The 113,698-nt window shown below is 71.1% G+C and carries 104 protein-coding genes, 1 pseudogene and 1 riboswitch (1 of these 106 cut by a window edge); of the genes and pseudogenes, 43 read left to right on the forward strand and 62 right to left on the reverse strand.

The features are described 5' to 3' along the window. The first annotated feature begins 395 nt into the window (after positions 1-395). Both K2F47_RS25440 and K2F47_RS25445 read left to right on the forward strand, forming a co-directional pair. Positions 396-1,325, forward strand: a complete 930-nt coding sequence (locus tag K2F47_RS25440; RefSeq protein WP_242907750.1) for a DMT family transporter — start codon at positions 396-398, stop codon at positions 1,323-1,325. Next, positions 1,318-2,256: a LysR family transcriptional regulator gene (locus K2F47_RS25445; RefSeq protein WP_242907751.1), complete on the forward strand. Its 939-nt coding sequence runs from the start codon at positions 1,318-1,320 to the stop codon at positions 2,254-2,256. Before K2F47_RS25440 ends, K2F47_RS25445 begins: the two co-directional genes overlap by 8 nt. Before the next feature lie 7 nt (positions 2,257-2,263). Here the strand turns inward: K2F47_RS25445 and K2F47_RS25450 are convergent, their stop codons facing one another. The 3 genes from K2F47_RS25450 to K2F47_RS25460 all read right to left on the reverse strand — a co-directional run bounded on the left by K2F47_RS25450 (position 2,264) and on the right by K2F47_RS25460 (position 4,514). Next, positions 2,264-2,497: a hypothetical protein gene (locus K2F47_RS25450; protein ID WP_242907752.1), complete on the reverse strand. Its 234-nt coding sequence runs from the start codon at positions 2,495-2,497 to the stop codon at positions 2,264-2,266. After that, positions 2,490-2,942: a hypothetical protein gene (locus tag K2F47_RS25455; RefSeq protein ID WP_242907753.1), complete on the reverse strand. Its 453-nt coding sequence runs from the start codon at positions 2,940-2,942 to the stop codon at positions 2,490-2,492. Before K2F47_RS25455 ends, K2F47_RS25450 begins: the two co-directional genes overlap by 8 nt. A 387-nt stretch (positions 2,943-3,329) precedes the next feature. After that, positions 3,330-4,514 carry a DUF418 domain-containing protein gene (locus tag K2F47_RS25460; RefSeq protein ID WP_242907754.1) on the reverse strand — a complete coding sequence of 395 codons (1,185 nt, stop codon included), beginning with the start codon at positions 4,512-4,514 and terminating at the stop codon, positions 3,330-3,332. A 149-nt stretch (positions 4,515-4,663) separates the two neighbouring features. Between K2F47_RS25460 and K2F47_RS25465 the strand changes: the two genes are divergently transcribed. Both K2F47_RS25465 and K2F47_RS25470 read left to right on the forward strand, forming a co-directional pair. Beyond that, positions 4,664-5,326, forward strand: coding sequence for a response regulator (locus K2F47_RS25465; protein ID WP_242907755.1), 663 nt, complete (start codon positions 4,664-4,666; stop codon positions 5,324-5,326). Next, entirely contained in the window at positions 5,323-6,450 is a 1,128-nt protein-coding gene (locus tag K2F47_RS25470) for a sensor histidine kinase (RefSeq protein ID WP_242907756.1), read from the forward strand. Before K2F47_RS25465 ends, K2F47_RS25470 begins: the two co-directional genes overlap by 4 nt. A gap of 3 nt (positions 6,451-6,453) precedes the next feature. Here K2F47_RS25470 and K2F47_RS25475 read toward each other — a convergent pair whose 3' ends face one another. From K2F47_RS25475 to K2F47_RS25485, 3 genes are read right to left on the reverse strand one after another with little or no spacing between them, the layout of a single operon-like run. Next, positions 6,454-7,404 carry a beta-propeller domain-containing protein gene (locus tag K2F47_RS25475; protein ID WP_242907757.1) on the reverse strand — a complete coding sequence of 317 codons (951 nt, stop codon included), beginning with the start codon at positions 7,402-7,404 and terminating at the stop codon, positions 6,454-6,456. Further along, positions 7,401-8,627 (reverse strand): MFS transporter, encoded by a 1,227-nt coding sequence (locus tag K2F47_RS25480; protein WP_242907758.1) that lies wholly within the window; start codon positions 8,625-8,627, stop codon positions 7,401-7,403. The genes K2F47_RS25475 and K2F47_RS25480 overlap by 4 nt, the downstream gene beginning before the upstream one ends. A gap of 53 nt (positions 8,628-8,680) precedes the next feature. Further along, a complete protein-coding gene (locus K2F47_RS25485) occupies positions 8,681-9,583 on the reverse strand; it encodes a metallophosphoesterase family protein (RefSeq protein WP_242907759.1) in 903 nt (300 codons plus the stop codon). Positions 9,584-10,430: 847 nt separating this feature from the next. On the opposite strand from K2F47_RS25485, the gene K2F47_RS25490 reads away from it, so the two are divergent. From K2F47_RS25490 to K2F47_RS25500, 3 genes are read left to right on the forward strand one after another with little or no spacing between them, the layout of a single operon-like run. Then, complete coding sequence (locus K2F47_RS25490) at positions 10,431-10,742, forward strand: RedY/HapK family protein (protein ID WP_242907760.1); 312 nt, start codon at positions 10,431-10,433, stop codon at positions 10,740-10,742. 21 nt (positions 10,743-10,763) lie between these two features. Continuing rightward, the gene (locus K2F47_RS25495) at positions 10,764-11,741 is read left to right on the forward strand and encodes an LLM class flavin-dependent oxidoreductase (RefSeq protein ID WP_242907761.1); all 978 of its coding nucleotides are present in this window, start codon (positions 10,764-10,766) and stop codon (positions 11,739-11,741) included. Between the two features lie 13 nt (positions 11,742-11,754). Further along, the gene (locus K2F47_RS25500) at positions 11,755-13,029 is read left to right on the forward strand and encodes a hydroxymethylglutaryl-CoA lyase-like TIM-barrel protein (RefSeq protein ID WP_242907762.1); all 1,275 of its coding nucleotides are present in this window, start codon (positions 11,755-11,757) and stop codon (positions 13,027-13,029) included. Between the two features lie 41 nt (positions 13,030-13,070). On the opposite strand, the gene K2F47_RS25505 is transcribed toward K2F47_RS25500, so the two are convergent. Both K2F47_RS25505 and K2F47_RS25510 read right to left on the reverse strand, forming a co-directional pair. Further along, positions 13,071-14,675: an amidohydrolase gene (locus K2F47_RS25505; protein ID WP_242907763.1), complete on the reverse strand. Its 1,605-nt coding sequence runs from the start codon at positions 14,673-14,675 to the stop codon at positions 13,071-13,073. Beyond that, the gene (locus K2F47_RS25510; RefSeq protein ID WP_242907764.1) at positions 14,672-16,183 is read right to left on the reverse strand and encodes an APC family permease; all 1,512 of its coding nucleotides are present in this window, start codon (positions 16,181-16,183) and stop codon (positions 14,672-14,674) included. The genes K2F47_RS25505 and K2F47_RS25510 overlap by 4 nt, the downstream gene beginning before the upstream one ends. A gap of 147 nt (positions 16,184-16,330) precedes the next feature. Here K2F47_RS25510 and K2F47_RS25515 point away from each other — a divergent pair, with 147 nt between their 5' ends. From K2F47_RS25515 to K2F47_RS25530, 4 genes are all read left to right on the forward strand, one after another. Then, the gene (locus K2F47_RS25515; protein ID WP_242907765.1) at positions 16,331-17,860 is read left to right on the forward strand and encodes a PucR family transcriptional regulator; all 1,530 of its coding nucleotides are present in this window, start codon (positions 16,331-16,333) and stop codon (positions 17,858-17,860) included. Between the two features lie 149 nt (positions 17,861-18,009). Beyond that, a complete protein-coding gene (locus K2F47_RS25520; RefSeq protein WP_242907766.1) occupies positions 18,010-19,341 on the forward strand; it encodes a flavin monoamine oxidase family protein in 1,332 nt (443 codons plus the stop codon). After that, the gene (speB, locus tag K2F47_RS25525) at positions 19,338-20,312 is read left to right on the forward strand and encodes an agmatinase (protein WP_242907767.1); all 975 of its coding nucleotides are present in this window, start codon (positions 19,338-19,340) and stop codon (positions 20,310-20,312) included. The genes K2F47_RS25520 and speB overlap by 4 nt, the downstream gene beginning before the upstream one ends. After that, entirely contained in the window at positions 20,309-21,754 is a 1,446-nt protein-coding gene (locus tag K2F47_RS25530; RefSeq protein WP_242907769.1) for an aminobutyraldehyde dehydrogenase, read from the forward strand. The genes speB and K2F47_RS25530 overlap by 4 nt, the downstream gene beginning before the upstream one ends. 31 nt (positions 21,755-21,785) lie before the next feature. Here the strand turns inward: K2F47_RS25530 and K2F47_RS25535 are convergent, their stop codons facing one another. Both K2F47_RS25535 and K2F47_RS25540 read right to left on the reverse strand, forming a co-directional pair. Beyond that, on the reverse strand, positions 21,786-22,382 hold the full coding sequence (locus K2F47_RS25535) for an ASCH domain-containing protein (RefSeq protein WP_242907771.1): 597 nt from the start codon (positions 22,380-22,382) through the stop codon (positions 21,786-21,788). 27 nt (positions 22,383-22,409) lie between these two features. After that, complete coding sequence (locus K2F47_RS25540; RefSeq protein ID WP_242907773.1) at positions 22,410-22,904, reverse strand: winged helix-turn-helix transcriptional regulator; 495 nt, start codon at positions 22,902-22,904, stop codon at positions 22,410-22,412. Positions 22,905-23,012: 108 nt separating this feature from the next. Here K2F47_RS25540 and K2F47_RS25545 point away from each other — a divergent pair, with 108 nt between their 5' ends. Beyond that, on the forward strand, positions 23,013-24,452 hold the full coding sequence (locus K2F47_RS25545) for an MFS transporter (RefSeq protein WP_242907775.1): 1,440 nt from the start codon (positions 23,013-23,015) through the stop codon (positions 24,450-24,452). A gap of 16 nt (positions 24,453-24,468) precedes the next feature. Beyond that, a complete protein-coding gene (locus tag K2F47_RS25550; protein WP_242907777.1) occupies positions 24,469-24,966 on the forward strand; it encodes a pyridoxamine 5'-phosphate oxidase family protein in 498 nt (165 codons plus the stop codon). Positions 24,967-25,009: 43 nt separating this feature from the next. On the opposite strand, the gene K2F47_RS25555 is transcribed toward K2F47_RS25550, so the two are convergent. Then, positions 25,010-25,963, reverse strand: coding sequence for a LysR family transcriptional regulator (locus K2F47_RS25555; protein ID WP_242907779.1), 954 nt, complete (start codon positions 25,961-25,963; stop codon positions 25,010-25,012). A 95-nt stretch (positions 25,964-26,058) separates the two neighbouring features. On the opposite strand from K2F47_RS25555, the gene K2F47_RS25560 reads away from it, so the two are divergent. The 4 genes from K2F47_RS25560 (at position 26,059) to K2F47_RS25575 (ending at position 31,164) form a co-directional block, all read left to right on the forward strand. After that, the gene (locus K2F47_RS25560) at positions 26,059-27,291 is read left to right on the forward strand and encodes an MFS transporter (RefSeq protein WP_242907781.1); all 1,233 of its coding nucleotides are present in this window, start codon (positions 26,059-26,061) and stop codon (positions 27,289-27,291) included. A 300-nt stretch (positions 27,292-27,591) separates the two neighbouring features. Next, on the forward strand, positions 27,592-27,849 hold the full coding sequence (locus K2F47_RS25565; protein ID WP_242907783.1) for a hypothetical protein: 258 nt from the start codon (positions 27,592-27,594) through the stop codon (positions 27,847-27,849). A 337-nt stretch (positions 27,850-28,186) separates the two neighbouring features. Continuing rightward, the gene (locus tag K2F47_RS25570) at positions 28,187-30,502 is read left to right on the forward strand and encodes a hypothetical protein (RefSeq protein ID WP_242907785.1); all 2,316 of its coding nucleotides are present in this window, start codon (positions 28,187-28,189) and stop codon (positions 30,500-30,502) included. Next, positions 30,502-31,164, forward strand: a complete 663-nt coding sequence (locus K2F47_RS25575; RefSeq protein ID WP_242907787.1) for a hypothetical protein — start codon at positions 30,502-30,504, stop codon at positions 31,162-31,164. The genes K2F47_RS25570 and K2F47_RS25575 overlap by 1 nt, the downstream gene beginning before the upstream one ends. Positions 31,165-31,210: 46 nt before the next feature. Here K2F47_RS25575 and K2F47_RS25580 read toward each other — a convergent pair whose 3' ends face one another. Together K2F47_RS25580 and K2F47_RS25585 are read right to left on the reverse strand one after the other, a co-directional pair. Next, positions 31,211-31,789 (reverse strand): DUF6939 family protein, encoded by a 579-nt coding sequence (locus K2F47_RS25580; RefSeq protein ID WP_372490910.1) that lies wholly within the window; start codon positions 31,787-31,789, stop codon positions 31,211-31,213. Between the two features lie 124 nt (positions 31,790-31,913). Beyond that, a complete protein-coding gene (locus K2F47_RS25585; RefSeq protein ID WP_242907791.1) occupies positions 31,914-32,246 on the reverse strand; it encodes a DUF397 domain-containing protein in 333 nt (110 codons plus the stop codon). 224 nt (positions 32,247-32,470) lie between these two features. Between K2F47_RS25585 and K2F47_RS25590 the strand changes: the two genes are divergently transcribed. From K2F47_RS25590 to K2F47_RS25610, 5 genes and pseudogenes are all read left to right on the forward strand, one after another. Next, positions 32,471-33,031 (forward strand): DUF6879 family protein, encoded by a 561-nt coding sequence (locus tag K2F47_RS25590; RefSeq protein ID WP_242907793.1) that lies wholly within the window; start codon positions 32,471-32,473, stop codon positions 33,029-33,031. 21 nt (positions 33,032-33,052) lie between these two features. Beyond that, positions 33,053-33,916 (forward strand): helix-turn-helix domain-containing protein, encoded by an 864-nt coding sequence (locus tag K2F47_RS25595; protein WP_242907795.1) that lies wholly within the window; start codon positions 33,053-33,055, stop codon positions 33,914-33,916. 103 nt (positions 33,917-34,019) lie between these two features. Continuing rightward, positions 34,020-34,295: a hypothetical protein gene (locus K2F47_RS25600; RefSeq protein ID WP_242907797.1), complete on the forward strand. Its 276-nt coding sequence runs from the start codon at positions 34,020-34,022 to the stop codon at positions 34,293-34,295. Positions 34,296-34,324: 29 nt separating this feature from the next. Continuing rightward, positions 34,325-34,705, forward strand: a pseudogene (locus K2F47_RS25605) (ATP-binding protein); the annotation flags it as partial. Positions 34,706-34,824: 119 nt separating this feature from the next. Beyond that, the gene (locus K2F47_RS25610) at positions 34,825-35,028 is read left to right on the forward strand and encodes a BldC family transcriptional regulator (RefSeq protein ID WP_242908774.1); all 204 of its coding nucleotides are present in this window, start codon (positions 34,825-34,827) and stop codon (positions 35,026-35,028) included. A 438-nt stretch (positions 35,029-35,466) separates the two neighbouring features. On the opposite strand, the gene K2F47_RS25615 is transcribed toward K2F47_RS25610, so the two are convergent. Further along, positions 35,467-36,207, reverse strand: coding sequence for a TetR/AcrR family transcriptional regulator (locus K2F47_RS25615; protein ID WP_242907799.1), 741 nt, complete (start codon positions 36,205-36,207; stop codon positions 35,467-35,469). Positions 36,208-36,341: 134 nt separating this feature from the next. On the opposite strand from K2F47_RS25615, the gene K2F47_RS25620 reads away from it, so the two are divergent. The 3 genes from K2F47_RS25620 (at position 36,342) to K2F47_RS25630 (ending at position 40,292) form a co-directional block, all read left to right on the forward strand. Then, positions 36,342-37,700, forward strand: a complete 1,359-nt coding sequence (locus K2F47_RS25620; RefSeq protein ID WP_242907801.1) for an MFS transporter — start codon at positions 36,342-36,344, stop codon at positions 37,698-37,700. Between the two features lie 167 nt (positions 37,701-37,867). Continuing rightward, positions 37,868-39,487, forward strand: a complete 1,620-nt coding sequence (locus tag K2F47_RS25625; RefSeq protein WP_242907804.1) for an alpha/beta fold hydrolase — start codon at positions 37,868-37,870, stop codon at positions 39,485-39,487. Between the two features lie 118 nt (positions 39,488-39,605). Further along, on the forward strand, positions 39,606-40,292 hold the full coding sequence (locus tag K2F47_RS25630; protein ID WP_242908775.1) for a GlcG/HbpS family heme-binding protein: 687 nt from the start codon (positions 39,606-39,608) through the stop codon (positions 40,290-40,292). A gap of 50 nt (positions 40,293-40,342) precedes the next feature. Here K2F47_RS25630 and K2F47_RS25635 read toward each other — a convergent pair whose 3' ends face one another. Continuing rightward, positions 40,343-41,692 carry an FAD-binding oxidoreductase gene (locus K2F47_RS25635; RefSeq protein ID WP_242907806.1) on the reverse strand — a complete coding sequence of 450 codons (1,350 nt, stop codon included), beginning with the start codon at positions 41,690-41,692 and terminating at the stop codon, positions 40,343-40,345. A gap of 166 nt (positions 41,693-41,858) precedes the next feature. On the opposite strand from K2F47_RS25635, the gene K2F47_RS25640 reads away from it, so the two are divergent. From K2F47_RS25640 to K2F47_RS25660, 5 genes are all read left to right on the forward strand, one after another. Continuing rightward, on the forward strand, positions 41,859-42,629 hold the full coding sequence (locus K2F47_RS25640) for a sensor histidine kinase (RefSeq protein ID WP_242907808.1): 771 nt from the start codon (positions 41,859-41,861) through the stop codon (positions 42,627-42,629). Beyond that, positions 42,626-43,312 (forward strand): response regulator, encoded by a 687-nt coding sequence (locus tag K2F47_RS25645; RefSeq protein ID WP_242907810.1) that lies wholly within the window; start codon positions 42,626-42,628, stop codon positions 43,310-43,312. Before K2F47_RS25640 ends, K2F47_RS25645 begins: the two co-directional genes overlap by 4 nt. Before the next feature lie 220 nt (positions 43,313-43,532). Then, positions 43,533-44,057, forward strand: coding sequence for a hypothetical protein (locus K2F47_RS25650; RefSeq protein WP_242907812.1), 525 nt, complete (start codon positions 43,533-43,535; stop codon positions 44,055-44,057). 84 nt (positions 44,058-44,141) lie between these two features. Next, the gene (locus tag K2F47_RS25655; protein ID WP_242907813.1) at positions 44,142-44,627 is read left to right on the forward strand and encodes a hypothetical protein; all 486 of its coding nucleotides are present in this window, start codon (positions 44,142-44,144) and stop codon (positions 44,625-44,627) included. Positions 44,628-44,804: 177 nt separating this feature from the next. Then, a complete protein-coding gene (locus tag K2F47_RS25660; protein ID WP_242907815.1) occupies positions 44,805-45,866 on the forward strand; it encodes a hypothetical protein in 1,062 nt (353 codons plus the stop codon). Between the two features lie 12 nt (positions 45,867-45,878). Here the strand turns inward: K2F47_RS25660 and K2F47_RS25665 are convergent, their stop codons facing one another. The 14 genes from K2F47_RS25665 to K2F47_RS25730 form a co-directional block, all read right to left on the reverse strand. Next, on the reverse strand, positions 45,879-46,769 hold the full coding sequence (locus tag K2F47_RS25665) for a lysophospholipid acyltransferase family protein (protein WP_242907817.1): 891 nt from the start codon (positions 46,767-46,769) through the stop codon (positions 45,879-45,881). Next, positions 46,766-47,788 (reverse strand): NAD-dependent epimerase/dehydratase family protein, encoded by a 1,023-nt coding sequence (locus K2F47_RS25670; RefSeq protein ID WP_308198458.1) that lies wholly within the window; start codon positions 47,786-47,788, stop codon positions 46,766-46,768. The genes K2F47_RS25665 and K2F47_RS25670 overlap by 4 nt, the downstream gene beginning before the upstream one ends. A gap of 38 nt (positions 47,789-47,826) precedes the next feature. Continuing rightward, positions 47,827-47,925: a 30S ribosomal protein bS22 gene (locus K2F47_RS25675; protein WP_018654693.1), complete on the reverse strand. Its 99-nt coding sequence runs from the start codon at positions 47,923-47,925 to the stop codon at positions 47,827-47,829. Between the two features lie 417 nt (positions 47,926-48,342). Further along, on the reverse strand, positions 48,343-48,546 hold the full coding sequence (locus K2F47_RS25680; protein ID WP_067466901.1) for a helix-turn-helix domain-containing protein: 204 nt from the start codon (positions 48,544-48,546) through the stop codon (positions 48,343-48,345). A 340-nt stretch (positions 48,547-48,886) separates the two neighbouring features. Next, positions 48,887-49,747, reverse strand: a complete 861-nt coding sequence (locus tag K2F47_RS25685; protein ID WP_242907819.1) for a phosphatase — start codon at positions 49,745-49,747, stop codon at positions 48,887-48,889. A 73-nt stretch (positions 49,748-49,820) separates the two neighbouring features. Further along, positions 49,821-51,044, reverse strand: coding sequence for an acetoin utilization protein AcuC (locus K2F47_RS25690; RefSeq protein WP_242907821.1), 1,224 nt, complete (start codon positions 51,042-51,044; stop codon positions 49,821-49,823). 52 nt (positions 51,045-51,096) lie between these two features. Next, positions 51,097-51,528 carry a hypothetical protein gene (locus tag K2F47_RS25695; RefSeq protein WP_242907823.1) on the reverse strand — a complete coding sequence of 144 codons (432 nt, stop codon included), beginning with the start codon at positions 51,526-51,528 and terminating at the stop codon, positions 51,097-51,099. Between the two features lie 116 nt (positions 51,529-51,644). Further along, positions 51,645-52,439: a pyrroline-5-carboxylate reductase gene (gene proC, locus K2F47_RS25700; RefSeq protein WP_242907825.1), complete on the reverse strand. Its 795-nt coding sequence runs from the start codon at positions 52,437-52,439 to the stop codon at positions 51,645-51,647. 52 nt (positions 52,440-52,491) lie between these two features. Beyond that, positions 52,492-53,427: a proline dehydrogenase family protein gene (locus K2F47_RS25705; protein ID WP_242907827.1), complete on the reverse strand. Its 936-nt coding sequence runs from the start codon at positions 53,425-53,427 to the stop codon at positions 52,492-52,494. Positions 53,428-53,470: 43 nt separating this feature from the next. After that, entirely contained in the window at positions 53,471-54,661 is a 1,191-nt protein-coding gene (locus K2F47_RS25710; RefSeq protein WP_242907829.1) for an LCP family protein, read from the reverse strand. Between the two features lie 91 nt (positions 54,662-54,752). Beyond that, complete coding sequence (locus K2F47_RS25715; protein WP_242907831.1) at positions 54,753-55,487, reverse strand: ABC transporter permease; 735 nt, start codon at positions 55,485-55,487, stop codon at positions 54,753-54,755. Continuing rightward, positions 55,484-56,215 carry an ABC transporter ATP-binding protein gene (locus K2F47_RS25720; protein ID WP_242907833.1) on the reverse strand — a complete coding sequence of 244 codons (732 nt, stop codon included), beginning with the start codon at positions 56,213-56,215 and terminating at the stop codon, positions 55,484-55,486. The genes K2F47_RS25715 and K2F47_RS25720 overlap by 4 nt, the downstream gene beginning before the upstream one ends. A 150-nt stretch (positions 56,216-56,365) precedes the next feature. Then, entirely contained in the window at positions 56,366-56,956 is a 591-nt protein-coding gene (locus tag K2F47_RS25725; protein ID WP_242907835.1) for a TetR/AcrR family transcriptional regulator, read from the reverse strand. Further along, the gene (locus K2F47_RS25730; RefSeq protein ID WP_242907837.1) at positions 56,953-57,846 is read right to left on the reverse strand and encodes a sugar phosphate isomerase/epimerase family protein; all 894 of its coding nucleotides are present in this window, start codon (positions 57,844-57,846) and stop codon (positions 56,953-56,955) included. The genes K2F47_RS25725 and K2F47_RS25730 overlap by 4 nt, the downstream gene beginning before the upstream one ends. A gap of 150 nt (positions 57,847-57,996) precedes the next feature. Between K2F47_RS25730 and K2F47_RS25735 the strand changes: the two genes are divergently transcribed. From K2F47_RS25735 to disA, 4 genes are all read left to right on the forward strand, one after another. Beyond that, on the forward strand, positions 57,997-58,695 hold the full coding sequence (locus tag K2F47_RS25735; protein ID WP_242907839.1) for a class I SAM-dependent methyltransferase: 699 nt from the start codon (positions 57,997-57,999) through the stop codon (positions 58,693-58,695). A gap of 387 nt (positions 58,696-59,082) precedes the next feature. After that, on the forward strand, positions 59,083-60,147 hold the full coding sequence (locus K2F47_RS25740; RefSeq protein ID WP_242907841.1) for an alpha/beta fold hydrolase: 1,065 nt from the start codon (positions 59,083-59,085) through the stop codon (positions 60,145-60,147). 10 nt (positions 60,148-60,157) lie between these two features. Further along, a complete protein-coding gene (gene radA, locus K2F47_RS25745; RefSeq protein ID WP_242907843.1) occupies positions 60,158-61,582 on the forward strand; it encodes a DNA repair protein RadA in 1,425 nt (474 codons plus the stop codon). A 113-nt stretch (positions 61,583-61,695) separates the two neighbouring features. Next, on the forward strand, positions 61,696-62,778 hold the full coding sequence (gene disA / locus K2F47_RS25750) for a DNA integrity scanning diadenylate cyclase DisA (protein WP_242907844.1): 1,083 nt from the start codon (positions 61,696-61,698) through the stop codon (positions 62,776-62,778). An 899-nt stretch (positions 62,779-63,677) separates the two neighbouring features. Here disA and K2F47_RS25755 read toward each other — a convergent pair. Further along, the gene (locus K2F47_RS25755; RefSeq protein ID WP_242907845.1) at positions 63,678-64,265 is read right to left on the reverse strand and encodes a hypothetical protein; all 588 of its coding nucleotides are present in this window, start codon (positions 64,263-64,265) and stop codon (positions 63,678-63,680) included. Between the two features lie 69 nt (positions 64,266-64,334). On the opposite strand from K2F47_RS25755, the gene K2F47_RS25760 reads away from it, so the two are divergent. After that, positions 64,335-65,210, forward strand: a complete 876-nt coding sequence (locus tag K2F47_RS25760) for an HhH-GPD family protein (protein ID WP_242907846.1) — start codon at positions 64,335-64,337, stop codon at positions 65,208-65,210. A gap of 396 nt (positions 65,211-65,606) precedes the next feature. Here K2F47_RS25760 and K2F47_RS25765 read toward each other — a convergent pair whose 3' ends face one another. From K2F47_RS25765 to K2F47_RS25775, 3 genes are all read right to left on the reverse strand, one after another. Further along, on the reverse strand, positions 65,607-67,004 hold the full coding sequence (locus K2F47_RS25765) for a serine hydrolase (protein WP_242907848.1): 1,398 nt from the start codon (positions 67,002-67,004) through the stop codon (positions 65,607-65,609). A 78-nt stretch (positions 67,005-67,082) separates the two neighbouring features. Continuing rightward, positions 67,083-68,195 carry an NADAR family protein gene (locus K2F47_RS25770; RefSeq protein ID WP_242907850.1) on the reverse strand — a complete coding sequence of 371 codons (1,113 nt, stop codon included), beginning with the start codon at positions 68,193-68,195 and terminating at the stop codon, positions 67,083-67,085. Positions 68,196-68,349: 154 nt separating this feature from the next. Beyond that, positions 68,350-69,009 (reverse strand): hypothetical protein, encoded by a 660-nt coding sequence (locus K2F47_RS25775; protein ID WP_242907852.1) that lies wholly within the window; start codon positions 69,007-69,009, stop codon positions 68,350-68,352. A 330-nt stretch (positions 69,010-69,339) separates the two neighbouring features. On the opposite strand from K2F47_RS25775, the gene K2F47_RS25780 reads away from it, so the two are divergent. Beyond that, positions 69,340-70,134, forward strand: coding sequence for an SCO6745 family protein (locus K2F47_RS25780; RefSeq protein ID WP_242907854.1), 795 nt, complete (start codon positions 69,340-69,342; stop codon positions 70,132-70,134). Positions 70,135-70,246: 112 nt separating this feature from the next. Here the strand turns inward: K2F47_RS25780 and K2F47_RS40875 are convergent, their stop codons facing one another. The 5 genes from K2F47_RS40875 to K2F47_RS25815 all read right to left on the reverse strand — a co-directional run bounded on the left by K2F47_RS40875 (position 70,247) and on the right by K2F47_RS25815 (position 77,608). After that, complete coding sequence (locus K2F47_RS40875; RefSeq protein WP_272497501.1) at positions 70,247-72,760, reverse strand: ATP-dependent Clp protease ATP-binding subunit; 2,514 nt, start codon at positions 72,758-72,760, stop codon at positions 70,247-70,249. 1,022 nt (positions 72,761-73,782) lie between these two features. Then, positions 73,783-74,106: a histone-like nucleoid-structuring protein Lsr2 gene (locus tag K2F47_RS25800; RefSeq protein ID WP_156214510.1), complete on the reverse strand. Its 324-nt coding sequence runs from the start codon at positions 74,104-74,106 to the stop codon at positions 73,783-73,785. A 1,459-nt stretch (positions 74,107-75,565) separates the two neighbouring features. Continuing rightward, a complete protein-coding gene (locus K2F47_RS25805) occupies positions 75,566-76,243 on the reverse strand; it encodes an RDD family protein (protein ID WP_242907856.1) in 678 nt (225 codons plus the stop codon). Between the two features lie 7 nt (positions 76,244-76,250). Then, positions 76,251-77,093, reverse strand: coding sequence for an RDD family protein (locus K2F47_RS25810; RefSeq protein ID WP_242907858.1), 843 nt, complete (start codon positions 77,091-77,093; stop codon positions 76,251-76,253). 5 nt (positions 77,094-77,098) lie between these two features. Then, the gene (locus tag K2F47_RS25815) at positions 77,099-77,608 is read right to left on the reverse strand and encodes an amino-acid N-acetyltransferase (RefSeq protein ID WP_372490913.1); all 510 of its coding nucleotides are present in this window, start codon (positions 77,606-77,608) and stop codon (positions 77,099-77,101) included. A 266-nt stretch (positions 77,609-77,874) separates the two neighbouring features. Continuing rightward, a riboswitch (cyclic di-AMP (ydaO/yuaA leader) is annotated at positions 77,875-78,080 on the forward strand. Between the two features lie 192 nt (positions 78,081-78,272). Here K2F47_RS25815 and K2F47_RS25820 point away from each other — a divergent pair. Beyond that, the gene (locus tag K2F47_RS25820) at positions 78,273-79,172 is read left to right on the forward strand and encodes an NlpC/P60 family protein (protein ID WP_242907860.1); all 900 of its coding nucleotides are present in this window, start codon (positions 78,273-78,275) and stop codon (positions 79,170-79,172) included. A gap of 330 nt (positions 79,173-79,502) precedes the next feature. On the opposite strand, the gene K2F47_RS25825 is transcribed toward K2F47_RS25820, so the two are convergent. Further along, positions 79,503-79,733: a LuxR C-terminal-related transcriptional regulator gene (locus K2F47_RS25825; RefSeq protein WP_214616090.1), complete on the reverse strand. Its 231-nt coding sequence runs from the start codon at positions 79,731-79,733 to the stop codon at positions 79,503-79,505. Positions 79,734-80,293: 560 nt separating this feature from the next. Here K2F47_RS25825 and K2F47_RS25830 point away from each other — a divergent pair. Together K2F47_RS25830 and K2F47_RS25835 are read left to right on the forward strand one after the other, a co-directional pair. Then, the gene (locus K2F47_RS25830; protein WP_242907862.1) at positions 80,294-81,316 is read left to right on the forward strand and encodes a LacI family DNA-binding transcriptional regulator; all 1,023 of its coding nucleotides are present in this window, start codon (positions 80,294-80,296) and stop codon (positions 81,314-81,316) included. A gap of 138 nt (positions 81,317-81,454) precedes the next feature. Next, a complete protein-coding gene (locus K2F47_RS25835) occupies positions 81,455-83,053 on the forward strand; it encodes a cytochrome P450 (protein ID WP_242907864.1) in 1,599 nt (532 codons plus the stop codon). A 59-nt stretch (positions 83,054-83,112) separates the two neighbouring features. Here K2F47_RS25835 and lysX read toward each other — a convergent pair whose 3' ends face one another. Next, positions 83,113-84,633: a bifunctional lysylphosphatidylglycerol synthetase/lysine--tRNA ligase LysX gene (lysX, locus tag K2F47_RS25840; protein WP_308198459.1), complete on the reverse strand. Its 1,521-nt coding sequence runs from the start codon at positions 84,631-84,633 to the stop codon at positions 83,113-83,115. A 9-nt stretch (positions 84,634-84,642) separates the two neighbouring features. Next, positions 84,643-85,587: a LysR family transcriptional regulator gene (locus K2F47_RS25845; RefSeq protein ID WP_242907866.1), complete on the reverse strand. Its 945-nt coding sequence runs from the start codon at positions 85,585-85,587 to the stop codon at positions 84,643-84,645. A gap of 102 nt (positions 85,588-85,689) precedes the next feature. Here K2F47_RS25845 and K2F47_RS25850 point away from each other — a divergent pair, with 102 nt between their 5' ends. Continuing rightward, positions 85,690-86,919, forward strand: coding sequence for an MFS transporter (locus K2F47_RS25850; protein WP_242907868.1), 1,230 nt, complete (start codon positions 85,690-85,692; stop codon positions 86,917-86,919). Here K2F47_RS25850 and K2F47_RS25855 read toward each other — a convergent pair. The 10 genes from K2F47_RS25855 to K2F47_RS25900 all read right to left on the reverse strand — a co-directional run bounded on the left by K2F47_RS25855 (position 86,894) and on the right by K2F47_RS25900 (position 98,770). After that, the gene (locus K2F47_RS25855; RefSeq protein WP_242907870.1) at positions 86,894-87,676 is read right to left on the reverse strand and encodes a type III pantothenate kinase; all 783 of its coding nucleotides are present in this window, start codon (positions 87,674-87,676) and stop codon (positions 86,894-86,896) included. The two genes, K2F47_RS25850 and K2F47_RS25855, sit on opposite strands and share 26 nt — an antisense overlap. A gap of 14 nt (positions 87,677-87,690) precedes the next feature. Further along, positions 87,691-88,548 (reverse strand): carboxylating nicotinate-nucleotide diphosphorylase, encoded by an 858-nt coding sequence (gene nadC, locus K2F47_RS25860; protein WP_242907872.1) that lies wholly within the window; start codon positions 88,546-88,548, stop codon positions 87,691-87,693. Further along, positions 88,545-90,185, reverse strand: a complete 1,641-nt coding sequence (locus tag K2F47_RS25865) for an L-aspartate oxidase (protein WP_242907874.1) — start codon at positions 90,183-90,185, stop codon at positions 88,545-88,547. The genes nadC and K2F47_RS25865 overlap by 4 nt, the downstream gene beginning before the upstream one ends. Before the next feature lie 148 nt (positions 90,186-90,333). Beyond that, positions 90,334-91,218 (reverse strand): pantoate--beta-alanine ligase, encoded by an 885-nt coding sequence (gene panC, locus K2F47_RS25870; protein WP_242907876.1) that lies wholly within the window; start codon positions 91,216-91,218, stop codon positions 90,334-90,336. Between the two features lie 68 nt (positions 91,219-91,286). After that, the gene (locus K2F47_RS25875; RefSeq protein WP_242907878.1) at positions 91,287-92,222 is read right to left on the reverse strand and encodes a Rossmann-like and DUF2520 domain-containing protein; all 936 of its coding nucleotides are present in this window, start codon (positions 92,220-92,222) and stop codon (positions 91,287-91,289) included. A gap of 475 nt (positions 92,223-92,697) precedes the next feature. Next, complete coding sequence (locus K2F47_RS25880; protein ID WP_242908781.1) at positions 92,698-95,262, reverse strand: ABC transporter permease; 2,565 nt, start codon at positions 95,260-95,262, stop codon at positions 92,698-92,700. After that, positions 95,262-96,035 carry an ABC transporter ATP-binding protein gene (locus K2F47_RS25885; RefSeq protein WP_372490914.1) on the reverse strand — a complete coding sequence of 258 codons (774 nt, stop codon included), beginning with the start codon at positions 96,033-96,035 and terminating at the stop codon, positions 95,262-95,264. The genes K2F47_RS25880 and K2F47_RS25885 overlap by 1 nt, the downstream gene beginning before the upstream one ends. A gap of 359 nt (positions 96,036-96,394) precedes the next feature. Then, on the reverse strand, positions 96,395-96,691 hold the full coding sequence (locus tag K2F47_RS25890; RefSeq protein ID WP_242907880.1) for a chaplin family protein: 297 nt from the start codon (positions 96,689-96,691) through the stop codon (positions 96,395-96,397). Between the two features lie 160 nt (positions 96,692-96,851). Beyond that, positions 96,852-97,547, reverse strand: a complete 696-nt coding sequence (locus K2F47_RS25895) for a response regulator (protein ID WP_308198460.1) — start codon at positions 97,545-97,547, stop codon at positions 96,852-96,854. 59 nt (positions 97,548-97,606) lie between these two features. Further along, positions 97,607-98,770 (reverse strand): sensor histidine kinase, encoded by a 1,164-nt coding sequence (locus tag K2F47_RS25900; RefSeq protein ID WP_242907882.1) that lies wholly within the window; start codon positions 98,768-98,770, stop codon positions 97,607-97,609. A 115-nt stretch (positions 98,771-98,885) separates the two neighbouring features. Between K2F47_RS25900 and K2F47_RS25905 the strand changes: the two genes are divergently transcribed. Then, complete coding sequence (locus tag K2F47_RS25905; RefSeq protein ID WP_242907884.1) at positions 98,886-99,899, forward strand: SAM-dependent methyltransferase; 1,014 nt, start codon at positions 98,886-98,888, stop codon at positions 99,897-99,899. Positions 99,900-100,745: 846 nt separating this feature from the next. Here K2F47_RS25905 and K2F47_RS25910 read toward each other — a convergent pair. Then, the gene (locus K2F47_RS25910; RefSeq protein WP_242907886.1) at positions 100,746-101,954 is read right to left on the reverse strand and encodes a cytochrome P450; all 1,209 of its coding nucleotides are present in this window, start codon (positions 101,952-101,954) and stop codon (positions 100,746-100,748) included. A gap of 27 nt (positions 101,955-101,981) precedes the next feature. After that, positions 101,982-102,428 (reverse strand): MarR family winged helix-turn-helix transcriptional regulator, encoded by a 447-nt coding sequence (locus K2F47_RS25915; protein WP_242907888.1) that lies wholly within the window; start codon positions 102,426-102,428, stop codon positions 101,982-101,984. Between the two features lie 1,037 nt (positions 102,429-103,465). On the opposite strand from K2F47_RS25915, the gene K2F47_RS25920 reads away from it, so the two are divergent. Further along, on the forward strand, positions 103,466-104,305 hold the full coding sequence (locus tag K2F47_RS25920; RefSeq protein ID WP_242907890.1) for an alpha/beta fold hydrolase: 840 nt from the start codon (positions 103,466-103,468) through the stop codon (positions 104,303-104,305). Between the two features lie 114 nt (positions 104,306-104,419). On the opposite strand, the gene K2F47_RS25925 is transcribed toward K2F47_RS25920, so the two are convergent. Next, the gene (locus tag K2F47_RS25925; protein WP_242907892.1) at positions 104,420-105,688 is read right to left on the reverse strand and encodes a PH domain-containing protein; all 1,269 of its coding nucleotides are present in this window, start codon (positions 105,686-105,688) and stop codon (positions 104,420-104,422) included. Positions 105,689-106,452: 764 nt separating this feature from the next. Further along, the gene (locus K2F47_RS25930; RefSeq protein WP_242907894.1) at positions 106,453-106,845 is read right to left on the reverse strand and encodes a PH domain-containing protein; all 393 of its coding nucleotides are present in this window, start codon (positions 106,843-106,845) and stop codon (positions 106,453-106,455) included. Positions 106,846-107,247: 402 nt separating this feature from the next. Here K2F47_RS25930 and K2F47_RS25935 point away from each other — a divergent pair, with 402 nt between their 5' ends. Continuing rightward, entirely contained in the window at positions 107,248-108,396 is a 1,149-nt protein-coding gene (locus K2F47_RS25935; RefSeq protein WP_242907895.1) for an NADH-quinone oxidoreductase subunit D, read from the forward strand. 70 nt (positions 108,397-108,466) lie between these two features. On the opposite strand, the gene K2F47_RS25940 is transcribed toward K2F47_RS25935, so the two are convergent. The 7 genes from K2F47_RS25940 to ftsH all read right to left on the reverse strand — a co-directional run. Further along, a complete protein-coding gene (locus tag K2F47_RS25940; protein WP_242907897.1) occupies positions 108,467-108,940 on the reverse strand; it encodes a DUF3180 domain-containing protein in 474 nt (157 codons plus the stop codon). Beyond that, positions 108,937-109,524: a 2-amino-4-hydroxy-6-hydroxymethyldihydropteridine diphosphokinase gene (gene folK / locus K2F47_RS25945; protein WP_242907899.1), complete on the reverse strand. Its 588-nt coding sequence runs from the start codon at positions 109,522-109,524 to the stop codon at positions 108,937-108,939. The genes K2F47_RS25940 and folK overlap by 4 nt, the downstream gene beginning before the upstream one ends. Continuing rightward, a complete protein-coding gene (folB, locus tag K2F47_RS25950; protein ID WP_242907901.1) occupies positions 109,521-109,886 on the reverse strand; it encodes a dihydroneopterin aldolase in 366 nt (121 codons plus the stop codon). Before folB ends, folK begins: the two co-directional genes overlap by 4 nt. Further along, positions 109,883-110,320, reverse strand: coding sequence for a nuclear transport factor 2 family protein (locus K2F47_RS25955; RefSeq protein ID WP_156214534.1), 438 nt, complete (start codon positions 110,318-110,320; stop codon positions 109,883-109,885). The genes folB and K2F47_RS25955 overlap by 4 nt, the downstream gene beginning before the upstream one ends. Next, positions 110,317-111,252 (reverse strand): dihydropteroate synthase, encoded by a 936-nt coding sequence (folP, locus tag K2F47_RS25960; RefSeq protein WP_372490915.1) that lies wholly within the window; start codon positions 111,250-111,252, stop codon positions 110,317-110,319. Before folP ends, K2F47_RS25955 begins: the two co-directional genes overlap by 4 nt. Before the next feature lie 416 nt (positions 111,253-111,668). After that, a complete protein-coding gene (gene folE / locus K2F47_RS25965) occupies positions 111,669-112,280 on the reverse strand; it encodes a GTP cyclohydrolase I FolE (protein WP_242907903.1) in 612 nt (203 codons plus the stop codon). Positions 112,281-112,285: 5 nt separating this feature from the next. After that, positions 112,286-113,698, reverse strand: the 3' portion of a protein-coding gene (ftsH, locus tag K2F47_RS25970) for an ATP-dependent zinc metalloprotease FtsH (protein ID WP_242907905.1). It continues 606 nt past the right edge of the window; 1,413 of the gene's 2,019 nt are visible here — the last part of the coding sequence; the start codon falls outside the window, past its right edge; the stop codon is at positions 112,286-112,288.

Consider the following 113,698-nt stretch of genomic DNA (forward strand, 5'->3'; position numbering starts at 1 on the left):
AATGGGGACGTAGGCGGTCAAGCAAGCTGCGGCAGCTGCACAGGGGGGGGTGCGGCTCGCCCGGCTCGGCCGTGTGACGGGGGCGGCATCATCCGCCGGTGGCCGCCTTGCGGCGGGCGCGGTAGGTGGTGACGGTCGTCCGGCTGGCGCATGTGTCGGAGCGGAAGCGGCGGCGCGACTGCGGCCGGGCCGGGCGATGGGGTCCTTGCCGTCGTGGGCGAAGTGCAGGTGCTGGCCGTCCCCGTCGTGCTCGGCCACATGGATCGCGGGCGGGCAGCGTTCCAGCAGCAGGTAGGCCACGTGACCCACGCGTCCCCCGGCAGGTAAGTAGGGCTGAAGATTTTGGACATAAAGACTAAATGGAGCTTTTCGTTCCGGACGGCCAACCTAGTCGTATGTTCGCGCGAATCGCCTCCCCCCACGTCCTCGCCCTGGCCGGAACCGTCGTGCTGTGGGCCTCGGCCTTCCCCGCGATCCGGGTCGGGATCGACGGGCTGGGCGTGGAGGCGCTGTCGTTCCTGCGGATCGTGATCGCGGCCGGGGCGCTGCTGGTGGTGGCGCCGCTGGCGAAGGTCCGGCTGCCCCGGCGTCGCGATCTTCCCATGGTCGTCCTGTGCGGGGCCGCCGGCGTCACCGCCTATCAGGTGCTGCTCAACTGGGGCGAGGTCGAGGTGGCGGCCGGGACGGCGAGCCTGCTGATCGCGACCGCGCCCGTCTTCAGCGTCCTGCTCGGAAGCCTCTTCCTCAAGGAGCGGCTGAGCCGCGACATCGTCCTCGGCAGCGTCATCGCGATCGCCGGTGCGGCGATCGTCAGCCTGGGCGCGGGGGAGGGCGGTTTCACGGCCTCCGCGCTCATCGTCCTGGCCGCCGCCGTGGTCCAGGGGGTGTACCACTTCGCCACCAAGCCCTTGCTGCGCCGCTATACAGGTCTGGAGGTCGCGACGCACGCGATGGTCGCGGGCACCGTTCTCGCCCTGCCGCTGGTCCCCGCCACGTGGGACGCGACCCCGCACGCACCGGCCGACGCGCTGGCCTCCGCCGTCTACCTGGGCCTGTTCCCCTCCGCGCTCGGCTTCGTCATCTGGGCCTACGCCGTCGCCCGGCTGCCGCTCGCGGCGTCCACGGCCGCCCTGTACCTGGTGCCGCCGGTCGCGCTGGTCATCTCCCTCGTCTGGCTGGACGAGGTGCCGCACCCGATCGAGTTGGCGGGTGGAGCGGTCAGCGTCGCGGGAGTGATCCTGATCAACCGGCGCAGGCAGGCGCGGTGCCCTTCCGCACCCGGGCGCGGGGACGCGCGAACCGAGCAAGGAGCCGTCCGTGCTTGACGTACGCCGCCTGCGCATCCTCCAGCACCTCGCCGCATACGGGACGGTCGCGGCGACCGCGGAGGCTCTGCACCTGACTCCACCGGCCGTCTCCCAACACCTCGCCGCCTTGCAGAAGGAGGCGGGAATGCCGGTGGTGGAAAAGCAGGGACGCACACTTCGCCTGACCCCGGCCGGGGAATTGCTGGTCGCCCACGCCGAAATCATTCTGGCCGAACTCGCGGCGGCCGAGTCCGGACTGGCCGCTCTGCAAACCGGCCGGCACGGCATCGTGCGGATCACGGCCTTCCCCTCCGCGGCCCGCACCCTCATCGCGCCTCTATGGCAGCGCCTCGCCGACACCGACACCGATGCCGATCCGGCGCTGTCGCTACGGCTGTCCGTCCAGGAACCCGACCAGGCACTCGACGACCTGCGCAAGCGCTCGACCGACCTCGCCGTGGTCCACAGCTACACCGTATTGCCGCGCAATTTCCCCGCCGCCTGCGAGCAGAGCGTCCTCATGGAGGAACCGGTGCTGCTCGCCCTGCACCCCCGCCAGGCCGGCGCGCTCGGACTGGCGGCCGGGCAGCCGGCGGACCTGTCCCGGACGGCGCGGCTGCCGTGGCTGACCCCCGGCCCGGAGACGTCCTGCTACGAGATGATCCAGCGTGCGTGCGGCGCGGCCGGTTTCGTCCCGGACATCAGGACCCGCAGCAGCGACTTCTCCGTGCTCACGGCCCTGGTGGCGGCGGGAGCGGGCGCGGCCCTCATCCCCCGGATGGCCCTGCCGGACGCCACCGCGTCCCTCAGCCTCCACCCGCTGGTGCACCCGGTCTCGCGGACCATCCTCACCGTGAGCCGCGCGGGAACCGGCAGACACCCCGACCTGCGACGCGTCCTGGACCTTCTCCACGACCGGGCCACGGTCCCCGCGCCCGACCGGCGGTGACCGCCGGCTAGGAATCCGTGATCTCTTCGTGGTTTTTTCTACGCCGAATATAGCTGGCGATCACGCCCGTAATTGCGGCGGACGATAACACCACGCCGGCCACGGCGATGATCCCCTCCGGGCCGATCGAGAGGAGGACGGCGGTGGTCGCCGCTCCGATGGAAACGACTGAACCGACCACCGCAGGCACCGTCTGCGAGTGGGGGGCCTGGGGACTTCCGTCGAGTCGCTCGTTAGCCATACACCTTCACTCCTACGACTACGGCACTTAAAAGGATCATGCCGGCCACCCCGTTGGCGATGAAGATCCAACCCATCTTGAGCCAGCCCCACTCCTTTATCTTAGCTCCACTTTCGTAGGCGACCAGGCGGAGCAGGAAGGGGAAGGCACTACAACCGAGCACGATGGCGACGAGGCAGAACGCCACCTGGGTCACCGGTAGCGGCAGTTTCTTGGACGAGGCCACGACGAGGGTGGTGGCAAGGGCCAACCCGGCCGCAATTGTCCAATCTGTCCAGAACAGCCCATCTTCCCTGGTCAGGCCGTGCTTCTTGCCGGGAAGCTCGGTCCGGCTGATCCCCTTCAGAATGATCTGAAGCACCGCCGTCGCCAGCGTTATTGCCACAGTGATGAGAAGTTCTCGCAAAGTACCGCCGCCCCTTGCCTTGAAGCCGGATGTGGCCACTGATCCTTCTCAGGAGCTATCCGAGAGTAAACACCTAAACACGCATTCTTGATCATTTTAAGGGCGTCTCGGAAGTTCGGCCGACTGAGGTCATGGCCTGGCAAAAGTCACCGTGTGTGCACAGATACGTGGACCTGTCGCGCATGGACGGCGCCGGACTTCACAGGCCCCGCTACCGATCAATGGCCGCGGCGGCGCGGATTAGCGACGGCGCCGCCGCGACCATGGAAATTGGCGATCTCCAGCCGACTTCCAGGCGACTCCGTACCCAAAGGACGCGACAAGATGCTCCATCAACCGCAATTCACAATAAAGCGGGCGGCGTCATGGTCGAGGAGCATGATCCTTCGCGGGCCGCCCCAGGGGCCGGGGCGGCCGCCCGCGACGTCATCGGACGTACCGGCTCGCCTTCGTCGCGGTGTTGACGAGGTACTCCAGCGGCCCGCGCCGGAAGCACCGGGACCACAGGAACGCCGGGACCGTCACCGCGAGCATGAAGCCGAGCATGATGTGCGGCGGCCATACCGGCAGGTCATCGGTGCCCAGGGGCAGCAGGACGACGATGTGGGCGACATAGGCGGTCAGCGACATCGAGCCGACCGCGAGCAGCGGGACGGCCAGGCGGCGCAGCCGGTCGACGGCGGCCAGGGAGGCGGCCACCACCAGCAGGGACGTGCCGGTACCGGCGAAGATCGAGAGCGTGGCCTCGCCGTGCGGCGCGGCGGTCAGCAGCCAGGCGGCCTCGTCGGACGGGTCGCCGTCGACGTCCGACCACCAGGCGGACGGCGCCTCAAGCGCGTCCATGCGGCCCGGGAAGAGGTGGAAGGCCAGCCACGATCCGCCGTACGCGAGCGCCGCGAGGGCTCCGCCGAGCGCCGCGACGCGGGCGTGGACGGCCTTCGAGGCGAGATCGAGGCGGCCGAGGGCCATCCCCGCGAGCAGGAACGGCATGTAGGTCAGCGCCGGGTAGTTGCCGGTGAACAGGAGATCGACGAGCTTTCCGCCGCCCATGTGGACGAGCGGTCCGCCGCCGCTGGTGAAGTCGTCCAGGATGTCCCGCAGCAGGTACGAGAGTTGCGGGCCGACCAGCGCCCACACGATCGCGATCAGGGCCAGCGTCCGGGCGCGGAGGCGGATCAGAGGCAGCGCGAGCAGGAAGAACACGCCGTAATAGGCGAGGACGACGTCCACCGGGGTTCCGGTCCTGGTGAGCGCGGTGCCGAGCACCAGCAGGATCACGGCGCGGATGACGACCTTCGCCGCGGCCTGCCTGCCGGACCGGCCGGTCTTCGGCGTCGTGCGACCGCCGATGATGACCAGCGTCACCCCGCCGAGCAGGGCGAACAGGGCCATGGATCTGCCGTGCGTCAACTCGGCGAGCACACCGGACGGCCCTCCTTCGGCCGGATCGGGGCCGACGTGCGCCACGTACATCCCGAAGACCGCCAGGCATCGGGCCAGGTCGAGCCCCAGGAAACGGCCCGTCGCGGGGACGTCCCGCCGGACCGCCGGGGCGTCCTGGCCTGCCGCCGGGGCGGCGCCGTGCTTGGTCGAGGGAGCCTGCTGTGTCATGTACTCGAATGTCGCGGTCCAGCGCGCCCGGCCGCATCCGCCGCCTGTCCGAAAATACCCGGCCGGTCGACCGTACCGACCCCCCGTCCGGCGGGGGTTCGCGGCCATCGGCCGGACCGCCGACGCCGGGGCGTGGTAGTAATCGAAACGTGATCCGCGTGCTTGTGGTTGACGACGAGGCACTGATCCGCAGCGGCTTCACGCACATCCTCAACGCCGCCGACGGCATCGAGACGGTCGGGGCGGTCGCGGGCGGCGAGGCGCTGCGCGCCGTCCGGGAACTGCGTCCCGACATCGTGCTCCTCGATATCCGGATGCCGGACGTCGACGGGCTGACCGTGCTCGCCGACATCCGCCGGCTGTCCGATCCGCCCGTGGTGGCCATGCTCACCACCTTCGACACCGACGAGTTCGTGGCGGGCGCGCTGCGGTCCGGGGCGGCCGGGTTCGTGCTGAAGGACACCGACCCCGAGCACCTCGCCTACCTGGTGCGCACGCTCGCCGCGGGCGGGGTCGCGCTGTCCTCGAAGGTCACCCGCACGGTCGTGGACGGCTATCTGGACGCCGGGTCGCAGGCGCCGGCCGTCAGCGCCGTGGCGCGGCTGACCGACCGGGAGCGGGACGTGCTCGTGCTGGTCGCCCAGGGGTTGTCGAACGCCGAGATCGGCGCCCGCGTGCACCTGAGCACCTCGACCGTGAAGGACCACGTCAGCGCGATCCTCGCCAAGCTGGAGGTCGGCGGCCGCGTCCAGGCCGCACTGCTGGCCGACCGGGCCGGCCTGCTCGCCCCGCGCGACGGGGCCGACACGTGAGAAGACCGCGGATCCCGCGGCCCGAGCACCGCGAGATCCACCGTCACCTGACGACGGCGGGGCTCGTCGCGATATCGCTGCTGGACGCGTGGTTCCAGGGCGGCTTCGGCACGCGGTTCGACATCACGTGCGTCGCGCTCACCTCGGGCGGCCTGCTGCTGCGCCGCCGCGCGCCGCTGCCGGTGTTCGTCCTGACCGTGCCGAGCGTGCTGACCTCGTCGGCCGTGGCCGGGTCGCTGATCGCCATGTACTCGCTCGCGGCGCGGACGCGCAGCCGGCCGCTGCTGGCGGTGTGCGCGGCGGTGTTCACCGGCTGCTACATCCTGCCGTGGCCGACGCCCAAGATCGGCCCCATCGTGTCCGTCTCGGACGTGCCGGACCTGGCGTACGGGCTGGGGCTGGCCGCCGCCCCCATCCTGTTCGGCCAGCTCGTCCAGGCGCGCCGCGACCTCGCCGCCCGGCTGGCCGAGATCACCGAGGTACGCGAGCACGAGCAGTTCCTCGCCGCGCAGAGCGTCCTCGCCAAGGAGCGCGCCCAGCTCGCCCGCGAGATGCACGACGTCGTCTCCCACCAGGTCAGCCTGATCGCGGTACGGGCCGGAGCGCTCCAGGTCAGCACGGGCGACCCGGACGCCAAGGAGGCCGCGACCACGATCCGGCGGCTGAGCGTGCAGACGCTGGACGAGCTGCGGCACATGGTGAGCGTGCTGCGCGCGCCGGGCAGCCCGCCCACGGAGCTGACGCCCCAGCCGACCCTCGCCCAGCTCCAGACGCTCGTCGCGGGCTGCGGCATCCAGGCCGACCTGCACGTCGACCTGGACGGCGAGCTCCCGGCCCCGGTCCAGCGGGCCATCTACCGGACGGTGCAGGAGGCGCTGACCAACGCCCGCAAGCACGCCCCCGGCTCCAGCACCCGGGTCGAGGTCCGCCACCGGGACGGGACGGTGCGCACCACCGTCACCAACACCGCGCCCACCAGGCCCGCCCTCCCCCTTCCCAGCGCGCACCAAGGGCTGATCGGCCTGCGGCAGCGCGCCGAGATTTTAGGCGGCGCCTTGGAGGCGGGCCCCACCCCCGACCACGGCTACCACCTCAGCCTCGACATCCCCATCGCTCCCGGCTGATCGTCACGGGGTCGGCGAGACCGAGCTCGCGTTGTCGAGCAGGAGCCGCGGCCCGCCCGCGCCGGACGCCGGGACGGCCCACGTCTGGTTCGTGCCGTCGCTGAGCTGGAGCGTGTAGCCGACGGTGTGGTCGTCCAGCCAGACGGGCTGGTCGTCGACGCTGCGGGGCTCGGCGAGCGGCGTCCGCTTCGCTGTGGCGAGGTCGAGTGTCGACAGCCGCCAGCCCCGTTTCGGGTTGCCGCCGATGGCGGACTTGAAGGCCAGGCGGGTGCCGTCCGGCGACAGGGACGGGCACTCGACGTTGGGCGCGAGCGTCCGGACCGTCCGGGCCGCGAAGTCGCCCTGGACGAGGTGGCGCACGCCGCCCGTGGACAGCGTCGCGTAGAACCGGTTGTCGTCGGCGGCGAACGTGATGCCCCAGAAGTTGACGTCCCGGTTCCGGTAGGGGGCACCGTCCTTGATGATCGCGAACTCCTCCAGGGATTGGACGAGGCGCCCGGTGCGCATGTCGAGGATGCCCGCCCGCGTGGAGAACCCCGTGGTCGCGTAGCTGTGACCGTCGATGAAGAGCGTCCAGGCGACCATCCGCCCGGACGCCGACACCCGCAGCCGGTTGGGGAACCCGGTGAGCGGGACGCGGCGCCGCTGCCGCAGCCCGGCGTCCATCACGACCAGCGCGCCCGCGCTCAGCGCCCCGACCGGGCGCAGGCAGGCGACCGTCCCGGCGGCGGCGTAGGCGCGGTCGCACCCCACCGAGGTCACCCGCCGCGATCCCGGCGTGGACGTATAGGACAGCCGGCCGTTGGTGAGGAACTGCAATCGCCGTCCGTCGGCGGAGGTCCGGCTCTCGGCGGGCGCGGGCTTCGCGCCGTGCGACACCGTGTACGCGACGGCCACGGCGGCGAGCAGCACGGTCGAGAGCGTCAGAACGACGATGCGGGAGCGCGCGTTCAAGAGACGGCCCTTTCTGACGGACGGAGAACGGCGAAGGTCCCGGCGAGGGCGATGACGCTGACGGCCGCGGCGGCCAGCAGCGCCGGACGCGTGCCCCACACCTGCCACGCCGCCCCGAACAGCACCGACGAGAACAGGTAGGCCAGCGCCTGCCCGCTCTGCACCAGCGCGATCCCGGTCGTCCGGAGGCCGGCCGGGAGCAGCGGCCCGACGAGCGCCATCAGGCCGCCGTCGGTCGCGGCGTAGAACGTCCCGTGCAGGACGACGGTCGCGCCGACGAGCCAGAGCCCGCCGCCGGACGCGAAGCCGAGCAGCAGGTAGGTCGCGGTGAGCGCCAGGTAGCCGCCGAGCACGACCGGCAGCCGTCCGGCGCGGTCGGCGAGCATCCCGGCGGGCGCGGCGAGCAGCAGGTAGACGCCGCTGGTGGCGACCGCGAGCAGCGGGAACCAGCCGAGCGCGAGGTCCGCGCGCTCGGCGACCAGGAGGTAGGTGAAGCCGTCCCCGATCGTGGCCAGCCCGAGCAGGAACGAGGCGGGCACCAGCCGCCGGGCGGCGGGCCCGCGCAGCAGCTCCCGCCAGCGCAGCGCCTCGCGCGGCGGTTTCGGCCCGGGCGTGTCGCGGACGAACAGCACGAGCACCATGACGCCGAGCAGCGCGACGCAGAAGCTCGTCATGATGACCGAGTCATAGGACCCGGGGGCGGCGGCGAGGACGGCGAGCGCGACGAGCGGACCGGCGAACGCCCCGGCGGCGTCCATCGCCCGGTGGACGCCGAACGCGCGGCCGAGCCGGTCGGGCGGGGTGCAGAGCGTGATGAGGGCGTCCCGGGGCGCGGTGCGCAGGCCCTTGCCCGCGCGGTCCGCGGTGAGGGCGAGGCCGATCCCCACGCCGGAGCCCGCGGCGGCGAGCAGCCCGAGCTTCGCGGCGGCGGACGCGCCGTACCCGAGCAGCGCCACCGGCTTGCGCCGGTCGACGAGGTCGGCCGCGTACCCGCCCACCAGGCGGAGCAGGACGGTCGCCCCGGTGTAGAGCCCGTCGATCGCGCCGTAGGCCGCCGGGCTGAACTGGAGACCGATCACCAGGTAGAGGGGCAGGATCGCGGTGACCATCTCGGCGGAGACGTCCGTGATCAGGCTGACCGCGCCGAGGGCGACCACGTTCGCGGCGACCGGGCCCGCGCCATGGCGTCCCTCGGCCGGACGGGTGAGGGTGGAAAGGTACACGCCGGCTCCTTGGGCGGGCCCGGCGCGCCCCCGCCGCGCCGGAACCCTGGATGTCAGTGACAGTTGGTGGTGCCGCTGTCGGAGTAGGTCTTTCCGGACTGCGGGACGAACTGCCAGTCGTAGCTTCCGGCGTGCAGCGTCAGTTTGAGGACGCCGTAGGTGTCGCTGTTGCGGGCCTGGCTGTTCGGCTGGATGGTGCCGAACGAGTAGTGGCTCGCCCCGCCCATTCCGGCGACGAACTCGCGGATGCCGCGCGCGGAGTCGGCGGCGCCGCTCGGGTTCATCGGCGCGAACCGCTCGTACTGGTGGTTGTGGCCGGTGACGATGACGTCGGCGTTGTTGTCGTAGAGCGCCTGCACCAGCGGGGCGACCGCGGTGTCGGGGGCGTGGTTGGCGCCGGACGTCCAGCGCGGGTGGTGCCAGTAGGCGATCGTGCACGGCTTGGGGTTGGCGGCGAGGTCGGCCCGCAGCCACCGCTCCTGCGCGCCGCCCGCCGCGCAGCCGCCGCTGATCGACCCGCAGTTGGAGTTGAGCGCGACGACGTGCCAGTTGGTGCCGAGGTCGTAGGAGTAGTAGCCCTTGGACGGGTCGCCCGCGGCGGCGCCGAAGTACCCGTAGTAGCCGGTGGCGCCGGGCGTGTTGTAGTCGTGGTTGCCGGGCGAGGGCTTGGTGCGCGCCTTGTGCCGTCCCCACGTGGGGTTGTAGTAGGTGTTGAACTCGCTGGTCGTGCCGCTGTCGTAGACGTTGTCGCCGGCGGTGAAGACCGTCCCGCTGATGGTGTCGAGCAGCGCCGCCGTCGCGGTGTCGCCGCTGCCGGAGTTGCTGATGTCGCCGGCGCCGACGAGGACCGGGTCGGCCGCCGCCGAGGCCGCGCCGCCGGGCAGCGTGAACGCCGCGATGGCGGTGGCGCCGAGGACGCCCGTGAGGACCGCGACCGCGCTTCTGCTGGGTCTCATGTCTACTCCTTTGCGGGGAATTGGGCACTCCGGACCGTAATTTCGCCATTACACGTCTGGGGGGTGCTTTGGCGAGCGGACGCCATCCATCGGATGAATGACGGCGGATTATAAAGATCCGTAAAAAGTGGGAGTCAGCGATTGGGCCGCCCTCGCCGTTACATAAGACCCGAACCGGAAATTCTAAAAGCATCATTCCCGGGAGGCTTTTCCGGTTGCGGAATGAACCATTTCCGCGGCTTCCCGCCGCGCGGGCGAGCGCGACCCGCCTCAGCTGTTGTCAGTGTCAACACTTGGATTCGCGAAAGTGTCTCACCGGGGAGACAGTGATCGGATCGGCCGCCCCAGCGGACGCCGAGGATGTGCGACGATCCCCTCAGGTCACCGAGAACCGATCGGCAGGTCGGCGAACCGGGCGGCGGCGCCCAGGGAGGAGGTCACGACAACATGGCGAATTCGCAGGTCAACGCCATGATTGACGGCTCTTCCCAGGACGCCGTCATCGGACGCGGCGCGCGGCGTCCGCGCCGTCCCGCCAAGCCGGTCCGGCACACGGACGACCGCGCGCAGGGCCGCGATACGCCGATCCCAGCCCGGCACGCAGTCGCCCCCCGGCATCGACGGACGGCCCCGCAAGCCCGGCGCCACGGCCGGACGGCACCGATCCCGATCACCGTCTCCACCACGGAAAACAGGGCCGCGGACTCCGCCCCGGCCGCGGCCGCGCCGCCCTGGGAGTACTCAACTGTTGACAACCACAACACAGGGTCCACATACTCAAAACGCTCCTAATAGGCACATCACGCCCACATGGGCGACCCGGCCGCCGAGTGAATGGAGAGCACGAGTGCAGAAGGTCTACTGCCTGTACAAGCTGAAGCCCGGAGTGACGGCCGAGGAGTACGTCGAGTGGTCCAGGACCGTCGACCAGGCGATCACCCGGCAGCAGCCCTGCGTGCACCGGTTCCGCGTGCTCCAGCTCGGCGGCTCGCGCGGCGGCGCGTCCCCGTGGGACATCGTCGAGGACATCGAGGTCGAGTCGTGGGAGGCCTGGGAGCAGTGCCTGACCACGCCGGAGATGGCCGAGGTCGTGGCCGGTTTCCGCAGGATGGCCGACCGGGAGTCGGCCGTCACCGTGTTCGGCAGCGAGATCGAATAGCGAGGGTGGGACATGGTAGCCGTGACTGACGACGCGGGGTCCGCCGCCGACCGGGCCGCGCCGCGCGCGCCCCGGCTGGCGGTCGGGGCGCCGAGCACCCCGGACATGCTGGTGCCGTTCGCCCAGAGCGCGGAGCGCCTCGGGTTCACCGGGATCTGGACGCAGGACTCGCTGAGCGCCGACAACTTCTCGCTCGACGGCCTGCACGTGCTGTCGTACCTGGCGGCGGCCACCGAGCGGCTGCGGCTCGGCATCGGCGTGCTGTACTCCGGGCGGCGGAACCCGGCCGTCCAGGCCCGCGAGCTGGCCACCATCGACCAGCTCTCCCGCGGCCGGCTCACGGTCGGGCTCGGCGTCGGCCTCGACTACCACCGGCCGACCCTCGCCGCGCTGGGCATCCAGACCGATCGGCCGGTCCGCCGGCTGATCGAGGGCATCGACGTGATGCGGGCCCTGTGGAGCCAGGACGAGGCCGCCTACGACGGCGAGCTGTACTCGTTCTCGGGCATCCGGTCGCAACCGGACCCGGTCCAGCAGCCCGGCCCGCCCATCTGGATCGGCGCCCGGGCCGAGCCGGCGCTGCGGCGCGCCGTCCGCATCGCCGACGGGTGGACCGGCGCCGGGCCCGCCGCGACCGACGACTTCCTGAAGCAGCTGGCGATCGTCCAGCAGGCGCTGGACGAGGAGGGGCGCGACCCGGCGACCTTCACGATCTCCAAGAGCGTGTACATCGCGGTCGAGGACTCCGAGGACGTCGCCCGGCAGCGCCTGATCCCCGAGTTCGAGAAGGCGTACGGCGGGAACCCGGTCTACAACGCGGCCGACATGACCGAGCGGGTCGCCGTCTTCGGCACGGTCGACCACTGCGCGCAGCGGTTGGGCGAGCTGTTCGACGCCGGGGCGGACGAGCTGATCCTCTACCCGATGTACGACCGGCTGGCCCAGCTGGAGGCGATCGGCGAGCTGGTCCCCGCCCTGACCGGGGCACCCCGCCCATGACGGCCGAGGCGGCATGGACGATCTGACCGAGGCGCAGATCGAACGGTTCCGCGGGGACATCGACCGGTCGAGGACGGCGGGCGCCTACGCGCCGGGCCGCTGGTCGGTGGCTCCGGGGAACCGCGACCCGGCGGTGACCGGCACGCTGCCCGAAAGCGTCCGGTTGCGCGACATGTCGATCCGCGCGATCGAGTCGATGCCCGGCGTGGTGGTGACCCGCGAGGCGAAGACCGCGTTCCTGCGCCTGCTGGCCCGCTCGGGCGTGCCGGAGATCGTGACCTCGGGGCCGGGCTCCGACCCCGATGCGCTCCGGGCCGACCTGGCGGTGATCAGGCAGGAGCAGCCGGAGTGCACGGTGACCTGCCCGTTCGTGTCCACCCTGGACGGCGTCGACCTCGCGCGGGACATCGGGTTCGACGCCGTGCAGGTGTCCGTGCCCGGTTTCGGCCCGGCGACCGGGATCTACGACCCGCTTCGTCCCGCGTCCAGGGAGGACGTCGTCGGACGGGCGATCGCGGTGGTGGAGCACGCGCGCGCCCAGGGGCTACGGGTCACCGCGGCGTTCACGATGGTGTCCTACCTGAGCGAGGAGGCGCTCGCCGAGACCGCGTCGGCCATGGCCCGCGCGGGCGCCGACGAGATCGCCCTGTTCGACGGGCCGGGCGCGGTCGGGCCCGAGGCGTTCGGACGGCTCGTCCACGCGACCGGGTCCGCCGCGCCGGACCTGGAGGTCGGCGTCCACCCGCACAACACCTTCGGACTCGGGGTCGCGTGCGCGGTGGCCGCGGCGCGGGCCGGCGCGTCCGTGGTGGAGTCGTCGGTGAACGGGTACTGCGGCGGACCGGGCAACGCCGACCTCGCCGCGACCGCGGCCGCCTTCGAGGCGCTGTACGGGGTGCGCACGGGCCTCCGGCTCGACCTGCTGACCGAACTGGCGCGGGCGGGCGCGGAGCTGACCGGCCACCTGCCGGCGCCGAACCAGCCGATCACCGGCCGGGACGCGTTCTGCTGGGGCGGCGGCGACTGGGTCACCGTGGAGCACGAGGTCGATCCGCTGCTGCACAACTGCGTCGAGCCCGCCCTGTTCGGCAACCGGCGGCGGGTGCCGCTGACCCCGCAGAGCGGCCCGCGGACGACCGCGGCGACCCTGCGCCGTCTCGGCATCGACGCGGACCCGGCGCTGGTGCCCGCCGTCCTGGAGCGGTGCCGCGCGGAACTCGACGCGCTGGGACGGCTGCTCACCGACCAGGAGATCCGCGCCATCGCCCGCTCGGTCCTCCCGACCTGACCCAGCGCCGAGCTGGCCGCCAGGGCGGGAGCGGCGGCCGCTCACGAGTGCGCGATGCGGCCGCCGACGATCGTCATCGCGACCGGGAGGTCGGGGAGGTCGTCGGGGGAGGTGGTCAGCGGGTCGCCCGCGAACAGCGTGAGGTCGGCGCGGAAGTTCTCGCGGACGCGGCCCGCGCGATGCTCCTCGCCCGCTCCGTAGGCGGCCCAGGCGGTATATCCGGCGAGGGCCTGGAAAGGGGTGAGCGCCTGGTCCGCGCCCACCGGGGCCCGGTCGCGCCGGCCGGCCGGTCTGCGCAGGATCGCGCCCGCCATGACCGTGCGCGGGTCGTAGGTGGCCAGGGGCCAGTCGGAGCCGAGGGCGACCCGGCCACCGGCGCGGACGATGTCGGCGCAGCGCCAGCCCTGTTCGCAGCGTTCCGGTCCGAGCCGGTGCGACCAGTTGTCGGTGTGGTCGGGCAGGGTCCAGTCCAGGTGCGTGGGCTGCATGGACGCGGCGACGTCGAGCCCGGCGAAACGGGCGATGTCGGCGTCGGCGACGATCTCGGCGTGCTCGATCCGGTGGCGTCCCCGGTGGGGTGTGCCCGCGCTCCGGTAGGCGTCGAGGGCGTGGGTGACGGCGCGGTCGCCGATGGCGTGGGTGAAGCAGGGCAGGCCAAGCTCGACCACGCGGCGGACGGCGTCGTCGTACCGCCGCGGATCGTTCCACACCGGATGGGCGCTCTCGCCGTGGCAGTCCGGCCGGTGCAGCCAGGCCGAGCCGCCGTCGATGGTGCCGTCCAGGAAGAACTTGACGGCACCGGTGCGCCAGCGGCGGCCCGGGTCGCGGTGGCTCAGCTCGCGGACGGTGTCCAGGGTGTCGTCGAGGCCGGCGGGCAGGGCCCAGGGCGCGAGCAGCACGCGGAGCGGCAGCCGCCCCTGGTCGTCGAGGGTGTCGAGGATCCGCGGGGTGCCGGGCCACAGGTCGAGCATGTGGACGCCGGTGATCCCGGCCGCGGCCTGGGCCTGGAAGAGCCGGGCCGCGCCGGCGGCGAGTTCGCCGGTGTCCGGTGGCGGGACCGCGTTGTAGCCGAGCAGCGCGGCGGACAGCTCGTGGAGCGCGCCCGTGGGCACGCCGTCGCCGTCGACCACGATCTCGGACCGGTCGCCGAAGTCGACGGGGCCGGTGATGCCGGCCCGCCGCAGCCCCTCGCCGCTCATCAGCGCGTTGTGGGCGTCGGCGAACCAGAGGAAGGCGGGCCGTCCGGCCACGGCGTCGTCGATCAGGCGCCGGTGCGTGGCCTGCGGCGGGAGGGCACTGTACTCGACCCCGTTGACGACGACCCACGCGTCCGGGGGGAGCTTCTCGGCGGCCTCGCGGAGCAGGTCGCGCAGCCCGGTCAGGGTGGTCACTCCTGCGGCGTCCACGCCCCGGTCGCCGGCCACGCCCATCAGCGGGTGCTGGTGGGAGTCGACGAGTCCGGGCGTGACGGTCAGCCCCCGGCCGTCGATGACCTCCGTGCGCGGCCCGATGTGGGGGCGCACGTCGCGGGCGTCGCCGACCGCGACGATCAGACCGTCCCGGACGGCCAGGGCGGTGGCCCTCGGCCGCTCGGCGTCGAGGGTGTGGACGGTGGCGTCGCGGATGACGAGTCCGGCCGCGGTCACGGCTGGGCCTCCTCGGTGCGGACGGCGAAGGAGCCGGCGGCGCGGACCTTGTCCTGGGGACGGGCGAGGACGAGGTAGACCGCGCCGACGACCAGCACTCCGGCCGAGAGCACCGACGCGGCCCAGATCTGGTACCACGGCGCCCCCGGCGGCGCCAGGACGGCGCGCGGCCAGGCGATGTTGACGAACTGGAAGGCCAGCCAGACGACGGCGAGCGCGTTGACGACGGTGCCGGCCGTCCCGAGCCGGATGTGCCCGGCGGGCGTCCAGGTGCCGCGGACGCGGGCGAACAGCGCGGCCAGCGCGACCAGCAGGAAGACGAGGTAGAGCCCGGCGGTGCCGAACGTGATCAGGCTGCCGATGGCGGAGCTGTCGAGGGCGAGCAGCAGCCCCGCCCATCCGGCGACGGTCACGGCCGCCGTCCCGCCGATCGGCGCGTGCCTGCGGTTGACCGATCGCAGGAGGCGCGAGGCCGGAAGCACCCCGTCGCGGGCGACGGAGTACACGGAGCGGGCGCTGGTGCCCTGCGCGGCGAGCCCGCAGGCGACGAAGGCCACGATGACGACGCAGATGAACGGCTTGGACGACCAGCCGCCAAAGGCGGTCAGGACCGCCGTGGTCACCGGGTCGGCGTCCTCGCCCGCCACCACCTTCGCGGGGTCGGGGTGGGCGAGGGTCGTCGCGAACGCGTTGAGGATCACCAGTCCGCCGACGCTGAGCAGCGCCCACCAGAGAGCGCGCGGGATGTGGCGGGCCGCGTCGCGGGTCTCCTCCGAGGACGTCGTCGTGGCGTCGAAGCCGATGAACGCCCATCCGCCGACGGCCAGGGCCGCGAGGACCGCCGCGAAGATCGACCCGCCCGAACCCGCCTCGGCGCCCATGGTGTCGGTGAGCAGCGACCAGGGCTGGGCCCGGAAGGCCAGCAGCAGCGCCACGCCGACCCCGGCCGAGGCGATCGCCTCGGCGGCGATGCCGACGTTCAGGACGCGGCGCAGCACGTCGATGCCCAGCACGTTCACCAGCGAGCACGCGAGGATGAACGCGGCGGCGACCGCCACCTGGAGGCGCGGCGTCGGGGTGATCTCGAAGAGGCCGAGGAGCCACGGTGTGGACAGGTAGGCGATGGTGGTGTTCGCGGCCAGGTAGCCGCACAGCGACACCCACCCGGTCAGCCAGGCGTAGGACGGCCCGACGAGCCTGCGGGTCCACTGGTAGGGGCCGCCCGCGATCGGGAACTCCGACGCCAGTTCGGAGTAGACGGTCGACACCAGGCACTGGCCCGCCAGGCAGAGGGGCAGCGTCCACACCCACGCGGGGCCCGCCACCACGGTCCCGACCGCGACCACCGCGTACAGGCCCACCACCGGCGAGATCGTCGCGAAGCCCATGGCGAGGGAGCCGAATATCCCGAGCCGCCTGCTGAGCCGCGGCTCGTAGCCGAGTTCCCGCAGGCGCTCGTCGTCGTCCGCGCCGTCCGCGCCCGGGACGGTGGCTTGGTTCTCGATCATGGCACGTCCTCCATACCGTTCTCGCGTGCCGCGGGCCGGACGGCGCGTCGCACCGGCGGACCAGTGCGGCGACAGTAGGTGACGCGCTCCGACCTGGTCGATCGACCCGGTGTCGAACATGCCACTGTGATGCTGGACACTTTGTCCATGCCGCTCACCGTGGAAGATCTGCTCGCCGTCCCCGAACTCCATCTGGCCCTCGTCGCCGGGGCGGACGGGCGGCAGCGGGTGATCGAGGCGGCGCACGTGTCCGAGCTCGGGCGGCCGGGCGAGTGGCTCCAGGGCGGCGAGCTGCTCATGACGACGGGCCTGGTACTGCCGGTCGACCGGGACTCCTGCCGCGCGTTCGTCGCGGACGTGGTCGGGGGCGGCGCCGCCGCGCTGGCGCTGGGCCTCGGCCACGGGCAGCCCCACCGGGAGGCGCCCGCGACCCTCGTCGAGGCGGCGCGGGAGGCCGGCCTGCCGCTGCTCACCGTACCTGACCAGGTACCTTTCATCGCCGTCACCAAGGCGGTGTTCGCGGCGCGGGCCGCCGAGGAGCGGCTCGCCCTGGAGCACACCGTGGACGTGCAGCGCGGGCTCACCGTCGCCGCCGCCTCGGGCGCCGGCCTCGACGCCATCCTCAAGGTGTGGCTGGACACCACCGGGCGGACGGCGGTGGTGACCGACGCCCTCGGCCGCCGGCTGGCCGCCGTCGGCGCCGACCCCGACGGCCCCGGGCGCCTCCTCGACGCCACCCGCGCGGTCCTCGCGGAGGTCTCCGCGCAGGGGTTGCGCGGCAGCGCGGTCGTCGACGACGCGGACCTCACGGTCGGGGTGCGGCCGATCGGCGCCCGCCGGCTGCGCGGTCATCTCCTGCTGGCCGGACCCACCGGAGGTGGCCGGTCCGGGGACCGGCTGATCGACGCCGCCCTGCTCTCCGTGCTGACCATCGAACTGGAGCGCCGGCACCTGGCGCGCGAGCCGCACCGGCGGGCGCGGACCGCGGCCATGGGCAGGCTGACGTCGGGCGGGATGTCCGACGAGGCCGCCGAGCGGCTGCTCGCCGCGCTGGAGGTCTCGACGGGACGGCTGCGCGGCCTGGCCGTCCAGACCCCGCCCGGCGAGGCGGAGGAGCTCGCGGCCGACCTGTCCCTCGCGCTGCCCGGCGGCCTCGTCCGGTTCGCCGGCGACGTTGTCGAGGCACTGCTGGTCGACGGCGTCGACGTCGCCGCGGTGCTGGCGCGGTTCGCGTCCGGACGGCCCGCCGGGATCGGGTCGGCCCTGCGCCCCGGCACCGCCGCGATCACGCTGCGCCAGGCGCGTTCGCTGATCGCCGCGAGCGCGCGGCTCGGCCGTCCCGCCGAGGCCACCGAGGACGGCGTGGGACGACTGCTGCTCACGCTCGGCCCGCCGGACCTGCTGGCCGCGTTCGCCGACGCGGCGCTCGCCCCGATCGACGCCGCCGATCCGCGCGGCGAGATCCTCGCGACGCTGCGGGTGTGGCTGGACGCCAACGGGGTCTGGGACGCCGCCGCCGAGCGGCTCGGCGTGCACCGGCACACGGTGCGCAACCGCATCGACCGGGTGGAGAGGCTCACCGGGAAGGCGCTCGCCTCGGCGGCCGCCCGGCACGAACTCTGGCTCGCGCTCGAAGCCAGGGAAGCGCTCGCGCACACGACGCCCCCACGCCGCTGACCGGCGCCACCCCTGGACACGGCGTCCAAGCGGTGTTCCGAAGGTTGGACATCTCCGCTATCGACCGGCCGGACGCGGCCACCTAGCGTGAGCGGACGCGCCGCCGTCCAGCGGTGCGATCATGCGTCCCACCTGGAGATCTCTCAATCATGAAGCAACCGCAGGTCGATGTCGTGATCGTCGGCGCCGGTTTCGCGGGCCTGACGGCCGCCCGGGACCTCGGGGCGGCGGGCAGGCGGGTGTGCGTCGTGGAGGCGCGCGACCGGATCGGGGGCCGCACCTGGTACCGCACCGACCTGTTCGACGGACCGCTCGACGGACTGCCCGACGGACTGCCCGACGGACACGGCCTCGAAATGGGCGGGACGTGGATCGTGCCGCAGCAGACGTTCGTGTCCGCCGAGGTGCGGCGCTACGGGATCGCGATCAGCGACAGCGCACTGCCGAGCCGGATGACCTGGTCCGACCGCGGCACGGTGCTGGACTCGCTGCTGCCGGTCCCGCCCGCCGAACTCGACCGGTTGGAGCACGCCGTCCGCGCCCTGCTCGCCGCGGGCGCCCGGCTCGATGTGGACCGCCCGCTGTCCGCGCAGGGGCTGGCCGATCTCGACGTGCCGATCCGCCGCTGGGCGGACGAGGCCGGGCTTGAGGGCAACGCCCGCGAGCTGCTGATCTCCTGGTTCTGCGGCTGCGGGAACGCCTCGGCCGACACCGGGTCCGCCCTCGACGTGCTGCGCTGGCTGGCCGCGATGGACAACTCCCTCTGGGGCATGGTCAAGGCGAGCGTGCTCGGCCAGACCTTCGACGACGGCACCGCGTCCCTGGCCCGCGCCCTGGCCGACGACGGCGGCGCGGACATCAGACTGTCCTCCCCGGTACGGTCCGTACGCCAGAGCGCCGACCACGTCGTCGTGACGTATGACGGCGGCTCGGTCAGCGCGCGGCGCGTCCTGGTCACCGTGCCGCTCGGCGTCCTCCAGGACATCGCCTTCGAGCCCGCGCTGGCCCCCGCGAAACTGGCGATCTCCAAGGAGAACCACGCCGGGCAGGGGCAGAAGGTGTGGGCCCTGGCCCGCGGCGTGCCCGAGGACCTGAGCGGTTACGGCTGGGGCACGGTCTTCGACTACGTCGGGGCGATGCGCACGCACCCCCGAGGGGTCGTGCTGGTCTGCTTCGCCCCCGAACACGACGCGGTCGACGGCGAGGACGTGCGGGCGGTGCAACGGGCCGTCCGGGAGTACGCGCCGGACGCCGAGGTCATCGCCACCGCCACGCACGACTGGGTCGGCGACCCGTGGTCCCGGGGCACCTGGACCACGTTCCGAGCGGGACAGATCACCAAGTACGAGCGCCACCTGGCGACACCGGAGGGTCTGGTGCACTTCGCCGGGGCGCACACCGCGCACCGCTGGCCCGGCTTCATCGACGGTGCCGTCGACAGCGGACGGCGCGCCGCCGCGGAACTCCTGGAGCTGCTGTGACCTCGTCCCCAAAGGCCCCGGCCCCGAAGACCCCGCCCGTCGGTCCGGTGGACGCGACGCGCGTCCCCCGCTACGCGGGCGACTCCACGTTCGCGCGGCTGCCCAGGCTCACCGACGTCCCCGACGCCGAGGTGCTGGTCTGGGGCGTCCCGTTCGACTCGGGGGTCAGCTACCGTCCGGGGGCCCGGTTCGGCCCCGGCCACGTCCGGCAGAGCTCCCGGCTGCTGCGCCCCTACCACCCCGCCCTGGACGTCGAACCGTTCGCGGTGAGCCAGGTCGCCGACGCCGGGGACGTCGGGGTCGACCCGTTCGACCTGACCGCCGCGATCACCGCGATCGAGGACGCCGCGCGCTCGCTGGCGGGCACCCGGCGCCGCCTGATCACGATCGGCGGCGACCACACCATCGCCCTGCCGCTGCTGCGCGTCCAGCACGAGCGCCACGGCCCGATCGCCGTGCTGCACTTCGACGCGCACCTGGACACCTGGGACACCTATTTCGGCGCCCCGTACACGCACGGCACGCCGTTCCGCCGCGCCAGCGAGGAGGGGCTGATCGACCTGTCCCACTCGACGCACGTGGGCATCCGCGGCCCGCTGTACTCGCGGCTGGACCTGGAGGAGAGCGAGCGGCTCGGGTTCACCGCCGTCCACGCCCGCGACTTCGCGCGGCAGCCGCTGGACACCGTCATCGAACGCGTCCGCGCCCGGCTGGGGAACCGGCCCGTGTACGTCTCGATCGACATCGACGTGCTCGACCCCGCGCACGCGCCCGGCACCGGGACACCGGAGGCGGGCGGCCTCTCCAGCCGCGAACTGCTCGAAGTCCTGCGCGGCCTCGCCGGCCTCAACCTGGTGGGAGCCGACGTCGTGGAGGTCGCCCCCGCCTACGACCACGCCGAGATCACCGGGATCGCGGCGGCCCACGTCGTCTACGACCTGCTGGCCCTCTTCCAGGGAGCGGACCGATGACCGCCTTCGAGGCCGTGCGCTTCGACACCGTGCGCAACGTCATCGGCGGCACGCCCCGCCTGGCCGCCGACGGACGCGTCTCCGACCTGGTCGACCCCTGCACCGGCGAGGTGTTCGGAAGCGCCCCGCTCTCCGGCGGACAGGACGTCGACGCCGCCTACACCGCGGCCGTGAACGCGTTCGACGCCTGGAGTCACGCGTCCCCCGGGCAGCGCCAGCGCGCCCTGCTGCACTGCGCCGAACTGCTGGAGCGGCGAGCCGACGCGTTCGTCGCCGCCGAATGCCGCAACACCGGCAAACCGATCGCCGCCACCCGCACCGACGAGGTGTTCGCCGCCGCGGACTGCCTGCGCTTCTTCGCCGGAGCCGCGCGGCTGCTGCCGGGTCTCGCCGCGGCCGAGTACACCCCCGGCCACACGTCCTATGTGCGGCGCGAGCCGGTCGGCGTCATCGGCCAGGTCGCCCCCTGGAACTACCCCCTGCTGATGGCCGTCTGGAAGCTCGCGCCCGCCCTGGCGGCGGGCAATACCGTGGTGCTCAAGCCCGGGGACACCACGCCCGTCACCACCGCCATGTTCGGCGAACTCGCCGCGGAGTGCCTCCCGGCCGGCGTCCTCAACGTCGTCTGCGGCGACCGCGGCACCGGCCGGCTGGTCGTCGCGCATCCGGCCGCCGCGATGGTGTCCATCACCGGTTCGACGAGGGCCGGCGTCGAGGTCGCCCGCACCGCCGCCGAACGCGTGGCCCGCACCCACCTCGAACTCGGCGGCAACGCCCCCGCCCTCGTGTTCGCCGACGCCGACCTCGACGACGCCGTCGACGGCGTCGTCGGCGCCGGATACTTCAACGCCGGGCAGGACTGCACGGCCGTCGCACGCGTCCTCGTCCAGCGCGACGTCCACGACGAGTTCACCGCCCGCCTGCTGGAACGCGTCGCCGCCGTCCGCACCGGTCCGCCCGCCGACCGCGACGCCGACTACGGCCCGCTCAACAACGCCGACCAGTTCGCCCGCGTGTTGAGAACGCTGGACGAACTCCCCGCACACGCCACCGTCGCCGCCGGCGGGCGGAGGGTCGGCGACCGCGGCTACTTCCTCGCCCCCACCGTCGTCACCGGAGTGACCCAGCAGGACGCCGTCGTGCGCGAGGAGAACTTCGCGCCGCTGCTGACCGTCCAGCCGTTCACCGACGAGGCCGAGGCCCTCCGGCTGGCGTGCGGCGTCGACCACGCCCTCGCCTCCAGCGTCTGGACGGCCGACCACGGACGGTCCATGCGCGCGGCCGCCCGCCTGGACTTCGGCTGCGTGTGGATCAACACCCACATGGTGCTCGTCCCGGAGATGCCCCACGGCGGCTTCAAGCACTCCGGCTACGGCAAGGACCTCTCGCACTACAGCCTGGAGGACTACACCCGCGTCAAGCACGTCATGCACAAGCACTGACCTCCGGCGCGGCCACCTGGCGCCGCCCCGGTCACTCGGCCAGGGCCCGCAGGTAGGCCATGAGGGCCTTGCCGCGCGGGGAGATGCGGTAACCGGTCTCCAGGCTGTCGGTGAGGCCGAGGGATTTGAGGCGGCGGACGTCGGCCTTGAAGGGGAGTTTGTCGCGGCCCGCTCGTTCGGCCAGCTCCTGGGCGCGCAGACCGGGGTGCTCCTCGATGAGGCGGAGGACCTCGCGGGTCCAGGGGGCGCGGCGGCTGCGGGCGTCGACGGCGTCCAGGGCGGCCTTGAGGTCGGCCAGCTCCCGCTCGGTCAGGTCGGCGTCCTCGGCCAGCTCGGACCGGGGGTCGGGACCGCCCAGGTGGAGCATGACGCGGTGGTATCCGCCCTCCTTGGTGCTCTTGGACAGGGCGGTGAGCAGCGCCGCGCGGTCTTGGAAGCCTGACCGGTGCGCGTCCTCCTCGGTGATCTCCTCGGGGGTGACGGGCGTGACCGAGTCGATGACGACGATCCCCGCCCAGGTGCGCTGGGTGCTGCCCGCGCGGACCCGGGGCACGGCCCACACCCGGAACACCCGGTCGATCCGTCCGCCCGCGATCCCCTCCAGGACCTCCCGCCTGAACAGCAACATTCCTCCTGGGTGATGACGTCCGTGCGACTAGGGCCTGGGGGAAAGGACGGCGCGGGCGATCGCGTCGCGCTCGGCGGCGTCGCGTTCGGCGGCCTCCTGCTCCGCGGCGGTGCGGCGGTCGTAGGCGGCGCGGGCGGCGGCGATGGAGTTCTGGTGCTCCTCCGTCCAGACGACCAGGCTGCGGACGGTCGCGTGCAGGGTCGCGCCCATCGGCGTCAGCGCGTAGTCCACGCGCGGCGGGACGGTCGGGTGCACCGTCCGGCTGACCAGGCCGTCGCGTTCCAGATGGCGCAGGGTGCGGGTCAGCATCCGCTGGCTGACGCCGTCGATCGCGCGGCGCAGTTCGGTGAAGCGCAGGCTGCCCTTGTCCAGCAGCGCGATCACCAGCAGCGACCACTTGTCGGCGATGCGGTCGAGGATCTGCCGCACCTCGCAGTCCGCGCGCTGGTCCCACTGGTGGACGTCGCCGTCCAGAGCGGTATCCGCGCAGTAACCGAGGGACTTGAGAGTGCCGTCTTCCATGCTCACCGATGGTGCCCGACGATGCTGTCACTTACAAGAGGGAACCGGCGGTCACCTGGGGAACCGTCCCGAGGCTCCGGTTCCCGCGACGCGAGGGAGACGGCACCGATGTCCGATGGAACCGCCGGCGGGACGTCCCGCCCGGCGAAGCGTTCGTGGGGTCTGCTGCTGGTGCTGTGCGGCGCGATCTTCCTGGAGGGGATCGACGTGGCGATGCTCAACGTGGCGCTGCCGTCGATCCGCGCCGACCTGGGCCTGTCCACCGGAATGCTCAGCGGCGTCGTCAGCGCCTACGTGCTGGGCTACGGCGGGTTCATGCTGCTCGGCGGACGCGCCGCCGACCTGCTCGGCCACCGCCGGATGTTCGTCCTGTGGCTGGCGGTCTTCCTGGTCTTCTCCGGGCTCGGCGGGTTCGCCACCGAGGGCTGGATGCTGCTGGTCGCCCGGTTCGTCACCGGTGTCGCGGCCGCGTTCATGGCGCCCGCCGGGCTGGCGCTGGTCACCTCCAGCTTCCCGGAGGGCCCGGCGCGCACCAGGGCGCTCGGGGTGTACGCGGGGACGGCGGCGGGCGGGTACTCGCTCGGCGTGGTCGCGGGCGGCGCGCTCGCCTCGCTCGGCTGGCGCTGGGTGTTCTTCGCGCCGGTCATCCTGTCGGCGCTGATCCTGGCGGCGGCCCTGGCGTTCGTCCGCGAGACCCGCGTCGAACGCCCCGCCGGAGGCTTCGACCTGGCGGGGACCTTCGCCGGGACCGGCGCGATGCTGCTGCTGGTGTACGGGGTGGTCCGGCTGGAGCACGCGGGCGACGGCCCCGCCCTGACCGCCGGCGTGTTCGCGGCGGGCCTGGCGCTGCTGTGGCTGTTCACCGCGGTCGAGCGGCGGTCCTCGTCCCCGCTGTTGCGGCTCGGAATCCTGCGGACGGCGTCGCTGGTACGCGTGAACGTGGCCGCGCTCCTGTTCCTGGCCGCGTTCGCGGGCTTCCAGTTCCTCGCCACGCTGTACTTCCAGGAGTTGCGCGGCTGGAGCACGATGCAGACCGGCCTGGCCCTGCTGGTGATGGGCATCGACACCGTCCTCGCGCCCGTCCTGACGCCGCGCCTGGTGGGCCGCTTCGGCAACACCCGCGTGCTGTTCGGCGGCATCGTGCTCGCCGTGATCGCGTACGCGCTGTTCCTGCCCGTCGGCCTGGACTGGACCTACGCCGCCATGCTCCCGACGCTGATCCTGCTCGGGCTGGCCTTCGCCCTGACGTACGGGCCGCTGACCATGGCCGCCACCGAGGGCGTCGCCGAAGACGAACACGGACTGGCGGGCGGCCTGCTCTACACCTCCATCCAGTTCGGCATGGCGCTCGGGCTCTCGACGGTCACCGCCGTCAGCGTCGCCGCCGGTTCGGGCCTGGACGCCCTGCGCACCGCACTGATCGTGCCCGTGGCGGCGGTCGCGATCGGCGCGATCGTCATCGCGTTCGGCCTCCGCACCCCCGCCACACCGGGCGGCACGCCGCCGGACGCGTCCACCCCGGTCGAACCCAGCGCGGCCGCGGCCTGAGAAGGGAGAAGACGGCATGACCGATCAAGTGGCGTCGTTCGCCGAGATCAGACAGCAGTTCGACACCTACATAGGCGACATCGTGTACGCGACCATGACCACCGTCGACCCCAAGGGGCGGCCTCGCGCACGGGTGCTGATCCCGGTCTGGGAGACGGTCGACGGCGCTCCCCTGGGCTGGCTGGCCACCTACAGGACGCCGGTCAAGGCCGCCCACCTGGCGGGCAACCCGCACACCACGTTCTCCTACTGGACGCCGAAGCAGAACGCGGTCAGCGTCGACGCCGTCGCCACCTGGGTCGATGACCCGGCCACCAAGCAGCACGTGTGGGACCTGTACGAACGGACGAGCCCGAAGGGAGCCGGATACGACCTGGGCAACTTCTGGCGCGGTGGGCCCGCTGACCCGGAACTGCACGTTCTGCGGTTGGAGCCCTGGCGCGTCCAGGTGATCAGAGGGACCGACCTGCACAGCAGAATCTGGCGCGCCCCTGACCCGCCGGGGGGCCGTTGAACGGTCACGGCCGCAATGTCAATCGCACAGCGCAATGGCGACGTCATGTGCTGAGCGCCGCATGCTGGGCGGGATTCCCCTCGGACCGGCTGGCCTCTTCGAGAAGCTCGGCCAGGGCGGTCAGCGCCGGGGTGGTGTGGTCGGTGCGCCAGACCAAGCCGAGTTGGCTGCTGGCCTCCAGGCCGCGGACCGGCAGGTAGCGCAGGTCGGTGCGGGTGTGGTGCTCGGCCAGCGGGCGGCAGGCGAGCATGGCGTGGCGGCCGGAGGCGGCGAGGGCCAGACCCTGCTGGACGGTGGTGATACCGGCGGTGGACAGGATCGGCGTCCCGGACGGTGTGACCGGCGGGGTCCGGGCCGCCATCCAGTAGCCGGGGGCGTCGCCGGTGCGGTGCAGCAGATCGAGTTCGGCCAGCTCCTCCAGGTCGACGGCGTCCCGGTCGGCCAGCGCGTGCTCCGTGCTGAGGACGACGAACTGGTCCTGGGCCGGGAACCGGAATCCGACGGTCAGCTCGGGCTCGTGCACCGGCAGCTCCGCGATGACCGCGTCCACTTCCCCATCGAGGAGGGGGGTGAACGGTGAGCCCAGCGGAAGATCGTGGGTGTGCACGGCCACCCCGTGCCGGTCGTGCAGCGCGCGGAAAATGGAGGTGATCTCTTCGTAGACCATGCCGGTGAACCCGATCCGCAGCTCTTCCACGGCGCCGCGCATCGCCCGTTCCCGCGCGCGGTCGAAGGTCCGCAGCAGGTTCCGGTAGGCGGGGCGGACCTCCTTGACGAACTGCGCCCCGACCCGCGTCAGCGACACCCGGCGGCTGGTGCGGGCGACCAGCCGCGCCCCGACCCGCGCCTCCAGGGTGGCGATGAGCTGGCTGACCCTCGACTGCGAGTAGCCGAGCCGTTCGGCGGTACGCCCGAAATGCAGTTCCTCGGCCAGGACGATCAGGCACTCGATCTGTTGCAGGTGCGCCTGGTGCATCGAGGGGAGCCCGGTGGTCATGTCACCGAGTGTAAGCGATGATCGATGAGCCCTGCTGATCGATCGATGAGGAGATCGCTGTTGTTCCAGCACGTCGGAGGCGATGGGCTGGGGGCATGAGTTCTTCCGATTCGGTCCGTGGCGAGCGGACGTCCCTGCCTCAGTGGGTCGCCGTGGGCGTGCTGACGCTGAGCACGTTCCTGGTGGTGACCTCCGAGATGCTCCCGGTCGGGGTGCTCACCCCCATGGCGGACGGGCTGGGCGTCTCCTCGGGAACGATGGGCACCAGCTTGACGATCACCGGTCTGGTCTCGGCGGTGACCGCCCCGCTGGTGCCGCGCCTGCTGGGGGACCTGGACCGCCGGGTGGTGCTGGCGGCGGCGATGGCGGTGCTCGCCGCAGGCAACGCGCTGACCGCGGTCGCCGGCGGGTTCGGGATGCTGGTGGTCTCCCGGATCGTCCTCGGCATCGGCATGGGGACCGTGTGGGGCATGGCCTCGGCGGTGGCGACCCGGCTGGTCGCTCCGCGCGACATCGCCCTGGCGGTCTCCTTCGCCGTCAGCGGGGTGGCTTCGGCCTCCGTCCTCGGCGTCCCGCTGGGCACCTTCGTGGGCAACGCCTTCGGGTGGCGGACGGCCTTCGGCACGCTCGCGGCCCTGTCGATGGTCCTCGTCCCGGCCCTCGGGCTTGTGCTGCCGAAGCTGCGCCGCCCGGCGGCGACCGGCGAGGCCGACGGCGGAGGGCGGCGCTCGCTGGCGCGGCCGGCGGTGATCTCCGGGCTGACCGTGGTGGCGCTGCTGGTCACCGCGCACTTCGCCGCGTACACCTACGTCCGTCCCGCGCTCGAAGAGCTTCCGCACATGTCGGCGAACACGATCGCCCTGTCGCTGCTGCTCTACGGGGTGTTCGGGCTGGTCGGCAACTTCGCCGCCGGAGCTGCCGCCGGACGCAGGCCCCGCCCGACGGTGCTGGTCCTGGCCTCCGGCGTCACGGTGGCGATCACGACCCTGGCCCTGTTCGGCACCACGGCACTCGTCGCCGGCCTGGCGATCGCCCTGTGGGGCGTGGCCTACGGCGGGCTCTCGGTCGGCGCGCAACTGTGGATGACCACCGCCGCCCCGGACCGCGTCGAGCACGTCACCGGCCTGTACGTCGGGGTGTTCACCGCGTCCATCGCCCTGGGCGCCTTCGCCGGCGGCCTGATCGTCGAGAGCGCGGGCATCGTGCCGCTGCTGTGGAGCACCGCCGCCCTCGCCCTGACCGCACTCCTAGTAGCCCCCATAGGCCCCGGCCCGACCCCCGAGCCCCAGCCCACAACGACCCCCACCCCCGCCCATCACACCAGCTGAGCGACCGCATCGGCCCGCCTTTCCGATAGGCGTTGCAACCCGATCCGGCGCCGCCTGCGCCCCAGCGGACATGTGCGGGAGAGCAGGCCTGTATTGCTCAAGCGCGCCCTCTACACTCGCACCAATGAATGGAAGGCTCTTACGCGGTCTCAAAGGCTGCGCGGCGGCCATGGCGGCCGCGCTGCTCGTGGGTGTCCTACTCCCCGGCGCCGTATCGCCACCCCCGGCACAATGACGGTCGATCGCCTTACCCGGCTCGCTCCAGCGGCCCTGCTGTCATTGACGGCGTCCGCATGCTGCGTGCCCGCCGAAGGACCCAGCGTCATCATCGCCATCAACGACAGCCCCGTCTCCGTGTGGGTTTGGCGCGAGTACGGGACCGGGACGGCCGACCGGCGGTCCACCCGCATCTGGCCCGGGGAGATCGTTCGACTTCCCGCGCCGTCCTCCTGTGCCCCCGACACCTACCTCGCGCAGGCAGGCGACGGGCGTACCGTCGGCAACGGTCCTCCCATCTGCCCGAACGCGACCTGGCGGATCACCCTCCCCACCGCCTAGGCACCGGACGCAGCGATGGGCCATCACCGGACCGGCTGAGCCCGGGGCTCGGGAGAAAGGCCATCAATAGCATCGTCCTTTCACCGGAGAGTGGCCGGTTCCGGCAAGCGGCGCGACGTTTGTTCCGCCCGCGGAATGCTCGACGGCAGGCACCCTGAAGCGTTCCGTCACGGAAGGCGGACTCTGCGCGACATTTGCCATTCGACGTCTCGCCGTAGAGCGAAATGACCGGGTGCCGGAAAATACGACGGCGTTGCGGTAAACCGAGGCCCATTTCCGCACGTCGTATTCACGGATGTTGATCAACTGGACTTCTACCCTCAGTTGAGGTGATGGCGTGAAGAGTCATGTCGGCATCACCGCCTCGGTCGTGTTGACCCTGGCGGCGAGTACGGTGACGGCCGTTTCCGGGGCGAGTGCGGCCGTCGCGGGAACGGCCGCCACCGAACGTGCTCCACGACCCTACGAACTGACCTCCAAACGTCCGAAGGCGCCGTTCGCGGTCGCCCCGCGCCGCCTGGACGTCCCGCTGGCCTGGTCGAAGACCCCCGCCAAGCCGTCCATTCGGGCTATCACCTACCGCAACAACACACGCAAGGCCATGAAGGTACGGCTGAAAGTGAACCTGCGCGACCGTTCCGGGCGCGCGGTCCCCGCCCCCCTGGCGCGCTTGTCGGCGAGTTCCCTGACCGTCCCGGCCGGGCGAGAGGCCGGGGTGAACCTGGAACTGCTGCGCCACGGCATCAGGCCCGGCGCGTACCGCGGCACCGTCCAGGCGACCTCCGCCGCCGGCGAGCCGCTCGGCTCCACGGCGGTGTCGGTCGATCTCCGCGCGCCCGTCCCCGCCCCCGCTCCGGCGGTCGGGTCCGTCACGGCGTCCGCCACCTCCATCGTCGCCGACCTGGCCTCCCCCGGCATCCCGGACCTGACGCGGCGCTACCCGCTCACCTACCGCAACACCGGGTCCAGGCCCGTCACGCTGCGGCTGTCCGCCGACATGAACGGCCCCGGCGGCGAGCCGACCCCGGCTCCCGCGGGGCTCCTTCAGGCGCCCGGCCAGGTGACCGTCCCCGCCCGGGGCAGCGCGAAGATCACGCTGACCTTCCGGGGCGCCGGTGTCCCCCACGGCCGCTACCTCGGCGCCCTGGTCGCCACCGGCACCGACGGAACCACGAAGGTGACGACCACGCTCGTGGCCGACGTCGGACGGGAGAAGTACAACGTCGCGGTCAACCTGCTCGACCGCAACGGCGCCGTCCCGTCCCAGCCGACCTGGGTATACGCCTGGAGCATCACGGACGGCGGACGCTGGGAGCGCAAGGTCGTCAACGGCAGGGACGTCTTCGAGCTGCCGCCCGGCACCTACGACATCACCACCGCCATCACCACCGGCGCCGGCGAGACTCTGATCAACCACCGGGTCACGGTCGACGACTGGGACCTCGAACTGCGGATGAACGCCCTGGAGGGCAGGCCGGTCGAGCTGAGCCCCCGGGGCATCGGCGTCTCCGGCGAGATCGAGGCCTGGTACGACACCCCCTGGTACCGGTTCACCGCCACCGGCCCCGAGGGCTCGGTCTTCGCCGTTTGGCACGGTCCGGACGAGGTCAAGGAGAACGTCGGCTTCCAGGTCACGGGCTGGGGCAAGCGTGAGGCGACCGCCGGTCCGGGCGCGGCCTACATCCTGAGCCGCCATTTCGACGGCCGGATCCCGTCCGCCACCGTGTGGCACCCGAGCCCGGACGAGCTGAGCGTCACCCGTAACCACTTCCGTTCGGCCGGCCTCACCCGCGTCGGCCACCTCAAGGTCACGGGTGGTTACGTCGACGAGCTGCGTCTGGACGTGGCCCTCCCGCAGACCGTCACCACCTACATCGAGCCCGGACTGGTCTACAGCCGCGAGCTGAACTACGGAATCGAGGCCGGGAACTCGGCGGAGATCGCGGACTACCGGGCCACGGCGGAAAAGGGGGCTCGCGACGACATCTGGAACGGCGCCGTCCTCACCACGGGCGCCTTCACCGAATGGTCGAGGCCGTCCCGCAGCTCAAGCGGCCAACTGACGTTGGTGGCCCCCAACGGATACACCGACTCGTCCGGACGGACCGGTTCGATGGACCGCACGACCAACGAGCTCACCCTCACCGCCGACGGCGAGACGATCGGCACCGCCGAAGGAACGCTCTACGCCAACCTCCCACCCGAGTCCAAGCGCTACACGCTCACCTGGAACCGCACCGCCAACCCCGATATCGCCAAATTCTCCACCGCGACCAAGACCGAGTGGACCTTCGAGTCGCACCACATCGAATGGCAGGATCAGACCCTTCCCCTGCACCTGCTGCGGCTCGCGGTCCCCGGCCTGAGCGACACCAACACAGCCGCGCCGGGCACCCAACTGCACATCCCCGTGAAGGTGGAGCCGGTGCCGGGCCTACCGGCACCCACCATCACCTCACTTTCGGTCGAGACCTCCACCGACGACGGCGAGACCTGGCAGGCGGCCCCGTCCACCGAAGAAGGCGGCAACTGGACCGCGACCGTGACCAACCCGGGCACCCCCGGGTTCGTCTCCCTCCGGATCAAGGCGACCGACGCCGACGGCAACACCGTCAACCAGACGTTCGTCCGCGCCTACGAGGTGAGCAACTGATGCGACGCTCCGCGATCTTCACCACGGTCGCCACGGCCCTCGTGACGCTGCTCGCCCCGGTCGGCGCGGCTGAAGCCGGGGCGGCGCGGGCCTGCGACCCCCACCTGACCGGCCTTTCCCTCCCCTCTCCCGACCTCTTCACCGCGGACGCGGTCACCGGCACCGTCCAGGCGAGCTGCGCACCGTCCGAGGACATCGCCGTGGGCCTCGCCACCGGCGACCGGCGCGTGACGGTCCCGCCCATCGCGACCGTCCCGGCCGGGAAGACCACCGCCACCTTCCCGCTCAACGTCCGGGAAGCGCGGTTCGACCAGTTCAAGACCAAGGTGGCCGCGCGCTACGGCGCCGATCTCCTCGCCCAGCCCGTGACGGTCAGCCCCGGCCTCAAGTACTTCTCGCTCGATTCCGAGACGAACGACACCTACGTGTTCGGGGAGGTCCTTCTCTGGGGGACTTCCCCCGCGGGCGGAACCGTCGTGCACTTCACGACCAGCAGCCCCCTACTCAAAGTGCCCGCCACCATGACCCTCAGCCCAGGCGGGCTAGGAGAGACGTTCCACCTCCGGGCCGAGGCGGTGACCTCACCACAAAAGATCCGTGTCACCGCCACGGTCGGAACCCGCACGCTGACCGCTGACGTCACCCTTCTCCCGTCCACCTGACCGCGCGAAAAACGCCCCGGAGCCACCCCGGCCCCGGGGCGTTTCGTCACCCCTCTCGAACACGTCGCACCACAAGCGCGGCATGAGAAAGCGGCGACGAGAGGTCGCCCACATCCCCGTTCACCGTGTAGTCGAGCAGAACCACAGTGCCCCGCTCGCCGAGTTCCCGAAGCTCAGCGACGAGCTCGGGAACGCGGTGATCGAGCATCCACCGATAGGTCGGCAGATAGACCAGTCGCCGAGCCTCCTCGTAACCGAGCAGCCGCCCGTCAAGCCGATGCCCCAGCGGCGCCCCGAGCCGCCGCACCGTCCGTTTGATGCCCTTCATCGTCACGACGTCCAGCTTCGTGTAATCCTCCTCCTCCGCAGCGAACACCTTCAACGCCTGCCAAACCCCCTCGACAGACTGCGAGGTCCGCTCCGGATGCCCAGGCACCGGAATCCCGCCATGCGGATAGAACGGACTGAGCCGAACCCACGGCTCCTCTCCCCGAGAGGTCACATCAAGGATCAACGCATCAGGAAAGTCCCTGCGCAACGTGGTACGCCGACGGCTCGCAACATGAAGCGGCATGCCCCAACCAGACCACCCACGTCCGACAGTTCGCCTCAACATCGGCCGCATCCGCGAACGCCCTGCGCAGCCCTCTCGCGCGGCTAGTCACATCAGACGGCAAGAAGCCCCTCGACCGAGGTCGAGGGGCTTGCTTGTGGCGGCTAGTTGTACTGACCTGAGAGGTCCAGTTCAGCTAGAGGTCTAGCTCGCCAGCCTTGATCTGGCGGACCAGAGCTACTAGCTCAGTCTGGCTGAGAGTTAGACGAGGACCCATTGGGTCTTTGGAATCCCTGATCTCCACGGAGGTCGTGAGATCGGCGAGCTCTACGCAGTCGAATTCTCCAGTATGAGATGATTTGCGCCAATTGGGAAGTAGATTCATGACAGGCTCCGTAAGTACTTCCTGTCCGAGGTTGCCTCCACCCACCGTTACATAAACCTCTCTTGACTGCGGCTCCTGAGGCAGGTGAAGCTTCACACCGACTGCTGCATTCTCCTGCATCAGCCCTACCTTGGAGGCGATCATGAGCCTAGAATTCATCGGGAAAGATCCGCACAGCAGCCACGGGGAGTCGCCCACGGTCTGGGTCGCGCGGAGCGCCCATGAACTTGTGCTACAGGGATGGACGCTGGACGCCGAGATGCGCTCCATGTGCCTGGAGTCCGGCAGCATCCCAAGCCACGAAGAAGTGATCCGCGTTCCGGCGAGGATGGCCCCGTTGCTGCGAAGGGCTTTGGAGGTACTGGAAGGTGGGCAGCGCGCCGCAGATGGATGAAATCCCGCAGAGGCTCTCATTCGACGAATGGGTGTCGCTGTTCGGCTCCGGGACGCGGAGCCTTGCCCACTTGGAGATGCGCGACAGCTACCTGGTGGACTACGAGGACGAGCGCTACAAACGCTGGGTCGCTGGAGGCCGCACTGGGCCCCTCCCCCGAGAGGATCACCCCTGGTGGCGGCTGACGACTGAAACCACGGCCCGTGGTGTCTCGATGCGCCGAGCCCGGGTCGTCTCCGAACCCGTCAGCGAGTACATCGCCTTCGAGTACGCGGGTACGTGGCAGAACTTGGAGTCCGGCGAGCAGGTCCGCTGGCTCCCCCGGTCGCGCGCGTCGGCCATCGCCTTTCCCGGCAACGACTTCTGGCTCGTCGACGGGGAGCGCGTCCTCTTCCTGCTGTTCGACGGCACCGGCCGTCCCATCGGACGGCAGCTCTGCACCGATGACGCCGTGGTCACGCTCTGCTCAACCGCGTTCGAGCAGGTCTGGGGACTTGGAACCGATCACGCCGATTATCAGCTACCAGTCCGCTAGCGGCCAGCACGAATCCGAGCCGTGCGCAAGTCTCCGTCCTCCTCAGTCCAGGCCGCCAAGCAAGTGCTGGCGAATCGCCTTCGTGAGATCAGAGAGGAAGCAGGTCACACCGCCAAGTCGCTTGGCGAAGCGGTGAGGTGGCATCCCACCAAGGTCTCCAAGTTGGAGCACACCGTCACCTCGCCCTCGGCGGACGACATCCGTGTCTGGTGCGAAGCTTGTGGTGCGTCCGACCAGGTCGAAGACCTGATCGCCTCAGCGCGGAACGTCGAGTCGGCGTACGTGGAATGGCGGCGGATGGAACGCACCGGTCTGCGGCGCGTTCAGGAGGCCGCAGTGCCGCTCTATGAGCGGACCGAGTTGTTCCGGATCTACGAGCCCGCCTTGATGCCAGGTCTGCTCCAGACGCCCGAGTACGCGCGTGCCTTGATGCGCACCATTATCGACTTCAGCCGCATACCGGACGACCTTGACGGGGCGGTGGCGGCTCGCATCGCCCGCCAGCGCGTCCTTCGCGAGGGAAACCATCGGTTCGCCGTCGTCCTTGAGGAATCGGTCCTGCGGACCGCCTTCGGTGACAGCGAGATCATGGCCGGGCAGCTCGGGCATCTCCTGAGCGTGATGTCCATGACGAATATGTCACTTGGAATCATTCCAGCATGCAGCTTCCGCGAAGCCATGTGGCCGGTCAATGGATTCTGGCTGTTCGACTCCGAAAGGTTGACGACCGAACTACCGTCCGCACAGGTGACCGTCACACAACCTCGCGAACTGGAGGTCTATATCCGGACCTTCGACATGCTCCGCAGCATGGCGGTCTTCGGCGAACCCGCCCGAGCACTGGTGCTCAACGCCCTACAGATCTTTACCTGCCGGGGCGAGTAGCCGCGCTGCTGCATTCTGCTGCATTCTCCTGGACCCCAGGTCAAGCACTCGGTCATTGTCTGGTGACACAGAGTCGCCGACATGAGATCGGGAGGCAGTGGCCGTGTCCCTCAACAACCGCCGCATCAGCGACATTCCGCGCATTGAAGCGACTGATCCGCTTCCGGGTGCAGGGGAGCGGGTGGGGCGCTGGGCGGAGCCCTATCAGCAGGCCGAGACAGAACTGTGGACGGTGCACCTTCGGCTCCCCGAATTGCTGGGCAAAGATGCCCGCCTGGTGGACACGCTCACGGCTACTAACAGGGAAACTCTCGCTGCGCTTATGGAGCAGCAGGACGCCCTGGCCGCCAACGCCGGGTCGCGGGTGAGTCAGGCATGACCTCGCGGGTCGATGAGCGGGCCTCGGTCATGGTGGCGGTGCGGCACAAGTTGGCCGCCACGCCGAGTGTGCTGCCTGACGTGCGGTGTCTGGTTCGGGCGGCGGCCTGCGCCTACAACATCGGGACCGAGACCACCGAGGACGCCGTGCTGGTGGCCGTGGAGTTGGTCAGCAACGCCATCCGGGCGACCAGGCGACCGATCACCTTGCGGATGTTCGTCTCCAAGGACGGCTTCCACATCGAGGTCCACGACTTCGCCCATAACAAGCCCCGCAAGGGCGAACCCGATCTCACGATGCCCACCGAACCGGTCCCGGACGATGCGCCTGACCCGCATGGGTGGGGCATGACCATCGTGCAGGCCCTTTCCCGGCGCCACGGCGTCCGCAAGGAGCGCAGCGGCAAAACGGTATGGGCCGTGCTGCGCATCACCTCCGTCCGGCGCCCCAACCTCCCTGAACTCCTCCGGGCACGCGACGAGGCCGCCAGCGTGCCCGGAGGTCCACCCCCCACAACAGGAGACCCCCAATGCCGAAGAGAACAGCAGAGTTCGAAGCGCTCCTCACACCGGGCGAAGTCGCCAACATGTTCCGTGTCGACGCCAAGACCGTCACACGATGGGCACAACAAGGGAAGATCCCCTTCGTCTGGACGCTCGGCGGACACCGCCGCTACCCCGAGAAGAAGGTCCATGCACTTCTCGCTCGGGGCACCAGTCAGCGGAAGGTGTAACCAGGCCGAGGCGCGCGTGGGGCGGCGGGGGCGGTTCCGGACGCCATTCCTGGACGGCGACCACACCGGCTTCGAGCACGTCCAAGTCAGTGTTCGCGGCCGAGGAGCATGTGCGGGTGGCCCGGTCGAGCCGGTCGCCGAGGTTCACGTCGAGCTCGTTGATGAACTCCTGGAGGCGCGTGATGGCCTCCTCGCCGCTCCCGGTCTCGCCCCTTGAATTCGAACTCGACGAAGTGCCCTGGGTGCGCTGGCCGACAGCGCGGGTGCGGCTGGCGCAGCGTCAGTGGACGCGTTTATGCGACCGGGTACGGCAGGTGGGCAGTGGGTGCGAGCGGGAGGGCATGGCGCGGGGTCCCGCTGCGAGGTCTCCGGTGCGGCGGGTGGGTCAGTGGGTGCGCGCGGGCGGATGTGTTGGCCGCTTCGGGGGTGCCTTGCACGTCAGGGGGTGGTTTGTGGGGGGAGGTTGTTGATGATTTGGGTGAGGGTGAAGTCGAAGCGGTCGTGGCCGGTGCCGGAGGTCAGTTCGGACGCGTAGCGCCGGGTGTAGGGGAAGCGGTCGTCGGGCAGGGCGGTGAACCGGCCGACGAGTTCTTCGCGGCTGAGAACCCAGGTGTCTTCGTCGCGGCGTTGCCGTAGCTGGACGAGTGAGCGTTCCAGGGCGTAGCCGCTGACGTAGAGGGTGAGCGCGTCCCGAGTCCAGGCGGCGGTCTGGGGGTCGATGCCTCCGGCGAGCAGGATCGCCAGGATTCCCTCGCCGACCCGGAGCGTTTCGAGGTGGGTCGGGACCATTGCCAGCGCGGCGCGCGAAACGCCGGGGTACTTCAGGTACTGGTCGCGGATCTGGCCGTAGACATCGAGGATCTGCTCCCGCCACCTGGCCGGGTTCGGTTCGGGGAGTTCGATTTCGGTGCAGAGCCGGGCGATGAGCAGGTCGTCGAGGTCGTCCTTGTTGAGGATGTGCGCGTACAGCGAGGACGGCCCCGTGCCGAGCACGGCCGCGACCCGGCGGATCGTCAAAGCGTCGTAGCCCTCGGCCGCGATGACCTGGAGCGCGGCGTCGGTGATCCGGTCGGGTGTGATGGGCCTCTTGCGCCGGGTCGGCGGCGCGGAGTCGGGCTGCGGCGGCGCGTGGCGGGCGGCGCGTTCGGCCGCGCGGCGCCGGTGGGGATCGGCGGGCATGCGTCCCACTATAGCTTGACACGAACTTAGTTCGTCGCGTAGGAACTTAGTTCGTGAGTAACGAACTTAGTTCGCCAGCGGTGGCCCGGGTGGCCCCGCTTCCGCTCGGCCGCGCCTGGTCGGTGCTGGTGGTCGTGGTCCTCGCCGAGGTCATGGACCTGATCGACACCAGCGTCGCCAACCTCGCCGGTCCTTCAATCCGCGCCGACCTTGGCGGTGGGCCGATGACCCTGCAATGGGTGTTGTCCGCCTACACCGCGGCCTTCGCGCTCGGCCTGGTCACCTCCGGCAGGCTCGGTGACCTGGTCGGCCGCCGCCGGCTGTTCCTGATCGGCATGGGCGGCTTCACGATCGCGTCGCTGGCCTGCGGGCTCGCGCCCGGCGCCGGCCTGCTGATCGTCGCCCGGCTGTGCCAGGGGCTGTTCGGGGCGGTGATGATCCCGCAGGGCATGGCGCTGGTGAAGATCGCTTTCCCGCCGGAGCACCTGCGCAGGGCGCTGACGCCGTTCGGCCCGATCATGGGGCTGGCCATGGTCGCCGGGCCGATGCTCGCGGGCTGGCTGCTGCACCTGGGCCTGTTCGGGTGGCGCTCGATCTTTCTGATCAACGTTCCGTTCGGCGTCCTCGCCGCCGCGCTCGGCTGGTACGTCCTGCCACGGCACAGTGGTGAGGACCGTGCTGCGCGCCTCGACCTCACCGGCGTGAGCCTGCTCACGGCCGGTTCGGCGCTGCTGATCATGCCGCTCATCCAGGGCCGCGACCTGGGCTGGCCCCCGTGGAGCCTCGCGATGATCGCCGCGTCGCTGGTGGCGTTCGGGTTGTTCGTCGGGTCCGAACGCCGCAGCGACCATCCGGTCATCGCCCCGTCGCTGTTCGGCAGGCGCGGGTTCGTCGTCGGGCTGTTGATCGTCGCCGGGTTCTACGCCTCACTGAGCGCGTTCGTGCTGGTGATCAACCTGCTGATGCAGTCGGGCCTGGGATGGACGCCGCTGCGCACCGGCCTCGCGCTCGTCCCCTGGGCGGTGGGCACCGCGGGCGCGACGCTCTTGTCGGGCGCGGTGCTCGCCGAGCGGCTCGGACGCGCCAACCTGCGTCTGGGGCTCTCCATCGCCGTCGTCGGCCTGCTGGGTCTGTTGTGGTCCACCGCGCATTGGGGCGAGGCCATCACCATGGGGAGGCTGGCACCGGCCCTATTCGTGACCGGTATCGGCTCCGGGCTGTTGTTCATTCCCCTGTTCGACTACATCCTCGGGGACGCCCGCGCAGAGGAGGTCGGCACCGGTGCCGGAATGCTCAACGCCGCCCAGCAATTCGCGAGTGCGATCGGGGTCGCCGCGCTCGGCAGTGTCTTCTTCGCGAGGGTGGGACGGCCGTCTGCCTTGTCCTATATCGCGGCCGCCGAGCTGGTGTTCGGTGTCTGCGCCGGACTCTTTGCTCTGGTGCTCTTGCTGGTCGGGCTCCTGCCTAAGCATTCTCAGCAGGCCACCCATTAGCGTTCACGAAACGACAGCCATGGGGCGGTTGCCGGGTTCGGCTCGGAGAGCGCGCGCTGGTGGGGTTAGCCCTACCTCGGGACGTCCTGCCAGCCCCATGGGCGGGTGGCGATGGGGCACCATAGCGTTTTGCCTGCCCATGGCTGGGCTAGCCGAACGGGGGATTCGTGAAAAGAGTTGTCGTCGCGGCCGCGGCGGTCGGTCTGAGTATCACCGGACTCGCTACTACAAGTTTTTCCGCGGACGCGAGCGCGTCCGAAGCGTTCCGTCCGGCGAGTCTGAAGTGGCACACGTGCAGCGCCGACATCGTGGATGCCGTCAAACCTTATGACCGCATTGGCCCGGTCGCGGTCTCCAAAATCATCCAGTGCGCCGAGTTGGACGTCCCGCTCGACCACACCCGCCCGGACGGCCAGAAGATCACTCTCCAGCTGACCCGGACGCCGCATCAGGGCACCGGCAAGGCCAAGGGCGACATCGTGGTCAACCCGGGCGGCCCGGGCGGCAAGGGGTCGCTGTTCGGTCCCGCCTTCTACGCCCAGAATTCGGCGCCGATGCAAGCGGCCTACAACGTCATCGGGTTCGATCCGCGCGGCATCGGCTTCAGCAAACCCGCGCTCAGCTGCGATACCGGTTCCCGCAACGCTCCCCGGCCCGCCTACGGCCATGGGGCCGCCGAACTCGAAGCGACCTGGCTGAAGCGGTCGAAAGCATACGCCGACGCCTGCACCCGCAAATACGGCAAGGGTTCGCCGGTGAATATGCTCGACCACATGAAGACGATCGACGCGGTTCGCGACATGGACCTCATCCGTGCCGCCCTCGGCCGTAAGAAGCTCGACTTCTACGGTGGTTCCTACGGCACCTATCTCGGCCAGGTCTATGCCACGGTGTTCCCCAAGCGCGTCGGCAAGATGGTGCTGGACGGAAATGCCGGCCCGAGCAACGTCTGGTACAAAGCCCAGGGGCCCCAGAACGTGGCGTTCAACGAGAACATGGAGTACTACTTCGGCTGGCTGGCCCGGTACGACGACCGCTATCACTTGGGCAAGACCAAGGCGGCGGTACGCGATTTCTACTACGGGCTGGAGTCCAGGCTCACCAAGGCGCCCGTCGTGAAGAACGGTGTCGCGGTGGGCGCTGCCGAGCTCGTGGACACCGTCCAGAACGTCGCCTACCGGCGCGCCCAGGGCGTGTGGCACACCTACGCCGCCGGCCTGGCCGCCTATAAGTCCGGTGACATGGACACCTTCCTCGAAACCTTCGGCTCGAACACGACCGGCGGCCAGGACGACAACGAGTTCGCCGCCTACCTCGCCGTCCAGTGCAGCGACGTGAAGTGGCCGACGGACTGGCGGAAGTGGCGCGCCGACGCGGTTCGCATGGACCGCAAGGCGCCGTTCTACACCTGGTTCAATGTCTGGTACAACGCGCCCTGCATGTACTGGGGGGCCAAGCCGGGCACGCCGGTAAAGGTCGGGCAGACGCGGGATCTGCCCAAGAACATTCTGATGTTCCAGGCCACCCACGACGCGGCCTCCCCGTACGCGGACGCGCTGGAGTTGCAGGGAATCCTGAAGGCCCACCTGGTCATTCAGGACGGTGAGCGCACGCATTGCATCGTCCATCGCGGCGACCTCCGCCCGGGCGGCGTCGACTCCTACTTCGACGCCTACTGGCTGCGGGACGAACTGCCCGGCGAACGCACCGTGCACGTCTCCCAGCTCGGCGACCCGACCCCGCCGTCGCCGAACTCGTCCCCGGCGGTGCCCTCGCCCAGGGCCTGATCAAGAAGTGGCTTTCGAAGGGCCCTCGGTCGTCCGGGGGCCCTTCACGCATGACGCCGTCTCTCGGCGGGCCGAGCCGAGGGGGCTGCCGCCGCACCGGACCCGCCTTGTGGAAACCATGGTGATTCGTTTCCCGAGAGTTGCTCTCCGCACCGCGCCCGCCGGGTTGTTCCGCGATCCCGATTCCATTACTTTGCATATCTGGACGATCACTCTATGTAATCGCATGTCAGAGAATCGGGGAGCCATGTCGATCAGGCATTTCATTGGCGGCGCCATCGCACTGGCGGCCGTCGCGGCCGGGACCTTCGGCGGCGCGGGCACGGCGGCCGCCACCGCCCCGCCCGCCGCGGCACCGGCCGCCGCGGCACCGGCCGCGGTCAAAGGCGGGGGCGGGCACGGGGACGCCACGGCGCCGGAGCGGGTCCTGTCCAACAGCGCGCTCGTCCGGGCGTCCAAGGCCCTGGTGGATTCGGCGCACCGGCACGGGAACCAGCGCGTGACAATGGTCATCATGGAACGGTCGGGCGTCATCCGGCTCGTGGTCCGCACCCGGCAGGCGGGCCCGCAGACCTATGAATCCGCCAAACGCAAGGCCTACACCGCCGTGGCATTCGGCCAGCCGACCAGCGCCCTGAGCGGAAACGAAACGATCAAACAGATTCCCGGCACGCTCGTCCTGCCCGGTGGTGTCCCCGTCAAGCACAACGGCTTCCCCATCGCGGGGATCGGCGTCGGCGGCGCGCCCGACGGAAGGATCGACGAGGCCATCGCCAACGACGTCCTCGCCGCCATCGGCCACTGACCCGGCGGACAACCGCGGGTGGGGCCGCGCATTCGCGGCCCCACCCGGCTTCAAGGCCGGCCCGGAAGGACGTTGTGGGTGCGCCGAAGAATGTTGTCGGGGTCGTACCGCCGTTTGACGTCGGCCAGCCGCCGGTAGGTGTCGGCCGGATAGGCGGCCGCGACATCCGCCGGTTCGGCCGAGCCCAGGAATCCGACATAGGCGCCCGAGCCCAGAATGGCCACCCGCGACCACCGCCGCAACGCCTGGTCGAGCCGCCCGGGCGGCGCGTCCTCCGGAACCGGGAACGCGGCCGCCACCATCACCTCGGCGTCCCGGTGGGCGAAGGCGGTCGCGTCCCGGCCGACGCGCGCGGCCGCGCCGCCCAGGCCGCGTAGCGAGATCGCCGCTCCGCCGCCGGTGAACAGGTCGTTGACGGCGGTGACGCGCGCGGCGTCCAACGTGCTGAAGAAGGTGTTGCGCACCGCCATGCGCAGCCCGGGCGGCAGCGGCGAGACGTCCTCGAACACATCGACGTACGGCATGAGCCGGATGTCGTCGGAGACCACCGGGGCGAGCTCCCGGAACGGGCGCAGCGCCCGCTCCGCCTCGGCGTCGTCCGTACCGGCGAAGCAGCAGGTCAGCGTGACGCCTTCGGGGCGCCCCGGCATCGCCGGCATGAGGTTGAGCGTCGTGGTCAGCTTCTCGTCGCTGGCCCGGACGAGGTCGCGCCAGCCGGCGATCAGGCCCGGCAGGTCGTCGGCCCGGTAGCCGATCGTCCCGAAACGCACGGAGGTGATCGGCTGGGCGATGAAGTCGAAGCCGACCGCGACGCCGAAGTTCCCGCCGCCACCGCGCAGCGCCCAGAACAGGTCGGCGTGCTCGGCGGCGTCCGCGCCGATCATCCGGCCGTCCACGGTGACCATCTGCACGGCCGCCAGGCTGTCGATGACCAGTCCGTACCTGCGGACCATCCACCCGATACCGCCCCCGAGCGCCAGCCCGCCGACCCCCACCTGGTTGGTGTCCCCCGAGGTCAGAGCAAGACCGTGCCGGCTCAGCTTCGCGGCGACCGCGCCCCAGGTCGCGCCCGCGCCGACGCGGACCCGCCCGGACGCCGCGTCCAGCAGCCGCACGCCGTTGATCCGCCGCGTGTCGATGACCATTCCGTGCGTGTTCGTGCTCAGTCCCGCCATGCTGTGCCCGCCGGACCGCACCGTGACGGCCAGCCCGGCGTCGGACGCGTGCCGCAGCGCCGCCGCCACCCCCGCCGCGTCCCGAGGACGGACGACCAGGTCAGGGGTACCGTCCGCGAACAGGGCCGTCGCGGACTCGGCGTAGCCGTCCTCGCCCGGGAGGAGCACCTCCGCGACCTCGGCCAGGCCCGATGAGTGACGTTCACTGCTCAGGATGTGTGTCATGAGGCAGATGGTGCCTAGGACGGGGGCGTCGGGTCGTCCGGTAGGGGGCGTGTATTTCGCCTGCTCAGCGGGGAGGCGGCCGGTCGGCCGTGTACTGCGTGGGGAGTAGGCGGGAATCGGCCCGACGGGAGGATGCGCAGGTGAAACCGGCCCGTATGCTCGGAGAATGCGTAATGGTCGCGGCTTGCGGAGGCTCTACGGGGCCGGATGGCTCATCTCCGCGGGCGTCATGATCGTCGTCGCCCGCATGTGGCAGCTGCACCTGCGCGAGGTGGAGCAGCGGGCCGAGGAGGCGGAGCGGACCAAGGACGAGGCCGCCAGGCGCCGGGCCGTCGAGGAGCGGCTGCGCATCGCGCGGGAGCTGCACGACTCGCTCACCCACAGCATCTCAGTGATCCAGGTGCAGGCCGGCGTCGAGGTGCACCTGGCGGGCAAGCGCGGCGAGGAGGTGCCGCCCGCGCTGCTCGCGATCCAGGAGGCCAGCGCGGACGCGGGACGGGAGCTGCGGGCCACGCTCAGCGTCCTGCGCTCCAACGAGGAGGGCGACACCAGCGGGCTCGGCCAGCTGGAAAGCCTGGTCGGACGGGCGCGCACCGCCGGACAGCAGGTCACGCTGACCGTGACCGGCGCGCGCCGCCGCCTCGCGGGCGAGGTCGACCAGGCCGCCTACCGCATCGTCCAGGAGGCGCTCACCAACGTCTCGCGGCATGCCGCGGGCTCCCGCGCGACCGTCCAGCTGCATTACCGGCCGGACGAGCTGATCGTCCAGGTGGAGAACGACGGCGACGTGCCCGGCGCCGCGTCCGCCGGGCAGGGCCTCGGACTGATCGGCATGCGCGAGCGGGTCACCGAACTGGGCGGCCGCCTGGAAACAGGACCGCGCGGGGACGGCGGCTTCCGGGTGCGCGCCGAGCTGCCGACCCGGACGACGGCATGATCCGCGTCCTGCTCGCCGACGACCAGGTGCTGATCCGCAGCGGGATCCGCTCGCTGCTCGACGCCGAGGACGACATCGAAGTGGTCGGCGAGGCCGCCGACGGGCAGCAGGCGATCGCGCTCGCCCTGGACCACCGTCCCGACATCGCGTTGGTCGACATACAGATGCCGGTGCTGGACGGCATCGAGGCCACCCGGAAGATCGTCGCCGACCCGCGGCTGGCCGACGTCCGCGTCGTCATCCTCACCAACTACGGCCTGGACGAGTACATCTTCCGCGCGCTGCGCGCCGGCGCGAGCGGCTTCCTCCTCAAGGACACCCACCCCGCCGAACTGCTCCAGGCGCTCCGCGTCGCGGTGCGCGGCGACGCGCTCCTCTCCCCCGCCGTCACCCGGCGGCTGATCAGCGAGTTCGTCGCCCGTCCCCCGGACGTGCTGGCCGCGGTCGGCATGGAGTCGCTCACCAACCGCGAACGCGAGGTCGTCGCCCTGGTCGCCCGCGGCCTGAACAACGACGAGATCGCCGAGACCATGGTGCTCAGCCCCACCACCGCCAAGACCCACGTCAGCAGGGCGATGACCAAACTCGGCGCCCGCGACCGCGCCCAACTCGTCGTGTTCGCCTACCAGAGCGGCCTGGTCAGCCCCCGCGACCCCGCCCAGCCCCCCAACCCTCTCCGCTGATCACCATTCCGGCCCGCTATGGCGGGTTGGTAAAGATCTGGGATCGGGTGAACTCTTTTCGCCTTCACGACATCCTGACGCCCGCATTGGACCTTGGGTTCGGGGTGGGGCGGGTCGGATTGATCACGTCCAAGGGTCCCAACCTCTCCGGGGGAGGGCCGCATCTCACCCCGTACAGCGCGATCAAGAAGAGCGCGCACTGATGCGGGAGCGGGGACCCATGCGGAAGATCGTGATGACCGGAGCGGTTGCGGCACTGGCGCTCGGGCTGACCGCCTGCGGAAACGTCGGCGACACCGAGTCCGCCGCGACGCCCGCGGCGCCCACCGCGCCCACCGCTCCGCAGCGGCCGGGCGGCACGTCGACGCCGGGTGGCACGGCCGCGCCCAGCGGGCCCGCCACCCCCGGCGGCGCGTCCACTCCCAGGACGCCCGAGGGTGCGGGGGCCCCGACGGTCCGGCACACGCCGCTCGCGCAGCCGGGCGGCGAGCGCGCCAAGGAGGCGTGGGGCAAGCTGCGCTACCTGGCTCCGGGCAAGTTCACCGTCGGCAACGTCGTCTTCTTCACCGCCACCGACACCGTCGTGTACGTCGCCGGGGGCACCTGCCCGGACGGCACTCCGCCGCCGGCCGACGTCAGCAAGTGCTCCATCGACGGGTTCGACGAGTGGGTGCAGGCCGCGCCGCACAACGCCGTCGTGCGCTTCTCCGGCCAGGCCGCCACCATGATCCGCGAGACCCAGTAGTCGTATGGACGGTGGCGGACGCGCGGCCCGATCCGCCACCACCGTTGAGCGCTGTCGCGGCCCGGGCTGTGCGACGATCGGTCGATGCTGCGCAGCCTTGAGATCGGCGCGACGTTGTCCGGGGTCGAGAGCGCTCATCGCGACGGCCTGTTCTGGCAGCCGACGATCGAGCTGAGCCTGGACTGCTTCATCTGCGAGCGGGTGGGCCGGACGACCGCGATGAAGCTGGGCGACGAGCGGGCCGTCTGCCTCAGCCGGAGGGACCACAAGCACTTCACCGCGGCGCGGATCTCGGCGTTCGACGCGACGATCCAGGACGATCGGCTGGTGCTGCGGTCCGTGGTGGACTTCTGGTGGACGCCGTTCCGGGACGCCAAGCGGGGCACCGAGGCGACACCGCTGAGCCGGTGGGTCCGGCTGCATTACGGCTATTACTGCCCCCACAAGGAGGCGTCGGGGAAAGGGTCGGTGCAGACGAACCTGGTCCGGCCCTGGAGCCCGCGGTGCGCCCAATGCGAGACGGAGATCGCGGTGGACGCGGAGGCACCCTCGATCCGGCTCCTCGTCTGAGGTGGGCAATTTGTCCGCCTTATGGCGGGGGGTCGGGTTCGCCTGGTGAGCAATACCCTGGCCTGGGTGCTGGGTTGTGCTGTCCCGGCTATTGGAGTCGGGGCCGGGCGGACATCACTCCCCTGACCGAACCAGTGATTCGCGGCTCGCGATCATTTCGGGGAGGAGCCGGTCGCCATGGTCAATCCCGTGCCCCTGGAGAAGTTCAAGGGCGACACCGACGACGACAAGTTGACGGAGGCGCTGTCCTACGCGGCGGCGCAGACCCACAAGCCGGTCATCCTGCTCGGGGAGCACCGGCAGTACACGTTCGAGAAGCGGCGGAAGATGTACAACGGGTTCGCGCTCAGCGGGCCGCCGGTGTCGGGCAGCGAGTTCCGCTACAACGGCAAGGTGAAGCTGAACGTGCCGAAGTCCGGGTGGCTGGACATGTCCGGCGACCAGCTCAAGGGGATCTATATCGGCGACCTCTCGTTCGAGGGCAACGCCGAGACCTCGTTCTTCGTCGACAAGACGCACACCCAGACCGTGCTGTGGGCCAGCCACCTGAAGAACCTCGGCTTCTCACTGTTCAAGCACGTCATCTGGGGCGCGCACACCGCCGTCACCTTCTCCGGGCAGTGGGACGTCAACAACTGCTACGACACCGAGTTCAAGCTCTGGGGCTCCGACAACAACTACTGGACGGACGGGATGCTGCTGGACTCCCCCAACCATCCGGACGGGGAGCGATACCACATTTGGCTGCCGAACCTGAGCAAGAGCAACGTCGGGCCGGTCTTCGTCACCGGCATGGACAATGTCACGCCGATGCGCATCGACGGGGGGCGGGGCCTCGTCGTCAATGGCGCGCGGCTGGAGGCGCAGCAGGGGCATCCCACGTGGGGAAGCCAGCTCATCATCACGGGTGGGAAGTTCCTGCGGGTGCGGGACGTGTTCTTCTTCAACGGGATGAGCAATCCGGGTTCCACCGGGCATCCCGACGCGGCGCTCCACAAGGGCATCGTCACGATGACGGGTGGGAGCGACGTGGTCTTCGACGGCTGCATGTTCTCCAACGGAGACGGCCAGCAGAAGGGTTCGACACCCGCCGGGACGCCGCATCTGTACATCGGGGGCGGTGCGCGTATTCGGGTGCGCAATCACCAGTCGTCCGACACGCCGCAAATCGTGCGCGCGAAGTCCGTCTCCGCGCGCGTGTTCTATCTCGACTCCGACCTCAAGGTGACCGCCGGTTAGAGGGACCGCCGGTCAGAGGAAGGCGGGGCCCCGGAGTTCGAGGGTCTCGTTCAGCATCCGCTGGACGGTCTCGCGGACGCGGTCGGTGACGTCGAAGACCGCAGCCGGGTCGTCCGGGTCGTCGTCGTCCAGGGACATCGGCTCACCGAAGGCGATCATCCACTTGGACGGCAGCGGGACGAGGCCGACCGGCCCGAGCAGCGGGAACGTCGGGGTGACGGGGAAGTAGGGCAGGCCGAGCAGCCGGGCGAGCGGGCGCAGGTCGGCGAGCTTCGGGTAGATCTCCTCGGCGCCGACGATCGCGGCGGGGACGATCGGGACGCCCGACTCCAGCGCCGTCCGGGCGAAGCCGCCGCGTCCGAAGCGCTGGAGCTTGTAGCGGTCGGCGAAGGGTTTGCCGACGCCCTTGAAGCCCTCGGGGAAGACGCCGACCAGCTCGTCCTTGGCGAGCAGCCGGGACGCGTCGGCCGGGCAGGCGAGCGTGTGCCCGGCCTTGCGGGCCAGGTGGGCGAGCACGGGGACCTGGTACACGAGGTCGGCGCCGAGCAGCCGGAGGTCGCGCCCGGCGTTGTCGTGGACGGCGACCGACAGCATCAGCGCGTCGACCGGGATCGTTCCGGAGTGGTTGGCGACCACCAGCGCGCCGCCGCTCGGGATGTTCTCGACGCCGGAGACCTCCACGCGGAACCAGTGCTCGTAGAGCGCGCGCGCCATCGGGAGCAGGACGGTGCCGTTGAACTCGGGGTCGAAGCCGAACTCGTCCACCTCGTAGTCGCCCGCGAGGCGGCGGCGCAGGAAGGCGAGGCCGCGGTCGAGCAGGCCGTCCGGCTCCGGGCCGTCCGGCTCGGGCGGGCTCTGGTGGCGGGCCGCGTCCAGGGGGATGACCTCCGCGTCCAGGCTCATGGGCGACCTCCGCCGAGCACCGCGCCGAGCCGGTCCAGGAGGGTGCCCTCCGACGCGGCGAAGTCGGCGAACGCCTCCTCGGAGCTGTACTCGGGACGCCATCCCAGCTCGCGGACGAGCGCCGAGGTGTCGATCACGCGCCCGTGGGTCAGCCAGCGCAGCAGCTCGGGGGAGAAGCCCGACAGGCCCGCGAAGCGCCGTCCCATGTCGCCCAGCGCCGACAGCGACGCGGACGGAACGGGCACGTACGGGCGGCCCGCGCGGCGCAGCGCCTGCGACAGCAGCAGGACGCCGTCGCCCGCGACGTTGAAGCAGCCGGGGTGGTCCTCGACGGTCATGCGGCGCAGCACCTCGACGCCGTCACCGGTGTGGACGAACTGGAGCCGCGGGTCGAACCCGAGCACCGTCGGCACGACGGGCATGCGCAGGTAGCGCGTGAACGGCGAGTCGACGCCCGGGCCGAGGAAGTTCGCGAACCGCAGCACCGACACCGTCAGGTCGGGACGGCGCCGCCGGAGCCCGCGCACATAGCCCTCCACCTCGACCGCGTCCCTCGCGTAGCCGGACGTGGGCGCCTCGACGGGCTCGTCCGGCTCGGTGAAGACCGCCGGGTCCATCGGGGAGGAGCCGTAGACGGCCGCCGACGACCGCACGACGAGCTTGCGCGTGTCGGGCGAGCGCTGGCACGCGGCGAGCAGCCGCATGGTCCCGAGGGCGGTGGGCTCCTTCGAACCCGTGCCCGAGCCGGAACCGGAGCCCGTGCCGGAGCCGGCCAGGCCGAGGTGCACGACCGTGTCGACCCGCGCCGAGGTGACGATCTCGGTGAGGTCGGGCGTGCGGACGTCGACGCGGACGAACTCGGCGCGGCCGAGCGACGCCTTCGGTGACACCGTGTCGACGCCGATGACCCGCTCGACGCCCGGGTCGGACTGGAGGGTGTTCGCGACCCGCGCCCCCAGGAAACGGGAGACGCCCGTGACGAGGACGACACGGGCCGCGGCGGCGGGTATGCAGGACACTGTGCGCCCCACCCCTTACGGCTGAGTGGCCGGCGTGACTACTTCTTGTTACGACGCTGGATGCGCGTCTTCTTCAGCAGCTTGCGGTGCTTCTTCTTCGCCATCCGCTTGCGGCGCTTCTTGATGACAGAGCCCACGAGACCTCGCTCGGCGTATCGGGTGTTGTGCAGGAGACGGGCGTGCCGCAGGCGAGCTCACTCGGCACGCGCGCACGGTCCGCTGCCCAAGGGTACCGCTGTGGCGGTGGAGGTCAGGCCGCGCCCTCACCCGTCCCGGACATGGCGGAGCCGGCACCGCGCGTCGCGCGGCGCCGGGCACCGTTCCGGCGCGGGCCGGGCATGCCCGTCCCGCTGTCCGTGTCCTGACCGTCCCCGGCGCCGGACGCCAGGGGACATCGGCGATGCCCCCGGCCCCGGACACCGGTCCCGGTGACCAGGTGGCCACCGTCCGGTCCCTGTCCTCATTCCCCAGCTCCGGGACGTCGCGTCCCGATGCCCCCTGCACGGCCGGGTGTGGAGTCGCGGCGGAGGCGTGGATCGCCCCGCCCCTCCCCGTTAACCGGCTTCGATGTACGCGTCGCGCAGGTAGTCGTGAACGGCCTGCTCGGGGACCCGGAACGAGCGGCCCACGCGGATCGCGGGCAGCTCGCCTGAGTGGACGAGGCGGTAGACGGTCATCTTGGACACCCGCATCACCGAGGCCACTTCGGCCACGGTCAGGAACCTGACCTCACTGAGAGGTCGCTCGCCTGAGCTCATCGGACGCCCTCTTCCACACGTGCCGCGCACCGGCCCTTTGGGTGACTTTGATCACGCACGTGTACTTCCTCCAGCGTAAATCGCGTATCGGCAGTCGCAAGAGGGGAGTTCCACCCATTTCCGTATCCGGACCTGACCAGGGGGCCACAGGCATATGTCCACACACAGCGTGGACATGACGGCACATGGAGTGGCAGGACCACCTGTTGTCAACCAAAATCAGGTGATGACCTGCGTCTCGGGCGCGATCATCGGCTTCGCGCGGACACCAGCGTCCCACCACGGCGGCCCTGTCACAGGCAGTGACAGCCGCCCGGCCCTATCCGCGAGGTGAGGGAGGTCAGCCGGACGGGGTCAGCCCGGCGTGGGCCAGGAGGTAGGCCGTCATAGGGGCGTAATGGTGCGGCGATATGCCGTCGTCCAGCGGAACGACGACGTCGATCTTGCCTTCGGCGGCCCCGGCGAACAACGCGGGATCGTTACAGTCCGCGAACCCCACGGTGTCGATGCCGGCCTGCCCGGCGGCGCCCGCCCAGCCGTGGTCGGCGATGGCCAGATCCGGCCAAACTTCGGTTTCTTCGCCCGTTGGCCCTCCGGGAGCGATAGAAGGCGCCCCACCATCAGACGCCAGCTCGCGGAGCATCGCCTCCATCGGATACGGGTCGTGGGTGTGGTGGGCGCGCCCGTCGTCGCCCTCCAGCATCGCGACCCCGCCCTCGGCGTAGACGATGCGGCGCGTCTCGGGGTCTCCCCAGCCCGGATCGATCTCGTACGTCCAGCCCTCGGCCGGGGTGAGGACGCGGCAGCCGGCACCGGCGAGGGCGCGCGCGACCGCCTGGTACAGCGGCGACAGGGTCGCCGGGTGGCCGGTGGCGATCACCACGGTCTCGGCGCGGCGGGCGGCGCGGCCGACGCGGGCGCCCATCGCCTCCAGCATGTCGAGCGTGATGTCGGGGTCGATGGTGTCGTCGCCGTACACGTGATGGGGGTCGGGGTCGACGCCGCAGCGCTCGACCATCATCTCCAGGACGCTCCGCTCCGTCCACGAGCTCTTGAGCTCCAGCCCGAACTGGTAGTACGGGGCGCCCTCGGCCATCAGCCGGTAGTGCTTGAGGTTGTTCTGCCGCGGGGTCGCCACATCGCCCGCGATCATCGTCTGGACGAGGTGCTCGCGCAGCTCGTCGCGTGCCGGTGCCGTCATGCCCGCTGCCGTCATCCCTGCCGTCGCCATCCCGGGTGTCGTTCGCCTTCGAGGGGTCGTTGTTGGAGGGTCGTCATTCGTCGGTCATGGGGTCGAGGCCGTGCTCGGGGAACACGGCCCGCCGGGTCGCGAGGACCGCCTGGTCGATCGGGCTGGCGGGGTCGTAACCGTCCCCCCAGCGCTGGACCTCGGCGACGTCGTTCCCGTCGGTCATGCGGCGCGGGGCGGTCTCGTCGGTCCGCCGCCGGACGAACTCGCGCCACCCGTCCGGCGTCGGCGTCTCCGGCGGGATCGGCGCGCCGGACGCCTCGGCCAGCAGGTGCGTCCACGCCCGCGGGACGACCTGGACCAGCTCGTATCCCCCGCCGCCGGTGACGATCCAGCGCCCGCCCGCGGTCTCGTGCGCGAGCCGGTGCAGGGCCGCGTAGGCGGCGCGCTGGCCGTCCACGCTGAGGACGAGGTGCGCGAGCGGGTCGAGCGCGTGCGCGTCCGCGCCGTGCTGGGTGACCAGCACCTGCGGGCGGAACCGGCGCAGCAGCGGCGGGACGACCGCCTCGAACGCGCGCAGCCAGGGCCGGTCGCCGGTGCCGGGCGGCAGCGCCACGTTGACCGCCGCGCCCGCCGCGCCGGGGCCGCCCGACTCATTCGGGAAGCCGGTGCCGGGGAACAGCGTCCGCGGGGTCTCGTGCAGGCTGATCGTGAGGACGCGCGGGTCGTCGTAGAACGCGTCCTGGACGCCGTCGCCGTGGTGGACGTCGATGTCCACGTACGCGACGCGTTCGGCGCCCTGCTCCAGCAGCCACGCGATGGCGATCGCCGGATCGTTGTAGACGCAGAACCCGCTCGCGGCGCCGCTGAGCGCGTGGTGCAGGCCGCCGGAGATGTTCGCGGCGTGCTCGGCGGCGCCCGTCCACACCGCCTCCGCCGCCGCGACCGAGGCGCCCGCGACCAGCGCGGACGCGTCGTGCATACCGGGGAAGACGGGGTTGTCGGGGGTCCCGAGCCCGAGCCTGTGCTCGGGCAGGCCGGTGGCGCCCGCCTGCTTGACCGCCGCGATGTAGGGCTTCTCGTGGACGAGCCCGAGCAGCGCGTCGTCCGCCGCCTCGAACCCGGTGACCCGCACGTTCGGCCGTTCCGTCACGCCCAGCTCGCGGGCCAGCGCCATCGTCAGCTCGACCCGGACGGGGTTCATCGGGTGGCCGGAGCCGAAGTCGTAGGAGATGAGCCGGTCGTCCCACAGGATCGTGAGCCCGCACCCGGCCGGCTCGGCGGACGGGGGCGGGGCGGCACTGCTCATGACCTCACGGTATCGCGGCTGCCGCGTGGCGTGGATCACACGGCCTGTGGCCTTAGCGGCGGCCGGCGGGCTCGTGCGGGCGGGACGCCTCGGCGCGGCTCCCCGTCCGGGTGAGCGCGAACCCGGCCAGCGCGGCCAGCGTCGCGATGCTCTCACCGACGAGGCTGATCGTCTTCTCGGTGTACCAGACGGGCTCGTGCATGTCGGGGAGCGGTCCAAGCGCGCCCGTATCGACGTAGTAGTAGAGCAGCAGCGCACCGACGGCGCTGCCCGCGACGAGGAACGCCAGCGCGTACGACCAGCGGCGGGCGTAGGTGAGGACCACGACGGCCGTCACCGCCGCCACCGCCGCCTGGATCCGGAACAGGAGGTCCCCGTCGATCGATCCGCCCTGGACGTAGGCCATGTCCGGGGCGAACCTCCAGTGCACGATGGCGTCGGCCGCGAGCCCCGCGGCCACCAGCAGGCGGATGATGAGTCCCATATCCGTAACACGGGCGAAAGCCCAGTCTCGGCTCAAATGTTGGGAGATGAACTTCTCTCCGGGGCCATACCCGATTCCGTGAGATTTCACCGCCCCGCCCGCCGCGGCCTCGCGGGTCAGCCGCTCGCCAGTTCCCGTCCCCGGTCGCGGGCCGCCTCGATCGCCTCCAGGACGGCGGCGCGGACGCCGTGCCGCTCCAGCTCGCGGATCGCGGAGATCGTCGTCCCGCCCGGGGAGGTGACGGCCTCGCGCAGCAGCACGGGGTGCTCGCCCGAGTCCCGCAGCATGATCGCGGCGCCCACCGCCGACTGGATCACCATCTCCAGCGCGGCGGCGCGCGGCATGCCGAGCAGGATGCCCGCGTCCACCATCGCCTCGACCAGGTAGTAGAAGTAGGCGGGGCCGCTGCCCGACAGCGCTGTCGCGCCGTCCTGGAGCGACTCGGGGATGCGCAGCACCTTCCCGACCGGCGACAGCAGCTCCTCGGCGAGCTTGAGGTGCTCCTCCCCCGCGTGCGCGCCCGCGGAGATCACGCTCATCGCCTCGTCCACGTGGACGGGCGTGTTCGACATGACGCGGACGACCGGGACGCCGTCCGGCAGCCGCTGCTCGATGAACGGGGTCGTGATGCCCGCCGCCATCGAGACGACCAGCCGCCCGGGCGGGACGTGCGGGCCGATCTCGTCCAGCAGGGCGCCCATGTCCTGCGGTTTCACGGCGAGGACGAGCGTGCCCGCCTGCGCGGCGGCCTCCGCGTTCGTGACGATCTGGACGCCGTACCGCTCGCGCAGCATCGCGCCGCGCTCCTCGCGGCGCGTGGTCGCCATCAGCTCCGACGGGCGGCGCCCGGCCCGCAGCACCCCGGACAGCAGTGCCTCGCCCATCTTCCCGGCACCCAGAATCGCGATCATCGGCATATACCTTGACGTGGGACTTCGTTGACCGCCCCAGCCTATCCAGGGGTCACGAGCGCCCGACGACGGATCGCATGAGGAGCCGCAGGTTCGCGGGGCGCTCGGCGAGGCGCCGCATGAAGTAGGCGTACCACTCGCGCCCGTACGCGACGTACACGCGGACGGCCGCGCCCTGCCCGGCCAGGCGCCGCTGCTCCTGCGGGCGGACCCCGTAGAGCATCTGGTACTCGAACGTGTCGGCGTCCCGCGCGTGCAGGACGGCCAGCGCCTGGGCGATGTCGATCAGGCGGGGGTCGTGCGTGGCGAGCATCGGGTAGCCCTTGCCCGCCATGAGCACCTTCATACAGCGGACGAAGGACTTGTCGATGTCCTCCTTGCCGGTGAAGGCGATCGGCTCGGGTGCGGCGTAGGCGCCCTTGCACAACCTCACCCGCGACCCCTCGTAGGCGAGCTCCGCGCAGTGCTCCTCGGCCCGCCGCAGATACGCCTGGACGACCGCGCCCGTGTCGGGGAAGTCGCGCCGCAGCTCCTGGACGACGCGGAGCGTGGAGTCGACGGTGGTGTGGTCCTCCATGTCGAGCGTGACCGTCGTCCCGGCGGACCGGGCGGCGGTGCTGACGCGGCGCGCGTTGTCGAGCGCGAGCGCCTCGTCCACGGTCTGGCCGATCGCCGACAGCTTCAGCGAGACCTCGGCGCGGGGGCCGAGCGGCGCCCCGTCCAGCCGCGCGTCACCGAGCCGCCGGAGCAGCTCGACGTAGTGCCGGACGTTCGCCTCGGCGCGCTCGCGGTCGGTCGTGTGCTCGCCGAGGACGTCGAGCGTGACCAGCAGCCCCTCGGCGGTGAGCTGCTCGGTGACGCGCGCCGCGTCCTCGATCGTCTCGCCCGCGATGAACCGCCGGACCACCTCACCGGTGAACGGCGCGGTCTCCACGACCCGGCGCGCGCCGCCGCTGCGGGACGCGGCCAGCAAAGCCTGCCGAAGCACTGACGAACCCCCTGTCGCTCGTCACCAGGGTAAACCCGGGATCTCAGGACACGGTGCCGAGGTTGTTGCCGCCGCCGTGCTGCCGCACGTATTCGGGCATCTCCGCGGTCTTCACGGCGTCGAACAGCGCCTTCGACTTCGCCGCGTCCAGCAGGACCACGCTCTGCTTGCCGCGCATGCCGGTGCCCCGGAACGGCGTCGTCATGAACGTCACATCGGACGCGCGCAGGTGGCGCAGGCTCAGCGCGAGCGAGCGCAGCTTGCCGCCGGACACGCTCTCGTCCACGCTGATCGACTTGGTGAACGCCGACAGGAACCGGTCGAGCTTCAGCGGGTTGGTCAGCGTGCCGCCCGCCGCCGCCTGCTTGGCGAGCGCGCTGAGGAACGCCTGCTGCCGCCGGATCCGGTCGAAGTCGCCGTTCGGCAGGTTGTAGCGCTGCCGGACGAACAGCAGCGCCTTCTCGCCGTCGAGCTTCTGCCGTCCGGCCTGCCAGTTCACCTTGCGGGCCGGGTCGTACACGCTCTGCTTGATGTCGACGGTGACGCCGCCGAGCGCGTCGGTCATCGACTTGAACCCCTCGAAGTCGATGGCGCCGTAGTGGTCGATGCGGACCCCGGTCAGGTTCTCCATCGTCTTGATCAGCAGCCTCGGCCCGCCGAACGAGAACGCGGCGTTGATCTTCTGGTTGCCGTAGCCGGGGATCTCCACCCACGAGTCGCGGGGGAACGAGACGACGTAGGCCTTGCTGCGGTCGGCCGGCAGGTGCAGCATCATGATCGTGTCGGTGCGCTGCTGGCCGGGCTTCCACACGTTGCCGCCGTCGCCGGTCGTGGCGGCCTCGGCGCGCGAGTCCGACCCGACGAGCAGCCAGTTCTCGGTTCCGGCGACGTTCGGGCCCGGCCGCCGGGCGCCGTCCTCGGGCAGCGCGTCCTTGATCCGGCCGATGTTGCCGTTGTAGGACGACTGGCGCTGCCAGACCAGCCCGCCGAGCCCCGCGACGACCAGCGCGAAGAACACCCCGACCGCGATCAGGACGCGCGGCCAGCGGCGCTTGCGCGGCTTGCGATGACCCGGGGAACCCCCGTCCGGACCGTCGGGCCCGTCGCCGAGACCCGGCAGACCCCCGATCCCGGACGGCGCCGCCGGAGCCGTGACGCCGGGACCCCCGTGCGGCGGCACGGGCGCGTCGGGTGGCCGGGGCGCGGAGGGGCCGGGGAGGTCTGACGGGGTCATGGCGCCGGAGATTACCAGCCGATGCGTGCTGGAAGACCCGGGTCGGGGCAGGGTGTCCGGATCAGGCAGCGCCCCGGGGATCAGGCAGCGCTCAGGCCGTGCGGCGGCGGAGCGTGGCCGCGCCGAGCACGAGCGCGACGATCGTGAACCCGGCGATGACCGCGATGTCCACGGCGAGGTCCCCGGTGAAGTCGGGATGCGCGCTGATCTCCCGCATGCCCTCCACCGCGTACGTCAGCGGCAGGACGTCGGAGATCCCCTCCAGCCAGGACGCCATGTCGCCGCGCGGGACGATCAGCCCGCACAGCAGCAGCTGCGGCAGCACGAACGCGGGCATGAACTGGACGGCCTGGAACTCCGTCCGCGCGAACGCGCTCGCGAACAGCCCGAGCGCCATGCCGAGCAGCGCGTCCAGCACCGCGACGACGACGAGCGAGGTCAGCGACCCGGCCAGGTCCAGGCCGAGCCAGGTCAGCGAGATCAGCAGCACGACGCCGACCTGGACGAGCGTGACGAGCCCGAACGCCAGCGCGTACCCGAGCAGCAGGTCGAGCTTGCCGGTGGGCATGGTCATCAGCCGCTCCAGCGTCCCGCCCGTCCGCTCGCGCAGCGTCGCGACGCTGGTCACGATGAACATGATCAGGAACGGGAACAGGCCGAGCAGCAGCGGGCCGATCCGGTCGAACAGCGCGGGCTGGTCGAACACGTACCGCAGCAGGATCATCAGCAGGCTCGGCACGCCGACGAGCATGGCGAGCGTGCGGTGGTCGTTCTTCAGCTGGGCGAGGATGCGGCGCGTCGTCGCCAGCGTGATCGACAGGCTCATCGAGGGCTCCCCGCGCGTTCGGTGATCAGGTGGAGGAAGGCGCCCTCCAGGTCGTCCGCGCCCGTCCTCTCCCGAAGGGCGCGGGGCGTGCCGTCCGCGAGGATCTGGCCCTCGCGCATCAGCAGGAGCCGGTCGGTGCGTCCGGCCTCGTCCATCACGTGGCTGGACACGACCAGCGTCGTGCCGCGGTCGGCCAGCTCGCGGAACAGCTCCCACAGCTCCTCCCGCAGGACGGGGTCGAGGCCGACGGTCGGCTCGTCCAGCACGAGCAGCTCCGGCTCGCCGAGCAGCGCGACCGCGAGGTTGGCCCGGTTGAGCTGCCCGCCCGACAGCGTCGCCACGACCTGGTCGCGGCTGCGGCCGAGCCCGACCTCGTCGATCACCCGGGCCACGTCGCTACGCGGCGCGCCGAGCACGGACGCGAAGTACCGCAGGTTCTCGGCGACGCTGAGGTCCGCGTAGACGGCGGGCGACTGCGTCGCGTACCCGACGCGGCGCCGCAGGCCGCGCGAGCCTGCGGGGTCGCCGAGCACGGTCACGGTCCCGCTCTTGACGATCTGCACGCCGACCAGCGCCCGGATCAGCGTCGTCTTCCCGCAGCCGCTCGGCCCGAGCAGCCCGAGCACCGAGCCGCGCGGGACGTCGAACGTCAGCCCGTGCAGCACCTCCCGGCCGCCGCGGACGACCCGCAGGTCCCGCACGTCGACCGCCGGACTAGAACTCATCATGTGTTGAATTTAAGCCGCGGCGAGGGCCCGGGTCAAGACATGCGGGGACGGCGGAGGACGTGACCACGGCGGCCAGGACGGCGAGGCCGGGCCGAGGCATGGGGGGGACGACGGGCGGGTGATGTTCCCGTCCGTCCCGGAAAAGAGGGGTCAGCCGAGGTAGCGCTGGAGCGTGGGGGCGACGAGGGCGATCAGCTCGTCCTCGGGCGCGGAGGCGATCGGCTCGACCCGCACGACATAGCGGACGATCATCAGCCCGATCAGCTGGCCCGCCGCGGCCTGGGCGTTCAGCAGTGGCACGTCGGTCGCCTCGCCGACGCGTCCGAACATCGCGGAGGTGACGAACTCGCGCAGCAGCGCGGCGGCGCGCTCGTTGGTCATCGCCGAGCGGAGCATGGCCAGCAGCGGCGCGCGGCGCTCGGGATCGCTCCAGACCTCCAGGAAGACGCGGACCATCGTCTCGCCGAGCCGGTCGCGGGGCGCGGCGAGGATGCGCGGCAGCAGGACGGCCGGGTCCACCGGGAAGCGCATGGCCTCGATGAACACGCCCTCCTTGTTGCCGAAGAAATGGTGCACGAGCGCCGGATCGACGTCGGCGGCGCGCGCGATGGCGCGCAGCGACGCGCCGTCGTAGCCCTTCTCGGCGAACAGCTCGCGGGCCTCGGCGAGGATCGTCTCGCGCGTCTCGCTGCGCCCGGGCCGGCGGCCTGGCCCCCGCGAGGGCCTGGTCGCCTCGGTCACCGCGTTCCCCGCGTTCCCCGCAGGGTGACCTCGCCGCGCGAGCTGACCTGCCAGGTGCGGTCGGCGGCCGCGAGGTGCAGGCGGGCGAAGGCCAGCGCCTCGGCGAGGTCCTCCATCCGCTCGGGACGGCCCGCCGCGCGCCGCGTGTTGACCTCCAGCACGACATGCCCCCGGAACCCGCCCTCGGCGAGGTTCTCCAGCATCGGCCCGCAGGGCTGGGCGCCCCGCCCCGGGACGAGGTGCTCGTCCTTGTTGGTGACGCCCATGCCGTCGGCCAGGTGGAGGTGGCGGAGCCGGTCGCCGAGGCTCGCGGCCATGTCCAGGGCGTCCGAACCCGACACCGCCGTGTGGGACATGTCGAGCGTCACGTGCGGGTAGTCCTGGTCGACCGGGTTCCAGTCGGGGAGGTACATCCCGGCCTCGGCGCCGCGCGCCTTCAGCGGGAACATGTTCTCGACCGCGAACAGGACGTCCGTCTCGTCCTGCATGCGGGCGAGGCCCTCGACGAACTCCTTCGCATAGTCGCGCTGCCAGCGGAACGGCGGGTGGACGACGACGACCTCCGCGCCCAATTCCTCCGCGACCTCCTTGGAGCGCACGAGCTTGCCCCAGGGCTCGCGTCCCCAGACCCGCTGGGTGAGCAGCAGGCACGGCGCGTGGATCGACCGGATCGGGACCTGGTGGTAGTCGGAGAGGCGGCGCAGGACGTTGAGGTCCTGCGAGGACGCGTCGGTGGAGACCATCACCTCGACACCGTCGTACCCGAGCAGGGCGGCGATCTCGAAGGCGCTCGGGACCTTCTCCGGATAGACCGACGCCGTCGACAGCGTGATCGGCGCGTCCGGCACGCGCAGGGCCGGTGCGAACGCGCCGTTGTACTCCGCGGTCAAGGCTCCCTCGCCAGGAATCTTCGCCAATGTTTCGTACCGAAAGCCTATGCGCACTGGGCGCCGATCCGACCCTCGCCCAGAGTGATCCTCGTTGCCCTCGCTATCACTCTCCAGTGCCACATGCGTGCGGCGGGGCTACGCTCTGCTGGCGTGGCCGAGATTGCTCCGGGGGCGGTGCCGAGCCCGAACATCTGGAACTCCCCGCGCGTGTACGAGGTGGAGAACCGCGCGGTCGACCCGGACGGGGTGCTGGAGGCGGCGATGCGCGCCGTCCGTCCGTGGCGGGACTCGACCGTGCTGGACCTCGGCTGCGGAACCGGCTTCCACCTGCCCTTCTTCGCCCGCGAGGCGAGCCAGGTGATCGGGGTCGAACCGCATGCGGGGCTCGCCGCGATGGCACGGCGGCGCGTGCGGGACCTGCCGAACGTGACCGTCCGCGTGGGCGCGGCGCAGGCACTCCCCCTGCCGGACGCGTCGGTGGACGTCGTCCATGTCCGCTGGGCCTACTTTTTCGGGCCTGGATGCGAGCCCGGCCTGGCGGAACTGGACCGGGTCGTCCGGCGCGGCGGCGCGATCATGATCATCGACAACGACGCGACGCGCTCGACGTTCGGCGGCTGGTTCCGGCGCGGCCTGCCGAAGTACGACCCCGGCGCGGTGGAGCGTTTCTGGACGCGGCGCGGCTACCAGCGGGAACCCCTCATGATCCGCTGGTCGTTCCAGAGCCGGAGCGACCTGGCGGACGTGCTGCGCATCGAGTTCCCGCCCAAGCTCGCCGACGCCTTCCTACGCGAGCACGAGGGCCTCGACGTGGACTACGCAGTAAACCTGTGGTGGCGCCGCCCGTAACCCCGCGGCGGCATATGTGAACCTGTGGAGCGCCGCCCGCGAAGCTGTGGTGGCGGCACCCGTGATCCTGCGGCGGCAGCGCCCCCGATCCTTTGGGCGCTCCCGTGACCCTGCGGCGGCGCCCGCGAACCCGTGGTGGCGGCGCCCGCGAACCCGTGGTGGCGGCGCCCGTGAACACCTGGTGGCGGCACCCGCGAACCCGTGGTGGCGGCGCCCGTGAACACCTGGTGGCGGCGCTCGCGAACCCGTGGGGGCGGCGCCCGTCAATGGTGACTGGTCGGTCATGCCTCGGCTCTACTAGACTTCCCGTACAACAACAGCCCTTCGCAGGCGGTGCCGCCTTCGTCTCGGCCGGCGTCCGCGACCCCAGGATGGGAGGAACCGGCCATGGGCCGTGCCGCCAGGACGAGCCGAACCCTGCTGGCCGCCGGAGTGATCGGCGCCGCGGGCGCGGGCGCCGGGCTCGCCGCCCAGCGCCGCGCCCTGCGCCGCTTCCAGCTGCGCCCCGACCCCTTCGCGGGCGAGCCGTTCGGCTCGCTGCGCGGGCGGCCCGTCCCCGTCCGCGCGGACGACGGGACCCGCCTGTACGCCGAGATCGACGGCGCCGACCGCACCGACCTCGCCGTCGTCTTCACCCACGGCTGGACCCTCACCCAGGACTCCTGGCACTTCCAGCGCAAGGCCCTGCGCGGCCACGGCCGCCTCGTGTTCTGGGACCACCGCGGCCACGGCCGCTCGTCCGGCGGCGCCCGCGACGGGTACACCGTCCACCGCCTCGCCCGCGACCTCGCCGCCGTCATCGAGGCCACCGTCCCCGCCGGGACGCCGGTCGTCCTCGTCGGCCACTCGATGGGCGGCATGACGATCATGCGCTACGCGGACGAGCACCCGGAGCTGATCGGCGACCGCATCGTCGCCGCCGCGCTGGTGTGCACCTCCTCCGGCGGGCTCGGCGAGGTCACGCTCGGCATGCCCGCCCTGCTCGCGCGCGCGTCGCAGCGCGTCCTGCCCGGCGCGCTGCGCGCCGCGGGCGCCGGGTCCGCGGTGATCGACCGCGTCCGCCACCTCGGCCGGGACGGCTCCGTCCTGCTCAAGGACAAGGTCGCCTTCGGCCCCGACGCGGGCCCCGCCGCCGTCGCGTTCGCCGACCAGATGATGAGCGACACCCGCACCGACGCCTACCTCGACTACTTCCGCTCCATGATCACCACCCATGTGATCAGCGACTGCGCCGCCCTCGACGGCATCGACACCCTGGTCATCGGCGCCGAGCACGACCGTCTCACACCGGTCGGACACAGCCACAAGATCGCCGGCTGCATCCCGTCCGCGCGACTGGAGATCATCCGGGCCGCGGGCCACATGGCCATGCTGGAACGCCCCGACACCGTCTCCACGCACCTCGCCGAGTTGATCGCGAGAGCCCGCGCGAATGTCGGTGGCGGGCTCTAGGCTCCGGCCTATGGCGAAGGCGAAGACGGCGGCCAAGGCGGCCTACCGGTGTTCCGACTGCGGCTGGCAGACGTCCAAGTGGGTCGGGCGCTGCGGCGAGTGCCAGACGTGGGGGACGGTCACCGAGGCCGCGTCGGCGACGCCCGCGCGGGTCGTGAGCGCGGGCCCGGTCAGCGCGCCCGCCCGTCCGATCGGGCAGGTCGACGTCCGCTCCGCCAAGACCAAGCCGACCGGGCTGGACGAGCTCGACCGCGTCCTCGGCGGCGGCATCGTGCCCGGCGCCGTCCTGCTGCTCGCGGGCGAACCGGGCATCGGCAAGTCGACGCTGCTGCTGGAGGTCGCGGCGCTCGCCTCCGGGACGAACACGACCGAGACCTCCCCCGTCCTGTACGTGACGGGCGAGGAGTCGGCGGAGCAGGTGCGGCTGCGCGCCGACCGGGTCGGCGCGATCACCGACCACCTCTACCTCGCGGCGGAGACGGAGCTGTCGGCCGTCCTCGGGCACGTCGAGGCCGTCCAGCCGACGCTGCTCGTCGTCGACTCCATCCAGACCATCGGAACCTCCGAGGTCGACGGCGCGCCCGGCGGCGTCACGCAGATCCGCGAGGTCGCCGCCAACCTCATCCGGGTCGCCAAGGAGCGCGGCATCACGGTCGTGCTCGTCGGCCACGTCACCAAGGAGGGCGCGATCGCCGGGCCGCGCCTGCTGGAGCACCTCGTCGACGTCGTGCTCTACTTCGAGGGCGACCGGCACTCCCGGCTCCGCATGATCCGCGCCGTGAAGAACCGCTACGGCCCCACCGACGAACTCGGCTGCTTCGACCTCTCGGAGGTCGGCATCGTCGGCCTGCCCGACCCGAGCGGGCTGTTCCTCACCCGCCGCGACGAACCCGTCCCCGGCACCTGCGTCACCGTCACGCTGGAGGGCCGCCGCCCGCTCGTCGCCGAGGTGCAGTCGCTCGTCGCCAAGTCGCACCTGCCCTCGCCGCGCCGCGCGACCTCGGGCCTCGACACCTCGCGCGTCGCGATGGTCCTCGCCGTCCTCGCGCAGCGCTGCAAGATCTCGATGCACGAGCAGGACGTCTACGTCTCCACCGTCGGCGGCGTCCGGCTCACCGAGACCTCCGTCGACCTCGCGCTCGCGCTCGCCGTCGCCGGGTCCACGGTCGAGCAGTCGCTGTCCAACACCCTGATCGCGCTCGGCGAGGTCGGGCTCGCGGGCGAGGCGCGGATCGTCCCGGGCGTCCAGCGGCGGCTCGCCGAGGCCGCCCGGCTCGGCTTCAAGTACGCCGTCGTCCCGCGCGGCTCCCTCGAACTGGCCGACGGCTCCCCGCTCAAACGCGCCGATCCGCAGCTGTCCAGCTACGAGGGGATGAAGGTGATGGAGGTCGACAGCATCCAGCAAGCACTTCAGGTCGCCTTTACGGCGCCCTGAGCCGGGTAGCGCCAGAGTATTACTGCACGCAACAGGTGGTTGCGACCAGGGGAGGAACCAGCAGAGCGCCCTCCTCGGTAAACTGACGCCGTCCAGCGACCTCCGGGGGCCAGGTGCCAGCACACGACAAGGGTCATGACGAACGACGCCGCGCCACACTCGCCGCGGTTGCCCCGGGCACCCAGATCCGGGACGGACTGGAACGCATCCTCCGGGGCCACACCGGCGGGTTGATCGTGCTCGGCTACGACAAGACGGTCGAGGAGCTGTGCTCGGGGGGCTTCGAACTCGACGTCGAGTTCTCCGCCACCCGCCTGCGCGAGCTCGCGAAGATGGACGGCGCCATCGTCCTCGACGGCAACCACGGCCGGATCGTGCGCGCCGCCGTCCACCTCGTACCGGACTCCACCATCCCCACCGAGGAGTCGGGGACCCGCCACCGCACCGCGGAGCGCGTCGCCCGCCAGACCAGCTTCCCGGTCATCTCGGTCAGCCAGTCGATGCACATCATCGCGTTGTACCTCGACGGCATCCGCTACGTCCTGGAGGACTCCGCCGCGATCCTCTCCAAGGCCAACCAGGCCCTCGCCACGCTCGAGCGCTACAAGCTCCGGCTGGACGAGGTGTCGGGCACCCTCTCGGCCCTGGAGATCGAGGATCTCGTCACCGTCCGCGACGTCAGCGCAGTCGTCCAGCGGCTGGAGATGGTGCGCCGCATCGCCGACGAGATCGAGGGCTACGTCGTCGAGCTCGGCACCGACGGACGCCTCCTGTCCCTCCAGCTCGACGAGCTGGTCTCCGGCGTCGACGTCGACCGCGAGCTGATCGTCCGCGACTACCCCTCCGCCGACACCCGCGCCCGCGGCGTGACCGCGATCCTGTCCGCGCTGGACGTCCTGTCGGCCAACGAGCTGCTCGACCTGTCCACGGTCGCCGAGGTCATGGGCTTCGCCGGCCCGGACGCGCTCGACCTGCCCGTCAGCCCCAAGGGCTTCCGCCTGCTCGCCAAGGTCCCGCGCCTGCCGAGCATGGTCGTCGAACGCCTCGTCGAGCACTTCGGCGGACTCCAGAAACTCCTCGCCGCCAGCATCGACGACCTCCAGGCCGTCGGCGGCGTCGGCGAATCCCGCGCCCGCAGCGTCCGCGAGGGCCTGTCCCGCCTGGCCGAATCCTCCATCCTCGAACGCTACGTCTAACCCCGCCCACCCCACCCGCCCCGCAACGCTTCCGCGAACACCCATCCGGCGGCCCCGACAAGTCGACACCCCCCGCGACCCCCGGGCGAAAGCGTGTCCGAACTCGGACGAGCCCCCGGGGCCCGCCATGCGCGAACCGCACCCTTCCGTGAACGTCCGCCCTGCACCCCTGGCAACACCGACGCCCTAGGCGGCTCTCGGTCCGGAGCGGGTCGAATCGCGCCGCTCCCGTGAACACCAAGTCCCGCGCCTCCTAGCGAAACCGACGCCCCAGGCCAGACCCCGGCGGAAGCGGCTCGACCTCTGACGAGCCTCCCAAGGCCGCCCGCGCGCCACACTCGCTTTCCCATGAACGCCCGTCCCCTGGCCCCTGGCGAAACCAACGCCCTTGGGCAGATCCCGGGCGGTAGCGGTTCGCCTTCGACGAGCCCCCCGAAAAGCCCCCGCGCGAACCGCCCCGCTGCCGCGAACACTTGCCTGCCCTCCTGGCAAAAGCCGATACCCCAGGGGACCCGGCGGGAGAAGGACGACCTCGGACGAGCCTCCCCAAGGCCGCCCGCGCGCCACACCTCGCTTACCCGCGAACGCTCGTTCTACAGCTTCCTGGCAAGTCAACGCCCCTTGGCCAGATCCCCGTGCTGGAGCGCGCCGACGTCGGACAAACCTCCCGCAACTGCCCTCACGAACCGCGAGGCTTCCGCGAACAGCGCCCTGCGGCCCCTGGCAAAACCGACGCTCCTGGGCGGTGTCCTGGACGGGAGCGGTTCGGCCTCTGGCGAGCCTCCCGAAGGCTGCCTGCGCGAACCTGTGGCGCTTCCCCTGGACGCCCGTCATGCGCGTCCTGGGTAGATCCCGGGGGCGGAGCGGGTCGGCCTCGGACGTTTCCCTCGGGCGCCGGGTCAGCGGAGGTGGAAGATTTGCTTCTCGGCGCCCTTCAGCGCGGCGGTGTAGGTGCCTGGACGGACGCGGGCGCCCGCGCAGCCGCGCCGCCGGTCCCAGCCGATGGTGTCGACGTAGGGGATGCCGCGACGCAACGTCCGGCGGGCCTTGTCGCCGCCCGCCCGGCAGTGGGCGGACGACCAGATGCGGTCATCGCCCGACGCGACGCGGACGTCGAGCGACCCCGCGTCCCACGTGCACTCGTTCTCGCCCGCGTTGACAACGGAGACACGGAAGCGCGGCGCGTCCCGTCCGGCATAGGTGTCGCGGGCCGTGGTCAGGCTGACGACCAGGTTCTTTCCAGCGCAGGGGGCACCGTCCGCGACGGGCTCGGCGCGCGGGACGACGGTCCGCGTGACGGTGACGGTCGGCATCGCGGTCGGGGGCGGACCGTTCCGGGTGGCGTTCGTGTGCCCACCTGGCTCGCCCTCCCCGCCCGTGCACGCCCACGCCAGGACGCCGACCGCTGCGAGGGCACCGGCGAGGGCCACGATCCGGCGCCGCCAGTACCGGTCGAGCCTGAAATCACGTCCGGTATCCGCCCCCATACGATCAGTATGCATTCGCGGAACCGGTGCGAGGCCGCGACCCGCCGCGTGCCACAATGGCGATCCGCCATGAACTCCACCTACCTCGACCCGATCCTCGGCTGGTACGAGGCGAACGCCCGTGACCTGCCGTGGCGCGCCGCCGACGCCACCCCGTGGGGCGTGCTGGTCAGCGAGATCATGCTCCAGCAGACGCCGGTCGCGCGCGTCCTGCCCGTCTGGCACGAGTGGATGGCGCGCTGGCCCACACCGCCCGATCTGGCCGCCGAACCGTCCGGCGAGGCGGTCCGCGCGTGGGGACGGCTCGGCTACCCGCGCCGCGCGCTGCGCCTGCACGAGAGCGCCCGCGCGATCACCGAGCGGCACGGCGGCGCGGTACCGTCCGTCCACGAGGATCTGCTGGCACTGCCCGGCATCGGCTCCTACACGGCTGCCGCCGTGGCCAGTTTCGCCTTCCGGCAGCGCCATGCTGTGCTGGACACCAACGTCCGGCGCGTCCTCGCCCGGCTGCTCGGCGGCGTGGAGTACCCGCCGAAGGCGCAGACCAAGGCCGAGGTGCGGCTCGCCGAGTCGCTGCTGCCGCTCGACCCGCCGACCGCCGCGCGCTGGGCCGTCGCCGTCATGGAACTCGGCGCGCTGGTCTGCACCGCGCGGGCGCCCCGCTGCGTCGACTGCCCGGTCATCGCGTCCTGCGCCTGGCAGCGCGAGGGCCGCCCCGCCTACGACGGCCCACCGCGCCGCGGCCAGACCTACGCGGGCACCGACCGGCAGTGCCGGGGGCGGCTCCTCGCCGTCCTGCGCGACGCCGAGGGCCCGGTCGAGAAGCCCGCGCTCGACGCCGTCTGGTCCGACGCCGTCCAACGCGAACGCGCGCTGGACACCCTGGTCGCGGACGGCCTGGTGGACCCCCTCCACGACGGCCGCTACGCCCTACCCGCTCACTGAAGAGTCCCGGCTTTGGTCGTTGTTCATTGAGGTCCCAGCTCAAGCCTTCGCCTAGCGGCTCGTGCCTCGGCGGGCGGCCCGCGTGACCGCCGAGGTTGCTGGCGGGATGTCCTAGCCGCCACGCGGACCCTCCAAGGAATGCCCGGCAGGTGGGAGCCGCCACCTGCGTCCACCCACCAAGCCGAGGCGTGGCGCGCACAACCGACCCCCACCAGCGGAAGCTCAGCGCGGGTTCGACGGGTGCCAGACGATACACACGCCGCCTAGCGCATGTTTCGAAGTCGCCTAAAGGGTCGCGCGGGCACGCAGCTCACCGGTGGGGGCGGGACTTGATGGACACCGTCCGGCAGACACCCGCCAGGTGGTGGCCTGGCGGGCGTCTCACTCCGTGCTTGCTCAGTGGCGGTGCTTCTCGTAGGCGTCGATCAGACGGCCGAGCTTTGCGAACTTCTCGGTGTAGGAGAACGGGTAGATACCGGGCGGGGTGGCGGGACGTCCGGCGTCCACGTACTGCGTGCCCAGGTTGGAGAACACGACGACGACGTAGGAGCGACCGCCCTTGCCTGGCAGGGCCCGGACGATGCCCGCGTCCGCGGCGGTGTTGTTCACCCAGCCGGTCTTGTGCGCGAACGAGACCTCGGCCTTCTCATTGCACGGACGGACGTCCCGGCCGAACTTGTTGCCGTCGACGGTCACCGTCCCGTCCGCGCCGATCCAGCGGGAGGGCACGGCGTTCGGGATGCCGGGCGCCGGGTAGTCGCCGCCGCACCAGTTCGCGGACGACAGCATGTCGTTGAAGCCCTGCTGCACCAGTTCGTCCTTGAAGAACTTGCGGGACTCCGCGCTCAGGACCGCGCTGGTCACCGGCTTGCCGTTGGGCGCCGTCCACACCCGTCCGGGGGCGCCGTTGACGAGGGTCAGCAGCTTGGCCGTGTCCAGCGAGCTCATCGTGATCGAGTTGGACCAGCGCCCGCCGTTGACCGGGTTCGTGCCCTTGAGCTGGAGCGTCTCCAGGCCGAGGTCCTGGAACGTCTGGTTCAGCGGGTCGATGGCCTGGTGGTCGTGCAGCATCTTGATCAGCGCGCAGGACGCGCCGTTGGAGGAGTAGGTGAGCGAGGCGTCCATGTACTGCCGGATGGTCTTCCTGCTCGCACCCCCGCACAGGGAGCTGATCTGCGCGGGCTCGTAGGAGTAGGTGTCGTCCAGCTTGATCGTGCCCTGGTCGGCCAGCCGCAGCACGCCGAAGTTGACCATCAGTTTCAGCACTGACGCCGGGTAGTCGAGCATGTGGTCGATGGGCGCGTTCTCCCTGCCCGGAACCACGTCGATCGTGCCCTGGCCCTTGTTCTTGTACCAGCCGGCGTCGTCCCACTGCCGCCAGCGGACGCTCGTGGTGGAGAGGTTCCGGTCGACCGGAACCACGACGCCGTTCTTGTAGAGCGGGCTCATCAACACCGTGCCGGACGAGACGGGCCGCCCCCGCCGGTCCAGTTCGATGACGGTCGCGTCCAGCTGCGGCTGCTGGACGATCGGCTGCGGCGCGGCGGCGGTGGACACCCGAGCCCGCGGATCGCGGTCCTTGTCCACCGGGTTCTGCTGGACGCGCGCCTGCGCCGAGCTGGGCGGCGCCGTGTCCAGCACCTCCTGGAACTTCAGATCGTCCATGGCCTGCCGCAAATGCCGCCCGACCTTGCTCGTCCCCCGCACGTCAGCCGAAGCCTGCCCGGTGGCGCTCCCCAGCAGCGCCGCCGCGGTCACGATCCCCATGGCGCCGTACGCCCATGTACGCCTCAATGGACCTCCCCCTCCTGCGGACCAAGACAAGATCATCATAGGAAGGGGCCGGACGTCCGCGCAGGGGATGCCAGTAGTTCACGGTATTCCGATCCCGGCCGCGCGTGCCCGAAGCTCGGACCGGACCAGTTCCAGCAGCCGTCCCGACCAGTTCCGTCCCCGCGCCGCCCAATGGTCGGAATCCATGCCGCTGTAGCTGATCGGGGCGTCGCCCGTCCCGATCAGGATCTCGGCGAGTTCGGGATGCTGGGCGAACTTCGCGCGTTGCAGGCCCGCCATGACGGCCGTCCGCGCGTCCGGCCAGCTCTCGACCCGCGCCGACTCCGCCGCCAGTTTCCGCGCTTCGTGCGGAGTCTCGGCCTCCCGAATCCGCTCCCGCGCCCCGGCATCGGCCGTGGAAAGCGCCCAATACGCGTGCGACACGGACGGATAGACGACTCCCCCGACCTCGATCGGCGCCGGGTACTCGTCCTGCAACACGTCGAGACCCGCCTTTTCGGGAGGCCCTTGAGGGGACACCCGTTTACCCAGGTGAACCGTCCCCGCGACCGGATTCTCGGGGTCATCCGCAGGCCGCCTATTCGCGAACTCCGTGCGGACACGGTCACGCTCCGCGAAATACCGCAGCGCATCCTCCCGCATGGATTCGGTGACGACCTCGTCGTCCTGGAACCAGCCCCCTATCGGGGGTTCCCCGATATCGGTGGCCAGGACGACCAGCGGCCAGTCCTTCCGGTCCATGTCGCCGAGCGCGTAGTGGCGCTTGTGCTCTGGAATCGCGAGATACGCCTCCCGCAACGCGCGCCGGTCGCCCTCCTCCCGCGTCTCCAGGTAACGGTCGAGCCTGGTCAGGCACCGCTTGGCCGAGTCCGGACGATCGTTGAGCCGCTCGATATCGTCGGCGACCTCGCCCAGCAGCATCTCGGACGTGAGCCAGAAATTCGCGTCGGCGGCCTTCCACCGCCCCAACTCGAACGCGCTGACCTCGGCGCCTTCCGGCACCTCCAGGACGACCCACCCGCTGTCGAGTTTGCGGCGCAGCCCGTCCATATCGACCCACTCCCAACAGTGGATCGCGCCGTCCGCGTAGATCTGGAGGCTCGTCAGGTGGTACGAGACATTGTGAATGAAGACCGGGCGCGTCACGCCCTCGATGCGCCGCCCGTCCGCGACGCGGTAGATCCGGTCCATGCCCCCGCCAACTCATAGGTGTCGCCGAAGCATGGCGCCCCGCCCGAGGCCAGGTCAACGGGCATAAACCAACGCCCCCCAATCACACGGGCCGAATACGGTGCATAACGCGATCTGCTCGCCCCCGGCTCCGTTCTGGCGAGGGCTTGCTTGGTTAGGGGCCTGTTAGCTGGATCGGGTGAGAGGCGCGGATTTCTCGGAGGAAGGGGTCGTTGTCGTCCTGCCACTGCGCGACCGTGCGGACGACGGGGTGGACGGGGAGGCCGAGCCTCGCCGCTGCTTGCTGGGCGGCGTCGAAGGCCACCTCTGGGCCGATGTCGCCGATCACCAGCACCTCGACGTCGCCCGGCGGGTCGCCCTGGACGTCCTCGTAGCGCCTGGCCCAGGCGCCGAACAGGTGGAGTTCGCGGACGGCGGGGAGCCGTCCGAACACGTCCGCCACAACCGTCGCGGGGCCGAAGGTCAGCATGATCAGCTGGGCGAGCGGCTCGTAGAGCGGGCTGGTCGTGTCGCGGACCACCACCCGGCCCGCGAGGGTGCGGCGGAGGGTGACGACGCCAGCGTGCGCCAGCGATTCGACTTCGCGCATCACCGAGCCCAGGTCGCTGCGGAGCATCACCGCGAGGTCGAGCATGGTGGTCTCCCGCTCCGGGCCCAGCAGTATGCGGGCGAGCAGTTCGCCCTGGAATCGGGACCGAAATATCGGCGGTTGGGGCGGCAGGGGCGCCCGAAGCTCTCGCAGGAAGGCATCCGGGACGCGCCGCTTCCGCCGCCGCCGGAATTCAGCCGCCGAACCAACCAGATTCGATCGCATGTTCGAATAGTACGGTTCCCCTCCGACATTCGGCCGGAGACGCGGCCCCGCGTCCTCAACGGGCCTCAGGGGCGCGCAGGCGCGCGTGCCCCCTCTCGGAGGTTCAACGACCTCAGGGGCGATTCTGGAGCGCCCTGGCTTCATCTGTGGGGCGTGCGCGGCTTCGCCTCCTGGTCGTGGTCGCCGAGCACCCCACCCGCAAAGAAATTTGGGAGGCGGTGTCGGATCGGGGGCGTGCTGTTCGTAGCCGGGTTGAGAGGCTCCACACAAGCGCTGTCACGACCACAGGAGATGCCGACGATGTCGCACCCGCTGGCCAAGATCCACCGTATGTCCGAGCTCGTCGAGCCGATCGGAACCGTGACGTTCTCCGAGATGCCGAACGAGGCGTTCATGGCCCTGGGCATGCGCAACTACTGGGACGGCTACTTCGCGGGTCGGGCCGCACCGCTGGGGCTGGCGTCGGCCGAGGTGGTACACGCGGTCTTCTACAACTTCGCCGACGGCGAGGTGGCACGCCACATCCCCTGGGTCTGGGGGAAGACCACCCCGCAGGAGGCGATCGCCGTGCGCGAGCACGGCAGCGCCGCCGCGTTGCGGCAGATGATCGGGAAGCTGGCCGACTCCCCCGGCCTGGTGCGGGCCGCCGACCTGGCCACCCGGGCGGGAACCAGCGCGCCGACCGAGGGCCGGGTCCTGTACGCCGGGCTCCGGGCGCTCGAGGTGCCCGAGGAACCGGTGGCCAGGCTCTGGCACGCGGCGACGCTGCTGCGGGAGCACCGCGGGGACGGCCACAACGCCGCCCTCGTCGCCCACGGCATCGGCGGCACCGAAGCCCACGTCCTCATGGCCCTGTCCCTCGGGATGAAGGCGGAGCGGTTCGGCCGGATCCACCACCTGCCCAAGGCGCGGCTCGCCGCCGTCGTCGACGGCCTGCGCGACCGCGGCCTCGTGGACGCCGACGGCGGGTTCACCGACGCCGGCCGGGAGACCAAGGAGCGGATCGAGGCCCTCACCGACGAGCTGGCGGCGGCACCGTACGACGTGCTCGGCACGGACGAACTCGACGAGCTGATCGCACGGCTCGAACCGATCGCCGCCGCCCTGCAAGCCCACAACGACTGAGCGGGGCGTTCGAGCCTCGGCGCGCATACCTGAGCGCGCCCGTCCGTCCGTAGCCCGGACAACGCGCGAAGGGCCCGCGCCGCGTGAGCGGAGCGGGCCCTTCGGCGGGCGGTCAGTCCTTGTTGAAGTTGACCGCGCCCTCGATCGGGGGCGGGCTGTCGGGAACCGTGGACGGCTTCGGGACGCCCTTGAACGTGAACTTGGCTTCCTCGCCGGAGCCCTCGACGCCGACGATGACGATCTGCCCGGCCTTGAGCTCGTTGTAGAGGATCTTCTCGGACAGGTTGTCCTCGATCTCGCGCTGGATCGTGCGGCGCAGCGGACGGGCGCCGAGCACGGGGTCATAGCCCCGCTCGGCCAGCAGGTCCTTGGCCTCCTGGCGCAGCTCGATCCCCATGTCGCGGTCGCGGAGCCGCTCGTCCACCCGGGCGATCATCAGGTCGACGATCTGGATGATCTCCTTCGGGGTGAGCTGGTGGAAGACGACCGTGTCGTCGACGCGGTTGAGGAACTCGGGACGGAAGTGCTGCTTGAGCTCCTCGCCGACCTTGGCCTTCATCCGCTCGTAGGAGCCCTGCTCGTCGTTCGCGCGAGCGAAGCCCATCGAGACGCCCTTGGAGATGTCCTTGGACCCCAGGTTCGTCGTCATGATGATGACGGTGTTCTTGAAGTCCACGACGCGGCCCTGGGCGTCGGTGAGGCGGCCGTCCTCCAGGATCTGCAACAGGCTGTTGAAGATGTCCTGGTGGGCCTTCTCGATCTCGTCGAACAGCACGACCGAGAACGGCTTGCGGCGGACCTTCTCGGTGAGCTGGCCGCCCTCCTCGTACCCGACGTAGCCGGGCGGGGAGCCGAACAGCCGCGAGACGGTGTGCTTCTCCATGAACTCGGACATGTCGAGCTGGATCAGCGCGTCCTCGTCGCCGAACAGGAACTCGGCGAGCGTCTTGGACAGCTCGGTCTTACCGACGCCGGACGGGCCGGCGAAGATGAACGAGCCGCCGGGACGCTTGGGGTCCTTCAGGCCCGCGCGGGTGCGGCGGATCGACTGGGAGAGCGCCTTGATGGCGTCCTCCTGGCCGATGACCCGCTTGTGGAGCTCGTCCTCCATGCGCAGCAGGCGGGTCTGCTCCTCCTCGGTCAGCTTGAAGACCGGGATGCCGGTGGCGGTGGCGAGGACCTCGGCGATCAGCTCGTCGGTGACCTCGGCGACGACGTCCATGTCGCCGGCCTTCCACTCCTTCTCCCGCTGGGCCTTCTGGCCGAGGAGCTGCTTCTCGGAGTCGCGGAGCGCGGCGGCCTTCTCGAAGTCCTGCGCGTCGATCGCGGACTCCTTCTCGCGCCGGACGTCGGCGATCTTCTCGTCGTACTCGCGCAGGTCCGGCGGCGCGGTCATCCGGCGGATGCGCATGCGGGAGCCGGCCTCGTCGATGAGGTCGATCGCCTTGTCGGGCAGGAACCGGTCGCTGATGTAGCGGTCGGCGAGCTGGGCGGCCGCGACCAGGGCGCTGTCGGTGATCGACACGCGGTGGTGCGCCTCGTAGCGGTCCCGCAGGCCCTTGAGGATCTCGATCGTGTGCGACAGCGACGGCTCGGCGACCTGGATGGGCTGGAAGCGGCGCTCGAGCGCGGCGTCCTTCTCCAGGTGCTTGCGGTACTCGTCCAGAGTGGTGGCGCCGATCGTCTGAAGCTCGCCGCGCGCCAGCATGGGCTTCAGGATGGACGCGGCGTCGATGGCGCCCTCGGCGGCGCCCGCGCCGACGAGCGTGTGCAGCTCGTCGATGAACAGGATGATGTCGCCGCGGGTGCGGATCTCCTTCAGGACCTTCTTCAGGCGCTCCTCGAAGTCACCGCGGTACCGGGAGCCGGCGACCAGCGCGCCGAGGTCGAGGGTGTAGAGCTGCTTGTCCTTGAGCGTCTCGGGGACCTCGCCCTTGACGATCTTCTGCGCGAGGCCCTCGACGACGGCGGTCTTGCCGACGCCGGGCTCGCCCACCAGGACGGGGTTGTTCTTGGTGCGGCGGGACAGCACCTGCATGACCCGCTCGATCTCCTTGTCCCGGCCGATGACCGGGTCGAGCTTGCCCTCCCGCGCGGCCTGCGTCAGGTTGCGGCCGAACTGGTCGAGCACAAGGGAGGTGGAGGGCGCGGACTCCGAAGGACCGCCGGAGGCGGCCGGCTCCTTGCCCTGGTAGCCGTGCAGCAACTGGATGACCTGCTGGCGCACCCGGTTGAGGTCGGCGCCGAGCTTCACAAGGACCTGGGCGGCGACGCCCTCGCCCTCACGGATCAGCCCCAGCAGAATGTGCTCGGTGCCGATGTAGTTGTGGCCGAGCTGCAGCGCCTCGCGCAGGGACAGCTCAAGGACCTTCTTGGCGCGCGGAGTGAACGGGATGTGGCCCGACGGCGCCTGCTGGCCCTGACCAATGATCTCCTCGACCTGCTGGCGCACCGCCTCAAGGCTGATCCCCAGGCTCTCCAATGCCTTGGCAGCGACACCCTCGCCCTCGTGGATCAGACCAAGGAGGATGTGCTCGGTGCCGATGTAGTTGTGGTTGAGCATCCTGGCCTCTTCCTGAGCCAGGACGACAACCCGCCGCGCGCGGTCGGTGAACCTCTCGAACATCTCGTCGCTCCTCACAGAGCGGTTGGGCAGAGTCCGGAACGTCCGGAACTGTCCTTCCGCATGCTAGCCCGCCCCGAGAAGGCCGCCCGGTGCACTCCCACCAGGAGACGTTCCCCAGCTAAGCGCTGTTCAGTCTCATCCAACTACCGTATCGGTGCGTCATGTTCCCGCTACGCCCCAAGCGAACGAGGGGTTTCCGCAGGTCGGCCAAGGCACGTCCGAGGGTCGCCGAATGGGGCGGTCTCGCCCCGCGCGCCCCGGTCTACCTCACCCCGGTCGCGACAAACCCGCCGGACGCTACGCCACAAGCGAACGGCAACCCGGGCGCCGGCGGCCGCCATCACGCGACCGCACAGACAAACGGCGTCTTTGTATGTGTAACGCCCCCGCCCGACGAAGGCATCCCGCCACGACGGACATCTCCCGTGTGATCAGCCGCCGCGAGCACCGATGCCACATGATCAATTCCGGGACGGATGTTCCGCTGTTCCGTGCGCGAGATGGGCGACCGCAGAACAACGGCGGACGGCGGCCGCGCGGCTCCGGATGACAGCGCACGAACAAACAACGCGCCCTGCCCGGACGGCCAACAGCGGCCCGGGCGGCGCGAGAGCTCGCCGCTCTAGAGACAGCGAAGCGCTAGAGGCGAGGCCGCGCTAGACAGCGCTGCGTTAGAGAGAGGGCGTTGCGCTTGAGGCGGCGCGGGGCCCACGACTAACAACGCGGCCGTACAAGGCTTCGGCACCGCCCAACGATCAAGGGCGGGCGGCGGCGCCTGACTGGCCATGGACAAACAACATCCTGGCCGCCCGGCGACAGATGATCGGCGGCCGGGGCGCAGAACAAGCCGCGCACAAGAAGCGGTGCCGTCTCGGCGGTGCATGACAACAGCGCGTCCGCGCGAGAAGTCGGGTTCGTCCGACGACCGATGACCGACGGCCGGCCCATGACAAGGGCTCGCTCTCACGAGAAGCTAACGGCCCGTCTCACGAAGAGAGACGGGCCGTTGGCGGACGAGCGGATCAGTTGGCCGCCTCGTACTGTTCGATCACCGTGGCCGGGATCCTGCCGCGCTCATTGACCTTGATGCCATTGTTCTTGGCCCAGGCGCGGATCTCGGCGCTGCGCTCTCGGCTGGACGCGCCGCGCTGGCGGCGCCGGCGGGTACCCGTGCCCGCCTTGCGCGACTTCTCCACGAACGGGTGCAGGGAATCCCGCAGCTTCTTTGCGTTGGAGCCACTCAAGTCGATCTCGTAGGAGGCGCCGTCGATCGAGAACGCTACGGTCTCGTCCGCCTCGCCACCGTCGAGGTCGTCGACGAGAAGCACCTGAACCTTCTGTGCCATGGGGACAGACCTTTCGGCTGGAGCAAACTTGCATTCGGTTGACAAAGATATACCGAGAACTCCGCCGATGACAATTCAACGTCGTGATGAAGCGCCCGCCCGGCGGTAACGTTGAGTAATCGGAACCGCCGAATCCGCCATGACCGCCCACGACGCCGGGCATGACGGCTCCGCGCCGCGGCAATTGTCCGGGTGGACCTGCCCGCGACGGGGATTTCGGCGTGACCGGCGTCACTGCCCACCCGTCCTGACCTGGGCCGCCGATCGCGGATTGGACAGGGTTTCGGGGTGTCCAGGCTTTCCGGGACAGCGCCGTCCGACGGAAAAGAGCCCGCTCGGACCTTAACAGGCCAGGCCTGCCGACCCGGCCCGAACCTATAACCCCGACGTAACGGACTTACCGCACCGCAGGGGAATACGCGGCCTGCCCGAGGCCCCTGTCCACGGGGGGTTCCACCCCGCTCACCGGCCCATGTCGCTGGATAACGGCGAGTGCGGCGCCGGCGAAATCTCTTGCCATGACATCGTGACGGGAAGTCACGATCCGCTATCCCCGCGCAACGTCGCGCGGACAGTCGATCCCGATATCAGCGGATAAGCGGCACAATCCCACCTCCTGCCCTGCTTCTTCAACCCCCTCGCGGAACCTGGACCAGACCAGACCAGTCCGCCCGGCGCGATCCACCGGCTACGCGGCCCGAAAGGCTCGTTCCAAGCGAGACGTCGTCCCATGCACGGTTAGTCCTTCGCCCTATGAAGCCTGGCCGTCACCGGCGCGTGAAGCGCGCCACAAAGCGGAGGGGGCATCCGGGACAGGACACATCCGTCCCGATTCGGGGCCGTAACCGGAACGAGTGTCACATTCCCCCCGAGAGCACCGATTCCCACCCACCTGCGGGTCTCCTTAGGACGCACCCGGGCACGCTTGTGCGCCGGAGCGGGAACGACGACCACGGCGAACCGAAAGCCGTGCCTGGACGCTCCCTAACGTCCACCCGCGGGACGCGCTAACGCCCACCTGCGGCCTCGCGAGTGGATCTGTGAACGGACCTCGTCCGACCCAACCGCCGTAGGCCCCGCGCCGCTATCGAGAGCTCCTAACCTGATCCTAAAGTGAACGGGCCCTCCCATATGTGCCCGGTATACAGAACGCGCATACGGCTCTATCGGAAGCACCACGTTGAACTGTCCACCGGAACGTTCCTTTGAGACCTGGCGGCCACCCTGCCGCCGGCCACGGCCGAGCATGGACCGGAGAAACGCGCATCTCGGCGGTGACGCCGGAAAGCCCGCCTGCGCGGCTGAGGAGCCGCTTGAGAACCGGTGGAGCCTCCCGGGCGCCCTGCATGGCACTCAGGGCCTTACGGACGCCTACGCGGCCGTCAGCAACGGCCTGACAGCGCGCGACATGATGACGTGAAGTACCCGACCGAAAGGGCGTCCGCGCCCCGGAGACCGTCTACTCGGGAGTGGACGTGCGGGGGCGTTTGCGAACCTGGGTGTCCAGGAGCCGGTCGTGGCCCGCCTGGCGGCCGTTGCCCTCGAAGAGCAGCCCCGCGTTCACCACCCAGAAGACTCCGGCGAGCAGGCCGAGCACCGGCACCGGCCGGACGGCGACGGGCAGCGCGTACAACGCCGCGCGGGCCAGGGAGCGCAGGACCCCCAACCGGGCGGGACGCGGCCCGGTGGCGGGGACGACCTCGATGCCGGCGAAGCGCTTGCCCAGCGTCCGGCCCCAGACGGCCAGCTGGACGGCGTCGTAGACGAGCAGGCAGCCCGCGACGGCGGGCGGCGCCACCACGTCCACCCGGCTCCCGGAGACCAGCTCGCGGACGACGATGATGACGGGCAGGCCGACGATGAGCGTGTCGACGATGCGGGCGAGCAGCCGCTGTCCGGGCTCCGCGAGCCCCTCCGCTCCGGCGGCCCCTTCAGCGAACTCGGCGGGCTCGGCGGCCTCACCGGACCGGTCCGGCTCCATGGGCCCTCCGGCGGGCTCCTCGGCGCTCCCAGCGGCCCTATCCGGCTCGGCCGGCTCGGCGGGCGCATCAGGCTCGGCGAGCCCGGTCGTCTCCGCGGGATCGGTGGGGTCGCTGGGGTCGGCGAGCGGTTCGTCCGGATGGCGCGATGCCGTCATCGAGACACTACTCCGCGTAGTCGTAGTCGTCCACTCGCTCGTCGATGACGATCGTCCCCGCGAAACGGTCGTGCAGGGCCTGGTGCAGCGGTTGGTCCCAGATCGCCCACAGGTGGGCCATCAGCGCACCCGCCCAGACGAGGAGCATGCCGTAGGCAGCGTAGTTCCAGACCATCACCGCGAGCACGAGGAAGAAGAACACGCCCAGCTGGTAGGCGACGTGAGTGATGGCGGCGCGCCACACCGCCTGCGTGGTCGTGATGGCGTTTCCAGCGGGACGCACCTGGACGACGCCCAGCCCGAGTACGCGCTTGCCCAGCGTCCTCCCCCAGACGGACAACTGGACGGCCTCGTAGATGAACGGCAGAACCGACAGAACGCAGAACAGGGTGAAGATGATGGGCCAGTTCCAGATGCCGCCGTCGTCCTCCGCCTTGCTTCCTGGCTTGCCCAGGCCGAATGCGCCCACCGTGATCGGAAGGACGAGCGCGAAACCGAAGACCGCGACGAGCGCGTTGTCGAGCACGCGCGCACCGGCGCGCCGGTGGATGGGCGCCAGGGGCAGATCGGCGGCGTTCCCTTCATAGTGATCGCCGCCCGCGTGGTGGCCATAGCCCGACTCATAGGCCGGTTCATAGGTACGCGGCTGCTCATAGGACGGCGCCTCATGGGACGGCTGCCATTGTTGCTGCTGCGGCGGGGACTGCGGTTGCTGCTGCGGCGACTGCCGGGGCGGGGGTTGTTGAGGTTGCTGCCACTGCGGCTGGCCCTGGTAGGGGGGCGGGGGTCCGTACGAGCCCTGCCCCTGCTGCGGGTGGTACGGCCGCCCGCGGTCGGGGGTGTTACTCATTGCGGTCAGTCCTCCAGGCGAAGCAGCATTCGGGTGTTGCCCAACGTATTCGGCTTGACCCGGTCGAGGTCGAGGAACTCTGCCACGCCCTCGTCGTAAGAGCGGAGAAGTTCCTCATACACCTCCGGCGCCACCGGGGTCCCGAGGATCTGCTCGAAGCCGTGGCGGACGAAGAACTCCACTTCAAAGGTAAGGCAGAACACCCTCCGCACGCCGAGTTCCCGGGCCGTTTCCAGGAGCCGGTCGACGATCCGGTGCCCGATGCCCCGGCCGGTCAGCCCCGTGTCCACCGCGACGGAGCGGACCTCGGCCAGGTCCTCCCACATCACGTGCAGCGCCCCGCAGCCGATGACCCGCCCGTCGCCGTCCTGCGCGACCCAGAACTCCTGGACGTCCTCGTACAGCTTCACCGTGGACTTTTCGAGCAGGCGTCGCCCCGATGCCGCGTACAGGTGGACCAGCCTGCGGATCTCCTGAACGTCGGCGGTACGGGCACGCCTGATCTCGACTTCCACAAACAGGCGAGATTATCGAACGGCGGTCAGCGCGCAGGACACCGCCCTCCCCCGTCCGAGATGATGGACGGCGAGGCCGCCGACGTCCGCGCTCTATAACTAGCCAACAAGAACTAGTCCGCGCACGGAAAGTGAGTCAAAGCACACTATCCGCAGCGCGAGCGGCCACCGAACTGTCATGGCGACCTGCGAATTCGCATGTTCTGGTTGGCATCCAATGCCGGGTCCGTTAGTGTCCTGCGCTGACGTCGGCCAACCGCATGACGGAGGCCGAACCGCCGAGTCCCCGGGGCGCAACCAGTGTCCCGAGGAGCCGGGGACCCCACTCCCGGCCGCCCGGGACAGCGTCCAGAGGTGCGGCCGGTAGGGGTGAATCCGTATTCACGCGCGGACCGATCCGCGCATGCCTGCGGACGGGCTACTCCGGCCCGAACCCGTCAGCTAACTCGGTAGGCGGACGAGGAGAGGAGAATCGGTGGAGCCGTCTCGGCCCGCACCCATTTCACGCTCTGTACGCCCACGGAAGACAAGCCCGGAGAAGGGGCGTCCGGCCCGGTTTCCTGTGGAGGGGCGGCCTCCCACACCCCCCGGAAAGGCCCGTTTCCGGGGACGCGCGCTCGCCGTCGCCGGCGCGCTCGCCGTTGTTTCCGTCACCCCCCACGTCATGGCCCCGCAGACCGTCGCGACCGCCCACGCCGACCCGGGGCCCTCGACCAAGGAGCTGCGGGCCCAGGCGCTCAAGCTCGCCGACCAGCTCGAGCAGATGACCGAGCAGTACAACGGGCTCAAGGTCAAGCTCCAGCAGGCACAGCGGGCCGCGAAGGTCGCCACCGAGAACGCCAAGCGCCAGGAAGAGTCGCTCAAGGGCATTCGCGACAAGGTCGGCGCGCTGGCCGCCACCAGCTACATGCAGGGCGGTTCGGACCCCACGGTCTCGTTCGTCGCCTCCCAGGACCCGCAGGCCGTCCTCGACCAGGCCGCCACGCTCAACTACTTCGCCACCCAGGACAGCACGAAGGTCCTGGGTCTCATGCAGGCCATGCAGGGCGCCCAGCGCGCGCGCAAGTCGGCCGAGGCCCGCGCCCAGCAGGTGGCGCAGCTGCGGAACCAGCTCGACTCCCAGCGCAAGAAGGTCTCGCAGAGCTACGAGAAGATCCGCGGCAAGCTGGTCAAGGAGGACCCCACCCAGCTCACCAAGCTCCCCACCGTCGGCACGGGCAAGGCCGCGCAGGCGCTGCGGATCGCGATGTCCAAGATCGGACGTCCGTACGTGTGGGGCGCGTCGGGGCCGACCACGTTCGACTGCTCCGGCCTGACGATGTGGGCCTACAAGCAGGTCGGCATCAACCTGCCGCACTACACCGGCAGCCAGTGGAACGCGGGCACGCACGTCTCCGAGAGCGACCTCCAGCCGGGCGACCTCGTGTTCTTCTACTCCGACCTGCACCACGTCGGGATGTACATCGGGGGCGGCAAGATGCTGCACGCCCCGCACACCGGTGACGTCGTGAAGATCGCGCCAATGGGAGGCCGTCCCTTCGCGGGCGGGGTCCGGGTCGCCTGAACCGGGGCACGCCGACGAGCCGAGGTGACGAGCCGACGAGCCGAGGTGACATGACATCCACCAGCCGGACCGGAGACGGCACGCGTGATTCGTCCAGCGGTGGTGCGCGGTGTTGTTCCGCGAGCGGCGGACGTGGGCGCGGTCAGAGCCCGTGCCGCCGTAGCGGTGATGCCACGAACAACGTCCGCGGCGACGCCTGCTGCCAGGGACCTACCTGTCAGGCCGGCGGCGCCGCCGCTGCGGGGTCGGACGGAGTTCGCGAGAGTTGGCCGCCTGTCTTCTCCTTGGTGACGCCCGCCGTCCCCTGACGGGCGTCGTCTGTGCACTCCGCTAGATGAGCTGCCTTCGGGCCGCCCACACAACGGCCTCGATAGGGGTGTTGACCTCCAGCCGGTCGCAGATGGTCCGCAGCCGCCGGCGTAGGGTCCGTGCGCTCAGTTCCAGCTTGCGTGCCGCCACATCGGCGGTGACACCGCTGGCGATCTGGGCGAGCAGCCGAATCTCCTCATCGCTCAGCCGCAGATCGTCGATGCCACGTCGCAGCAGTGTGGCCTGTTCCACTCCGTCCTCCCTCGTCCGTGGTTGATGACCGCGGGGATGCAGCCGTCCGCTGCACAGGCACGGGTTGGCCTCGATCTGTACGCGTTGGGTTGCCGGGTCCGGAGCCTTCCGGACTTAGATCATCGGGTTCCTTTGCTGTCTCGCGCGCTTGGCCGGAGGTGGCCGATGGGCCGATTGCTGGGTCGAGCGGGGGAACTCCGGGTGACGATTCACTCGTTGGCCTACCGGACGACGACACGCTCCCAGGTCCGGGCCGGCCCACGACGGCGTGGGGAGGCCCCTTCGGAACGGGGTTTGTCTCGCCTGGGACGGGTCGCGATCGCCAGCCATCGAAACCGTCCCTTCCGGTTGGACTCACGAAATCTCCGCGCGGACGAAGATCGTGAATCGTTTCAAGCTACGCTCGTGCCGGAACGCTAGGCGGCCGGATCCGGCCCGTCAAGCGCTGGTTAAATGCAATCTGTGCTCGTATGGTTGCCTTGCGTGACCGACTGTCCGGGGGCTAGATATGCAAAACTCCACTACCTGCGAAAACAGATCCAGGGCGGACGAGGAGCGAGTTGCCACAGACCAGTATTCGTGAGGTCGCGAGGCGAGCCGGCGTCTCAGTTGGGACCGTTTCGAATGTCCTAAACCGGCCAGACCTCGTGGCCGAAGCTACCCGTGACCGTGTCCGCGCGGCGATCGAGGAGCTCGGATTCGTCCGCAACGAGTCCGCCAGACGCCTCCGCCAGCGCCCCGACCGCACCGCGGGAGAGTTCGGCGACGAGCGCCGGCGGGCCTTCGGCGTCGTCGTCGAGGACCTCACCAACCCGTACGCGACCGACGTCGTCCGCGGCGCCGAGCAAGCGCTCAACGCCTCGGGCCACGACGCCCTCTGGCTGTCGAGCGACCACTCCTCGGCCAAGGAGCGGCGCTCGCTCGAACTGCTGGAGGACCAGCGCGCCGCCGGAGTGATGATCATCCCGGTCGGGCTGGAGTCCGGCGACATCGCCCGGCTCCGCGCGGCGGGCCTCAGCGTCGTGCTGATCGACCGCGACGGGCCCGACGCGTGCTCGGCGCAGGTCGACCATGTCGCGGGCGGCGAGATCGCCGCCGCGCACCTGCTCGGCATCGGATGCGAGCGGGTCGCGTTCGTGACCGGCTCGCCCGAGCCGCGCCCCTGTGTCGAGCGCCGGGACGGCGCCGCCCGGACGCTCGTCGAGGCCGGTTTCGGTAAGCCCAAGACCCTTGTTCAGGACGCGTTGAGCCCGGCCGAGGGACAGGCCGCCGCGCAGCGGATCATGGCGATGACGCCACCGCCCGACGGCGTGTTCTGCGCGAACGACCTGCTGGCCATCGGCGTGATCAACGAACTGACCCGGCTCGGCGTCAGCGTCCCGCATGACATCGCGGTCATCGGCTACGACGACATCGAACTCGCCGCGAGCGCCGCCGTGCCGCTGACGACCGTCCGGCAGCCCCGGCGCGAGCTGGGCGAGGAGGCCGCCGAACTCGCGATGGCCGAGATCAGGGAGGGTAAGTCCCACCAGCACCGGCAGGTGGTGCTCACCCCCGAGCTGGTCGTCCGCGAGTCCGCCTGACCCCGTTCGGGGCCCGCGAAGCGTCTGTTTTAGCCGCCGATAGCCGAATTGGCCGTATCGGTTGGCTCGGCTGGACCGAGTTGTCCACAGAGCGTGGTCGCTGTTGACAGGATTTCGCCGGTCGTGGTGACTTGGGCCATGGAGGAAGCGACGGAGCAGGCGGTCGAGGCCGCGGCGATCCTGGGGTTCGACCCGTCCGATCCGGCCTTCCGTGCCGACCCGTACCCGCACTACCGGGCACTGGCCGCCGGCGGACGGCTCCAGCGGACCGAAATCGGTCTGTGGGTGACCACGTCCCACGAGCTGTGCGAGCGGATCTCACGCGATCCGCGCTTCGGGCACCAGCCGAAGAACGGCGGCCTGTGGCGCGACATCGCCGCACGGCACCGCTCGTTCCTCACCCTGGACCCTCCCGACCACACGCGCCTGCGCGGCCTCGTGAGCAAGGCGTTCACCCCGCGCCTGGTCGAGCGCCTGCGCCCCCGCATCGAGGCGCTCGTCGACGAACTCCTGGACGCCGCCGTCAAGGAGGCGGCGGCCGGCAGAACCGCCTTAAACGAGGCCGCATTCCGCGAGACCACCCCAACCGGGCACGCGTTCGGCACAGCTACGCCCGGCCGGGCCAAGAACCGCGAGACCACCCCAGGCGGGGCCGCGTCCGTCGCGAGCACTTCTCGCGGCTGGGCCGCGAGCGGCGAGGCCGCGCTTGGCGGAACCGCATACAGCTCGGGCACGTCCGGCGCGGACGCGCGGAGCAGGGCTGAGACCGGCGAGGCCGCGCTTGGCGGAACCGCGTCCAGCGGGGCGGTGTCCGGCGTGGGCACGGGCAGTGAGGTCGCGTTCGGTGGAGCCGCGCATGGCGGGCACGCGTGCGGCGGGGCCGCGGCCGGCGAGATCGACCTGATCTCCGCGCTCGCCTATCCGCTGCCCGTGATCGTGATCAGTGAGATGCTCGGCGTTCCGCCCGGCGACCACGCGCTGTTCAAGGGCTGGTCGGCCTGCTGCGCCCGCGGGCTCGACCCCGACTTCCTGCTCCCCAGCGAGGAGATCCGGCGCCGCGACGACGCCCGTGAGGAGTTCGGCGCCTACTTCCGCGAGCTGGCGGCGCGCCGCCGCGCCGAGCCGCGCGACGACCTGCTCAGCGCGCTCGTGCGCGTGTCCGACGGCGGCGACGTCCTGTCCGAGGACGAGTTGATCGCCACCTGCGTGCTGCTGCTCATCGCGGGCCACGAGACGACCGTCAACCTCATCGGGAACGGCGCGCTGGCGCTGCTGCGCTCCCCCGAGCAGCTCGCCGCGTTCCGGGCGCGTCCGGGCGAGGTTCCCACGGCCGTCGAGGAGATCCTGCGCTACGACCCGCCCGTCCAGCTCACCATGCGCGCCGCCCTCGACGACGTCGAGCTGGACGGCTCGCTCATCGAACGCGGCCGGCTCGTCATGCTGCTGACCGGCGCCGCCAACCGCGACCCGTCCGTCTTCCGCGACCCGGACCGCCTCGACCTGAGCCGCTACACCGGCCGCTCCCCCGGGCGGGGCCTCCCGGGCCGCGACGCCCCGCACCCCCTCTCGTTCGGCCACGGGATCCACTTCTGCCTGGGCGCGACCCTGGCACGCATGGAGGCCCAGATCGCGCTCCGCAAACTCTTCGAGCGCGACGTGGCCCTCACCGGCGCCCCCCTCGCCTACCGCGAGAACCTCGTCCTGCGCGGCCTGCGCGCCCTCCCCGTGACCCTCTGACCCCACCCCGGCAGAGAGCCTCCCCAGATGCCGTTGGTGGGGGGTGGGACGGCACCGGATCAGTGGTCGGGCTTGACCAGGGGGAACAGGATCGTTTCGCGGATGCCCTTGCCGGTGAAGGCCATGATCATCCGGTCGATGCCGACGCCGACGCCGCCGGTGGGGGGCATGGCGTACTCCAGGGCGCGCAGGAAGTCCTCGTCGAGCTGCATGGCCTCGACGTCGCCGCCCGCCGCGAGCAGGGACTGCTCGGTGAGGCGGCGGCGCTGCTCGATGGGGTCGATCAGCTCGGAGTAGGCGGTGCCGAGTTCGGTGCCGAAGCCGATCAGGTCCCACTTCTCGGTGAGCAGCGGCTCCTCGCGGTGCTGGCGGGTCAGCGGGGACGTCTCGACCGGGTAGTCCATGACGAAGGTGGGCTGCACGAGCGTGTGCTCGACCAGCTCCTCGAACAGCTCCTGGACGAGCTTGCCCTGCCCCCACTTCGGGTCCCACGAGATGCCGCGCGCGTCGGCGAGCTTGCGGACGGTCTCGATCGGCGTGTGCGGCGTGATCTCCTCGCCGAGCGCGTCCGAGACCAGGGAGTACAGGGGGACGCGGGGCCACGCGGAGCCGCCGAGGTCGATCTCGACGCCGTCGCGGACGACCACGGTCGTGTCGAGCGCGGCGACGACCGCCCGCTGGTACATCCGCTGGGTCAGGTCGGCCATGTCGTTGTAGTCGAGGTAGGTGCCGTAGGCCTCCAGCATCGTGAACTCCGGGTTGTGCGTGGAGTCCGCGCCCTCGTTCCGGAAGTTCCGGTTGATCTCGAAGACCTTGTCGATGCCGCCGACGACCAGGCGCTTGAGATAGAGCTCAATGGCGATGCGGAGATAGAGGTCCATCCCGTAGGCGTTGATGTGCGTCTGGAACGGGCGTGCCGCCGCGCCGCCGTGGATCGGCTGGAGCATCGGCGTCTCGACCTCGAGGTAGCCCTCCTCGTGCCAGAAGTCGCGGGCCGCGCGGACTGTGGCGCTGCGGATCCGCGCCATCCTCCTGGCCTCGTCGTTGACGATCAGGTCGACGTAGCGCTGCCGGACGCGGGCCTCGGGGTCGGTGAGGCCGGCGTGCTTGTCCGGCAGCGGCCGCAGGCACTTGGACGTGATCGCGAAGGACTCGGCCATGATCGACAGCTCGCCCCGGCGGGAGGTGATGACCTCGCCCTCGACGCCGATGTGGTCGCCGAGGTCCACCTCGCGCTTCCAGAAGTCGAGCCGCTCCTGGCCGACATTGGCCAGCGACAACATGACCTGGAGGTCGCCGCCGCCGTCCCGGATCGTGGCGAAGCACAGCTTGCCGGTGTTGCGGACGAGCATGACGCGACCGGTGACGCCGACCTTCTCACCCGTCTCGGTGCCCGGCGCGAGGCCGGAGTGTTTCGCGCGGATCTCGGCGAGGGTCGCCGTGCGCGGGAAGTTCACCGGGTAGGGGTCGATCCCGCTCTCGCGGAGGCGGTCGAGCTTCTCGCGGCGGACGCGCATCTGCTCCGGCAGTTCGGCGCCGGCGTCCCCGCTGGAAGCGGTGTCGTTGGTCTCGTCACTCACGGCCCAAGGCTATCCAGCCCGCTCGGTGCGCCGCGAACCACTTCCGGGACGGGGCATCAGGACGGGCCCGAGATCGCGGGCGATGGCGGTGGCGAGCGTCCGGAAGGCGCGGACCTCGGCGGACGGGTCGGCGCGCCGCGCGGTGAGGACGCTGTTCTCCCACGGCGCGTCCACGATCGGGAGGTACCGGACGCCCGGCCAGGAGTAGCAGCGGGCGAACGAGGCGAGCGCGGACCCGGTGCCGCGCCCGGCGGCGACGCTGGCGAGGGCCTCGTGCGGGTTGCGGGCCTGGTCGGGGCCGCGCCGGGGCCCGGCGTCGCCGCGCGCGGAGGTGAAGTACAGGTAGTCGCGGAAGGCGCGCGGGGTCGTGGGCGGCAGGGCGAGGAACGGCAGGTCGAGGACGTCGGAGAGGCGCGCCGAAGCCGCGTCGCCGAGGGGGCTGGACGCGGGGACGATGAGGATCCGGGACTCGGTCGTCAGCACGTCGATCTCCACCCGGTCGTCGTCCACCGCGGGGCGGACGAACGCGACGTCCACCTTCCGCTGGAGCAGCGCCGACACGTGCTCGGTGAAGTCCAGCGGCTCGATGTGGAGCCGGGTCAGCGGCCTGGCCTGCCGGAACGCACTGATGATCGCCGGGGTCAGCTCGGCGGACCCGTGCCCCATCACGCCGACGCGCAGCACCGGCTCGGCGCCGCCCGGGCCCAGGTCGGCGACCGCGCCGGCGGCGGCGTTGACGGCGGCGAGCGCGGCCCTGGCATGCGGGACGAAGCGCTCCCCGGCCTCGGTCAGCCGCAGCGGGGAACGCTCCAACAACTGGACGCCCAGCTCCCGTTCGAGCCGCGCGACATGCCCGGTGACGGCGGGCGGCGACAGGAACAGCCGCTCGGCGGCCCGCGCGAACCTGCCCTCCTCGACCACCGCGAGGAACGACGCCAGCTCCCGCAACTCCATGCCGCCCACGGTAGCCACCGCGCGATCCGGCGATCCGGCCCGGGGTTCACGAAATGTAAAGGAATACGGAGTTCAGGCGTTTTGGGACGTAGACAGGGGTTCATGGCTGCCACGACCTCGGCTTCCGCCCCGTCCCGGCCCGGCCGCGCCGCCGGGCCGGGCGCGGTCGCGTTGATCATGTTCGGTGTCGGCTGGGGCGCCAACCAGTTCGCCTCGCTGCTCGGGCTGTACACCGGGCGGCTGCACCTCGGCGACGGTGGCGCGCAGGCGATGTTCGGGATCTACGCGCTGGGGCTCGTGCCGGGCCTCGTGCTCGGCGGGCCCGCGTCCGACCGGCTCGGGCGGCGGTGGATCGCGCTGCCGTTCGCGTCCGTGTCCGCGCTGGTGACGATGGTGCTGATGGCGGGCGCGTCGGCGCCGGGGCTGCTGTACGTGGGACGTTTCCTCGCGGGCATCGTGACCGGCGCGGTCCTCGCGGCGGGGACCGCGTGGGCCAAGGAGCTGTCGCCGCGCTCGGGGACGCGGATTACCGCGCTCGCGGTGTCGGCCGGGTTCGGCGCCGGGCCGCTGGCGGCGTCGCTGGTCGCGCAGTGGGCACCGGACCCGCTGGTCACCGCCTACGTCCCGCATCTGCTGATCATGGCGGCGGCGGTGCCGCTGGCGTTCCGCGTCCGCGAGACGCACGTCCGGCGGCCGAACCCCGAGCGGACCCGGCGGCCCGGGCTCGGCGGCATCGGGCGGGCAAGATTCTGGCAGGTGGTGGCACCTGTCGCCGTCTGGACGTTCACGGGGCCGGTCACCGCGTTCGCCCTGCTCCCGACCCAGGTACCCGTCCGGCATCTGCCGATCGTGTACTCGGGGATCATGACGGCGCTGACGCTGGCGGCCGGGATGGCGGCGCAGCCGGTGGCGCGGCGGCTGGAGGGGCGGCACCCGCGGCTGGTCGCACGTACCGGGCTGACCGGGATCATCTGCGGCCTCGCCGTGGCCGCGCTGACCGTCGGGCTTGACGCACCTGCCCTGAACGCGGTCGCAGCCCTGCTCCTCGGCGGCGGGTACGGGTTCGTCCTGAACTTCAGCCTGACGGAGGTCGCGCGCATGGCGCGGCCGGGTGAACTCGCCGGTCTGACCGCCGCCGCATACGCGCTCGTCTACGTGGGGATGTTCACGCCGCTGGTGCTCACGAGGCTGGACAATGTCGTCCCGCTGGACGCGCTGCTCGCGGCGCTCGCCGTGCTGGCCTCGGCGTGCCTTGCCTACGTGTGGCGGCAGAACATCGCGGCGCGGCCCGAGGCGGCGGAGCGGCTCAGGGAGTGTTCCGCTGGTAGATGAGCCGCAGGCCGACGAGCGTGAGCCACGGCTCGAACACGTCGATGCGGCGCGACTCCTCCAGCACGAGCGGCGCCAGCCCGCCGGTCGCGATGACCGTGACGTCCTGCGGGTCGTCGGCGAGCTCCTCCGACATCCGCGCGACGATGCCGTCGACCTGCCCGGCGAAGCCGAAGATGATCCCGGACTGGAGCGCCTCGACGGTGTTCTTGGCGATCACGCTGCGCGGCCTGACCAGCTCGATCTTGTGGAGCTGGGCGCCGCGCGAGGACAGCGCGTCGATCGAGATCTCGATGCCGGGGGCGATCGCGCCGCCGACGTACTCGCCCTTGGACGAGACGGCGTCGAACGTGGTGGCGGTGCCGAAGTCGACGACGATCGCGGGGCCCCGGTGCAGGTGCATGGCCGCCAGCGCGTTCACGATGCGGTCGGCGCCGACCTCCTTGGGGTTGTCCATCCGGACGGGGACCCCGGTCTTGACGCCCGGCTCCACGATCACCGCGGACACGTCGCCGTAGTAGCGGCGGCACATCTCCCGCATCTCGTGCAGGACGGACGGGACCGTGGAGCACAACGCGATGCCGCTGATGTCGGTGTCGGCCAGCAGCGGGCTCTGCTGGACGAGCCCCTGGAGGACCACCGCGATCTCGTCGGCGGTGCGCCGCGGATCGGTGTTGATCCTCCAGTGCTCGATGACCTCCTCGCCCTCGAACAGGCCGAGGACCGTGTGGGTGTTACCGACGTCGATGGTGAGCAGCATCAGGTCCCCGCTGGTCAGGTGAAGTCAAGGCCGATGTCGAACACGGAAGCCGAGTGCGTCAGCGCGCCGACCGAAACGTAGTCCACCCCGGTCACGGCAACGTCTCGGGCCCTGTCCAGGGTAAGGCCACCGCTGGCCTCCAACTCCGCCTTCCCCTGGACGATAGCGACCGCCTCCGACATCTCCGCCTCGGTCATGTTGTCGAGCAGGATCGAGCGGGCGCCGACCGCGAGAGCCTCCGCGACCTGGTCGAGCGTGTCGCATTCGACCTGGATGTGCAGCGACGGGTAGACGTCGCGGATCGCCTCGTAGGCCTTGGTGACGCTCCCGGCGGCGGCGATGTGGTTGTCCTTGATCAGCGCCGAGTCGTGCAGGCCCATCCGGTGGTTGACGCCGCCGCCGCACCGCACGGCGTACTTCTGGAGTGCGCGCAGGCCGGGGAGGGTCTTGCGGGTGTCGCGGACCCTGGCCTTGGTGCCCTCCATCGCGTCGGCCCAGCGGCGCGTGGCGGTCGCGATTCCGGACAGGTGGGTGAGCAGGTTCAGGGCCGTCCGCTCGGCGCGCAGCACGGCCCGGGTCGGGCCCTCGACCGTGATGAGCACCTGCCCGGCGACGACGCGGTCCCCGTCGGCGACCTTCGCCTCGTAGGCGACGTCCAGCGCCTCGAACACGACGGCGGCGACCGGTATCCCGGCGACGATGCCCTCCTCGCGGGCGGTGAAGTCCCCGGTCGACGGCTCCCGCGGTGCGAAGATCGGCTCGCTGGTGACATCGACCTCGCCGTCCTCGGCGAGCGCCGTGCGGACCAGGTTGTCCACAGCCTGTGGATCGAGCCCGGCGGCCCTGAGCGTTCCGTCCAGTTCCGGTGTCATGCGCGGCTTCCTTCCCAGCGTTCGTAGGTCGTGGTGAGAGCGTTCCCGGTCAGGCGCGTGACGAGGTGGCCGCGCCAGCTCTCGTCGACGCGGTCGGGGAAGTCCTCGCGCCAGTGGCTGCCCCGGGTCTCCTCCCGGAGCCGCGCGGCGGCCACGATCGCGGACGCGACCGTGTGCAGGTTCGTGACCTCCCAGGCGGCGACGCCCGGTGCCTGCCCCTCCCGCGATGCGGGCAGTTCGGACAGTTCACGTGCCGCCGTCGCGAGGCCCTCGGCGCCCCGGAGCACGCCGACATGGGACGTCATGATCCGCTGGATCTCGCCGCGCAGCCCGGGGTCGAGGAGGCGGCCGTTCTGCCGCTCGTCTGCCGGCAGATCGGTCCAGGACGCGTCGTCGAGGTCGTCCTGAAGCGCGGTGGCGATCCGGTTCGCGAACACGAGCCCTTCCAGGAGGGAGTTGGACGCGAGCCTGTTCGCGCCGTGGACGCCCGTGCAGGCGACCTCCCCGCATGCATACAGGCCCGGAACGGACGTCCGTCCGTACAGATCCGTACGGACGCCCCCACTCGCGTAGTGCGAAGCAGGGACGATCGGGATCGGCTCGGTCACCGGGTCGATTCCGTGGTGCCGGCAGGCGGCAAGGATCGTGGGGAAGCGGTGCTCCCACATCGCGGCGCCGAAGTGCCGGCCGTCCAGCAGCATGTGGGACGCGCCGGTCTCGCGCATCCGGTTCGTGATCCCCTTGGTGACGACGTCGCGCGGGGCGAGTTCGGCCAGGTCGTGGCGCCCGACCATGAAGCGCTCGCCCGCGTGGTCGACCAGGTGGGCGCCCTCGCCGCGCACCGCCTCGGAGATCAGCGGCTGCTGCCCGGCGGCGTCCGCGCCGAGCCAGAGGACCGTCGGGTGGAACTGGACGAACTCCAGGTCGGTGACGGCCGCCCCGGCGCGCAGCGCGAGCGCGACGCCGTCGCCCGTGGACACCTCGGGGTTGGTCGTGGCGGAGAACACCTGCCCGAGCCCGCCGGTGGCGAGGACGACGGCCCGCGCGCGGACGGCGCCGACGCCGCCCGGCTGGCCCTCGCCCATGACGTGCAGGGTGATCCCGGCGGCCCGGCCGGAGGCGTCTTTCAGCAGGTCGAGGACCAGCGCGTGCTCGATGACCTCGACGCCGGAGTCCTTGAGCGCGGCGAGCAGCGCGCGGCTGATCTCCGCGCCGGTCGCGTCGCCGCCCGCGTGCGCGATGCGCCGCCGGTGGTGGCCGCCCTCCCTGGTCAGGGCGATGCCGCCGGAGCCGGCGCGGTCGAAGGCGGCGCCGAGTTCGATGAGCCCCCGCACGGCGTCCGGACCCTCGGTGACCAGGGCCCGGACGGCGTCCTCGACGCAGATTCCGACGCCGGCGGTGAGCGTGTCGGCGAGGTGCTCGTCCGGAGTGTCGTCGGGGGCGAGCGCGGCGGCGATCCCGCCCTGCGCCCAGCGGGTGGACCCCGCGTCCAGCAGCGCCTTGGTGACCAGCAGCACCCGCCCGCGCGGACGGCAGCGCAGCGCCGCGACCAGGCCGGCGATGCCGGATCCGATGACGACGACGTCGGTCTCGGTCGTCCAGCCGGGGGCGGGGGCCGCGAGAGTGGAAGGGATCATGAGCCCTCCTCGGGGTTCGGTTCTCGTCATTGTGACATTAACCCCGGGAGGCGCCAATGAATCGGGACGAAGGTCACATCTCCGGAGAACTTCCCAGGCAAGCGAAACGGCCGTATGCCCGTGGCATACGGCCGATCCGGCGGGCCGGTCAGCGCCCGGGCGCGGCGCCGAGGTCCAGCGGCAGGTTGTCGATCAGGTGGGTGGCGCCGACCCGGCCCGCCACGGCGAGGACGGCGGGCCCGGTGTGCTCGTCCTTGACCTCTAGGAACGTCGCCGGATCGACCAGGACGAGGTAGTCCAGCGTGAGCGGCGGCTCGGCCGTCACGGCCTCGACCAGGACGGCCCGCGCCGCCTGAATGATCGCCTTCGGGCCGTCGGCCGCCGCGTCCGCGCCCGCGTGCAGGGCCCGCGACAGCGCGAGCGCCGTCGCCCGCTCGTCCGGCGACAGGTAGCGGTTGCGGCTCGACAGCGCGAGGCCGTCCGGCTCCCGGACGGTCGGCGCGCCGACGACGTCCACCTGGAGGTTCAGGTCGACGACCATCCGGCGGATCATCGCGAGCTGCTGCGCGTCCTTCTGCCCGAAGATCGCGACGTCGGGGCGCACCAGGTTGAACAGCTTCAGGACGACCGTGAGCATGCCGTCGAAATGGCCGGGCCGGCTCACGCCCTCGACCCGGGCGCCCATCGGCCCCGACCGCACCGTGACCTGCGGCTCCGTCGGATACATGACCTCGCGCCCCGGCGCGAACACGATGGCCGCGCCCTCCTCGGCGCAGGCCCGGAGGTCCGCGTCGAACGTCCGGGGGTAGCGGTCGAAGTCCTCACCGGGGCCGAACTGCAACGGGTTGACGAACACGCTCACGACCACGACGTCCGCGCGCCGCCGCGCCTCCCGGATCAGCGACCGGTGCCCCTCGTGCAACGCGCCCATGGTCGGGACCAGCGCGAGGCTCCCCCCGGCGGACGCCCTCGCCTCCGCCAGCTCCTCGCGCGTCCGGACCACGACGGGCCCCTCGGGAATCACCGGCGGCACCGCGCGCTCCTCGGCTCCCTCACGAATCCTCCTTGATCATTGGGGTTGTCGATCGATCGGCGGGCTCGTCAGTCGGCCAGGGCTTCGAGGAGGCGTTCGGCGTCCTCGGGTTTGAGCAGTCCGGCGCCGAGCGCGCGGTCGGCGGTGAGGCGGGCCAGCGCCACGTAGGCGCGGCGGCTCTCGGGCGACACCCGGCCGAGTTCGGCGACGTGGTCGGCGACCGTGCCCGCGTCGCCGCGCGCGACCGGTCCGGTGAGGCCGTCGATGCCGAGCCGCAGCCCGTTGTCGAGCGCGGCGCCGAGCAGCGGCCCGAGCATCCGGCCGGGCTCGGCGACCCCCGCGCCGCGCAGCAGGTCCATCGTCTCGACGACGAGCGTGACCAGGTGGTTCGCGCCCCCGGCCAGCGCCGCGTGGTAGAGCGGGCGGCGCTCCTCGGGAATCCACACCGGCTCCCCGCCCATCTCCAGGACGAGCGCCTCGGCGACCGGACGCAGCGGCTCGGGCGAGGTCACGCCGAACGAGATGCCGGTGAGGCGGTTCACGTCGTCGGGCCGCCCGGTGAAGGTCATGACCGGGTGCAGCGCGAGCGGCAGCGCCCCCGCCCGCGTGACCGGGTCCAGGACGGACGCCCCGTACCGTCCGCTCGTGTGCGCGACCAGCTTGCCGGTGACCTCGACCCCGGCGCCGACGAGACCGGTGGCAAGTTCCGGCAGGGTGTCGTCCGGGACGGTCAGCAGCACCAGGTCGGCGGCGGCCACGACCTCGTGCGGGGGGACGACGTCCACGCCGGGGAGGCGTTGCTCGATCCGCTCCCGCGACCGCTCGGACACCGCCGCCGCAGCGACGACGCGGTGCCCCGCACCGGCGAGCGCTGCGCCGAGCGCCGTCCCGACGCGTCCGGCGCCGACGACGCCGACCGCGAGCCGCGCGGGCCGGTCCTCGGCGCCGCCGGGGCCATCGCCGTTTCCGGGCGCGGCGGCAGGGGGCGTGGCATGTGGATCCATCGGTTCGTTCCAGTCCTCAGGTAGGTACCGGACGTGCGCGACCCAATGTACCCGTGGGCCCTTGGCCGGACGTCCGGTCCCCGGCGGGGCGGCACGGCGCGGACACTACCCGAGCCGCCCCCGCCATCACATTCGAGTAAGGCTTCCGCTACCAGTCGTGACGATCATCTCGGTCCCGCCGCCACACTTCCCGGACAACAGAGGGTCATCTCTTGCGGCGCACCGAAAGCCGAGCGTATCTCTGGATCGTGACGGCGTCGTCACCATAAGTAAAACGACAAGGCGCTCCGAGGCCATCGCGGACGGCCCGGCGGTAGGGGACCGGACCCGCTCCTACCGCCTCCGAGGGGCCGCCCGCACCCCACTCCGCCCCACCGCTAACCGTCGTCCCCTGCGGTGGGGCGGAGCCAACTCTCCTCACGCATCGCACCCGGTTTGGGACGGGGTGAATCCCGGCCCAGGTGACCCTGCGAGGTCAGTCGGTGGCGAGGGACTCCACGATCGACGCCTTGGCGGCACGCCGCGCGGGCATGACGGCCGCGACCGTCCCGGCGGCGCCCGCGAGGACGACGAAGCCGATGACCTGGAGGTAGGGCAGCGAGAAGACCGAGCCCTCCGCCATCGCGCGGGTCGCGGCCCAGCCGAACGCGATCCCGAGCACGACCCCGGTGAACGCGCCGATCACGGCCATGACCAGCGCCTCGACCGACAGCATCCGGCGGAGCTGGCGGCGGGTGAGGCCGAGGGCGCGCAGCAGCGCCGACTCGCGCGTCCGCTCCACGACCGACAGCGTCAGCGTGTTCGCGATCCCGAACAGGGCGATGACGATCGCCAGCCCGAGCAGCCCACCGAAGATCATCAGGATCATGTCGATCGCCTTGCTGACGCTCTCCTCGAACTCGGCGGCCGAGTACACCTTCGCGGTCGGGTAGGGCCGCGCCGCGTCCTCGACGACGCGGCGCGCCGCCTCCGCCGGCACGCCGTCCTTGTCCTGGACGTAGATCGCCGACTGGCCGGGGGCGCCGAAGTACCGGCGGAAGTCCGCCTCCGGGGCCAGCACCTCGCCGAGCGGCGCGGATGAGGAGTACACGGCGGCGATCTTGACGGGCACCCGGCCGTGCGCGGTCTTGAGCTGGACGGTCTGGCCCGCCGACAGCCCCTTGCCGTCGGCGAAAATCTTGTCCACCAGCACGGTCCCGGGCTGGAGGCCGCCCGGCCGCAGCGCCGCCTCCGACCCCGACTCAAGACGGGGCTTGAGCACGGTGCCGAGTGCCCTGCCGGTCAGGCTGGCAACGGTCACCGACTTGCCGTTGAGCTCGGTGTCCTTGCCCAGCACCTCGAAGACCTGGGCGAACTCCGGACGCTTGGCGAGCGTCTCGGCGAGCGCGTGCGGGACGACGCCGCCGGTCTCGTGGCCGGGCCCGGCGCCGCCGCGCGCCTCCACCTGGAACTCGACCGGGTACTGCTCCGCGAGCTTGGCCGCCGACGTCGCCTTGCTGCTCGCCGCGACCACCGCGAACAGGCTCATCAGCCCGACGCCGACGGTCAGCGCGATCGTCGTCGTGGCGGTGCGGCGCGGGGTGCGGCGGGCGTTCTCCACGGCCAGCCGTCCCGGCACGCCGCCGAGCCGCGCCGGGACCGCCCCGGCGACGCGTCCGAACGGGCGCACCAGCGCGGGCATCCCCATGACCACCGCCAGGAAGAACACGGCGCCGCCGAACGCGACGACGTACATCGCGGTCGGCCCCTTCCCCATCTGGAGCGAGCCGAGCGCGCCGAGCGCGAGCCCGGCCGCCCCGAACAGGACGGTCAACGCCGTCCGGACGCGTCCGAGCCGGAACCGTCCGGCGGCCGGCTCCAACTCCGAGCGCAGCGCCGCGACCGGCGGGACGCGGGTTGCCGCCCGCGCCGGCAACAGCGCGGAAAGCACGGTCACCGTCACGCCGACCGCCAGCCCCACCACGGCCGTGCGTCCGGCGAAGGTCAACCCGTCCACCGGGACCTCCGAGGCGAACCGGCTGATCGCGGCGACCGCGGCGGCGCCGAGCCCGATCCCGGCGAGGATGCCGAGCAGCGAGCCGACCACCCCGACTACCGCCGACTCCACCAGCACGCCGCCGAACACCTGCCGCCGCGTCGCGCCGACGCAGCGCAGCAGCGCCATCTCCCGCATCCGCTGCGCGATCAGGATCGAGAACGTGTTGTAGATGACCAGGGCCGAGACCAGCATCGCCACCAGCCCGAAGATCAGCAGGCCGGTGCGGATGATCTCGGTGTCCGCGCCCGCCGCCTTGGCGAGCCGCTTGGCGAGCCCGTCCCCGGTGAGGACCTCGTAGGAGCCGCCGCCGGCCGAGCCGCGGACGGCCGGTCCGCCGACGGCCGCGGCGACCTTGGTCCGGTCCACCCCGAGGACGTCGATCTCCCGGTAGCCCTTCGTGCCGGTCATCGCCAGCGCGGTCGCGGCGTCGAAGCCCACCCCGCCCTGCGCGCTGGCCTCGTTGTCTATGCCGAAGTCGACGATCCCGACGACGGTGAAGCGGTGCGGGCGGCCCGCGTGGTCGAGGACGGTCACCGCGTCCCCGACCTTGTATCCGGCCCGGTCGGCGACCTCCTTGTTGAGCACCGCCTCGGTGGCGCCGGACGGCACGCGCCCCTGGTCCACGTCGAACCGCAGCAGCCGTCCGGTCGGCACCGACAGGCCGACGGTCGGGTAGTCGCCGACGGTCTTGCCGTCCTTGCCGACGAGCGCGGCCTCCCCGCGCACCGTGCCCTGCGCGTCGGTCACGCCCGGAATCGCCCGGACCTTGCGCAGGACGTCGGTGGGGATGTCGTCATGCTTCGACCCGCCGGCAGTCGGCGGCAGCACCGCGACGTCCACCTTGCCGGCAGATTTCGCGAACGTCCGCTCGACGCCCTGGTCCATCGTGTCGGTCAGGACGAACGTGCCGGAGATGAACCCCACGCCGAGCGTGATCGCCACGGCGGTCAGCAGCAGGCGCAGCTTGTGGGCGAGCAGGCCCGCGAGTGTCGTCCGCAGCATCACGCCCCCAGGCTCTTGAGCCGGTCGAGCACCGCGTCCGGCGTCGGACGGACGATCTCCGAGACGATCTGCCCGTCGCGCAGGAACACCACCCGGTCGGCATAGGCCGCCGCCACCGGGTCGTGGGTGACCATGACGATCGTCTGGCCCATCTCCCGCACCGACGATCGCAGGAAGCCGAGCACCTCGGCGCCCGCGCGGGAGTCGAGGTTGCCGGTCGGCTCGTCCGCGAAGATCACGTCGGGCCGGGCGACGATCGCCCGCGCGCACGCCACCCGCTGCTGCTGCCCGCCCGACAGCTCGCTCGGCCGGTGCCCGAGCCGCTCGCGGAGCCCGACCACGTCCACGACCTGGTCGAACCACGCGCGCTCGACCCCGCGGCCCGCGAGGTCGAGCGGCAACCTGATGTTCTGCTCGGCGGTCAGCGTCGGCAGCAGGTTGAAGGCCTGGAACACGAACCCGACCCGCTCCCGGCGCAGCATCGTGAGCTGCCGGTCGTTCAGGCCGGTCAGCTCGGCGTCGCCGAGCGTGATCCGCCCCTCGGTGACGGTGTCGAGCCCGGCCAGGCAGTGCATCAGCGTCGACTTGCCCGACCCGGACGGCCCCATGATCGCGGTGAAGGCGCCGGCCGCGAACCCGACGCTGACCTCGCGCAGCGCGTGCACGGCCGCGTCCCCGGACCCGTACACCTTCGACACGCGCTCCGCGGCGACGGCGGGCACTCGCCCCGCGTCCGGAACTCCCCCGGGCGGGCTGGTGAACGTGCTGGTCACGGCGACTCCTTCGTGGATGTGAACGACCGTGCTCCACGCTAGGAATCGCCGCCGCCCCCGCCATCGCCCCCGCGGCCACGGTTCACGTCAACCATGCGGCGTGTCCGGAACGCCCTGTACGACCTGAGTCGTACGCCGCGGTCAGCCGTCCTACCGACGCCAAGACCGTGGGACGGCGCGGATGGGAAATGCCACGCCGGGTCCGGTCGACCGTCCTACCGACGCGAAGGCCCGCACCTTCCGGGGCCCGGCCTGGCGATCGCCGGTTGGAGAGCCGCGAGGGGAAGCCGGAGTGTCCGAAACGCGCGAGCGCCGGGGACCCGAGGGACCCCGGCGCTCGCGCTTGAGACCGTGACGGCTCAGTGGTTCAGGAAGTTCACTCCCGCGCCGCCCTTGCATTGGGCGTTCGCGAGGACGGCGACGATGTTGTTGCCGCAGACGTTGATCGGGACGCTGATCGGCACGAAGATCTGGTTGCCGCCCAGGATCGACCCGTTACCGCTGGTCTGGTTGTTCGAGAACTGGCCGCCGTGGCCGTGCCCGTGTCCGTGGCCATGCCCGTGCCCATGGCCATCGGCGAAGGCGGGGCCGGCGGTCAAGATCGAGCCGGTGATGGCGAAGCCGATGATGCCGGTCGCGGCAAGCTTCTTGATCACGTTAATCCTCCCGTACGTCGGGTTTCGGTGGACCCGATGGACAATGCCGAGGCCATCCACATGAATGACGTCGCGTACGGTAGTTACCCAGCTACCTTCCGGTGACGGAAATGCCACCCCCAAGACGCCTGACAAGAGTCACCAAGTGGTGATCAAGTAATTACTGCGAGTCGTCTCTTTGGCCGCTTTTGACCAGACCCGTCTCATACGCGAACACCACCGCCTGAACCCGGTCCCGGAGGCCCAGTTTCATCAGGATCCGCCCCATGTGCGTCTTGACGGTCGCCTCCGAGACGTACAGCCGCGCCGCGATCTCCCCGTTGGACATCCCGCGCGCGACCAGCCGCAGCACCTCGCCCTCCCGCTCGGTCAGGCTCTCCAGGGCGCCGGTCGCCCGCTCCTGCGCGTCCGGCAGGTGCAGCGCGAACCGGTCCAGCAGCCGCTTGGTCGTGCTCGGCGCCACCACCGCGTCCCCCGAGTGCACCGCCTTGATCGCCTCGATGAGCTGCGTCGGCCCCGCGTCCTTCAGCAGGAACCCGCCCGCGCCCGCCTTGATCGCCGCGAACGCGTACTCGTCGAGGTCGAACGTCGTCAGGATCACGACCTTCGGCCCGGACGCCGCCACCACCCGCCGGGTCGCCTCGATGCCGTCCATCCGCGGCATCCGCACGTCCATCAGGACGACGTCGGCCGCCGTGGCCCGCAGCAGCTCCAGCGCCTGCACGCCGTCGGCCGCCTCCCCCACGACCTCGATGTCGGGCTGCGCGTCCAGCACCATCTTGAACCCGGCCCGCACCAGCTCCTGATCGTCGACCAGGGCCACCCGGATCGGCCCCTCGTCCACCAACTCGTCCACGCTGCCTCCCAGCACGCTCCTGGCACCTCCCACCCAACACCCCTCGCGGACCCCAGCGGTCACGCCGCCTCGCGCACGGGAATCCGCGCGACCACCTCGAACCCCCCGCCCGGACGCGGCGCCGCCCGGACGCTGCCCCCGTAAACAGCCGCGCGCTCGCGCATCCCGACCAGGCCGTGCCCGCGCCCGTCGCTGACCGCGGCGGCCCCGCGCCCGTCGTCCACGACCCGGATCTCGACGGTGTCCCCGGCATAGCGAAGCCGGACATCGGCGGACACGCGCAATCCGCCGTGTTTGAGGGTGTTGGTCAGCGCCTCCTGGACAATCCTGAACACGGTGAGCTGCCGTCCCTCCGACATGGTCGCGGGCGAACCGTCCACCCGCATGTTGACCGCGAGCCCCGACGCGCGAACCTGTTCCACCAGGTCGTCGAGCTGCGCGACCCCCGGCTGCGGCGCGTACTCGCCCGCGTCGTCGCCCTCGCGCAGGACGCCGAGCAGCCGCCGCATCTCCGCCAGCGCCAGCCGCCCGGTCGAGGAGATCGTCTCCAGCGCCTGGCTGGCCTTCCCGACATCGGTGTTGATCGCGTAGGACGCGCCGTCCGCCTGCACCACGATCACGCTGACGTTGTGGGCGATGACATCGTGCAGCTCACGCGCGATGCGGCCGCGCTCGGCGGCCATCGCCATCTGGACCTCGGCGTCCCGCTCGCGCTCCAGCCGCTCGGCGCGCTCCTCCACCGACCGCAGGTAGGCGCGCCGCGTCCGCATGTGCAGGCCGAGGATCCACACACCCGCCACCACTGCCGTCATCGCAAGGAACGTGAACTTCTTGTCATCCGAGCCGACCGGGTAGCGGATCGTCGCCAGGGCCGTGCCCAGTTCGCCGACCAGCGCGGCCGCCAGCCCCCAACGGAAGGTACAACTGGCCGTGACGGTATAGAGCCCCATCAGAATGGCGATGTTCGCGGGCAGGACGGGAACGTTCAGGGCCCACTGGACGAACGAGACGGCGGCGACCACCGCGAAGATCGTCCGGGGGAAGGTGCGGCGCAGTACCATCGGCACCAGCAGTGCCGCCGTCATCACCGTGTACCTGATCCCGCTCACGTTCGGTCCGCTGCCGAACAGCACCGGGAACGCCAGTATGAGCACCGGCGCGGCAAGGAACGCGTCGACCAGCGGCGTCCTGCCGCGCAACCACTCCCAGAACCTCGGGGCCATGCCGTCAGCGTAAGGACACGCAGGTCAGCCTCGGATCAGCCGCAAGTCGGAACCGACTCCACCGCAAGGATGGACCTCGGCGGTGGCGGCCCACGGTAACGTCACAGGAGTGGCGATGCCCGTGACCGAATGGCTGACCTGGCGCACCGCGATGGAGCGGGCCCTGTACGGCGAGGACGGCTTCTACCGGCGCGGTGAACGCCCCGCCGAGCACTTCCGCACCTCCGTGACCGCCTCCCCCCGCTTCGCCGCCGCGATCGCCCGGCTGCTCGCCGAGATCGACGCCGCGCTCGGCCATCCCGCCCGGCTGGACATCGTGGACATCGGCGCCGGTTCCGGACGGCTCCTGGCCAACGTCCTCTCCTGCGCGCCCCCCGGCCTCGCCGACCGCCTCGCGCCGACCGCCGTGGAGATCGCGCCGCGTCCCGCCGACCTCCCTGACCGCATCGCCTGGCGCGCCGAACTGCCCGCCGAGATCACCGGCCTGGCGGTCGCCAACGAATGGCTCGACAACATTCCGCTGGACGTGGCCGAGCACACCCCGGGCGGCGTCCGCACCGTCCTGGTCGACCCGTCCAGCGGCACCGAGCGCACCGGCCCCGAGCCCACCGCCGAGGACCGCGACTGGCTGGAGCGCTGGTGGCCCCTCCGCGAACCGGGCGACCGCGCCGAGATCGGCCACCCCCGCTGCGCCGCCTGGGCCTCGGTCATCAGGCGGCTCCGCCGCGGCCTCGCGATCGCCGTCGACTACTCCCACTCCCGCGAGTCCCGGCCGCCCTACGGCACCCTGACCGGCTACCGCGACGGCTCCACCGTCCCCGCCGTCCCGGACGGCTCCTGCGACGTCACCGCCCACGTCGCCCTGGACGCCTGCGTCGTCGCGGGCGAACGCGCCGGCGCCACGTCCACCCTCCTGACCACCCAGCGCGCCGCCCTCCGCGGCCTCGGCCTGTCCGGCGCACGCCCCCCGACGTCCGAGGCCCACCGCGACCCCCGCGCCTACCTGACCGCCCTCTGCCACGCGGGCGAGGACGCCGAACTGACGGACCCGTCCGGCCTGGGCAGCTTCGGCTGGCTGGCCCAAACCGTCCAAATCCCCCTCCCAACCCCCCTGAACAAGCCCAGCTAGCCCGCCCCACCCCCAAGCGACACCGGCCAATTGCCACCAACCCCGCAAACGCCGCCTCCCCACCCGGCTAAGCGAGACCGGCCAGATCGCACCCAACCGTACGAACGCCGCCTCCCTCCCGTGTGCGAGACCGGCTAGATGGCACCCAACCGCGCGACTGCCGCCGTCCCACGCCCCTAAGCCACACCGGCCAAATGCCACCCAACCGTCCGCCCCCGCCCCCTCAGCGAGACCGCCCCAAGCCACCTAACCCGCGAACGCCGCCTTTCCGCCCTTTGAGCGAAACCGGCTAACCGGCACTCACCGCGCGCGCCCCGCCTCCCCGCGCCTTGAGCGAGACCGGCCAGATGGCATCCAACCCTGCGATCACCGCCTCCCCTGAACGAGACCGGCTAGGGCGTGTTTCAAAGTGGCCTCAGCCGTCACGCGGGCGTGTAGCCGAGCGGTGGGGCGGACACCGGAGGCGGGCCCGCCCGGGAAGCTCGCGAAGCGATTCCGCGCCCGCCAAGGCACGGTCACTGCCCGAGCCGCCAGGCGAGGGCAGTGGGCCGGGACCTTGAAGCACTGCCTAGGCGGCATCCACCGTGCGATCGCCGCGGCGGTCGCCGACGGCCCGTCCGCGCCCGTCGGGACGCTGGACGTGCTAACTCCCACCGAGGGCCTCCCCGCCCCCCTGAGCGGGATCGGCTCTCGTCTAGGTGGCGTAGCTCCCACCCTCGAGACCACGCCCTCCCCGCCCCCCTGAACGAGATCGGTTCCCCGGCCATGACGGGGACGTGGCGCGCGCGTGCCCTCTCACCCCGCGAGGTCGGTCAAGCCCAGCCCCCGCGCTGATCGGCCGCCGAGTCAGCATTCGACATAAAGGGCTTCCAAGCCGCGCAGGACGAATCCGGGCTTCCACTTCGGCTCGTCCACCAGCCGGAGACCGGGGGCAAGTCGCAGCAGCGCGCCATAGGACTCGGCGAGCTCGATCCGAGCCAGCGGCGCCCCCAGGCAGTAATGGATACCGAGCCCGAAGGTGATGTGCGGATTCGGATCCCGCCCCAGGTCAAGGCGGTCAGGCTCGGCGAACACCGCAGGGTCACGGTTGGCGGACGCGAACTGCAACGCGACCTCGGCACCGCGCGGAATGTCGATTCCCGCAACGGTGATGTCCTCCAGCACCCACCGCTCGAACATCGGCGCCGGCGTGTCATACCGCAGCAGTTCCTCGATCGCGGCGGGAATGAGCGAGGCGTCAGCGCGCAGCCGCGCCAGCTCCCCGGGATGGCGGAACAGCGCCCACCAACCGTTTCCGGTCGTATTGACCGTGGCCTCGTGGCCCGCGTTGAGCAGCAGGACGCAGGTGCCGATCAACTCGTCCTCGGTGATCCGGTCGCCACCGTCGACGACCTGGGCGAGCGCGCTGATCAGGTCGTCGCGCGGCGCGTCCTTCCGCTGCCGCGCCAGATCGCGCAGGTACTCGGAGAACTCGGCGGCGGCCCGGACGGCCGACCGCTGCACGTCCTGCGGCGGGTTCAGCTCGTACATGCCGCAGATGTCGGCGGACCAGGGACGCAGCAGGTGCCGGTCCGCCACCGGCACGCCCAGCATCTCGGCGATCACGTTCACCGGCAGCGGCTCGGCGACCTCCGCGAGCAGGTCGCCGCCCCCCTTGGCCACCAGGGACTCGGCCAGTTCCCCGGCAAGCCGGCGGATCATCGGCCGCAGCCCCTCCACCATTCGCGCCGTGAACGCCTTCGACACGAGGCGCCGCAGCCGCGTATGCGTGGGCGGCTCCATGTCGAGCAGCCCGGCGCGGACGAGATCCCAGAACGGTTTGACGAACTCGCTCTCCGGCTCCTGGCCGAACTCCTCGTGCCCGGCGATGTGCAGGTAGGTGCGCCCGAGCCGCCGATCCCTCAGCAGCGCGTTCACATCCTCGTACCTGCTGATCACCCATTGGTCGCTGGGCTCATGGAAGAAGACCGGGCGCTCAGCGCGCAGCCACTCGAACACGGGGTAGGGGTCGGTGACGAAATCAGGTGAGCACGGATCGTAGGCCAGCTCATTCATGGTTCCGACGATAAGCCCGTGAACCGCTCATTCCGAGCCCGCATCGGTGACAGAACCGGGCATCAGATGGCGGGCCAGCGTCTCCAGCGCCGCCGTCACCTCCCGAACGTGCTCCGGACCGCCCAGCGCAGCCGTCAGGGCCCCTTCGATACTGGCCGCGCGCACCTCGGCCACCCGCTCGGACTCCTCGCCCGCCTTGCGCACCAACGACCGCCGCCGATCCGCCGGATCCGGCGCCGTCACCACCGACCCCGCCTCCCGGAGCCGCGCCACGGCCATCGACACCTGGCTCTGCGGCAACCCGGTGCGCTCGGCGATCTCCCCCACGGCCGTGTCCGGATGCCCGACGACATCGCTCAACACGATCAGCACCGCCCGCGCCCCCCCGCGCTCCCCACCCCGCGCCGCAGGCATCGCCTCCTCCCCGACCTTCATCAACGCCCGCCCCAACAAGAACAACTCAACACCGTTCACCCCCTCAACTTACATCCAGATAGATACATCAAACTTGATACATCAAAATAGATCCATTAAGCTCCCCCCACCTGCAACCCCCAACCCCCACACGACCACCCACCCACACGCCCCCCACACGCCGCTCAACACCACCGCCCCCCTCACACCCTCGTCTCCCACCACACCCGCCCTCCTCACACCACCGTCCGCCTCCGTCACCCCGCCGCCCCCTCAACGGCCCTCTCACACCGCCTCCTCGCTCACCGCCTCCTCGCTCACCGCCCCCTCGCTCACCGCCCCCTCGCTCACCGCCCCCTCGCTCACCGCCCCCTTGTTCACGCCCCTTGTTCACGCCCCTTGTTCACCGCCCTCGCTCACCGCCCCTCGCTCACCGACCTCCACCGCGCCATCGCCAGCCCAACCAGTCCCATCCACACCAGCACGCGCTCACCGCAGCCACCCCCATCACCGTCCGCCCACCCACGCCGCCGCCCCACATGCGCCGCGTACCTACACCACCGCCCCACACACCGATTTCGAGTCTCTGCACGCACCCCCATGTTGAACCGCGGCCCACCCGCGGACCTCTTTGCGGCATGGCGTCTACCCGAGCCGTCCCGGCATGGCCTGAACGGCACGGCCTGGTGCTGGTCCCTGCTGGAGAAGAGCACGCATAGTAGCCCTGTGAGGCCTGGCAGCCGGCGATGCCGGTGAGCCCGTACAGGACCTTTGCCGAGGTGAGGACGTTCGCACCCGAGCCGAGGGCATGGACGGCGAGGCCAGGAGCGGGATGCTTTTGGCGGTGGCTACCTCGCGGGACAGCGTGACGCGAACGCACGACCTGAGCAGCACGATCCGAACAGCACGGCCTGGTGCTTGTGCAGTGCGCTCGGCGCCGCTCAGCTAGCGCCCCGCTTCTTGGCTCCGAGAACGTGAGCCCTGCCGGGACCTGTGATGCGGCAAGCCAGGTTGCGCAGCCCTCTTCTTGGCCCTGACAACCCCCGATCAATCTCGCTCTCACATGAGCAACCTCGTTTCGAGAGGACGTAGAAGACATGGCAACCACCACGAGCGCGATGCTCCCCATACCTGGAGCCGAGCTGTACTACGAGATCCGGGGGGACGGACCGGTGTTGGTGATCGGCCAAAGTGGCGAGGGGGACGCGCGGCGGAGTGCGGACATGGTCGATCGACTGGTCGAGCACTACACCGTGGTCACCTATGACCGGCGCGGGTTGTCACGGACCGCCGTCGCCGACCCGACCGCGCCCGTCTCGCCCGAGACGCACGCCGAGGACGTCCACCATCTGCTGGCGGCGCTCACCGACGAGCCCGCGCTCATGCTCGGGTGCAGCCTGGGCGCGCTCTACGGGCTTCACCTGGCCGCCGCGCACCCTGGGCAGCTCTCCACGCTCATCGCTCATGACGTGGCCGCGCCTGGTTTGCTGCCTCCTTCCGATCGCGCCCGGATCGACCGCACGCTCGCCGAGGTCGAGGCCACCGCTCGCGCGGGCGGCTGGCGTGCCGCCATCGCTATGGTCGCCGCCGCCACCGGGCTCGATCCCGCCCGTATGGAGACCGAGTCCGGCGTCACGTTGGTACCGATGACCGAGGAGCGGGCCGCCAACATGACGTACTACCTGACCAATGACGTTTCCGAGCTTCGCCGCAGCACCCTCGGGCCCAAGGAGGTCGCCGCGGCCGCCAGCGGCACGCGCATCGTGCCCGCCGCCGGTGTCGATTCGAAGAACGCCTGGAACCATCGGTGCGCCGAGGAGCTGGCCTCCGTCCTCAACACCCCGCTCGTGGAGTTCCCCGGCGGACACAACGGCAACACGGCGTTCCCGCGTGCTTTCGCCGCCCGTCTGCACGAGATCTTGACGCTCACCTCCTGACGATCACTCGGGTGGGGTCGGCCCGCCCTCCCCCTCTCGGACGGGCCGACCAACTCCATGGTCAGGGCCGGTGGTCGACGGCGGAAGTAGAATGGCGTTCTGTGGATAACCAGGTCAGCGGGCGGCCCAGTGGGTCGTGTCGCCCGAGGCCCGGCGGGCGGCCTGGGCCCGCCGCGCGGTCGCGTCGACGATCGCGCGCGCCTCTCCCAGGTCGCGGGCGGACGCGGCGACCTGCACCGGCCCCGGCGGCGCGTCCACGTGGACCGTCGCCAGCCCTTGGAGCCGCTGGAACAGGTTGGCCGTAAGGCGCACGCTCTGCGCGCGGGCGTGCGCGATGACGTCGGTGCGGCGGCAGGGCCAGCCGTGGCGGGCCACGAACACCACGTCGTCGGTCCCGGCGCCGCCCGCGCGGTCGGCGGCCACCGCCTTCGACGACGCGGGGACGAGAGGCACCGCGTCGATGTTCGTCCCCGGAAACACCTGCGACACCAGATAGATGGCGACCTGCCGGGGCGCCACCGGCAGAAGCGTCGAGGAGAGCGCCTGACGCTCACCCGCGTAACCGGCGACGGTGACCTCGACCCGCGCCCATCCCAGGGCACGCCAGAGCGCCGGTTCGACGATGCTGACCGCCTGCACCCGTCCGGGCGGAAGGGTCTGCATGCGGGTCTCCAGCAGCCCGTAGCGCAGTCGGATACCGTCCGGCGACATCGCGACCGTGAAGTTGGCGTACATCACCAGGGGCGCGATGACGGCGCGGATCAGACCGAGGAACGCGGGCACGGCGACGGCGAGCATTCCGCCTTCCGCGTACGCCACGAGAAACAGCAGCGAGGCCAGGAACAGGACGACCGTCCCGATCACGGGGAACCGCACCAGCAGCGACCCGAACAGCGCACCGAAGGGCACGCGCCACAGGTGGCGTTCGGGCGCTTCGGGCGTATGTCCGGGCAGACCGGCCGCGCGCGCGAGGAGTTCGGCCCGTAGTTGCTGGGCGGAACGGCGGCCGAGATAGCGAAGCGCGATTTCGCTTTGTTCGCCTCCGGCAAGCTCCACCCTCACCTCGGCGAGGGCGAAGACGCGGGTGACCAAGGGACGGACGAGGTCGATGGCCTGGACGCGCGACAGCGGTATGCGGCGCTTCCGCTTGCGGAGCAGTCCGGCTTCGACGACGAGGTCGTCACCGTCCACGCGGAACCGCAGCCCCAGCCACGCCCACAGACCGGAACCCACGGCGATCGCCGTCATGGGGACGCTCACGATCAGGAACCTGGCGATCACCTCGGGGGTCAACTCGATGGTGATGCCCTCATCGGTCTGCGTGAGCAGCAGCGGAAAGCCGAGCAGGACGAAGTACACGATGAGGATGAAGAACGCCCGCAATGGCGCGGTCGCCCAATGCAGCCTGTGTGTCCCCTCGGAGAACCGCACCGGTGGGGGTGGGCCGTACCCCGGATGGGGGCCATACCCGTAGGGCGGACGGGGCGGACCATAGGGCGACCCCGGATACGGCGGACGAGGAGGCCCATAAGGAGGGTGTCCGTTAGGGGGATATGGACCGTGCGGGCCATAGGGCCCCGAGGCGCTATACGGCCCGGGCACACCGTGGGAGCCCGGCGCCCCGTGAGAGCCCAGCGCACCGTGAGGGCCCAGCGCACCGTGAGGGCCCAGCGCACCGTGAGGGCCCAGCGCCCCGTGAGGGCCTGGCCCGCCGGGAGGGCCCGGCGTTCCGTAGGGGCCCAGCACGCTGTGAGGGCCCGGCGCTCCATTGGGACCCGGCGCCCCGTGAGGGCCTGGCGCGCCGTGAGAGCCTGGCGTTCCGTAGGGACCCGGGCCGCCGGGAGCGCCCGGCGCTCCTTCGGGACCCGGCGCTCTGTGGGGTCCTGGTGCTTCGTGAGGGCCCGGCGCTTCGTATGGTCCGGGTTGTCCATAGGGGGCGGGTCGGCTATACGGGCCTGGGTGCGCAGGCTGGCCTTGCGGGCCGTGGTCCCCCGGCTGGGCTTGAGGTCCATACGGCCCAGGGGAGCCGTTCTGCCCTGGAGGGCCATACGGACCGGCGGGGCCGGGCGCCCCATACGGCCCCTGCGAATGTGGGTGAGGGCCGTTGGAAGAATCCTCGTTTTCCGGAGGAGGGCCGAAAGGGCCGCTCATAGACCCATGCTCCGCTCCTCGCCCTTCCGGGCGAGGCGATCGCGTAGGGGTCCGGCGTCTGCCGCGGGCAGGCCCGGGATGGTGGCATCGGTGGCCGCCGCGGCGGTGTGCATGCGGACGGTGGCGATTCCCATCCACCGCTCCAGTAGCCCAGCCGTCACGTCCACGAACTGCATCCGCCCGTAGGGCACGACGATGAGCCGCTTGACGAGCACCCCATACGTGACGATGAGGTCGTCCCCCCGCTCCGCATAGCCGAAGGACCGGCGGCCCAGTTCGGCCATGGCTCCCGCAAGGACGACCACGAGCATCAGGGCCGCGAGCCACATGGCGGCGGCCACCGCGCCTCCGCCGTTCCGCCACACCAGGAAGGCCCCGAGAGCGCCCACAGGGACCGCCCAGAGCACAGCCGTAAGGAGCCGGTGCCAGGTGTGGCGTTTGGAGATGGGTGACCAGTGGAGCCCGTTCCCGGGCGCGAACGCCTGGTCCGCTTGGTAGACCGGTGGCGCGGCCACCGCGCCGCCCTGGCCGTACGCCGCGTAACCCCCCGGGTCCTGCGCCTGCCCCGTCACGGACGGCGACGCGCCCAGGCCCGGCCCGTCCTGGATTGCCCCGCCCTGGCCAGGGCTCGGCGACGACAACGGATGCGCCGCGCCCTGCGATCCCGGGTTTGCGGCGGGCTCATATGGCGGTTCGCCACGGCTCGCGTTCATCGCCTCTAGTCAACCGGATAACCTCGACCGCTCGCCATGCGACTATGTGGCGGTGATCGGAGCGGCGGAGACGCGACCATGACCACCGAGCGAATCGTCGGTATCGGTGCGGGCGCCAAGGAGCTCGCGACCGAGGACATGACCCTGAACATCGGGCCCCAGCACCCGTCCACGCACGGCGTGCTGCGGCTGAAGCTGACGCTGGACGGCGAGCGGATCTCGGCCGCCGAACCCATCATCGGCTACATGCACCGCGGCGCGGAGAAGCTGTTCGAGGTGCGCGACTTCCGGCAGATCATCGTGTTGGCCAACCGGCACGACTGGCTGTCGGCGTTCTCCAGCGAGCTCGGGGTGGTGCTCGCCGTGGAGCGCATGCTGGGGATGGAGGTTCCGGTACGCGCCGTATGGGCGAGGACGTTGCTGGCGGAGCTGAACCGTGTCCTCAACCACCTGATGTTCCTCGGGTCCTATCCGCTGGAGGTAGGCGCGATCACCCCGATCTTCTACGCGTTCCGTGAGCGCGAAGTGCTGCAACGGGTGATGGAGGAGGTCTCCGGTGGACGCATGCACTACATGTTCAACCGTGTGGGCGGCCTGAAGGAGGAGTTGCCCGCAGGCTGGACGACACGCGCGCGGCACGCGGTCGCCGAGGTCCGGGCGCGCATGAGCGACATCGCGGATCTCATCATGGGCAATGAGATCTTCCGCGCGCGTACACGGGACGTGGGCGTCCTCACCCGGGAGCAGATCCTCCAGTACGGGGTGTCCGGCCCGATCGCGCGAGCGTCCGGTGTGGATTTCGACCTGCGGCGGGACGAACCGTATCTGGCCTACGGCGAGATCCCCGTCCGCGTGGTCACCCGCCAGGAGGGCGACTGCCTCGCCCGGTTCGAGTGCCTTCTGGACCAGGTGTACGCGTCCCTCGACATCGCCGACGCCTGTCTGGACCGCCTCGCCGAGCTTCCGCCAGGACCGATCAACCAGCGGCTCCCGAAGGTGCTGAAGGTCCCGGAGGGCCACACCTACGCCTGGACGGAGAACCCGCTGGGCCTCAACGGCTACTACCTGGTGTCCCGCGGTGAGAAGACCCCGTGGCGGATGAAGCTCCGGTCGGCGTCGTTCAACAACATCCAGGTACTGGCGGAGCTGCTGCCCGGCAACCTGGTCGCCGACATGATCGCGATCCTCGGCTCGATGTTCTTCGTCGTCGGCGACATCGACAAGTAATCCGAATCAACGCCACCGCCCCCTCTACTAACCGCAGCCGCCCGACGCGAACTCCAAGAACGCGCCGAGGTCAGGCACGGGAGGCGCCGCGGCTGTGCTCCTCCTCGTCCGGGTCCTTGGGTACGCGGCACGCGTATTCCAGGAAGAAGGCGGCTCCCGCCAGTACGGCGGCGGCGAGGAACGTCCCCCCGCTGACGAAGAAGTCGTGGCGGGGGGTCGGCTTGTCCAGGGAGTCGGCGAGGCTTCCGGCGAACCCCGCGAAGACGCCCGCCAGCACGGCGGCCGCATGCGCGCTGGCCTTGCCCAGCGCGGCCATGCGCGCGACCACGAGCGGTTCCACCGGCTTGGTGCCGGGCTTGCGGCGGATGCGGCGCAGCACGTTCACACCGGTGAAGCCCTCGCCCAGCGCCAGCAGCAGAAGGGTCGGGACGGCCGTCCAGGGGAGCGGCGGCAACGAGACGTAGGCCGAGCGCAGCACCGCCCAGGTGGTCACGCCGATGACGACCACGAGGGCGATGAGGAACAGCGGGCGGGACGGTCTCATGCAGGCTGCTGGAGTGTCAGGTCACCCCGGCGGCGAACGGCCGACGGTCCCCCCTCCGCCTGCTTGGCCGCCGCGAGGTCGCCGACACGGCCGTGCCCGGGGAGCAGCACGTCCGGCTCGATGTCGGCCCACGGGACGAGCACGAACGCCCGCTCGTGCGCGCGGGGGTGCGGGAGGGTCAGCGCGGGGTCGTCCATGGCGATGTCACCGAAGACCACGATGTCGATGTCCAGGGTGCGGGGGCCCCACCGCACTTCACGGACGCGGCGCATGGAGTTCTCGATGTTGAGGATGCGTTCGAGCAGGTTCTCCGGCGGCAGGCGGGTGTCGGCGACCAGGACGATGTTGAGGTAGTCCCCCTGTTCGGGGATTGTCTCACCGGGAGGCGCGTAGGGAGCGGTCTCGTACACGGGGGAGAACGCCACGAACTCCAACCCGGGGGCGTCGAACAGCGCGTCGACGGCCTCCTGGATGTTGTCCAGGCGGTCGCCGAGGTTGCTGCCGAGTGAGAACACGACGCGGTGCTGGACCAGCATGTGGCCGCCGGTCGCGGTGCGGTCGGGCATGCGGTCGGACGCTGTCATGGGCGACTCCTCCTGATCTTCACGGCCACGTCCGTGAAGGGGTGCGGCACCGGGGCGCTGGGCTTGTGGACGGTGACCTCCGCGTCCACCACCGTCGCGTCTTCCAGACATATCTTCGCGAGCCTCTCGGCAAGCGTTTCGATCAAGTTCACGGGGTCGTTCTCGACGGCGGCGACGAGCCGGTCGGCGAGCGATCCGTAGTCGACGGTACGCGAAAGGTCGTCGCCCTCAGCGGCGGGACGGGTGTCCAGGCCGAGGACGACGTCGACCACGAACTCCTGACCGAGTTCGCGTTCGGCGGGCAGGTAGCCGTGTCGGCCCCGGACGCGCAGGCCGCGCAGTTCGATGTGGTCGAGAGTCATTCTTCCTCTGCATCGACGACGTTGAGCACGGGTGAACCATGGTGGAGCAGGAGCCGCCACTCACCGTCCGACCGGACGAACACGTTGGTGGCGACGATGCTGCCGCCGGCGAGGAACCCCGATTCGGTGTCCTCGTCGGCGGTGAGAACGTTCTCCTTGCAAGTGACCACCGCGTGATCGCCGTAAACATCGGTCTCGACGTCGGTCAGGACGAACTGGATGTAGGGCGTGTTGGCCATGATGAGGGCCCAGGAGCGCAGGACCTCCTCGCGTCCCCTGAGCATCGCCCAACCTGGATGCACGCAGGAGACGCCGTCCGCGAAACGGCCGTCGGCCCATACGGCCGACATCCGGTCGAAGTCGCCGGCCTCGAAGGCGGCGTAGAACTCCGCGTGCACCTCGTCCAGATCGGCGCGGTTCACTGCGTGGCTCATCGGTCGGCGCTCCCGGTTTCGGCGCGACCGTCCGCCGCGGCAGGTTCGGCTTCGGGGACATCGTGCTCGGACGGCAGCGGACGGGTCGCGCGCATGGCGGCGGCCACCCGGACGGCGTCGACGTTGGGCCGGACGCGGTGCACGCGCACGCACCACGCCCCGCCGTACGCGGCGAGCGCCGAGGTCGCCACGGTGCCGTCGTCGCATTCGGCGAACGGGCGGCGGGTGCCGTCGGGGTCCGCCAGGAGGGTCGTCAGGAAGCTCTTGCGGGAGGCGCCCACGAGAACGGGGTAGCCGGTACCGGTGAGCTCCTCCAGGTGCGCCAGCAGCGCCCAGTTGTGCCCGGCCTTGGGGCTCTTCGCGAAACCGAGCCCCGGGTCCAGCACGATAAGAGACGGGTCCACGCCCTCTTCCAGGACGGCCTCGACCCGGCGCAGCAGTTCCTCGCGGACCTCGCGGACGACGTCGGCGTACACGGCGCGGGTCTGCATGTCGTGGCTGTGACCGCGCCAGTGCATCACGACGTAGGGAACACCGGCGGACGCCACCACACGGGGCATCTCGGGGTCGGCCAGGCCGCCGCTCACGTCGTTCACCAGCCGGGCGCCCGCCGCCACGGCGGCCTCGGCCACCTCGGCCCGCATGGTGTCGACGCTGACGGGAACGTTCTCGTCCCTGAGCGCCTCGATGACGGGGATGACGCGGCGGAGTTCCTCGTCCAGCGAAACCCGCTGGGCGCCGGGCCGGGTGGACTCCCCGCCCACGTCGACGATGTCGGCGCCCTCGGCGACGAGGTCGAGCCCATGCCGGATGGCCTTCTCCGCGTCGAACCAGGCGCCGCCGTCGGAGAACGAGTCGGGGGTCACGTTGACCACGCCCATCACGAGGCAGCGCCCTGGCGCGGGCAGCCCCGGAACAACGGCACTGGTCATATGACCAACCCTATGCCTTGATCTCAGCACTCCGGGGCGCCGCCCCAGGGCCTTCCGGACACCGTTCCGCAGGACCGGAGGACGACCACCGCGAACGCGTCCAGTGGCCCTTGCGGACGGCCATCCCAGACATCCGAAAACCCCACCTCCCGAGCCGGCCGGACGCCGTCGAGACGTCCACCTCGAAAGATCATCCCAGCGCCTCGAAAGATCCTCGCGGCCACCTCGAACGAACATCGGGAACCGCCTCGAACGAGCACCAGAGCCGCTTCGAACAAGCGTCCGGAGCCGTCGATTCGCGCGGCACCGAGCGACCACTGCGACTGCCGGGACGCCTGAGACGCGGTGAACGGGCCTCAGCTCGCCGCTGAGGCCCGTTCAGATGCCTTGAAAAGCTTGGGGAGGGTGGAGCGCTGCTAACGCGTGAGGATCAGGCTCATCGCCTCGGCGCGGGTCTCGGCATGATCACGGAAGTCGCCGCGGACGGCGGACGTCACGGTCTTCGCGCCCGGCTTGCGCACGCCCCGCATCGTCATGCACAGGTGCTCGGCCTCGATCACCACGATCGCGCCGCGCGGCTCCAGGACGCTCATCAGCGCGTCCGCGACCTGGCTGGTGAGCCGCTCCTGCACCTGCGGGCGGCGCGCGTACACGTCCACCAGCCTGGCGAGTTTCGACAGACCGGTGATCTGGCCCTTCTTGTTCGGCGTGTACCCCACGTGGGCGACCCCGTGGAAGGGCACCAGGTGGTGCTCGCACACGCTGTACACCTCGATGTCCTTCACCAGGACCATTTCCTCATGGTCGGCGTCGAACACCGTCGTGAGGGCGTCCTCGGGACGCTGGCGCAGGCCGGCGAACTGCTCGGCGTACGCCCGCGCCACCCGCGCGGGGGTGTCGCGGAGCCCGTCGCGCTCGGGGTCCTCCCCGATCGCGAACAGGATCTCGCGCACGGCGTTCTCGATGCGGACGTGGTCGAACCCCGGTGGGTCGTCCTTGAGCGGCGCCTCGTCGTACGGAATGGCCAAGGCGATCAGCTCTCGCCCGGGGCCGGGTCGGCGGACTCGGAGCCGACGCCGCCGGTCACACCGCCCTGCCCGTTGCCCTTGGTCAGGTCCGTCACGTCCTGCGGGCCGAGCAGCGCGAGCTCCTTGGGCGAGAGCACCGGCGGCCGGTCGGACGGCAGGCGCTTGCCGTAGCCGGTGTAGGAGTTCTGGTGCGGCCGCTTCGTGATCGGCGCGAAGATCGCCAGCACCTGGTCCTTGGACAGGGTCTCCTTGTCCATCAGGTTGACCACCAGGTCGTCCAGGACGTCCCGGTACTCGACGAGGATCTCCCACGCCGTGTCGTGCGCGCTCTCGATGTAGCGGCGGACCTCGTCGTCGATCGCGGAGGCGATGTCCTCGGAGTAGTCGCGTTCGTGGCCCACGTCGCGGCCCAGGAAGACCTCGCCCGCGCCGGTACCGAACTTGCGGGCGCCGAGACGCTCGCTCATGCCGTACTCGGTGACCATGTTGCGGGCGATGGAGGTCGCCTTCTCGATGTCGTTCGCCGCGCCCGTGGTCGGCTCGTGGAACACCAACTCCTCTGCGGTGCGCCCACCCAGGAGCATCGCGAGCTGGTCGTTCATCTCCGAGCGGGTCGTGAGGAACTTGTCCTCCATGGGCAGCGTCATCGTGTAGCCCAACGCGCGCCCGCGCGGGAGGATCGTCACCTTGTGCACGGGGTCGGCGTTCGGCAGCGCGTGCGCCACCAGCGCGTGCCCGCCCTCGTGGTAGGCGATGATCTTCTTTTCCTTCTCCGACATCACGCGGGTCTTGCGTTCCGGACCCGCCATGACGCGGTCGATGGACTCCTCAAGGGTGTCCATGTCGATGAGCTTGCGGTCGAAGCGCGCGGTGAGCAGCGCCGCCTCGTTGATGACGTTCGCCAGGTCCGCGCCGGTGAAGCCGGGGGTGCGGCGGGCGATGACGTCCAGATCGACGTCCGGCGCGAACGGCTTGCCGCGGCCGTGCACCCGCAGGATGCCCTTGCGGCCCTCCAGGTCGGGACGGTCGACGGTGACCTGGCGGTCGAAACGACCGGGACGCAGCAGCGCGGGGTCGAGGATGTCGGGGCGGTTGGTCGCCGCGATGAGGATCACGCCACCCTTGACGTCGAACCCGTCCATCTCGACCAGGAGCTGGTTGAGGGTCTGCTCGCGCTCGTCGTGCCCGCCGCCGAGCCCGGCGCCGCGGTGCCGGCCGACCGCGTCGATCTCGTCGATGAAGATGATCGAGGGGGCGTTGGCCTTGGCCTGCTCGAAGAGGTCGCGCACCCGGGAGGCGCCCACACCGACGAACATCTCGACGAAGTCGGAACCGGAGATCGAGTAGAACGGCACCCCGGCCTCACCGGCCACCGCGCGCGCCAGCAGCGTCTTACCGGTACCGGGCGGGCCGTACAG

Source organism: Actinomadura terrae (genome assembly GCF_022751215.1).
Classification (GTDB): Bacteria; Actinomycetota; Actinomycetes; order Streptosporangiales; family Streptosporangiaceae; genus Spirillospora; species Spirillospora terrae.

What these genes read in the sequence shown, in the direction of transcription:
- K2F47_RS25440 (WP_242907750.1), top strand. Translation starts at nt 396, where the DNA reads ATGTTCGCGCGAATCGCCTCCCCCCACGTCCTCGCCCTGGCCGGAACC.
- K2F47_RS25450 (WP_242907752.1), bottom strand. Translation starts at nt 2,497, where the DNA reads ATGGCTAACGAGCGACTCGACGGAAGTCCCCAGGCCCCCCACTCGCAG.
- K2F47_RS25460 (WP_242907754.1), bottom strand. Translation starts at nt 4,514, where the DNA reads ATGACACAGCAGGCTCCCTCGACCAAGCACGGCGCCGCCCCGGCGGCA.
- K2F47_RS25485 (WP_242907759.1), bottom strand. Translation starts at nt 9,583, where the DNA reads ATGAGACCCAGCAGAAGCGCGGTCGCGGTCCTCACGGGCGTCCTCGGC.
- K2F47_RS25500 (WP_242907762.1), top strand. Translation starts at nt 11,755, where the DNA reads ATGGACGATCTGACCGAGGCGCAGATCGAACGGTTCCGCGGGGACATC.
- K2F47_RS25510 (WP_242907764.1), bottom strand. Translation starts at nt 16,183, where the DNA reads ATGATCGAGAACCAAGCCACCGTCCCGGGCGCGGACGGCGCGGACGAC.
- K2F47_RS25515 (WP_242907765.1), top strand. Translation starts at nt 16,331, where the DNA reads ATGCCGCTCACCGTGGAAGATCTGCTCGCCGTCCCCGAACTCCATCTG.
- K2F47_RS25520 (WP_242907766.1), top strand. Translation starts at nt 18,010, where the DNA reads ATGAAGCAACCGCAGGTCGATGTCGTGATCGTCGGCGCCGGTTTCGCG.
- K2F47_RS25530 (WP_242907769.1), top strand. Translation starts at nt 20,309, where the DNA reads ATGACCGCCTTCGAGGCCGTGCGCTTCGACACCGTGCGCAACGTCATC.
- K2F47_RS25535 (WP_242907771.1), bottom strand. Translation starts at nt 22,382, where the DNA reads ATGTTGCTGTTCAGGCGGGAGGTCCTGGAGGGGATCGCGGGCGGACGG.
- K2F47_RS25540 (WP_242907773.1), bottom strand. Translation starts at nt 22,904, where the DNA reads ATGGAAGACGGCACTCTCAAGTCCCTCGGTTACTGCGCGGATACCGCT.
- K2F47_RS25545 (WP_242907775.1), top strand. Translation starts at nt 23,013, where the DNA reads ATGTCCGATGGAACCGCCGGCGGGACGTCCCGCCCGGCGAAGCGTTCG.
- K2F47_RS25550 (WP_242907777.1), top strand. Translation starts at nt 24,469, where the DNA reads ATGACCGATCAAGTGGCGTCGTTCGCCGAGATCAGACAGCAGTTCGAC.
- K2F47_RS25555 (WP_242907779.1), bottom strand. Translation starts at nt 25,963, where the DNA reads ATGACCACCGGGCTCCCCTCGATGCACCAGGCGCACCTGCAACAGATC.
- K2F47_RS25560 (WP_242907781.1), top strand. Translation starts at nt 26,059, where the DNA reads ATGAGTTCTTCCGATTCGGTCCGTGGCGAGCGGACGTCCCTGCCTCAG.
- K2F47_RS25575 (WP_242907787.1), top strand. Translation starts at nt 30,502, where the DNA reads ATGCGACGCTCCGCGATCTTCACCACGGTCGCCACGGCCCTCGTGACG.
- K2F47_RS25580 (WP_372490910.1), bottom strand. Translation starts at nt 31,789, where the DNA reads ATGCGGCCGATGTTGAGGCGAACTGTCGGACGTGGGTGGTCTGGTTGG.
- K2F47_RS25585 (WP_242907791.1), bottom strand. Translation starts at nt 32,246, where the DNA reads ATGATCGCCTCCAAGGTAGGGCTGATGCAGGAGAATGCAGCAGTCGGT.
- K2F47_RS25610 (WP_242908774.1), top strand. Translation starts at nt 34,825, where the DNA reads ATGCCGAAGAGAACAGCAGAGTTCGAAGCGCTCCTCACACCGGGCGAA.
- K2F47_RS25615 (WP_242907799.1), bottom strand. Translation starts at nt 36,207, where the DNA reads ATGCCCGCCGATCCCCACCGGCGCCGCGCGGCCGAACGCGCCGCCCGC.
- K2F47_RS25630 (WP_242908775.1), top strand. Translation starts at nt 39,606, where the DNA reads ATGGTGATTCGTTTCCCGAGAGTTGCTCTCCGCACCGCGCCCGCCGGG.
- K2F47_RS25635 (WP_242907806.1), bottom strand. Translation starts at nt 41,692, where the DNA reads ATGACACACATCCTGAGCAGTGAACGTCACTCATCGGGCCTGGCCGAG.
- K2F47_RS25640 (WP_242907808.1), top strand. Translation starts at nt 41,859, where the DNA reads ATGCGTAATGGTCGCGGCTTGCGGAGGCTCTACGGGGCCGGATGGCTC.
- K2F47_RS25645 (WP_242907810.1), top strand. Translation starts at nt 42,626, where the DNA reads ATGATCCGCGTCCTGCTCGCCGACGACCAGGTGCTGATCCGCAGCGGG.
- K2F47_RS25650 (WP_242907812.1), top strand. Translation starts at nt 43,533, where the DNA reads ATGCGGAAGATCGTGATGACCGGAGCGGTTGCGGCACTGGCGCTCGGG.
- K2F47_RS25655 (WP_242907813.1), top strand. Translation starts at nt 44,142, where the DNA reads ATGCTGCGCAGCCTTGAGATCGGCGCGACGTTGTCCGGGGTCGAGAGC.
- K2F47_RS25660 (WP_242907815.1), top strand. Translation starts at nt 44,805, where the DNA reads ATGGTCAATCCCGTGCCCCTGGAGAAGTTCAAGGGCGACACCGACGAC.
- K2F47_RS25665 (WP_242907817.1), bottom strand. Translation starts at nt 46,769, where the DNA reads ATGAGCCTGGACGCGGAGGTCATCCCCCTGGACGCGGCCCGCCACCAG.
- K2F47_RS25680 (WP_067466901.1), bottom strand. Translation starts at nt 48,546, where the DNA reads ATGAGCTCAGGCGAGCGACCTCTCAGTGAGGTCAGGTTCCTGACCGTG.
- K2F47_RS25685 (WP_242907819.1), bottom strand. Translation starts at nt 49,747, where the DNA reads ATGACGGCACCGGCACGCGACGAGCTGCGCGAGCACCTCGTCCAGACG.
- K2F47_RS25690 (WP_242907821.1), bottom strand. Translation starts at nt 51,044, where the DNA reads ATGAGCAGTGCCGCCCCGCCCCCGTCCGCCGAGCCGGCCGGGTGCGGG.
- K2F47_RS25695 (WP_242907823.1), bottom strand. Translation starts at nt 51,528, where the DNA reads ATGGGACTCATCATCCGCCTGCTGGTGGCCGCGGGGCTCGCGGCCGAC.
- proC (WP_242907825.1), bottom strand. Translation starts at nt 52,439, where the DNA reads ATGATCGCGATTCTGGGTGCCGGGAAGATGGGCGAGGCACTGCTGTCC.
- K2F47_RS25710 (WP_242907829.1), bottom strand. Translation starts at nt 54,661, where the DNA reads ATGACCCCGTCAGACCTCCCCGGCCCCTCCGCGCCCCGGCCACCCGAC.
- K2F47_RS25715 (WP_242907831.1), bottom strand. Translation starts at nt 55,487, where the DNA reads ATGAGCCTGTCGATCACGCTGGCGACGACGCGCCGCATCCTCGCCCAG.
- K2F47_RS25720 (WP_242907833.1), bottom strand. Translation starts at nt 56,215, where the DNA reads ATGATGAGTTCTAGTCCGGCGGTCGACGTGCGGGACCTGCGGGTCGTC.
- K2F47_RS25740 (WP_242907841.1), top strand. Translation starts at nt 59,083, where the DNA reads ATGGGCCGTGCCGCCAGGACGAGCCGAACCCTGCTGGCCGCCGGAGTG.
- radA (WP_242907843.1), top strand. Translation starts at nt 60,158, where the DNA reads ATGGCGAAGGCGAAGACGGCGGCCAAGGCGGCCTACCGGTGTTCCGAC.
- K2F47_RS25755 (WP_242907845.1), bottom strand. Translation starts at nt 64,265, where the DNA reads ATGGGGGCGGATACCGGACGTGATTTCAGGCTCGACCGGTACTGGCGG.
- K2F47_RS25760 (WP_242907846.1), top strand. Translation starts at nt 64,335, where the DNA reads ATGAACTCCACCTACCTCGACCCGATCCTCGGCTGGTACGAGGCGAAC.
- K2F47_RS25770 (WP_242907850.1), bottom strand. Translation starts at nt 68,195, where the DNA reads ATGGACCGGATCTACCGCGTCGCGGACGGGCGGCGCATCGAGGGCGTG.
- K2F47_RS25775 (WP_242907852.1), bottom strand. Translation starts at nt 69,009, where the DNA reads ATGCGATCGAATCTGGTTGGTTCGGCGGCTGAATTCCGGCGGCGGCGG.
- K2F47_RS25780 (WP_242907854.1), top strand. Translation starts at nt 69,340, where the DNA reads ATGTCCGAGCTCGTCGAGCCGATCGGAACCGTGACGTTCTCCGAGATG.
- K2F47_RS40875 (WP_272497501.1), bottom strand. Translation starts at nt 72,760, where the DNA reads ATGTTCGAGAGGTTCACCGACCGCGCGCGGCGGGTTGTCGTCCTGGCT.
- K2F47_RS25800 (WP_156214510.1), bottom strand. Translation starts at nt 74,106, where the DNA reads ATGGCACAGAAGGTTCAGGTGCTTCTCGTCGACGACCTCGACGGTGGC.
- K2F47_RS25805 (WP_242907856.1), bottom strand. Translation starts at nt 76,243, where the DNA reads ATGACGGCATCGCGCCATCCGGACGAACCGCTCGCCGACCCCAGCGAC.
- K2F47_RS25810 (WP_242907858.1), bottom strand. Translation starts at nt 77,093, where the DNA reads ATGAGTAACACCCCCGACCGCGGGCGGCCGTACCACCCGCAGCAGGGG.
- K2F47_RS25820 (WP_242907860.1), top strand. Translation starts at nt 78,273, where the DNA reads ATGGCCCCGCAGACCGTCGCGACCGCCCACGCCGACCCGGGGCCCTCG.
- K2F47_RS25835 (WP_242907864.1), top strand. Translation starts at nt 81,455, where the DNA reads ATGGAGGAAGCGACGGAGCAGGCGGTCGAGGCCGCGGCGATCCTGGGG.
- K2F47_RS25845 (WP_242907866.1), bottom strand. Translation starts at nt 85,587, where the DNA reads ATGGAGTTGCGGGAGCTGGCGTCGTTCCTCGCGGTGGTCGAGGAGGGC.
- K2F47_RS25850 (WP_242907868.1), top strand. Translation starts at nt 85,690, where the DNA reads ATGGCTGCCACGACCTCGGCTTCCGCCCCGTCCCGGCCCGGCCGCGCC.
- K2F47_RS25855 (WP_242907870.1), bottom strand. Translation starts at nt 87,676, where the DNA reads ATGCTGCTCACCATCGACGTCGGTAACACCCACACGGTCCTCGGCCTG.
- nadC (WP_242907872.1), bottom strand. Translation starts at nt 88,548, where the DNA reads ATGACACCGGAACTGGACGGAACGCTCAGGGCCGCCGGGCTCGATCCA.
- K2F47_RS25865 (WP_242907874.1), bottom strand. Translation starts at nt 90,185, where the DNA reads ATGATCCCTTCCACTCTCGCGGCCCCCGCCCCCGGCTGGACGACCGAG.
- K2F47_RS25875 (WP_242907878.1), bottom strand. Translation starts at nt 92,222, where the DNA reads ATGGATCCACATGCCACGCCCCCTGCCGCCGCGCCCGGAAACGGCGAT.
- K2F47_RS25880 (WP_242908781.1), bottom strand. Translation starts at nt 95,262, where the DNA reads ATGCTGCGGACGACACTCGCGGGCCTGCTCGCCCACAAGCTGCGCCTG.
- K2F47_RS25900 (WP_242907882.1), bottom strand. Translation starts at nt 98,770, where the DNA reads ATGGCCCCGAGGTTCTGGGAGTGGTTGCGCGGCAGGACGCCGCTGGTC.
- K2F47_RS25905 (WP_242907884.1), top strand. Translation starts at nt 98,886, where the DNA reads ATGCCCGTGACCGAATGGCTGACCTGGCGCACCGCGATGGAGCGGGCC.
- K2F47_RS25910 (WP_242907886.1), bottom strand. Translation starts at nt 101,954, where the DNA reads ATGAATGAGCTGGCCTACGATCCGTGCTCACCTGATTTCGTCACCGAC.
- K2F47_RS25920 (WP_242907890.1), top strand. Translation starts at nt 103,466, where the DNA reads ATGGCAACCACCACGAGCGCGATGCTCCCCATACCTGGAGCCGAGCTG.
- K2F47_RS25935 (WP_242907895.1), top strand. Translation starts at nt 107,248, where the DNA reads ATGACCACCGAGCGAATCGTCGGTATCGGTGCGGGCGCCAAGGAGCTC.
- K2F47_RS25940 (WP_242907897.1), bottom strand. Translation starts at nt 108,940, where the DNA reads ATGAGACCGTCCCGCCCGCTGTTCCTCATCGCCCTCGTGGTCGTCATC.
- folK (WP_242907899.1), bottom strand. Translation starts at nt 109,524, where the DNA reads ATGACAGCGTCCGACCGCATGCCCGACCGCACCGCGACCGGCGGCCAC.
- folB (WP_242907901.1), bottom strand. Translation starts at nt 109,886, where the DNA reads ATGACTCTCGACCACATCGAACTGCGCGGCCTGCGCGTCCGGGGCCGA.
- K2F47_RS25955 (WP_156214534.1), bottom strand. Translation starts at nt 110,320, where the DNA reads ATGAGCCACGCAGTGAACCGCGCCGATCTGGACGAGGTGCACGCGGAG.
- folP (WP_372490915.1), bottom strand. Translation starts at nt 111,252, where the DNA reads ATGACCAGTGCCGTTGTTCCGGGGCTGCCCGCGCCAGGGCGCTGCCTC.